At 70.7% G+C, this 115,343-nt stretch carries 96 protein-coding genes; 44 read left to right on the top strand and 52 right to left on the bottom strand.

What is annotated here, in order from left to right:
• Positions 1–137: 137 nt before the first annotated feature.
• The 8 genes from RM704_RS03215 to RM704_RS45435 all read right to left on the bottom strand — a co-directional run bounded on the left by RM704_RS03215 (position 138) and on the right by RM704_RS45435 (position 12,426).
• Positions 138–809, bottom strand: coding sequence for an HAD-IA family hydrolase (locus RM704_RS03215; protein WP_052145841.1), 672 nt, complete (start codon positions 807–809; stop codon positions 138–140).
• A 228-nt stretch (positions 810–1,037) separates the two neighbouring features.
• Positions 1,038–2,180 carry an ABC transporter ATP-binding protein gene (locus RM704_RS03210; protein ID WP_033525537.1) on the bottom strand — a complete coding sequence of 381 codons (1,143 nt, stop codon included), beginning with the start codon at positions 2,178–2,180 and terminating at the stop codon, positions 1,038–1,040.
• 13 nt (positions 2,181–2,193) lie between these two features.
• The gene (locus RM704_RS03205) at positions 2,194–3,255 is read right to left on the bottom strand and encodes an ABC transporter ATP-binding protein (protein WP_033525538.1); all 1,062 of its coding nucleotides are present in this window, start codon (positions 3,253–3,255) and stop codon (positions 2,194–2,196) included.
• A gap of 10 nt (positions 3,256–3,265) precedes the next feature.
• Positions 3,266–4,243: an ABC transporter permease gene (locus RM704_RS03200; protein ID WP_033525539.1), complete on the bottom strand. Its 978-nt coding sequence runs from the start codon at positions 4,241–4,243 to the stop codon at positions 3,266–3,268.
• Positions 4,244–4,351: 108 nt separating this feature from the next.
• On the bottom strand, positions 4,352–6,154 hold the full coding sequence (locus RM704_RS03195) for an ABC transporter substrate-binding protein (protein WP_033525540.1): 1,803 nt from the start codon (positions 6,152–6,154) through the stop codon (positions 4,352–4,354).
• A 104-nt stretch (positions 6,155–6,258) separates the two neighbouring features.
• Positions 6,259–7,299, bottom strand: coding sequence for an ABC transporter permease (locus RM704_RS03190; protein ID WP_033525541.1), 1,041 nt, complete (start codon positions 7,297–7,299; stop codon positions 6,259–6,261).
• A 677-nt stretch (positions 7,300–7,976) separates the two neighbouring features.
• Positions 7,977–9,884, bottom strand: a complete 1,908-nt coding sequence (typA, locus tag RM704_RS03185; protein ID WP_033525542.1) for a translational GTPase TypA — start codon at positions 9,882–9,884, stop codon at positions 7,977–7,979.
• Positions 9,885–10,140: 256 nt separating this feature from the next.
• Positions 10,141–12,426 carry an ABC transporter family substrate-binding protein gene (locus RM704_RS45435; protein ID WP_033525543.1) on the bottom strand — a complete coding sequence of 762 codons (2,286 nt, stop codon included), beginning with the start codon at positions 12,424–12,426 and terminating at the stop codon, positions 10,141–10,143.
• 378 nt (positions 12,427–12,804) lie between these two features.
• Here RM704_RS45435 and RM704_RS03175 point away from each other — a divergent pair, with 378 nt between their 5' ends.
• The 5 genes from RM704_RS03175 to RM704_RS03155 all read left to right on the top strand — a co-directional run bounded on the left by RM704_RS03175 (position 12,805) and on the right by RM704_RS03155 (position 18,667).
• A complete protein-coding gene (locus tag RM704_RS03175; RefSeq protein WP_033525544.1) occupies positions 12,805–13,095 on the top strand; it encodes an Rv0250c family protein in 291 nt (96 codons plus the stop codon).
• Positions 13,096–13,145: 50 nt separating this feature from the next.
• Positions 13,146–13,982 carry a succinate dehydrogenase subunit SdhC gene (gene sdhC / locus RM704_RS03170; RefSeq protein ID WP_033525545.1) on the top strand — a complete coding sequence of 279 codons (837 nt, stop codon included), beginning with the start codon at positions 13,146–13,148 and terminating at the stop codon, positions 13,980–13,982.
• Positions 13,982–15,970: a fumarate reductase/succinate dehydrogenase flavoprotein subunit gene (locus tag RM704_RS03165; protein WP_033525546.1), complete on the top strand. Its 1,989-nt coding sequence runs from the start codon at positions 13,982–13,984 to the stop codon at positions 15,968–15,970. The genes sdhC and RM704_RS03165 overlap by 1 nt, the downstream gene beginning before the upstream one ends.
• 22 nt (positions 15,971–15,992) lie before the next feature.
• Positions 15,993–16,769: a succinate dehydrogenase/fumarate reductase iron-sulfur subunit gene (locus tag RM704_RS03160; protein ID WP_033525547.1), complete on the top strand. Its 777-nt coding sequence runs from the start codon at positions 15,993–15,995 to the stop codon at positions 16,767–16,769.
• A gap of 131 nt (positions 16,770–16,900) precedes the next feature.
• Complete coding sequence (locus tag RM704_RS03155) at positions 16,901–18,667, top strand: hypothetical protein (RefSeq protein ID WP_311589206.1); 1,767 nt, start codon at positions 16,901–16,903, stop codon at positions 18,665–18,667.
• 60 nt (positions 18,668–18,727) lie between these two features.
• Here RM704_RS03155 and RM704_RS03150 read toward each other — a convergent pair whose 3' ends face one another.
• From RM704_RS03150 to RM704_RS03125, 6 genes are all read right to left on the bottom strand, one after another.
• A complete protein-coding gene (locus tag RM704_RS03150; RefSeq protein ID WP_369015699.1) occupies positions 18,728–21,502 on the bottom strand; it encodes a SpoIIE family protein phosphatase in 2,775 nt (924 codons plus the stop codon).
• Between the two features lie 317 nt (positions 21,503–21,819).
• A complete protein-coding gene (locus RM704_RS03145) occupies positions 21,820–22,227 on the bottom strand; it encodes an ATP-binding protein (RefSeq protein WP_033525548.1) in 408 nt (135 codons plus the stop codon).
• Between the two features lie 349 nt (positions 22,228–22,576).
• On the bottom strand, positions 22,577–22,984 hold the full coding sequence (locus tag RM704_RS03140; protein WP_033525549.1) for a (deoxy)nucleoside triphosphate pyrophosphohydrolase: 408 nt from the start codon (positions 22,982–22,984) through the stop codon (positions 22,577–22,579).
• 45 nt (positions 22,985–23,029) lie between these two features.
• The gene (locus RM704_RS03135) at positions 23,030–23,230 is read right to left on the bottom strand and encodes an SPOR domain-containing protein (RefSeq protein ID WP_033525550.1); all 201 of its coding nucleotides are present in this window, start codon (positions 23,228–23,230) and stop codon (positions 23,030–23,032) included.
• 444 nt (positions 23,231–23,674) lie between these two features.
• A complete protein-coding gene (locus RM704_RS03130; RefSeq protein WP_033525551.1) occupies positions 23,675–24,427 on the bottom strand; it encodes a GntR family transcriptional regulator in 753 nt (250 codons plus the stop codon).
• A gap of 149 nt (positions 24,428–24,576) precedes the next feature.
• On the bottom strand, positions 24,577–25,803 hold the full coding sequence (locus RM704_RS03125) for a DUF4190 domain-containing protein (RefSeq protein WP_078936959.1): 1,227 nt from the start codon (positions 25,801–25,803) through the stop codon (positions 24,577–24,579).
• Positions 25,804–26,298: 495 nt separating this feature from the next.
• Here RM704_RS03125 and RM704_RS03120 point away from each other — a divergent pair, with 495 nt between their 5' ends.
• Positions 26,299–27,405, top strand: coding sequence for a threonine synthase (locus RM704_RS03120; RefSeq protein ID WP_033525553.1), 1,107 nt, complete (start codon positions 26,299–26,301; stop codon positions 27,403–27,405).
• 43 nt (positions 27,406–27,448) lie between these two features.
• On the opposite strand, the gene RM704_RS03115 is transcribed toward RM704_RS03120, so the two are convergent.
• Complete coding sequence (locus tag RM704_RS03115; RefSeq protein ID WP_192829579.1) at positions 27,449–27,622, bottom strand: hypothetical protein; 174 nt, start codon at positions 27,620–27,622, stop codon at positions 27,449–27,451.
• A gap of 268 nt (positions 27,623–27,890) precedes the next feature.
• Between RM704_RS03115 and fxsA the strand changes: the two genes are divergently transcribed.
• The 5 genes from fxsA (at position 27,891) to RM704_RS03090 (ending at position 36,594) form a co-directional block, all read left to right on the top strand.
• Complete coding sequence (gene fxsA, locus RM704_RS03110; protein WP_063774451.1) at positions 27,891–28,061, top strand: FxSxx-COOH cyclophane-containing RiPP peptide; 171 nt, start codon at positions 27,891–27,893, stop codon at positions 28,059–28,061.
• A 160-nt stretch (positions 28,062–28,221) separates the two neighbouring features.
• Positions 28,222–29,523, top strand: a complete 1,302-nt coding sequence (locus RM704_RS03105; protein WP_033525554.1) for a TIR-like protein FxsC — start codon at positions 28,222–28,224, stop codon at positions 29,521–29,523.
• Positions 29,513–33,484 carry an FxSxx-COOH system tetratricopeptide repeat protein gene (gene fxsT / locus RM704_RS03100; RefSeq protein WP_311589191.1) on the top strand — a complete coding sequence of 1,324 codons (3,972 nt, stop codon included), beginning with the start codon at positions 29,513–29,515 and terminating at the stop codon, positions 33,482–33,484. Before RM704_RS03105 ends, fxsT begins: the two co-directional genes overlap by 11 nt.
• A gap of 90 nt (positions 33,485–33,574) precedes the next feature.
• Positions 33,575–34,837, top strand: coding sequence for an FxsB family cyclophane-forming radical SAM/SPASM peptide maturase (locus RM704_RS03095; RefSeq protein WP_033529356.1), 1,263 nt, complete (start codon positions 33,575–33,577; stop codon positions 34,835–34,837).
• The gene (locus RM704_RS03090) at positions 34,834–36,594 is read left to right on the top strand and encodes an AAC(3) family N-acetyltransferase (protein WP_078937264.1); all 1,761 of its coding nucleotides are present in this window, start codon (positions 34,834–34,836) and stop codon (positions 36,592–36,594) included. The genes RM704_RS03095 and RM704_RS03090 overlap by 4 nt, the downstream gene beginning before the upstream one ends.
• A gap of 92 nt (positions 36,595–36,686) precedes the next feature.
• Here RM704_RS03090 and ychF read toward each other — a convergent pair whose 3' ends face one another.
• The gene (gene ychF / locus RM704_RS03085) at positions 36,687–37,775 is read right to left on the bottom strand and encodes a redox-regulated ATPase YchF (RefSeq protein ID WP_033529355.1); all 1,089 of its coding nucleotides are present in this window, start codon (positions 37,773–37,775) and stop codon (positions 36,687–36,689) included.
• Positions 37,776–38,178: 403 nt separating this feature from the next.
• Between ychF and RM704_RS03080 the strand changes: the two genes are divergently transcribed.
• Positions 38,179–38,799 (top strand): DUF6542 domain-containing protein, encoded by a 621-nt coding sequence (locus RM704_RS03080; protein WP_438828884.1) that lies wholly within the window; start codon positions 38,179–38,181, stop codon positions 38,797–38,799.
• A 325-nt stretch (positions 38,800–39,124) separates the two neighbouring features.
• Here the strand turns inward: RM704_RS03080 and ppgK are convergent, their stop codons facing one another.
• Positions 39,125–39,871: a polyphosphate--glucose phosphotransferase gene (gene ppgK, locus RM704_RS03075; protein ID WP_033529352.1), complete on the bottom strand. Its 747-nt coding sequence runs from the start codon at positions 39,869–39,871 to the stop codon at positions 39,125–39,127.
• Between the two features lie 140 nt (positions 39,872–40,011).
• Complete coding sequence (locus RM704_RS03070; protein ID WP_107072362.1) at positions 40,012–41,022, bottom strand: 4-hydroxy-3-methylbut-2-enyl diphosphate reductase; 1,011 nt, start codon at positions 41,020–41,022, stop codon at positions 40,012–40,014.
• A 209-nt stretch (positions 41,023–41,231) separates the two neighbouring features.
• Here RM704_RS03070 and xseA point away from each other — a divergent pair, with 209 nt between their 5' ends.
• Positions 41,232–42,482, top strand: coding sequence for an exodeoxyribonuclease VII large subunit (xseA, locus tag RM704_RS03065; RefSeq protein ID WP_033529357.1), 1,251 nt, complete (start codon positions 41,232–41,234; stop codon positions 42,480–42,482).
• Between the two features lie 10 nt (positions 42,483–42,492).
• Complete coding sequence (locus RM704_RS03060; RefSeq protein ID WP_033529351.1) at positions 42,493–42,783, top strand: exodeoxyribonuclease VII small subunit; 291 nt, start codon at positions 42,493–42,495, stop codon at positions 42,781–42,783.
• A gap of 268 nt (positions 42,784–43,051) precedes the next feature.
• Here RM704_RS03060 and RM704_RS03055 read toward each other — a convergent pair whose 3' ends face one another.
• A complete protein-coding gene (locus tag RM704_RS03055) occupies positions 43,052–43,570 on the bottom strand; it encodes a DUF4245 domain-containing protein (protein WP_311589182.1) in 519 nt (172 codons plus the stop codon).
• Between the two features lie 125 nt (positions 43,571–43,695).
• Here RM704_RS03055 and glpX point away from each other — a divergent pair, with 125 nt between their 5' ends.
• Entirely contained in the window at positions 43,696–44,730 is a 1,035-nt protein-coding gene (glpX, locus tag RM704_RS03050; RefSeq protein ID WP_033531799.1) for a class II fructose-bisphosphatase, read from the top strand.
• Positions 44,731–44,828: 98 nt separating this feature from the next.
• Here the strand turns inward: glpX and RM704_RS03045 are convergent, their stop codons facing one another.
• A complete protein-coding gene (locus RM704_RS03045) occupies positions 44,829–45,206 on the bottom strand; it encodes a WhiB family transcriptional regulator (RefSeq protein WP_078937471.1) in 378 nt (125 codons plus the stop codon).
• 173 nt (positions 45,207–45,379) lie between these two features.
• Positions 45,380–46,102 (bottom strand): DUF1707 SHOCT-like domain-containing protein, encoded by a 723-nt coding sequence (locus RM704_RS03040; protein WP_033531797.1) that lies wholly within the window; start codon positions 46,100–46,102, stop codon positions 45,380–45,382.
• 189 nt (positions 46,103–46,291) lie between these two features.
• On the opposite strand from RM704_RS03040, the gene RM704_RS03035 reads away from it, so the two are divergent.
• The 4 genes from RM704_RS03035 (at position 46,292) to RM704_RS03020 (ending at position 52,740) form a co-directional block, all read left to right on the top strand.
• The gene (locus tag RM704_RS03035; protein ID WP_033531796.1) at positions 46,292–47,959 is read left to right on the top strand and encodes a fumarate hydratase; all 1,668 of its coding nucleotides are present in this window, start codon (positions 46,292–46,294) and stop codon (positions 47,957–47,959) included.
• A 130-nt stretch (positions 47,960–48,089) separates the two neighbouring features.
• Positions 48,090–49,475 (top strand): class II fumarate hydratase, encoded by a 1,386-nt coding sequence (locus tag RM704_RS03030; RefSeq protein ID WP_033531795.1) that lies wholly within the window; start codon positions 48,090–48,092, stop codon positions 49,473–49,475.
• Between the two features lie 114 nt (positions 49,476–49,589).
• Positions 49,590–50,282, top strand: a complete 693-nt coding sequence (gene fomD / locus RM704_RS03025; RefSeq protein WP_078937470.1) for a cytidylyl-2-hydroxypropylphosphonate hydrolase — start codon at positions 49,590–49,592, stop codon at positions 50,280–50,282.
• A 343-nt stretch (positions 50,283–50,625) separates the two neighbouring features.
• Positions 50,626–52,740 carry an ATP-binding SpoIIE family protein phosphatase gene (locus RM704_RS03020; RefSeq protein ID WP_192829840.1) on the top strand — a complete coding sequence of 705 codons (2,115 nt, stop codon included), beginning with the start codon at positions 50,626–50,628 and terminating at the stop codon, positions 52,738–52,740.
• Positions 52,741–52,899: 159 nt separating this feature from the next.
• Here the strand turns inward: RM704_RS03020 and RM704_RS03015 are convergent, their stop codons facing one another.
• Positions 52,900–55,287, bottom strand: a complete 2,388-nt coding sequence (locus RM704_RS03015; protein WP_192829844.1) for a transglycosylase domain-containing protein — start codon at positions 55,285–55,287, stop codon at positions 52,900–52,902.
• Positions 55,288–55,621: 334 nt separating this feature from the next.
• Between RM704_RS03015 and RM704_RS03010 the strand changes: the two genes are divergently transcribed.
• The 9 genes from RM704_RS03010 (at position 55,622) to RM704_RS02970 (ending at position 66,455) form a co-directional block, all read left to right on the top strand.
• On the top strand, positions 55,622–56,146 hold the full coding sequence (locus RM704_RS03010; RefSeq protein WP_033531809.1) for a PadR family transcriptional regulator: 525 nt from the start codon (positions 55,622–55,624) through the stop codon (positions 56,144–56,146).
• Positions 56,147–56,151: 5 nt separating this feature from the next.
• Positions 56,152–56,856 carry an ABC transporter ATP-binding protein gene (locus RM704_RS03005; protein ID WP_033531808.1) on the top strand — a complete coding sequence of 235 codons (705 nt, stop codon included), beginning with the start codon at positions 56,152–56,154 and terminating at the stop codon, positions 56,854–56,856.
• Entirely contained in the window at positions 56,853–59,204 is a 2,352-nt protein-coding gene (locus RM704_RS03000; protein ID WP_033531791.1) for an ABC transporter permease, read from the top strand. Before RM704_RS03005 ends, RM704_RS03000 begins: the two co-directional genes overlap by 4 nt.
• A gap of 73 nt (positions 59,205–59,277) precedes the next feature.
• Positions 59,278–59,811, top strand: coding sequence for an alkylhydroperoxidase, AhpD family (gene ahpD, locus RM704_RS02995; RefSeq protein WP_033531807.1), 534 nt, complete (start codon positions 59,278–59,280; stop codon positions 59,809–59,811).
• Positions 59,812–59,935: 124 nt separating this feature from the next.
• Positions 59,936–60,730 (top strand): class I SAM-dependent methyltransferase, encoded by a 795-nt coding sequence (locus RM704_RS02990; protein ID WP_033531790.1) that lies wholly within the window; start codon positions 59,936–59,938, stop codon positions 60,728–60,730.
• 615 nt (positions 60,731–61,345) lie between these two features.
• A complete protein-coding gene (locus RM704_RS02985) occupies positions 61,346–62,119 on the top strand; it encodes an isoprenyl transferase (RefSeq protein ID WP_033531789.1) in 774 nt (257 codons plus the stop codon).
• 326 nt (positions 62,120–62,445) lie between these two features.
• Complete coding sequence (gene phoH2 / locus RM704_RS02980; RefSeq protein WP_033531788.1) at positions 62,446–63,771, top strand: RNA 5'-3' helicase PhoH2; 1,326 nt, start codon at positions 62,446–62,448, stop codon at positions 63,769–63,771.
• 386 nt (positions 63,772–64,157) lie between these two features.
• Positions 64,158–64,883 (top strand): aggregation-promoting factor C-terminal-like domain-containing protein, encoded by a 726-nt coding sequence (locus RM704_RS02975; RefSeq protein WP_192829839.1) that lies wholly within the window; start codon positions 64,158–64,160, stop codon positions 64,881–64,883.
• Positions 64,884–65,048: 165 nt separating this feature from the next.
• Positions 65,049–66,455: an AI-2E family transporter gene (locus tag RM704_RS02970; protein ID WP_192829838.1), complete on the top strand. Its 1,407-nt coding sequence runs from the start codon at positions 65,049–65,051 to the stop codon at positions 66,453–66,455.
• 42 nt (positions 66,456–66,497) lie between these two features.
• Here RM704_RS02970 and RM704_RS02965 read toward each other — a convergent pair whose 3' ends face one another.
• Positions 66,498–67,097, bottom strand: coding sequence for a dihydrofolate reductase family protein (locus tag RM704_RS02965; RefSeq protein WP_033531785.1), 600 nt, complete (start codon positions 67,095–67,097; stop codon positions 66,498–66,500).
• 246 nt (positions 67,098–67,343) lie between these two features.
• Here RM704_RS02965 and RM704_RS02960 point away from each other — a divergent pair, with 246 nt between their 5' ends.
• Positions 67,344–68,498, top strand: coding sequence for a HEAT repeat domain-containing protein (locus RM704_RS02960; protein ID WP_107072437.1), 1,155 nt, complete (start codon positions 67,344–67,346; stop codon positions 68,496–68,498).
• Positions 68,499–68,551: 53 nt separating this feature from the next.
• Here the strand turns inward: RM704_RS02960 and RM704_RS02955 are convergent, their stop codons facing one another.
• The 13 genes from RM704_RS02955 to RM704_RS02895 form a co-directional block, all read right to left on the bottom strand.
• Positions 68,552–69,229 (bottom strand): OmpA family protein, encoded by a 678-nt coding sequence (locus tag RM704_RS02955; protein ID WP_033531783.1) that lies wholly within the window; start codon positions 69,227–69,229, stop codon positions 68,552–68,554.
• 2 nt (positions 69,230–69,231) lie between these two features.
• Complete coding sequence (locus tag RM704_RS02950) at positions 69,232–69,828, bottom strand: hypothetical protein (protein WP_033531782.1); 597 nt, start codon at positions 69,826–69,828, stop codon at positions 69,232–69,234.
• 15 nt (positions 69,829–69,843) lie between these two features.
• On the bottom strand, positions 69,844–70,461 hold the full coding sequence (locus RM704_RS02945; RefSeq protein ID WP_311589152.1) for a pilus assembly protein TadG-related protein: 618 nt from the start codon (positions 70,459–70,461) through the stop codon (positions 69,844–69,846).
• Positions 70,458–70,679: a hypothetical protein gene (locus tag RM704_RS02940; protein WP_033531781.1), complete on the bottom strand. Its 222-nt coding sequence runs from the start codon at positions 70,677–70,679 to the stop codon at positions 70,458–70,460. The genes RM704_RS02945 and RM704_RS02940 overlap by 4 nt, the downstream gene beginning before the upstream one ends.
• A 105-nt stretch (positions 70,680–70,784) precedes the next feature.
• The gene (locus RM704_RS02935; protein ID WP_033531780.1) at positions 70,785–71,555 is read right to left on the bottom strand and encodes a response regulator transcription factor; all 771 of its coding nucleotides are present in this window, start codon (positions 71,553–71,555) and stop codon (positions 70,785–70,787) included.
• Entirely contained in the window at positions 71,548–72,978 is a 1,431-nt protein-coding gene (locus RM704_RS02930) for a sensor histidine kinase (RefSeq protein ID WP_078937468.1), read from the bottom strand. The genes RM704_RS02935 and RM704_RS02930 overlap by 8 nt, the downstream gene beginning before the upstream one ends.
• The gene (locus tag RM704_RS02925) at positions 72,978–73,889 is read right to left on the bottom strand and encodes a DUF5936 domain-containing protein (RefSeq protein WP_033531804.1); all 912 of its coding nucleotides are present in this window, start codon (positions 73,887–73,889) and stop codon (positions 72,978–72,980) included. Before RM704_RS02925 ends, RM704_RS02930 begins: the two co-directional genes overlap by 1 nt.
• A gap of 19 nt (positions 73,890–73,908) precedes the next feature.
• A complete protein-coding gene (locus RM704_RS02920) occupies positions 73,909–74,856 on the bottom strand; it encodes a type II secretion system F family protein (RefSeq protein ID WP_033531803.1) in 948 nt (315 codons plus the stop codon).
• Between the two features lie 169 nt (positions 74,857–75,025).
• Positions 75,026–76,366: a TadA family conjugal transfer-associated ATPase gene (locus tag RM704_RS02915; protein WP_033531779.1), complete on the bottom strand. Its 1,341-nt coding sequence runs from the start codon at positions 76,364–76,366 to the stop codon at positions 75,026–75,028.
• Between the two features lie 95 nt (positions 76,367–76,461).
• Entirely contained in the window at positions 76,462–76,782 is a 321-nt protein-coding gene (locus RM704_RS02910) for a TadE/TadG family type IV pilus assembly protein (RefSeq protein ID WP_078937472.1), read from the bottom strand.
• Positions 76,783–77,267: 485 nt separating this feature from the next.
• Entirely contained in the window at positions 77,268–78,884 is a 1,617-nt protein-coding gene (locus tag RM704_RS02905) for a CpaE/TadZ family protein (protein WP_033531777.1), read from the bottom strand.
• Positions 78,885–79,125: 241 nt separating this feature from the next.
• The gene (gene cpaB / locus RM704_RS02900; RefSeq protein WP_033531776.1) at positions 79,126–79,842 is read right to left on the bottom strand and encodes a Flp pilus assembly protein CpaB; all 717 of its coding nucleotides are present in this window, start codon (positions 79,840–79,842) and stop codon (positions 79,126–79,128) included.
• Positions 79,843–79,954: 112 nt separating this feature from the next.
• Positions 79,955–80,815 (bottom strand): hypothetical protein, encoded by an 861-nt coding sequence (locus RM704_RS02895; RefSeq protein WP_311589141.1) that lies wholly within the window; start codon positions 80,813–80,815, stop codon positions 79,955–79,957.
• A gap of 333 nt (positions 80,816–81,148) precedes the next feature.
• On the opposite strand from RM704_RS02895, the gene RM704_RS02890 reads away from it, so the two are divergent.
• The 4 genes from RM704_RS02890 (at position 81,149) to RM704_RS02875 (ending at position 85,995) form a co-directional block, all read left to right on the top strand.
• The gene (locus RM704_RS02890; RefSeq protein WP_192829841.1) at positions 81,149–82,870 is read left to right on the top strand and encodes a chitinase; all 1,722 of its coding nucleotides are present in this window, start codon (positions 81,149–81,151) and stop codon (positions 82,868–82,870) included.
• Positions 82,871–82,970: 100 nt separating this feature from the next.
• Entirely contained in the window at positions 82,971–83,669 is a 699-nt protein-coding gene (locus tag RM704_RS02885; RefSeq protein ID WP_033531774.1) for an RNA polymerase sigma factor, read from the top strand.
• Positions 83,666–84,661, top strand: coding sequence for a CU044_5270 family protein (locus RM704_RS02880; protein ID WP_033531773.1), 996 nt, complete (start codon positions 83,666–83,668; stop codon positions 84,659–84,661). Before RM704_RS02885 ends, RM704_RS02880 begins: the two co-directional genes overlap by 4 nt.
• 203 nt (positions 84,662–84,864) lie before the next feature.
• Positions 84,865–85,995 (top strand): epoxide hydrolase family protein, encoded by a 1,131-nt coding sequence (locus tag RM704_RS02875; RefSeq protein WP_033531772.1) that lies wholly within the window; start codon positions 84,865–84,867, stop codon positions 85,993–85,995.
• Positions 85,996–86,036: 41 nt separating this feature from the next.
• On the opposite strand, the gene RM704_RS02870 is transcribed toward RM704_RS02875, so the two are convergent.
• Entirely contained in the window at positions 86,037–86,567 is a 531-nt protein-coding gene (locus RM704_RS02870; RefSeq protein WP_033531771.1) for a hypothetical protein, read from the bottom strand.
• Between the two features lie 136 nt (positions 86,568–86,703).
• Between RM704_RS02870 and RM704_RS02865 the strand changes: the two genes are divergently transcribed.
• Both RM704_RS02865 and RM704_RS02860 read left to right on the top strand, forming a co-directional pair.
• Positions 86,704–87,213, top strand: coding sequence for a SigE family RNA polymerase sigma factor (locus RM704_RS02865; RefSeq protein ID WP_033531770.1), 510 nt, complete (start codon positions 86,704–86,706; stop codon positions 87,211–87,213).
• A 54-nt stretch (positions 87,214–87,267) separates the two neighbouring features.
• Positions 87,268–88,581: a hypothetical protein gene (locus RM704_RS02860; protein ID WP_311589131.1), complete on the top strand. Its 1,314-nt coding sequence runs from the start codon at positions 87,268–87,270 to the stop codon at positions 88,579–88,581.
• 10 nt (positions 88,582–88,591) lie between these two features.
• Here the strand turns inward: RM704_RS02860 and RM704_RS02855 are convergent, their stop codons facing one another.
• Both RM704_RS02855 and RM704_RS02850 read right to left on the bottom strand, forming a co-directional pair.
• Complete coding sequence (locus tag RM704_RS02855; RefSeq protein ID WP_033531769.1) at positions 88,592–89,914, bottom strand: Nramp family divalent metal transporter; 1,323 nt, start codon at positions 89,912–89,914, stop codon at positions 88,592–88,594.
• Between the two features lie 110 nt (positions 89,915–90,024).
• Entirely contained in the window at positions 90,025–90,417 is a 393-nt protein-coding gene (locus RM704_RS02850; RefSeq protein ID WP_398683227.1) for an ATP-binding protein, read from the bottom strand.
• A 469-nt stretch (positions 90,418–90,886) separates the two neighbouring features.
• On the opposite strand from RM704_RS02850, the gene RM704_RS02845 reads away from it, so the two are divergent.
• A complete protein-coding gene (locus RM704_RS02845; protein WP_033531768.1) occupies positions 90,887–92,260 on the top strand; it encodes a M14 family metallopeptidase in 1,374 nt (457 codons plus the stop codon).
• 91 nt (positions 92,261–92,351) lie between these two features.
• On the opposite strand, the gene RM704_RS02840 is transcribed toward RM704_RS02845, so the two are convergent.
• The 5 genes from RM704_RS02840 to RM704_RS02820 all read right to left on the bottom strand — a co-directional run bounded on the left by RM704_RS02840 (position 92,352) and on the right by RM704_RS02820 (position 96,980).
• The gene (locus tag RM704_RS02840; RefSeq protein ID WP_033531767.1) at positions 92,352–92,951 is read right to left on the bottom strand and encodes a PH domain-containing protein; all 600 of its coding nucleotides are present in this window, start codon (positions 92,949–92,951) and stop codon (positions 92,352–92,354) included.
• 88 nt (positions 92,952–93,039) lie between these two features.
• Positions 93,040–94,515 (bottom strand): GntP family permease, encoded by a 1,476-nt coding sequence (locus tag RM704_RS02835; RefSeq protein ID WP_033531766.1) that lies wholly within the window; start codon positions 94,513–94,515, stop codon positions 93,040–93,042.
• Between the two features lie 161 nt (positions 94,516–94,676).
• Positions 94,677–95,087: a RidA family protein gene (locus RM704_RS02830; protein WP_033531765.1), complete on the bottom strand. Its 411-nt coding sequence runs from the start codon at positions 95,085–95,087 to the stop codon at positions 94,677–94,679.
• A gap of 16 nt (positions 95,088–95,103) precedes the next feature.
• Positions 95,104–95,865, bottom strand: a complete 762-nt coding sequence (locus RM704_RS02825) for an IclR family transcriptional regulator (RefSeq protein WP_033531764.1) — start codon at positions 95,863–95,865, stop codon at positions 95,104–95,106.
• Complete coding sequence (locus RM704_RS02820; RefSeq protein WP_052146488.1) at positions 95,862–96,980, bottom strand: sugar kinase; 1,119 nt, start codon at positions 96,978–96,980, stop codon at positions 95,862–95,864. Before RM704_RS02820 ends, RM704_RS02825 begins: the two co-directional genes overlap by 4 nt.
• Before the next feature lie 139 nt (positions 96,981–97,119).
• Here RM704_RS02820 and RM704_RS02815 point away from each other — a divergent pair, with 139 nt between their 5' ends.
• Positions 97,120–98,400, top strand: coding sequence for an amino acid deaminase (locus RM704_RS02815; protein WP_033531762.1), 1,281 nt, complete (start codon positions 97,120–97,122; stop codon positions 98,398–98,400).
• 32 nt (positions 98,401–98,432) lie between these two features.
• Positions 98,433–100,055: an N-acyl-D-amino-acid deacylase family protein gene (locus RM704_RS02810; protein ID WP_033531761.1), complete on the top strand. Its 1,623-nt coding sequence runs from the start codon at positions 98,433–98,435 to the stop codon at positions 100,053–100,055.
• A gap of 121 nt (positions 100,056–100,176) precedes the next feature.
• On the opposite strand, the gene RM704_RS02805 is transcribed toward RM704_RS02810, so the two are convergent.
• Together RM704_RS02805 and RM704_RS02800 are read right to left on the bottom strand one after the other, a co-directional pair.
• Complete coding sequence (locus tag RM704_RS02805) at positions 100,177–101,106, bottom strand: trypsin-like serine peptidase (protein ID WP_033531760.1); 930 nt, start codon at positions 101,104–101,106, stop codon at positions 100,177–100,179.
• 188 nt (positions 101,107–101,294) lie between these two features.
• Entirely contained in the window at positions 101,295–102,224 is a 930-nt protein-coding gene (locus RM704_RS02800; protein WP_157856807.1) for a hypothetical protein, read from the bottom strand.
• A 268-nt stretch (positions 102,225–102,492) separates the two neighbouring features.
• On the opposite strand from RM704_RS02800, the gene RM704_RS02795 reads away from it, so the two are divergent.
• From RM704_RS02795 to RM704_RS02770, 6 genes are all read left to right on the top strand, one after another.
• On the top strand, positions 102,493–103,704 hold the full coding sequence (locus tag RM704_RS02795) for a pyridoxal phosphate-dependent aminotransferase (protein WP_033531758.1): 1,212 nt from the start codon (positions 102,493–102,495) through the stop codon (positions 103,702–103,704).
• Positions 103,705–103,804: 100 nt separating this feature from the next.
• Positions 103,805–104,248 carry an SCO4983 family protein gene (locus RM704_RS02790; protein ID WP_033531757.1) on the top strand — a complete coding sequence of 148 codons (444 nt, stop codon included), beginning with the start codon at positions 103,805–103,807 and terminating at the stop codon, positions 104,246–104,248.
• Positions 104,249–104,451: 203 nt separating this feature from the next.
• Complete coding sequence (locus tag RM704_RS02785) at positions 104,452–105,525, top strand: substrate-binding domain-containing protein (protein WP_033531756.1); 1,074 nt, start codon at positions 104,452–104,454, stop codon at positions 105,523–105,525.
• 21 nt (positions 105,526–105,546) lie between these two features.
• A complete protein-coding gene (locus RM704_RS02780; RefSeq protein WP_033531755.1) occupies positions 105,547–106,740 on the top strand; it encodes a toxic anion resistance protein in 1,194 nt (397 codons plus the stop codon).
• Positions 106,737–108,326 carry a substrate-binding and vWA domain-containing protein gene (locus tag RM704_RS02775; protein ID WP_033531754.1) on the top strand — a complete coding sequence of 530 codons (1,590 nt, stop codon included), beginning with the start codon at positions 106,737–106,739 and terminating at the stop codon, positions 108,324–108,326. The genes RM704_RS02780 and RM704_RS02775 overlap by 4 nt, the downstream gene beginning before the upstream one ends.
• Before the next feature lie 4 nt (positions 108,327–108,330).
• On the top strand, positions 108,331–108,915 hold the full coding sequence (locus RM704_RS02770) for a hypothetical protein (protein WP_033531753.1): 585 nt from the start codon (positions 108,331–108,333) through the stop codon (positions 108,913–108,915).
• Between the two features lie 134 nt (positions 108,916–109,049).
• On the opposite strand, the gene RM704_RS02765 is transcribed toward RM704_RS02770, so the two are convergent.
• The 6 genes from RM704_RS02765 to RM704_RS02740 form a co-directional block, all read right to left on the bottom strand.
• Positions 109,050–110,210, bottom strand: coding sequence for a hypothetical protein (locus RM704_RS02765; RefSeq protein ID WP_033531752.1), 1,161 nt, complete (start codon positions 110,208–110,210; stop codon positions 109,050–109,052).
• Between the two features lie 33 nt (positions 110,211–110,243).
• Positions 110,244–111,059, bottom strand: coding sequence for a PP2C family serine/threonine-protein phosphatase (locus RM704_RS02760; protein WP_033531751.1), 816 nt, complete (start codon positions 111,057–111,059; stop codon positions 110,244–110,246).
• Between the two features lies 1 nt (position 111,060).
• A complete protein-coding gene (locus RM704_RS02755) occupies positions 111,061–111,822 on the bottom strand; it encodes a vWA domain-containing protein (protein WP_033531750.1) in 762 nt (253 codons plus the stop codon).
• 142 nt (positions 111,823–111,964) lie between these two features.
• The gene (locus tag RM704_RS02750; RefSeq protein ID WP_311589106.1) at positions 111,965–113,251 is read right to left on the bottom strand and encodes a hypothetical protein; all 1,287 of its coding nucleotides are present in this window, start codon (positions 113,249–113,251) and stop codon (positions 111,965–111,967) included.
• A 177-nt stretch (positions 113,252–113,428) separates the two neighbouring features.
• Positions 113,429–113,965, bottom strand: coding sequence for a hypothetical protein (locus RM704_RS02745; RefSeq protein WP_033528023.1), 537 nt, complete (start codon positions 113,963–113,965; stop codon positions 113,429–113,431).
• Positions 113,952–114,941, bottom strand: coding sequence for a serine/threonine-protein kinase (locus RM704_RS02740; RefSeq protein ID WP_052146109.1), 990 nt, complete (start codon positions 114,939–114,941; stop codon positions 113,952–113,954). Before RM704_RS02740 ends, RM704_RS02745 begins: the two co-directional genes overlap by 14 nt.
• Between the last annotated feature and the right edge of the window lie 402 nt (positions 114,942–115,343).

Here is a 115,343-nt window from a genome sequence, read left to right as displayed (position 1 = left end):
TGAGTGGGTGTGCGTGTGGGGCGTCCGTGGGCCGCCGGCCCGGGTCGGGACGGCGTCGCCGACGGGGCCTCGGGCGCGGACCAGGGCTCGGTCACGGACCAGGGTCTCGCCGCCCGCCACGGCCCGCCACCGATTTCCTACCGGGCACAGGCTCCGCCCACAGCCCGCAGCACGGCCCCCGCCGCCTCCCTCAGCGACCCGAAACACCCGTGCGCGCCTCGGAGTTCGTCTGGGCTGTGCGTAGACGCCACCGCGTACACCGTGCAGCCGGCCGCGAGCCCCGCCGCGACGCCCGCCGGCGCGTCCTCGACGACCAGGCACCGGCGCGGATCGACACCCAGACGCGCGGCGGCGGTCAGACAGCCCTCGGGCGACGGCTTGCCCTCGGAGACGTCCTCGGCGCACACCCGGACCTCGGGCACGATGAGCCCCGTACGCGCCAGCCGGGCAGCGGTCGGCCCGGCACGGCTGGAGGTGACGACGGCCCAGCGGCCCGGCGGCAGGGCGCGCAGCAGCCCGGCGGCCCCGGCGAAGGCCCGGATGCCGGGCTCCTCGGCGGCCATCAGCCGGTCCAGGGCCCGGTGTTCGCCGACCGGGTCCCGCTCCGGGGCCAGCGATCTCAGGATGTCGGCCCGTCGGCGCCCCTGCGTGGCCTGCCACACGGCCTCGGGGTCCAGCCCCCGCTCCCGTGCCCAGGCCCGCCAGACCCTGCCGTGTGCGTCGGCGGTGTCGAGCAGCACACCGTCCACGTCGAAGAGGACGGCGGCCGCCGTACCGTCGCCGATCGGTCCCCCGGAAGCCGTCCTCATCTGCTCGCACGCCCCCGTCGACAGCAGCTCCGCACGGAAGAGGGCCCGCCGTACCGCGCCGACGGCCCCGTCACCGGGACCACCACCGTCGTACGACGAGCCCTCGAAGACTCCAACGAGCCGTACTCGAACCGACCGGACTCGGCCGGGCCGAATCCGATCGCCCGAACCCGATCGGACGAACTGGCCTCGCCGGTCCACCCCTTGGGGCCAGTCCGAGCCTTGGCGTCAGTCCTTGGCGATCTTCGCGCCCGACCCCTCCGGCGCGCTGTCCTCCAACGCCTTGAGCGCCGGGTCCAGCACGACGTCCTCGGCGCGGGCCTCGGTCGTCGGGTCCTCCGGGAAGTGGCAGGCCGTCAGGTGGCCGGCCAGGTTGCCGGAGAGCTGGACCAGCGGCGGCTCCTCGGAGGCGCACTTGTCCTGGGCCTTCCAGCAGCGCGTGCGGAAGCGGCAGCCGGACGGCGGCGCGATCGGCGAGGGCACGTCACCGGCGAGCCGGATCCGCTCCTTCACCTCGACCTCGTCGTCGATCGCCACCTCGGGCACCGCCGAGAGCAGCGCGTGGGTGTACGGGTGCCGGGGCCGGTTGTAGAGCGAGTCACGGTCGGCGACCTCGACGATCTTGCCGAGGTACATCACCGCGACGCGCTTCGAGAAGTGCCGGACGATGGCGAGGTCGTGGGCGATGAACAGGAACGCGATGCCCAGCTCGTCCTGGACCTTCTGGAGCAGGTTGACGACCTGCGCCTGGATCGACACGTCCAGCGCCGAGACCGGCTCGTCCGCGACGATCAGCTTCGGGTTCAGGGCGAGCGCGCGGGCGACACCGATGCGCTGGCGCTGACCGCCGGAGAACTCGTGCGGGAAGCGGTTGTAGTGCTCCGGGTTGAGACCGACCAGTTCGAGGAGCTCGCGGACCTTCTTCTCCCGGCCGCCCTCAGGATTGATCCCGTTGACCTCCATCGGCGACTTGATGATCGTGCCGACCGTCTGCCGCGGGTTGAGGGAGGAGTACGGGTCCTGGAAGATCATCTGGATCTCGGACCGCACCGGCGCCAACTGCTTGCGCGAGGCGTGCGTGATGTCCTGGCCCCTGTAGGTGATCTTCCCGCCGGTGGGCTCCAGCAGCCGGGTGATCAGCCGTCCGGTGGTCGACTTGCCGCAGCCGGACTCACCGACGAGACCGACGCTCTCGCCGACCCCGACGGTCAGGTCGATGCCGTCCACGGCCTGGACGGCGCCGACCTTGCGTTTGATCGGGAAGCCGCCGTAGATGGGGAAGTGTTTCGTCAGGCCCTCGACCTTGAGGAGTGTTTCGGCCGCGGTGTCCTTGGAGCCCTGCTGTATGGGGAGGGTGAGGTTGTCGCTCATGTCTCGGTTCTCCCTAGCGCAGCCGGGGCTGGATCTTGTCGATGAAGATGGTCTGCTTCTGGTCCGCCGTCAGGTGGCAGGCAGAGGCACGCCCCTCGCCGAGCGGCGGCCGCTCCGTGCTGCAGCGGTTGCCGGTGACCTCACCGGTGAACGCGCAGCGCGGGTGGAACGGGCAGCCGGTGGGCGGGTTGAGCAGGCTGGGCGGGGAGCCGGGGATCGGGGTGAGCGCCTGCCCGGTGTCGCCGCCGAGGCGGGGCATCGAGCTGAGCAGACCCCAGGTGTAGGGGTGCTTGGGCTCGCGCAGCACCTCGCGGACGCTGCCGCGCTCCACGGCCCGGCCCGAGTACATCACCAGCAGGTCGTCGGCCATGTCGGAGATGACGCCGAGGTCGTGGGTGATGAAGATGATCGCGGAGCCGAACTCCTGCTGGAGGTCCTTGAGCAGGTCGAGGATCTGCGCCTGCACCGTCACGTCGAGCGCGGTGGTCGGCTCGTCCGCGATCAGCAGGTCGGGGTCGCAGACGAGAGCCATGGCGATCATGGCGCGCTGACGCATACCGCCGGAGAACTGGTGCGGGTAGTCGTCCACGCGGCTCTGCGGGTGGGGGATGCCGACCTTGGCCAGCATCTCGATCGCCCGCTGCCGGGCCTCCTTCTTGGAGGCGCCGGTGTGCTTCATGTACGGCTCGGCGATCTGCCGGCCCACCGTGTAGTACGGCGAGAGCGCCGTCAGCGGGTCCTGGAAGATCATCGCCACCTTGTTGCCGCGGAGCTGCTCCAGCTCCTTCTCCTTGGCGGTGACGAGTTCCTTCCCGTCGAGGATGATCTCGCCCTCGACGGTGGTGGTCTTGGGGTTGTGCAGACCGAGGACGGTCAGGTTGGTCACGGACTTGCCGGAGCCCGACTCACCCACGATGCCCAGCGTCTTGCCGCGCTCGACGTCGAAGGAGAGCCCGTCGACGGCCTTGACTATGCCGTCCTCGGTGGAGAACCGCACCCGCAGGTCGCGGACCGAGAGGAAGGCCTCCGGCCCGGTCGGGGCCTTCTCACCTTCGGTCTTGGTCAGAGTGGTCACGGTATTTCTCCTAGCTGAGGCGCACGCGCGGGTCGATGTAGGCGTAGGCGATGTCCACGATGATGTTCAGCATCAGGATGAAGAACGCGCCGAACAGCATCACGCCCATCGTCAGCGGGATGTCCTTGTCCATCGACGACCTGACCGCAAGACGGCCGACTCCGGCGAGGTCGAAGGTGAACTCCGTGACCACCGCGCCGGACAACAGCGCGCTCAGGTCCATGCCGATGATGGTGACGATCGGGATGAGCGAACCACGCCAGGCATAACGGAAGAATACGTACCGCTGCTTCATGCCCTTGGCCCGGGCCGTGCGGACGTGTTCCTCCGAGAGCTGCTCGATCATGGTCGAGCGGGCCATACGCGTGTACTGGGCGGTGAAGATGGTCGCCATCACGGCCCAGGGAATCAGCAGGCCCATGAGCCAGCCCGCCGGATCCTCGGTGAACGGCACGTACTTGGGGCTCTCCATCCAGCCGGTGCTGTAGACGAAGATGCCGAGGACGATCGGGCCGAGGAAGTAGATCTGGAACGAGCTGAGCACCATCGAGGCGCCGCTGACGGCCTTGTCGATCATCGTGCCGCGCTTCCAGGCTGCGAGCAGACCGGAACCGAGGCCCACCACCAGGAAGATGACCAGGCCGCCGAGGGTCAGCGACAGGGTGAGGGGGAAGCTGTCGATGATGGAGTCCCAGACGAACTCACCGCTCTGGAACGACATACCCAGGCATGGCGCCGAGCAGTGCCCCACCGGGAAGTCCCGGCCGACGACGATGCCGGACATGAACTCCCAGAACTGCGTGGTGATGGGCTTGTCGAGGCCGAGGTTCTCTCTGATGACCGCGATGTTCTCGGGCGAGCAGTTCTTACCGCAGGACAGCTGCGCGAAGTCTTGGGGGATCGTATAGAACAGGAAGAAGGTGAAGGCGCCGATCAGGAACATGGTGACGACGGCGCCGATCAGCCTGCGGATGAGGAACTGAAGCATGGCGGGTGGATGCTCTCTTCGAAAACGCGGCGGTCGGAGGGGGTGGTACCGACCGCGGGGGTGCGCTCCGCCTGGCGCACACCCCCGCGGATCAGCCGGGCTGACGGATTACGGCTGCTTCAGGAACAGGTCGTTGATGTCGATGTAGCTCGACTCCGTGCTGTACCGCGCACCACCGATGTTCGATCCGAAGAGCTGGATCTGCTTCGAGTAGTAGACCGGGGCGGCCGGGTTGATCTCCTCCACGATGCGGTGGTGAGCCTCTTCCCACGTCTTGGCCGCGGCCTCGGGCTCCTCGGTCAGAGCCTTCTTGATCAGCGCGTCGACCTTGGCGTCCTTGATGTGGGAGTAGTTCGAGCCACCGTCGGCGACCAGGGTGCCGTCGTAGACCGGGGTGATGACCGTGGACGGGGAGGACCAGTCCTGGCCCCAACCGGTCATGTAGAGGTCGAACGGGTTGTCCAGCTTGCCGATCTGCTCGTAGAAGCTCGCCCGGTCGATCTCCTTGGCCTGGACGTCGAAGCCGAGCTTGGCCAGCGTGTCCTTGATGATCACCATCTGGGCCTGGCCGCGCGGGGTGTTGGAGTAGGCGTAGGTGAGCTTGGTGCCGTCCTTGACACCCGCCTCCTTGAGCAGCTCCTTGGCCTTGTCCAGGTCACCGTTGGGCTTCTTCAGCTTGCCGAACGGGTCGTAGGACTTGTCGTAGCCCGGCAGGGTCGGGGCCATCAGGCCACCGGCGATCTCACCGCCGTAGCGGCCACCGTCGGCCTGGACCATGGCCTGGGACGGGATCGCGTAGGTGATCGCGTCGCGGACCTTCTTGTCCTTCATGTTGGCGCTGTCGAGGTTGAAGGTCATCTGCCACACGTAGGGCTGGTAGCCCTGGATCGTGCGCTTCTTGGCAGCGGCGTCACCGATGACCGTGGACAGCTGGGCCGGGTCCACCGAGTCCGTGAACTGGATGGCGTTCTTGGCCTCGCCCTGGTCGGCGATCAGACGCTTGGTCTGGCTGGGCTGGTCGATGGTGGTGGTGAACTGGTAGCCGTCGACGTACTGGTGGCGCACCGAGTCCGTCTTCTCGTCCCACTGGTCGTTCTTGACCAGGGTCAGCGACTTGCCCGCCTTGTACTCGGAGATCTTGTACGGGCCGAGGGCCGCGGGGGCCTTGTCGTACTTCTCCTTCGTGTCCTGCTTCTCGGGCACGATGGCGTAGCCGGCCATGGCGAGGGCCTGCGGCAGGTCCGGGCGCGGCTGGTCGAAGTGGAAGACGACCGTCTTGTCGTCCGGGGTCTCCAGGACGGAGTCCGGCAGGTGCTTGCCCTTGTACGGGCCGTCCGGCAGCGCCTTGCGGTAGTCGGCGCCCGACAGCCAGCTCTGGATGTACGTCGGGCCGTCGAAGATGACCTTGGAGTACTGGCGCTCGATGGTGTGACGGACGTCCGCCGAGGTGATGGCGTTGCCGTCCTCGTCCTTGATGCCGTCCTTGAGCGTGTACGTCCAGGTCTTGCCGCCGTCGGAGGACTTGCCGGAGTCGGTGGCGATGTCACCGACGACCGTCAGGTTGCCCTTGTCGTCCTCCTGGTAGTTCGTCAGACCGCGGTGGAGCAGGTTGGCGATCTGACCGGCATCGGAGACGTAGATCTGACCCGGGTCCAGGTGGGTCATGTCCGACTGCGCGTAGACGTTGATGACACCGCCGGGCTTGGCACCCTTGACCGGCTCGGCCGGGCCGGTGGAGGCGGCGGCGTCACCGTAGGCGACAGGCTTCGACTGCTCGGCGGCGTCTTCCTGGGACTTGGAGTTGTCCTTCGTGTTGCTCTTGCCGTTGTCCGCGCAGCCGGCCAGCGCGAGCGAGCCGGCCACGAGGGCGACGGCCACGGCGCGCGTGGTGCGGTTTCTGATGGGCTTCATGATGCCTATGCACCTACCTGTCGATTGTTGTCCACGAGTACTGCCTGACGGCCCGGGATGAACCCGGATCGGGGGTGGCAGTCCCCCCACCCACCAATGGACGATTACCGTCCGGTCTTGGGGTCGAATGCGTCCCGGACGGAGTCGCCGAGAAGGTTGAAGCAGAGCACGAAGACCACCATCGCCACGCCCGGGAAGACCATGAACATCGGGTCCTGCTCGTAGACATCGGCGCCGATGGCGAACATGCGGCCCCAGTCGGGGGTGGGCTCGACGAAGCCGACACCGACGAACGAGAGGAAGGCGATGGAGAGGATCGTGCTGGGCAGGATGTACGTGCCCTGCACCAGGATCGGGGTGACGATGTTCGGCAGGATCTCCTTGCGGACGATGCGCCAGGGCGAGGCCCCGGACACCTTGGCCGCCTCCACGAACTCGCGCTCACGGAGCGAGAGCACCGAGCTGCGGACCAGACGGGCCAGGCCCATCCAACCGAGGAACCACATCACCAGGATGATGGCCACGGCACGCAGGTACGTCGGCGTCTCGTCCTTCGGGTCGACGAACAGCGCGGTGACCACGGGCATGAAGGCGATGAAGAACAGCTGCTGGGGGAAGCCGAGGAAGAAGTCGGTGACCCGGCCCACCCAGTAGTCGACGCGACCGCCGAAGTAGCCGCCGACCATGCCGATGAGGACTCCGGTGATCACACTCGCCAGCGTGACGATGACCGCCATGTACAGCGAAGTCCGCATCCCGTACAGCAGCATCGTGAACACGTCGCGGCCCAGCTTCGGCTCGACGCCGAACCAGAAGTCACCCGACATGCCACCGAAGGAACCGGTGGGCATCGCGAAGTCGTCGAGCAGGAACGGGTAGTCGGGCTCCTGCGCGTACAGCGTGTACGGGTTCTTGCCGTACAGCGCCGAGATGACCGGCGCGAGCGCCGCGATGACGAAGAAGAAAATCACTACGCACGCGGAGATGACTCCAGTACGGTCCCGCTTGAACCGTTGCCACATCAACTGCCCGGGGGAACGACCCTCAAGCTTCTTCTCACCCTTGGCGACCTCGGCGGTCGTCTCGAGCTCGGGGTCCAAGGCGACCGCGGACCCGGAGCCCTCGGCCTTGGTTGGACTGGTCATGTCTGTTCTTCCCCCGGGGGGTTGGAGAGTTGAGCGCAGCACAGATACCGGCAGGTTCTGTGGTTTGGGGGAACTTTCGCCAAACGGGTCAACGCGCGTCAAGGGCGGAAGGCATAGGGATCTCCCTACCGTCCATATTTTGAGCAAAAATTGCAAAGATTGACACCTGGTCGCGCTTGACAGGTGAGACAAGAAACCGGCGAATCGGACATACGCGGAACGATTTTTGTTTACATGTCCGAAACTTGATCGCTGCAACACCGATATCCGAACAGCGGCACACAGCCGACAGACAGTCAACCGAAGGACCCCGGCCGGAAGTCCAGCCTCCCTTGCGCGCCCTTCGCAACCTCCCCGGAATCCCCAACATCCCCATGGGACCTCCCCTGTATGCGAATACACCTGAAGCCCGACCCTCCACGGGCCGGGGAACCGGTACTTGACGCTTCGACAGATGGCTCGGTGGCGCACCGGTGAGAAGTGCGGCCGCGCCAGTCTACACGCGTAGCGTCGTTCGGAGGAGCCCTGGGAACCGATCAACACCGGAGCCGGCACGACGGGCGACCACCAGCACGGCGGCGCGTGGTGCACCTGCCCGGTACGCGACCACGTCGCCACCGGACGCGACACGGTACCGGCCCCCGCAGAAGCGGGGACCGGACCGAGTCCGCGCTCCGTCAGCCGTGCTTGGCGCGGCTCGCGGCACGCGCGCGCTCACGGGCGTCCAGGTTGACCTTGCGAATGCGCACGGCCTCCGGGGTCACCTCGACACACTCGTCATCGCGGCAGAACTCCAGGGACTGCTCCAGGGAGAGCTTGCGCGGCGGGACGATCGCCTCGAACGAGTCGGCCGAGGAGGACCGCATGTTCGTGAGCTTCTTCTCCTTGGTGATGTTCACGTCCATGTCGTCGGAGCGCGAGTTCTCACCGACGATCATGCCCTCGTAGACCTCGGTACCTGGGTCGGTGAACAGCACGCCGCGCTCCTGGAGGTTCGTCATCGCGAACGCGGTGACGGCGCCGGAGCGGTCGGCGACGAGCGAGCCGTTGTTACGGGTCGTCAGCGTGCCGAACCACGGCTCGTGGCCCTCGTGGATGGAGTGGGCGATGCCCGTGCCGCGCGTGCCGGTCAGGAACTCCGTACGGAAGCCGATGAGGCCGCGGGACGGGACGACGAACTCCATGCGGACCCAGCCGGAGCCGTGGTTCGACATGTTGTCCATCCGGCCCTTGCGGACGCCCATGAGCTGCGTGACCGCGCCCATGTGCTCCTCGGGCACGTCGATCGTCATGCGCTCGACCGGCTCGTAGACCTTGCCGTCGACGATCTTGGTGACCACCTGCGGCTTGCCGATGGTCAGCTCGAAGCCCTCACGGCGCATCTGCTCGACCAGGATGGCCAGCGCCAGCTCACCGCGGCCCTGCACCTCCCAGGCGTCGGGACGCTCGGTGTCGAGGACCCGGAGGCTGACGTTACCGACCAGCTCACGGTCGAGGCGGTCCTTGACCTGGCGGGCGGTGACCTTGCGGTCCTTGACCGCGGCCTTGTTGTCCGCGCCCTTGCCGGTGCCGCCGCGGCCGACCAGCGGCGAGGTGTTCGTACCGATGGTCATCGAGATCGCCGGCTCGTCGACCGTGATCAACGGCAGCGCGATCGGGTTCTCGGTGTCGGCGAGGGTCTCACCGATCATGATGTCCGGGATACCGGCGACGGCGCAGATGTCACCGGGGCCGGCCACCTCGGCCGGCTTGCGGGTGAGCGCCTCGGTCATCATCAGCTCGGTGATGCGGACGTTGGCCATCGTGCCGTCACGCTTGATCCACGTGACGGTCTGACCCTTGCGCAGCTCGCCCTGCTCGACGCGGAGCAGCGCGATACGGCCGAGGAAGTTGTCGGCGTCCAGGTTGGTGACGTGCGCCTGGAGCGGGGCCTCCTCGTCGTACGACGGGGCCGGGACGTGCGACAGGATCGTGGAGAAGAACGGCTCCAGGCTGTTGCTGTCGGCCGGGACGGTGCCGTCCTCCGGCTTGGTCAGCGAGGCGACACCGTCACGCGCACACGCGTAGACGATGGGGAACTCGATCTGGTCCTCGTCGGCGTCGAGGTCGAGGAAGAGGTCGTAGGTCTCGTTGACGACCTCGTCGATGCGCGAGTCCGCGCGGTCCGTCTTGTTGATGCACAGGATGACCGGCAGGCGCTGCTGGAGCGCCTTGCGCAGCACGAATCGGGTCTGCGGCAGCGGGCCCTCGGAGGCGTCGACGAGCAGGACCACCGCGTCGACCATCGACAGACCGCGCTCGACCTCACCACCGAAGTCGGCGTGGCCGGGGGTGTCGATGATGTTGATGGTGATGACGTCGCCGCCATCCTTCGGGTGGTACTTCACCGCCGTGTTCTTGGCCAGGATCGTGATGCCCTTCTCACGCTCCAGGTCGTTCGAGTCCATCATGCGGTCGTCGAGCGACTCGGCGGCGTGCGCGGCGAAGGCACCGGCCTGCTTGAGCATGGCGTCTACCAAAGTCGTCTTACCGTGGTCTACGTGAGCGACGATGGCGACATTGCGAATGTCGTGGCGCGTGGCCATAGTGCGGCGATCTCCCGGGGTGTGTGGACGGCCCTCGCGTATGTCTCTCGTCACGCGGACCCTGCCGGGCTGGACACGCCACGGCCTCACCCCATGGTACGGGGCCGACGCAGCAAGGGCTCCCCCGGCTGCTCCGGCCCTGCCCAGACCCAGCTCAGACAGGCTCCGACGCGACTCGGGCCGCCCCATACGTCGGCCGCCGCCCCCTACGACACGGGGCGGCGGCCAGGGTCCTCGAGCTCGAGGGAGTGGTCCCCTACGTCGCCGTGGGCCGCGCCGGTCCCTTCGCGCCCTTCTTCAGGAAGCCCATGTCCTCGTAGATCGGGGTCTGGAAGCCGAAGGCACCCGCGTTCGCGAGGTCGGTGCGGGCGGCGACGAGCTGGGGCCGCTGGTAGAGGGGGATGGACCCGGCGGCGGCCCAGATGCGGGCGTCCGCCTTGCGGATCAAGGAGCGCGTCCTGGCCTCGTCGAGGGTGGAGACCGCCTGGTCGAAGAGCTGGTCGACCCGGTCGGTGCCGACGCGCGTGTAGTTCTGCTCGACACTCAGCGAGCCGTCGGCCGCGGGCACCGGCTTGGCGTAGATCGGCCGGGCGTCGGTGGCGGGGTACGCGGACGTCGGCCAGGAGTACAGCGCGAGGTCGTACTGCCCGTTCGCGATGTGGTCCTTGAAGTAGCTCTCGTCCGCGACCTTGGAGATCTCCGTACGGATCCCGACGCGCTCCAGCATCGCCGCGATCCGCCCGCCGACGGCCCGCAGCGACTCCGTGCCCGGCCCCGACGGCAGTACGAACCGCAGGGTCAACAGCTTGCCGTTCTTGGCGAGCGGACCCCTGGCGGCACCGGCGGGCGCCCGCGTCCCCTGCGGCGCGTACGCGCCGGGCGCGCCGCCCGGCTGGAACTGCCTGCCGTCCTGGGCGAGGTGCGCGCCCTCCTCGCCCTCCTTCTCGTAGGCGTCGCGGGGCTTGTCGTCCTGGCCGACGGTGTACGTGCTCTCATCCGCGGCGGAGCGGGATGCGCCGGAGCCGGGCTTGTCGGAGCCGGAGGCGGGCTTGTCGGAGCTGGGCTTGCCGGAGGTGGGCTTGCCGGAGCTGGGCTCGGCTGAGCCGGAGGCGTCCTTCGTCGCGGTCGTCTCCGCCTCCGCACCGGCCGCCTTCTCGCTCTCCGTGGGCTTGACGGGCTCCAGGGGGCCACCCTGCTCCCAGCCGGCGTCGGCGAGCAGGGCGCGCGCCTCGTCGGTGTCCTGACCGCCGAGAGCGCCGCTGCTGTCGGCGTAGGCGGCCTGGCCGGCGAGGGCGAGGTGGCTGCCCACAGGGACAGCGGGCAGGCCGAGGGGCTCCAGGACCAGGGCGGCGAGTTTCTCACGGTCGATCGCGCGGGCCACGGCGCGGCGGACCCGCTCGTCGGCGAGGGGGCCGTCGGAACCGTTCAGGGCGAGCTGGGTGAAGGCGGGTTCCAGGGAGCGGCGGACGGTGAAGCCGCGCAGGGCGGACTGCTGGGCGGTGTACGCGGCGATCGCCGCGCGCCGCTTCTTCCGTGCGCTGATCTCGTCTCCGGCGGCCTCCTCGTCCGAGCCGTGCGCGACGGCCCAGGAACGCAGCGCCTTCGCGGAGTCGCTCTGCGAGAGCGGCCCGGCGGCCCCCGCCTCCTTCTTGTCACGGGAGGCGAGCATGATCCGCTCGGCCTGGACCGAGTCGACCTCGGCGATGTCGATCTTGTCCTCGGCCAGCGCCTCGACCCGCTCGGTCCGCGGCACGGCCCGCAGCACCAGGGTGGAGAGCTTGGCGGTGCGGCCCCACCAGCGGGGGTTGCGGGTGAGCGTGACCGCGCCGCCCTTGCGGTCGATGTCCTTCAGCGCGAACGGCCCGGCGGTGACCTTGAGCTTCTTGCGGGCCCCGTCGTTGAAGGCGTCCGGGGTTCCCATCACCTGCTTCGGGTACAGCGGTGTGAACAGCGATTTCCAGTCGGCGTACGGGCGGGCGAAGGTGACCCGGACCTCCAGGTCGTTCTCGCCCCGCTCGATCTTCGCGATGCGTTCGTAGCCGGCGTTCCGGGCCGTCCAGTACGCGGAGTCCTTCCCGGACAGGGCCCGCCACTGCGCGGCGAAGTCGGCGGCGCCGATCTCCCGGCCGTCGCTCCAGACCGCCTGCTGGTTGAGCTTGTAGAGGACCACCTGCCGGGGCTCGTGCTCGACGACCTCCGCGGACTCCACGTAGTCGGAGTTGAGCTCGGGGCGTCCACTGGCGTCGAGGCGGTACATCGACGGCAGTACGGCGCCGGCGATCCGTGCGGTGGCCGGATCGGCGTCCGCCTGGAACGTGTTCAGCGTCTCCGGTACGGCGTCCACGGCCCAGCGGAGCGTGCCGCCGTCGGCGACCAGGTTCCGCGCGGCGGGCGCGATGTCCTGTCCGGCGACGGGCCTGCCCGCCGGGTCCTCCTCACCGCATCCGCTCAGCACGGGCATGGTGAGCACGCCGGCGACGAGGAACACCAGCGAGCGGCGCGGGGCGCGCGGTCGAACGCGGTCGTGGGGAATCGGCGTCATGGCGACCTCCTCGCTCCGCGGTGGGAGAACGGGGACGGGGGCGGCTCTGATCACGTTCGGCGGTATATGGAGCTGATCAGACGGATGCGGCCCACTGAAGAGGACGAGGTTCTCGCGGGGCCACCGACACGACGGGCGACACCCTGGAACCCACCCGTTCGGACGCGGGTCCCCCGGGAGAGGGCCGGTCGCATGGAGACTGAAGCCCCACGCGCCCGCACCCGACCGCCGACCCGTCCGGACCCCACCCCACCCCACCCCACCCGCGCAAAAGAAAGCCGCAGACCGCTTCCCACCGGCAGGTGTGACGCGCGACACTCGCAGGCGCATGAACGTTGCCGCCTTGGGGCCCACACCCCGTGAAAGCGAGGGCAAGTCATGTCCGTGCACGACGACTTGACGTCGGTCCGGCGCTGCCTGGACGAACTGACCCGGTCCGTACGTCGCCTGGAACAACAGCTCGGCGGCAGCGGCCTGGAGATACGCCGCGTCCGCACCGACGCCGACCACCTGCGCGAGAGCATCGCGCTGCTCGGCGAGGCCGCCCCCTCCCTGGCGAACCCGCGCCGCCCCGACCTCGTCCCCATCCCCGACACCCCGTACGACAGCTCCCTGTGGACGGACTCGGACGACGAGGGCCTCGGCTCCCGCGACCGCCGCGCCCCCTGACCGCCGTCGTCCGCCCACCCCCGACAACCAACCCGACCGGGAGTCCCCCGTTGGCCACTGGTACGGAACCACCGGCAACAGAACCCCTTCCACAGCGCGGCGGCGTGCGGACCCGTACGCGCGCCGCGATCTCCGCCCCGCACCTGCGCACCGACCGCTGGTGGCTGGCCCCCGCCGCCACCGCCGCCGGACTGCTCGCCTTCATCGTGTACTCGACCTGGCGGGCCTTCGCGGACGAGCACTACTACGCGGCCCCCTACGTCTCGCCGTTCTACTCGCCCTGCCTGGCGGAACGCTGCGAACCCATGCGGGGCGGCCCCAACTGGGAGATCTTCGGCGGCTGGTGGGGCATCTCACCGGCGATCATCATCCTGATCTTCCCGCTCGGCTTCCGCCTGACCTGCTACTACTACCGCAAGGCCTACTACCGCGGCTTCTGGGCCTCCCCGCCCGCCTGCGCCGTGGCCGAGCCGCACCAGAAGTACTCGGGCGAGACCCGCTTCCCGCTGATCCTGCAGAACCTGCACCGGTACTTCTTCTACGCCGCCCTGCTGGTCGCCGGCATCCTCACCTACGACACGGTCCTCGCCTTCCGCGACGAGAACTACGAGTGGGGCCACATGGGCCTCGGCACCCTCGTGTTCCTCGTCAACATCGTGCTGATCTGGGCGTACACCCTCTCCTGCCACTCCTGCCGGCACATCGTCGGCGGCAAGCTGAAGCACTTCTCCAGGCATCCCGTGCGCTACCGGATGTGGCAGTGGGTCGGCAAGCTGAACGCCCGTCACATGCAGCTCGCCTGGGCCTCGTTGGTGAGCGTGGCGCTCGCCGACTTCTACGTGTATCTGGTCGCGTCCGGCGCCTTCGACGATCCGAGGTTGTTCTGATGTCCGTGGTCGAGCGACAGGAGTGGGACGTCGTCGTGATCGGCGCCGGCGGCGCCGGGTTGCGCGCCGCGATCGAGGCCCGCGAGCGGGGCGCCCGTACGGCCGTGATCTGCAAGTCCCTGTTCGGCAAGGCGCACACGGTGATGGCCGAGGGCGGCATCGCGGCCGCCATGGGCAACGTCAACTCCGGTGACAATTGGCAGGTCCACTTCCGCGACACCATGCGCGGCGGCAAGTTCCTCAACCAGTGGCGGATGGCCGAGCTGCACGCCAAGGAGGCCCCCGACCGGGTCTGGGAACTGGAGACCTGGGGCGCCCTCTTCGACCGTACGAAGGACGGCCGGATCTCGCAGCGCAACTTCGGTGGCCACGAGTACCCGCGCCTCGCCCACGTCGGCGACCGTACGGGCCTGGAGCTGATCCGCACCCTCCAGCAGAAGATCGTCGCCCTCCAGCAGGAGGACCACAAGGAGACCGGTGACTACGAGTCCCGCCTGAAGGTCTTCCAGGAGTGCACGGTCACCCGGGTCCTCAAGGACGGCGACCGGGTCTCCGGGGCCTTCGCGTACGAGCGCGAGTCGGGGCGCTTCTTCGTGCTGGAGGCACCCGCCGTCGTCATCGCCACCGGGGGCATCGGCAAGTCCTTCAAGGTGACGTCGAACTCGTGGGAGTACACGGGCGACGGCCACGCCCTGGCGCTGCTCGCGGGCGCGCCGCTGCTGAACATGGAGTTCGTGCAGTTCCATCCGACGGGCATGGTCTGGCCGCCGTCGGTGAAGGGCATCCTCGTCACGGAGTCGGTGCGCGGTGACGGCGGGGTGCTCAGGAACTCCGAGGGCAAGCGGTTCATGTTCGACTACATCCCGGACGTCTTCAAGGAGAAGTACGCGGAGTCCGAGGAGGAGGGCGATCGCTGGTACGAGGACCCGGACCACAACCGGCGCCCGCCCGAACTGCTGCCGCGCGACGAGGTGGCGCGGGCCATCAACGCCGAGGTGAAGGCGGGCCGGGGCTCGCCGCACGGCGGGGTCTTCCTGGACGTGTCCACGCGGATGCCGGCGGAGACCATCCGGCGCCGACTGCCGTCCATGTACCACCAGTTCAAGGAGCTGGCGGACGTCGACATCACGGCGGAGGCGATGGAGGTCGGGCCGACCTGCCACTACGTGATGGGCGGGATCGCGGTCGAGTCGGACACGGCGGCCGCACGCGGGGTGCCGGGCCTGTTCGCGGCCGGTGAGGTGGCCGGCGGAATGCACGGCTCCAACCGGCTGGGCGGCAACTCCCTCTCCGACCTGCTGGTCTTCGGCCGCCGGGCGGGTCTGCACGCGGCCGAGTACGCGGCGGGCCTGGCCGGTGCGCGCCCTCCGGTGGACGACATCGAGGTCGACACGGCCGCCGCCGAGGCGCTGCGTCCGTTCTCCGCCGAGGGCCCGGCGCCCGGGCAGCCCGAGGCGGCGGGGGGTCGGCCGCCGGAGAACCCGTACACCCTGCACCAGGAACTCCAGCAGGCCATGAACGACCTGGTCGGCATCATCCGCCGCGAGGGCGAGATGGAACAGGCGCTGGAGAAGCTCGCCGATCTGCGGGGCCGGGCGCGCCGGGCGGGGGTCGAGGGGCACCGGCAGTTCAACCCCGGCTGGCACCTCGCCCTGGACCTGCGGAACATGCTGCTGGTCAGCGAGTGCGTGGCGAGGGCGGCGCTGGAGCGCACGGAGTCCCGGGGCGGCCACACCCGCGAGGACCATCCGGCGATGGACCGCGACTGGCGTCGGATCAATCTGCTCTGCCGGCTCACCGATCCGGCGGCCGGTCCCGTGCCCGATCCGGCGGCCGGTCCGGTACCCGCTCCGGCGGCCGGTGACGCCGTCGTCGGCCCGATCACCCTCACCCGTGAGACCACCGAAGCCATCCGTCCCGACCTGCTCGCCCTCTTCGACAAGGAGGAGCTGGTCAAGTACCTCGCCGAAGAGGAGCTGTACGAGTGAACAGCTACGAGGAGCCGCGGTCATGAGCGGTTACGAGGCCCGCTTCAAGGTGTGGCGCGGCGATGTCGAGGGCGGTGACCTGAAGGACTTCAGGGTCGAGGTGAACGAGGGCGAGGTGGTGCTCGACATCATCCACCGCCTCCAGGCGACCCAGGCCCCCGACCTCGCCGTCCGCTGGAACTGCAAGGCGGGCAAGTGCGGTTCGTGTTCGGCGGAGATCAACGGTCGTCCCCGGCTGATGTGCATGACCCGCATGTCGGTGTTCGAGCGGGACGAGACGATCACCGTGACACCGCTGCGCGCCTTCCCGGTGGTCCGTGACCTGGTCACGGACGTGGGATTCAACTACACCAAGGCGCGCGAGGTGCCGGCCTTCGTGGCGCCGGAGAAGCTCGGCCCGGGCGAGTACCGGATGATGCAGGAGGACGTGGACCGCCCGCAGGAGTTCCGGAAGTGCATCGAGTGCTTCCTCTGCCAGGACACCTGCCATGTCGTCCGTGACCACGAGGAGAACAAGCCCGCCTTCGCGGGCCCCCGGTTCCTGATGCGGGTCGCGGAACTGGACATGCACCCGCTGGACGCGGCCGAGGACACCGGCCTGGACCGCAAGAAGACGGCTCAGGACGAACACGGTCTCGGCTACTGCAACATCACCAAATGCTGCACCGAGGTGTGCCCGGAGGGCATCAAGATCACGGACAACGCGTTGATCCCCCTCAAGGAACGTGCCGTCGACCGCAAGTACGACCCGCTGGTGTGGCTGGGCTCGAAGATCAGGAGGCGCTCCTCGGCCGGGTGAGGTCCCGGGCGTGAGGTCCCGGGCGGTCCGTGGTGGCGGGCGGTCGGCACCCCGCCCGCCGCACACGGGCGGCTCCCCACCCCGGCCCACCCCGCTCGCGGGCGCCCGGCACCGGCCATACGCTCCCGAATGTGACGTCGCGTCTGAGCAGGAGCCGAGCGCGCGGGGCCACGTCCCACATAGCCGTGCGCGTGGCCCACACCGCGTTCGGGGGGCTCGTGGCCCTGGCGTGGCTCCTGCTGCCCACGGCGACGGAGACGGCCGCCGAGGGGCGCCCCAGGGGTCCGTACGACGCCGCCGAGGGGTCCGTGGTCAGGGTCATGGGACCGCCCGCCGGCGAGTGGCCCGCGGCCGCCGCCCCCGGCCGGCTCGTCGTGGCCCCGTCCGCCGACGGGATCGCGGCTCCGGCCGACGACAGCTCCGGCTCGGATCTGATCCTGCCGGTGGCCGCCGCGGGCGTGGCTGTCGCCGTCGCCGCGTACTCCCTCGTACGACGCAGGCGCCGCGCCCGGCTGCGCACGACCCCGACCGGCGTCTTCGACCCCCCTACGACCCCGCTGCCCGACCTGCGCCGCCGCGCCCGGCGCCTGCTCGTCGAGACCGACGACAGTGTCCGCACCAGCACCGAGGAACTCGGTTTCGCGGCGGCCCGGCCGGGGCGCGCCGATGCCGAGCCCCCTACAGCGGGTCCCCCCAGCCGCGGTGACGCGGACGAGCCGGGCACGGGGAAGCCGCACGCGGAGAAGTCGGATGTAGACGAGCCAGACCCGGACGTTGACGAACCGGACGTAGACGAGCCGGAGGTGGCGAGACCGACGCGGCCGCCCGGACCCGTCGGACCGCACGCGGCGACGCCGTTCGTGCTCGATCCGGCTCAGCCCTTCGCGGAGACGCCGGCGACGCGGGACGCGGTGCGCCCGTTCGTGGAGGCCCTGGCAGACGCGCGGGCTGAACTGGTGGCCGCGTTCGAGGCGGGCCGGCGGCTGGACGAGGCGAGCGCATCGCTGTCGCCCGAAGAGGAGCGCGCGCTGCTGGAGACGATCCTCACCCGGTGCACGACGGCGCAGCGGCGGCTCGACACGGCGACCCCGGCCTTCGACCAACTCCGGGCCCTGGAGTGGGACATCGCCCCCGCCCTGGAGTGCGCGGAGGCCCGCTTCCGTGAGCTGACCGGTCGTACGGCGAACGCGGCCCACATCCTCACCGACCTTCGCCACACCTACGCCCCCGCCGCCTCCCTCCCCGTCACGGGCCACGTCGAGCAGGCCAAGGACCGCCTGGTCTTCGCCACCACCGAACTGAACCGGGCCCGTCAGTCGGCCTACCCCGGTGACCTGGACACCGCGGCCGTGCACCTACGGGCGGCCGAGGGCGCGATCGACCAGGCGGACCTGTTCGTGACGGGCGTGGAGCGCCTCTCCGCCGAGCTGGCCCGCGCCACCGAGCTCGCGAAGCAGGGCGCTCCGTACACGGGCCCGTACGACGACCCCCTCGACGTCCTGCGCCGCCAGAGCCGCTGGTCCCTGCCGTCCCGCAGCGCCGTCGCGGCCGCGGCGGACTTCGTCACCACGCACCGGGCGGCGGTCGGCGTACGGGCCAGGACGCGGCTGTCGGAGGCGGAACGGCACCTGGCGCTCGACGACGACGCGGAGAACGGCGACCACGCCCGACGCGCGGACACCCTCGCCCAGGAGGCACGCCACCTGGCCGAGCAGGACGTACGGGCGTACGGCAACCCGTACGGCGGCCCCGGCGGCGACGGCCTCTCCGGCGCCCTCCTGGGCGGCATCATCCTCGGCGAGTCCCCGGACGGCACCGGCCGGGCAGACCTCCGAGGCCCCGCCTGCTACGGCGGAACCGCCACCCGGGCCCGCAGAGCGATGAGCGGCCAGTTCTGAGCGGCCGGGTCGCCCCGTGCCCTCGAAGGGGCGCGGGAAGCGCGGCGGCGACGCCCGCCCCTAGAACAGGCTCAGCAAGGCCTCCGCCGGATCCGTCAGCCCATGCTCGCCACCCGGCAACGGCAGTTCGAACCACACCGTCTTGCCGCGAGGTGTCCGGCGGGAGCCCCACGCGGCGGAGAGCAGCCCGACCAGCTGCAGCCCGCGTCCGCCCTCGTCCGTGTCCCGGGCACGACGCCGGCGCGGCTGCACGAGCCCGGCGTCCCACACCTCGCACACCAGCGTTCTGTCCAGCAGCAGCCGGAGCCGGATCTCGCCCTCGCCGTACCGCAGCGCGTTGGTGACCAGCTCGCTGACCAGGAGTTCCGCCGTGTCGACGAGCGGCTCCAGATCCCACGCCTGCAGCCGTCCGCGGGCGTACTCACGGGCGCGCCCCACGCTGCGCGGCTCACGCGGCAGGGTCCAGTCGCCGACGGAGTCCTCCGGCAGGCCCTGCACACGGGCCATCAGCAGCGCGATGTCGTCCTCGCCGTGGTGGGTGTCGAGGGTGTTGAGGACGTGGTCGCAGACGTCCTCCAGGGACCGCGGCGTGTCCGCGCGGAGCGTGGTCGGCGGCTGACCGGGGTCGGTGAGGGCGCCGACGAACGCCTGGAGGCCCTCGTCGAGCGGGTGGTCGCGGGATTCGACCAGTCCATCCGTGTAGAGCGCCAACAGTGCCCCTTCGGGCAGTTCGACCTCCACCTCCTCGAACGGCTCGCCGCCGACGCCGAGCGGCATGCCGGGCGGCACATCGAGCATCAGCGCGCTCTCGCCCGGCTCGACCAGCACCGGCGGCAGATGGCCGGCGTTGGCGAAGGTGCACCGGCGGGTCACCGAGTCGTAGACGGCGTAGACGCACGTCGCGAGGTAGACCTCGGAGAGGTCCTTGTCGCTGGGCCGGCTGGCGGCGGTGCGGGAGGCCGACTGGACGCCACCGGGGGTGCCGAGGCCACGGGCGATCTCGTCGAGCGCCGAGAGGACCTCGGCGGGCTCCAGGTCCAGCAGGGCCAACGTGCGAACTGCCGTGCGCAGTTCGCCCATCGCCACCGCTGCCCGCAGCCCGCGGCCCATCACGTCGCCGACGACGAGTGCCGTGCGGTGACCGGGAAGTTCGATGACGTCGAACCAGTCGCCGCCGACCTCGGTGGCCGCGTTGCCCGGCAGATAGCGGCAGGCGATGTCGAGCCCGGAGGCCTCGGGGTCGCCCGGCGGCAGCAGGGAGCGCTGCAGGATGAGGGCGCGTTCGTGTTCGCGGCGGTAGAGGCGGGCGTTGTCGATGCAGACGGCGGCGCGGGCGGCCAGCTCGACGGCGAGGCCCCGGTCGCGTTCCCCGAACGGCTCGCTGCCCTTGGTCCGGGAGAACTGCACGAGCCCGACGACGGTGTCGTGCGCGACCATCGGCACGGCGAGCGTCGACTGGATCAGGTTGCCCTCCTCGGGCACCTCCTGGGGGCGGGCGGTGCGCAGGGCGTCCGAGCAGGCCGAGTTGAACGGGTAGTGGTGGACGGCCCCGACGCGGACGGGGGCGGGTCCGCCGACGAACGGCGCGTCGGAGACGGCGCTGGCGAAGGCGACCCGGCGCAGCTCGGCGCTGCCGTCGGCGAGTCCGGGCGGGGTCTCGTCGCCCACCAGCAGGCCCTGGTAGAGGTCGACGGTCGCCAGGTCGCAGAAGCCGGGGACGACGACGTCGAGGAGTTCGCGGGCGGTGGTCTCCAGATCGAGGGAGTTGCCGATGCGCGAGCCCGCCTCGTTGAGGAGGGCGAGATTCCGCCGGGCCGCGGCGGCCTCGCGGGCGGCCGAGCGGCGGGCCGTGATGTCGATGGCGAGCCAGGCGATGCCGATGGGACGGCCGGTGCCGCTGTGCACGCGGTAGAGGTTGACGGACCAGTGACGGCGCTCCTCGGAGCCGGGCACGAAGCCCGTGATGTGCATGTCCGTGATCGAGTCGCCGGTCTCCATGACCCGGCGCAGGGTCGCCTCGACCCGTTCGGCCTCCGGGGACTGGAGATAGTCGTGGACGCCCCGGCCGCGGTGGTCGTCGACCTCGCCTCCGTAGATGGCGGCGAACCGCTGGTTGGCGCGCCTCACCCGGAGATCGGTGTCTATCAGAAGGAACCCGAAAGGAGATTGGCCGAAAATGGCCTGCGAAGCGGCAAGGTCGGTCTCTATCCGGCGCAGTGTCCGGACGTCCACGACGATGCACACGGCGGCCCGTTCACCGCCCTCCACGGTGGTGGGCATCACATAGACCTCGGCGAGCCCCTCCTCCCCACCGGGCTCCGGCACACGGAAGGGGACGACCCCGGTCCACTCCCGGCCGTCGAGGACCTCGGCCATCTTCCGCTGGCCCTCCGCACGCCGATCGGGGTCGACGAAGGTCTCGATGGGGTCCATCCCCACGGCCCGTTCCGCCGAGATACCGAACAACTGCTCGGCCCGCAGACTCCACTGGTCGACGAGTCCGTCCGGACCGATCGAGAACGAGGCGACCTTGATGTAGTCGTACATGGACCCGGGTGGGCTGGTCTGCCACATGGGGTCACCGACCCCGTGACCACCCAGGACACCCCTGCCACCGACGGATTCGCCCGCGCCGCCGACGGATCCGCCGGCGCCGGGGCCACGCGCGTCGGTGCGGCCGCCGCCGCTCGGCCCGTCGCCCGTACTGTCGCGTGCGGCGCCGCTGTCGCGAGTGGCTCCGCCCAGGCCGGAGCCGTCTGCGGCCTCGGGCCTCGCGCGGTCCGACGGGTTCCCTGACCCCGTGGACTTCGTGGCCTTCGCTGGTATCTCGCTCACGCGAACCGTCCCCTCCAGCTCACCGCGTCCGGCTTCGGTCACCAGGGGCGGCTGCCCGCAGTATCCAGCACTACGGCGCCGCGCAACACGGTGTTCACGATCACAGCACGGTCCCGATCGTTTTTGGACCGGCTGCGACATACTCCCAAGTCTTCTAACCAGGCGTTGCCCCCTCGAATCAAAGACTCCAGCCAGCGCTACTGGCTTGAACCAGTCGGTCGCACGCGCGCCCCCGGTAGCCGCCCCCTCCCCCCTGCCGTACGCCGTGAACCCCCGCCGTGCATCCGGACCTTCGGTTCGTACGTGGGCGGAGACGCTCAGCCGGGAACCGCCAGCTCGAACCAGACGGTCTTGCCCGTCTCCCCGGGGCGGGTACCCCAGGCCCGGGAGGACCAGGCCACCAACTGAAGCCCCCGGCCGCTCTCGTCGTCGGCATCGGCCGCGCGTTCGCGCGGTGGGTCGGGCAACGGGTCGGAGACCTCGACCAGGAGGGTCCCCGAGGGGTCGGCGGGACGCACGAGCCGCACGCCGATGGGTCCCGTAGCGTGCCGCAGCGCGTTGGTCACCAACTCGCTCACCAACAGGGCGGTGATGTCGGCGAGCACCTCCAGCCGCCACTCTCGCAGCTGGCCTCGCACCACCGCACGAGCGTCCCGCACCGCCCCTGGTTGCGCGGGGAAGGTCCACTCGGCGCAGTCGTCTCCGCTGTCGATCACGCCGATCACTTCCCAGTCCAGAAGCAGGCCCTGTCCGGTTTCATGGGGTTAATGGGCACATACCCGATATCAAGCCCGAAGTACCGCGCACGAGGGCGCACTGTGGCACAAACGGCGTAGGGGCGACAACCCTCAACCTTCGGGCCAGCTCGAAGGGGGCGCGCGGAACTGCGCGAACGGGTCCGGCGCGGAGCGCCGAATCTTCGACGGGCCGAGGAGGGGACGAGGGGTCAGCGCCCCTGGGGCGGGACGGGGCCGCCGGGCAGCGCCCTCCGGGAGGGGACGGGGATCGAGGGGCGGCGGTCCCGGACGGGACGGACTGGGGCGGCGGGGGCGAGGGACCGCACCCGGCGCGGCGTCACACGCCCCCGTCGCCCCAAGCCAGCCGCGCCGCCTCCATCACCGCCGGCACATCCTGATCCAGCCAGTCGACATCCCACACCTCGTCCACGGTCAGCCAACGCAGCTCGTCATGGTCCTCCAGCGCCCGAGGCTCACCGGACAGCAGATGCGCGATCCACACCCGCAGCACATAGCCCGGCCGCACCACCCACTCGCCGGGCACCCGCTCCGCGGACTTCGCCTCGACACCCAACTCCTCCCGCAGCTCACGCACGAGCGCCTGCTCGGGAGACTCGTCGGGCTCCACCTTGCCGCCCGGCAGCTCCCACCGTCCGGCCAGCTCAGGCGGTGCGCTGCGGCGCGCGGCGAGCAGTCGGCCGCCGCTCAACAGAGCGGCTCCCACCACCACGATCGGTTCGGTCATGCGCGGGAGCCTACGGGAGCGGACACGAGCGCCGGGCGGGGTGCGTCACTTGCTCCCACTCATCCCGTTCTGGCCGTTCTGCCCGATTCGTTCGACCCAGTAGAGCTGCTTGTGGCCGCGGGCGTCGAGACTGTCCGCGATCTTCTGCGCTTCGGCGCGCGTCGCGTACCTGCCCACCCGGTAGCGATTGCCGTTGTCGTCCTGCCTTATGACGAGCCAGGGAAGAGTGATCGTGCCGTCGTTCATCGACCCCCACCGCTCCTTCCCGTCCCGGCCCCTCCAGGTCCCGCCCCCGGATGCCGCCGCGCCCCGCCACCTAAGGAAACCGCAATCCGCATATGCCCGAGCGTACGCCCAACCTTTACGCAGCGAATCTGACTTCTCACAAAGAGGTACGCAACCAGCCAAGACGAGGGGGGCGCACCCCGTCGAACGCGCCGTCGATCACCACCCGCGCGCCCCCCTTCGCACCGACGAGCAGCGATCCCGTGCCGTTCGCGCGAAACGGGCACCTACCGGGCGCCACGACGACCCGTCGCGGAGAACGACCGAATTCGAACTACGTTCGGACGGATCCCTGAAGGCTGAGACGACCTCAACTTCCCCCTGGCACAGGTTACTTGGCCCATGCCCGTGTCACCGTCCGGCACACGCGCTCAGCCGGGTTCCCGAACGGGCCGCGCCTCGGCCTCACTTCACCGGCAAGTGGTACGCCACCTGGTAGCGGTCCGCCGGCACCACCACGTCCGCCGTCTCCACCGGGCGCCCGGAGGCGAAGTAGGTGCGGTGGACGACCAGGACGACATGCCCGGGGACACCGCCGAGGGCGAGCAACTCCTCGGCCAGCCCGGGGCGGGCACCCACCTCCTCGGTGACGTTGTCGACGACGACGTCGATGGCCGCCATGCGCTCGACGACTCCCATACCCCCGAGGGGACCCTCCTCGGGAAGCATCACGGGCGTGCGACCGGTGAGCGCGAGGGGCTCCCAGGAAGTGGACAGCATCATCGCCTCCCCCGCGTCCCGGAAGGTGTACCTGGTACACATCACGCGGTCACCGGGCTGGATCTCCAGCCGCTCGGCGACCGTCCGACCCGCCTCGACCTGCTCGCTGCGCGATTCCCAGGTGCCGCGCGCCGCGGCGTCGGCCTGTTCCTGCCGGAAGGGCGTGGCGCCCCCGGCGGGCCGGAATCCGGAGCGTGCGACCCTGCGCGGCACCGGCCGCTCTCGCACATACGTACCCGACCCCGAGCGGCCTTCCACCAGCCCCTCGGCCATGAGCACCTTGCGGGCCTCCAGCGCGACCGTGTCCGAGACGCCGTACTCCTCGCGGATACGGGCCTGGGAAGGGAGGCGGGTGTGCGGCGGCAGCGATCCGTTCACGATCTTCCTGCGGAGATCACCCGCGACACGCAAGTACGCCGGCTGCTCACCGAAAGTCACTGGCCGCTCCCATCTGGATGTACAGACAGCAACAGCGTGGCAACCCTGGGTTCAGCCAGGCAAGCAAAGGCCAGAGAATCACTCGATGTGATGACATGTACCCGGGAAGGGCTTTACGCAGGCACTTTCTCCCCACTATGGGGGGCGTCTCACACCTCCGCTTTGGGCCCGTCCTCGCCGTCGCCCCCGCCGGTGTCCTCGTCGTCGTACGTCGGCGGTGCGGTGGCCAGCCCCAGAGCCTCGCGCGCGGTGATGGCCATGGTGCCGTCCGTCAGTCGGTGCGCCTCGTCCCAGTGGTCGTTGAAGTCCTCGGCGTCGCGCGCCCCGCGCGCCGCCTCCCACTCCTCGCGCGCCTCGTCCAGGGCGTCGGCGTAGTCGATCACGGCCTGCTCGACGGCCGGGTCCCAGTCGTGTGCGCGCAGGGCGGTCGCCTGCTGGTCGAGGGCGTCGACCACCTGTGACGCCCACGCCTTGTGCCCCGCCAGATCGTCCTCCACGTAGTCCGTGTCGGGCATCTCGTCGAAGGCGTCGTTCAGGACCGCGTCGGCCTCCAGGAAGGCGAACTGGTCCCTGTCGAGGGTCGTCGCGTCCTGCCGCAGCGAGCCCGTCAGGCCGGCCTCGGGATCCACGTTGCCGAACATGCAGGTGATCTCGCGGTCGCCGTAGCGCCAGCTCTCCCGGGTGGGCGTGAAGTAGTAGACGTCGACGTCGGCCGGGAGCGCCCAGACGTCCATCGCGTACGCCTCCGAGAGCTCGAAGCACCGGTCGTCGGCCACGTCCGTGATCGCGTCGTCGCCGGGGAAGTCACCGTCCGCGCGGTCGCCGTCCGGCATCGGGAAGCCGGCGAACACCTCGGCGTCGTGCTCACCGTCGCACGGCACGATGTCGACGTCGTACGCGTATCCCTCGAGGGAGCCGCTGACCGAGTCGAAGCACTCGCCCTTCGCCACCGAGAAAGTGCCACCCACGCCGCTCGCCGCGTCGCGGAAGCCGTCCCACGCGTCGCGTGCGCCGCCCGTGGTCAAGGCGAGGGTGATCAGCAGCGCGCCGACCGTCGACAGGACGATTCCGGCCACCGCCATGCCCTTGCCGCGCTCCCCCTTCTTCCTGATCTGCGCCAGCGCGACGATGCCCAGCACCAGCCCGATCCCCGGCAGGAAGCAGAGCACTCCGAGCACCAGCGAGGCGATCGCGAGCCCGTTGACGGGCGGGGTGGGCACCCACGCCGGATACGTCTGTCCCCAGGACCGACCCCAGGGCTCGGCGGCCGCCCCGGACGGATACGGCTGCCCGCCCCCCGTCTGCGGCTGCCCCGCCGGCGGGAACGGGCCACCTCCGTGAGGTGGCTGGGGCCCGAAGGGCGGGGGTGTGGCCACGGATACGGATACTCCTTGCGCAGAGCAGAGGGGAACTGACGTACGACTGGGCGCATGGTAAGCGGGTGACCGGCGCGAGCGATACGCCGGGCGGCCCAGAACACCCACGGGAAGGCACGGGCGTCCCTGTCGGCACGCAGCTCCTCAGGGGGCACGCATCTCCCCAGCCTGCATGGGCCTCACCGGACGGCATGAGCTTCCCCGAGCGGCACAGGCTCCCCGGCCTGCTCGGCTTCCCCGGACGGCACGGGCCTCCCCGGGCGACACCGGCTCCCCGGCCTGCATGGACTTCCCGGCCGACACGGGCCACCCCGAGCGACACCGGCTCCCCGGCCTGCATGGACTTCCCACGCCGACACAGGCCACACCGAGCGGCATGAGCCTCACCGGCCGACACGAGCTCCCCGACCTGCTCAGCTTCCCCGGCCGACACGAGCCTCGGAACGCGCACCGGCCGACCCTGCCGACCCATCCCACCCGAACTAACCTTCGTTCATGACCCCTCTGCCGGATCGCTTCTGCCCGACGGACGGCACGCGCGTCCCCGCCGCCTCCCTCGCCTGGTGCTGCCCGGCCTGCCGGGGCCCCCTGGACCTGGACTTCGCGCCCACACCGGCATCGCTCAAGTCGCTCTCCGGCCGGGTGAACTCGCTCTGGCGCTACGCGGAATGCCTCCCCCTGGCGTCGCCCACGGTCTCGCTGGGCGAGGGCCGGACCCCGCTCGTCGACCTGCGGGAGGGCATCCGGGCCAAGCTGGACTTCCTGATGCCGACGCTGTCCTTCAAGGACCGGGGCGCGGTGCTCCTCGCCGAACTGGCCCTGCGGCTCGGGCCCCGGCAGGTGATCGCCGACAGCAGCGGCAACGCGGGCACGGCGGTCGCCGCGTACTGCGCACGGGCCGCGCTGCCCTGCACGGTGTATGTCCCGGCCGGCACGTCGGACAAGAAGCTGGAGCAGATCGGGGCGCACGGCGCGCAGCTCCACCTCGTCGACGGCGACCGCGAGGCCACGGCGCGGGTAGCCCGCGCGGCGGCGGACGAGGACGGCGTCTTCTACGCCTCGCACGTCTACAACCCGTACTTCCTGCACGGCACCAAGACGTACGTCCACGAACTGTGGGAGGACCTGGGCGGCCGCCTCCCCGAGGTGATCGTCGTACCGGTCGGCAACGGCACGCTGCTGCTGGGCGCGGCCCTCGCCGTCGCCGAACTGCACGCGGCGGGCCTCATCGACCGCCGCCCCGCCCTCTACGCCGTCCAGTCCGCCGCCGTGGCACCGCTCGCCCACGCCTGGACCGAGGGGGCCGACGACCTCGTCGGGACCACTCCCACGGCACCCACCTTCGCCGAGGGCATCGCCATCCCCCGCCCGCCCCGGGCCCGCCAGATCCTTCGCGCAGTCCGCGACTCCGGCGGCGCCTTCCTCACCGTGACGGAGGACCAGATCCGCCATGCCCAGCGCGACCTGGCCTCCCGCGGCCTGTACGTCGAGTCCACGGGCGTGGCCTGCTGGGCGGCGGTGCGTGACGGAGCGCTGGGGTCGCGCACGGCGGTGGTGCCGCTGTGCGGCGCGGGCGTGAAGACGGGGTTGGCGGGGGCCTGAGACCGAACGGCCGCAGGACCCGAGCGGCCCGCGGGCCTCTGGGTCAGTACGCCGCGTACAGCATCAGCGCCAGGCACCCCGCGCCGACCGCCGTCAGCAGCATGCTGCTGCGCTTGTGTCCGACCCACAACAGGAGCGCTCCGGCGGCGACCGCCAGCACCCGGAACTCACCGTTGAACACGACGAGCACACCAAGAATCGCCCATGCCACCCACATGCGGTCCCCCTCCCCCGGCCTGATGTGCCGACCTGCTCGGAAGCTGCCCAGCGCGAGAGATCGACACCCCGAACCAGCACGTTTCCGACAGGGGAACTCACCGAACGCCGGTGGCAGAGGGGGGAATTTCCCTCTTGCGAGCCTTCCGGCTGCGTAACAGAGCCGCTCTGCGACTAGGCTCTGTCCCGTCGCCCGGTGCCCCGGCGTGGCACCGGACCACAAGAAGCACACGCCCAGTCGGCGCGTGCGAGGTAGAAAGGCACGTCAGGTGCTGAGAGAGACGAGCGGCCCCGAGTACGTCTCGGACCTGGTGGACATCACCGACCTGCCCATGGAAGCGCTCGAGGACCTGCCGGACACGGTTCTCGCGTCGGTGCTCCACGATGTGCGGTTCCCGTCGGGCGAGAGCTTCGCCGCGTTCGCGTCGGCACTTCTCTGACCCGTCCGCAGCCTTCCTCACCGCCTTTCGGCCAACTACGATCCGTCCTTCCTCGGTGAGTTGAGCCCCGGTCCAGCGGGGTATCACGTTGCCACGCACGTATCCCGGCTCATAGGCGCGGTGAAACGCCTGCGGCCGGATACGCCGGCCGGGGGGTGCTTTGGAGCGAGAGCCGTACTTTTTCCTCAGTTATGCGCGCCGGGACGACCGGGGTAGCGCCTTCGTGCGTCGTTTCTACGACGACCTGTTGGCAGAGCTGAGCCGCCTGGGCGCGGACTGCGGCGGACAACAGCCGTTCCTCGACATCGAGCGGATCGGCCTGGGCATGGACTGGGAGACGGCGCTCGGCAACGAGATCGGGCACTGCCGGGCGCTGGTGGCCCTCTGCTCACCCGCCTACGTCAACAGTCCCTACTGCGGCAAGGAATGGGCCGCCTTCGAATCCCGGCTGCTGAGGTACCGCGAGCAGACCGACATCGAGGTACCGGCGCTCATACCGGTCCTGTGGGTCCCCCTGCACCATGCGATGCCGCCGGAGATCAGCAAGTACCAGTACTTCGAACCGGCGATGGGTCAGGAGTACCTGGAGCAGGGGCTGATGGGGCTGTTGCGGTCCGCTCCGGGGGGCCGCGCCTACCGCGCCGTCCTGGAACTCGTCGCGAAGCGGGTGCACCACGTCGCCGATCTCTTCCGGCTGCCCCGTGCGCAGGGCCTCGACCTGGGGACCGTGCGCAGCCCCTTCGAGGGGCGGGAACCCGCGGGCCCGGGAAGACGCACCACGGGTCACGTCCGGGTGTTCATCGCCGCGGGCGTCACCGACCCCCTGCCCACGGGTCGGCAGCGGCCCGAGTACTACGGGCCCTCACCGCTCGACTGGACGCCGTACCACCCGCCGATCCACCCCACCGTGGCTTACCGGGCGCAGCGCGTGATCATCGACGAGGGGTGCACGAGCAGCCTGGAGGTCGTCGACCGGGGCCTCGGCGAGAAGCTCGACGAGGCCATGCACAACAACCAGACCTCCGTGCTGCTGGTCGACGCGTGGGCCGCCCGGGAAGGCCGGTACCGCGCTCCGCTGTCCGACTACGACCGGCAGAACCACCCTGTCACCGGCGTCCTCGTGCCGTGTCACGAGACGGACGAGGAATCCGTCGACGAGAAACTGTGGACCGACCTTCAGCAGGTCTTCAGACGCAACTGGATGCGGCGCAACGACCCCTACGATCCGCTGTTCCAGGTCCAGGTCGAAAGACAACGGTTCGAGAGCAGGCTGGCCCGCATGGTGGTGGTCGCCCAGAACCGCCTCATGGAGCAGGCCGTGCCGCGCCGGCTGCCCGCCGGGCCGTCGGCACCGCCCATGCCGGGACTCAACGTCCCGTACACGCCGCCCTCCAGCACCGACGATCCGACCGAGCCGCCGGGTCGTACGCCCCTGCGGAAGGATCAGGACGATGAGCTCTGAGACCGAGGCTCAGGACACCGGCCGGATAGTCACCTTCTATTCCTACAAGGGTGGCACGGGCCGCACGATGGCCCTGGTCAACGTCGGCTGGATCATGGCCAGCAACGGCAAGCGGGTGCTGCTGGTCGACTGGGACCTCGAGGCCCCCGGACTGCACCGGTATCTGCGCCCCTTCCTCCTCGACCCGAAGCTGCGGGACACCGACGGCCTGATCAACATGGTGAACTCCTTCGTCGGACAGGTGATACGCCCCGGGGAACCGCTGGAACCCGGCGCCGGGACCACCGTGATGAGTGACGACGAACTGCGTTCCCACGCCCGGCTCGGCCCTCGCACCACCGGCCTGGACCTGCGCTTCCCCGGGGGCGGCCGGCTCGACTTCCTGCCCGCCGGGCGGATGTCTCCCTCGTACTCCGCGGACGTCACCAGCTTCAACTGGCGCGCGTTCTACGAACGTCTGGGCGGCGGCTCCTTCCTCCAGGTGCTGCGGGAGGAGATGAAGGCTGCGTACGACTACGTCCTCATCGACAGCCGCACCGGCGTCAGCGACATCTCGGGGATCTGCACCACCGTCATGCCGGACGTCCTCGTCGACGGGTTCGTACTGAACCACCAGAGCATCGAAGGCGGCCTGGACGTCGCGCAGTCGGTGGCCTCGGAGGTGCGCCACCCCGTTCGCATCCTGCCCGTCCCCATGCGTGTCGAGGACGGCGAACAGGAACTGCTCGAATGGGGCCGCGACCTGGCCCGAGCCGAGTTCGGACCGTTCCTCTCCTGGCTGGGCGAATCGGAGCAGGACCAGTACTGGGGAGAGGTCGAGGTCCCCTACAAGAAGTACTACGCCTACGCCGAGATCCCGGCCACGGTCCGGGACCGGCCCTCCCAGCCGGGAAACCTGCTCGCGGCGTTCGAGCGGCTCACCTCGTGGATCACCGACGGCCGAGTGCGATCCCTCGCCCCCCATCCGGAGGACGAGCGGCAGCGGATGCGTGCCGCCTACCTCGACCCCAGGACGTCGTGGCCGCGCATCCACGTCAGCTACGCCTCGGCCGACCGAATGTGGGCGGAATGGATCGCGGCCAGGCTGGAGGTCATCGGATACCAGGTCTCGCTGCACAGCACCGCCGAACCGGACGCCGGGACGCTGCCCGAGGTCGCCCCCGTCCTGAAGGGGCGCGGACGGCTGCTCGCCCTGCTCTCCCCCGAGTACATGGCGCAGCGGCGTGCCCAGGACGTCTGGAAGCAGTTGCGAGGTCTTGAGAGCGCCGACAGAGCACTGCTGGCGGTACGCGTCCAGGAGTTCGAGACCACTGCTCGGGCCCCCTTCCGGGGACGGTTCGCCGCCGACCTCACCCACCGCACCCCCGAGGAGGCGGAGGCCCAACTGCTGTCGGTCGTCGGCCCGGTCCGCCGCGCCCGCGTCCCGGGCAGCGTCGCGCCGGCTCCCGACGCACCCGCCCCGCCGTTTCCCGGTACCTCCCCCTCGGTACAGCGAGTTCCATCCAGGAACGTGTCCTTCACCGGCCGGGGCTTCTTGCTGGAGCGGCTGCGCAACGGCTTCACCTCCGGCAGCACGACACAGGTCCTCTACGGGCTCGGTGGAGTGGGAAAGACACAGATCGCCCAAGAGTACGCACACCGGTTCAAAGCGGCCTATGACGTGGTCTGGTGGGTCCCCGCCGCGCAACCTGGTCTGATTCGCCCGGCCCTCGCCGATCTCGCCCCCCGTCTCGGCCTGGAGGTCGGCGAGGACGTGGGGAGCACAGCGGAGTCGGTGCTGCGGGCGTTACGACGGGGAGAGCCTTTCGACCGCTGGCTTCTGGTCTACGACAACGCCGGACGCCCCGAACAACTCGCGGCGTTCCTCCCGACGGGGCCGCCCGGTGGGCATGTCCTTCTCACATCCCGCGACCGGACCTGGGTGAACGACGCGGGACTGGTCGAGGTCGAGGTGTTCCAGCGTCAGGAGAGCACCGACCTGTTGCACCGCCTCAACACCGGACTCACGGCCTCCGACGCCGAGGAGGTGGCCAGGGAACTGGGCGACCTGCCGCTGGCCGTCGCCCAGGCCGCGGTCTGGCTCAGCGAGAGCAGTATGCCGGTGGCCACCTATCTGGCGCTGCTCAAGGACCGCCTCACCGAGGTGCTGCAGACGACCCAGTTACCGGAGCGGGACTACCCCCACTCGGCCGCGGCGACCTGGAACCTGGCGGTGGACGAACTGCGTCGGGTCAATCAGGCCGCGGCCGAGATGCTGGAGATCTGTTCCTTCTTCGGGCCCGACCCCATTCCGTTGCGGCTCCTCTACAGCAAAGCCGTCACCAAGGCGTTGACCCTGCCGTCGGGTGAGCCACGCGACGAGATGGCCGTCGCCCAACTGGTGCGTACGATCAATCGTTTCGGTCTGGCCAAGAGCGATCAGAGCAGCGCGACGCTCACGGTGCACCGGCTGGTGCAGGCGGTCATCCGCGACCAGGTCGACGACGCACGCACACCGCAGGCACGCGGTGTGGTGCACGCCGCGCTGGTGGACGCCGACCCGGGTGACCCCGACGTCCCCGCCGACTGGGACCGTTACGCGGAACTGCTGCCCCATCTGCGGCCCAGCCTGGCCGCCGAGAGCCCGGATCCCGAAGTGCGCAAGTGGGTCACCGATTCCGTGCGTTACCTGTGGAAACGCGGCCTGCGGGCAGACGGCCAGGAGCTCGCGGAACGCACACTGGCACGCTGGAAGACGTGCGGCATCGGGCACCCCGACGACCCACAGACCCTGATGCTCCGCATCCAGCTCGGCAACGTGCTGCGCTCCAGGGGGCGGCTGGAGAAGGCGTACGAGATCGACCGGGACACCTTCGAGCGGTTCCACCGCACCAAGGGCCCGGACTACGCGCACACGCTCGCGGCCGCCGGGAACGTCGCCGCCGACCTGCGCGCGCTGGGCCGCTACGTGGAGGCCCGGGAACTCGACCGCAAGACCCTCGACGGAGCCCTGCGGACGCTGGGGGACGACCACCCGCGCACCCTCATGTACACCAGCAACCTCGGTATGTCGGAGTACCTCGCGGGTGATCGCCGGGCGGCCCTCGATCTCCACGAACTCGCCTACCGGCAGCAGAGCGAGGCGCGCGGCCGGGACAACTTCTACTCCCTGCTGTTCGCCAGCAACTACGCCCGGGACCTGCGCGAGACGGGGAGTCTGAGGGAGGCCCTGGAACTGCTGCGCAACACCGTCCAGTTGTACGAACAGACACTCGGCGACGGCCACATGGAGACGCTGCGGACGCGCCGCAACCTCGCCGTGGCCCTGCGCCGGGCCGGTGACTACGAACAGGCGAGGAAGATCGACGAGGACATCCACTCCCGTTACGTCGAGGCGCACGGCACGGAACACACCGACACGCTCGCCGCGGCCTGCGGTCTCGCCTGCGACCTGGCGGCGCTCGGGGAGCCGCAGCGGGCACGGCAGCTGGCCGAGCGGGCGATGGACCGCTACAGCACCTACCTCGGGGCGGAGCACCCGGTCACGCTCGCCTGTGCCACCAACCTCTCGGTCTACCGGCGGTTGACGGCCAGTACGGACTCCGCACGGGAGCTGTCCCACATGGCTCTGCACCAGATGTCACGGATCGTCGGGGAGAGTCACCCGTACAGCCTCAGCTGCATGATCAATCACGCGAACGACCTCGCTCTGGCCGGCGACCTGGAAGAAGCGGTCGAGTGGGACCGGCGTGCGCGGCGGTACTTCCTCGACATCCTGGGCCCCGACCACTACGACGCCATCAGCATCACCTCCAACCTGGGCCTGAGCCTGCGGGCGATCGGCCGTACGGAGGAGGCCGGGCAGTTGGCGGAGGAGGCGGCGCGCAGGGCCCGGGACAAGCTGGGCGAGGCGCACCCCACGACCCGGACGATACTGTCCGGAAAACGACTCGACTCCGACATCGAACCACCGACCACCTGATCAGCGGACGTCATCCGCCCCAAGCGCCACACGGAGCCCACGGGGTACCTATGATGGCCTCTTTCCTCCGCCGCCGTACCAGAGCGATCGATGCCGATGTCCGCCACCAACGCCCCGCCCGCCGCGCCGGACAGCGGGACGGAGTCCGTGCCCTTCCGGCAGTTCCTGCTGAAGATTCACAGCCGGTGCAATCTGGCCTGTACGTACTGCTACATGTACGAGGCGGCCGACCAGAGTTGGCGGCAACGCCCCAGGAGCATGGCCCCGGCGACGGTCCGGCGGGCGGCGCGGCTGATGGCCGAACACGCCGCAGAGCACGAACTGTCCGAGGTGCACGTGGTGTTGCACGGCGGTGAGCCGCTGCTGGTCGGACCGGACCACCTGGAAACACTCCTCGGGACGGTCACCGACGCCCTGGACGGGATCGCCGCACCTCGCTTCACCCTGCAGACCAACGGCATCCGGCTCGCCGAGGACCCGCGACTGCTCCCCGTTCTCGACCGTCACGGCGTCCGGATCGGGGTGAGCCTGGACGGCACCCCGGCCGGGCACGACCGGCACCGGAGGCGAGCCGACGGGCGGGGCAGTCACGCCGCCACCGCCCGCGCGCTCGAACTGCTCACGGACCCGGCCCACCGGCACCTGTTCGCCGGCCTGTTGTGCGTGATCGACCCCACCACCGACCCGCTGGAGACGTACGACGCGCTCCTGAAGTTCGCTCCGCCCCGGCTGGACCTCTTACTCCCGCACGGGACCTGGCAGGCTCCGCCGCCCGGGCTCGCCGCACGGACCTCCCCGCCCTCGGCTCCACCCGCACCGGGTGGGACCACACGTGCCACCCCGTACGCCGACTGGCTGCTTCCGGTCTTCGACCGCTGGTACGGCGCCCCGAGCCGGGAGACCGGCATCCGCCTGTTCGAGGAGATCATGGTGCTGCTGCTCGGCGGCACCGCCCGCAGCGAGGTGGTCGGTCTCACACCCATCGACCTCGTCGTCGTGGAGACCGACGGGGCGATCGAGCAGGCCGACTCCCTCAAGGTGAGCTATCCCGGGGCGCCCGAGACCGGACTGCACGTGTTCCGCGACACCTTCGCCGACGCCGCCGCGCATCCCGCCTTCCGCGCCCGGCAGCGCGGGTTGAAGGGGCTCGGCCCGGTCTGCCACTCCTGCTCCCGCTCCCGCGTGTGCGGCGGCGGTCTGTATGCCCACAGATACTCGCCCGGAGCCACCCCGGTCTTCTCGGCTCCCTCCGTGTACTGCGACGACCTGGCGGTACTGGTCGACCACATCGGCACGCGGCTGCGCCGGGACGTCGCCGCGCTGACCGCGCCCCGGCGGAAGGCGTCCCGATGACAGCGGCGACGGAGCGGGGGGCCGGCGTCGCACCACGCCCCGGCCAGGATCTCGTCCCGCACACCGTGCCCGCCCTCGTCTTCAGGGCCCTGGCCCGCGCCCGCGGCGGTGCGACCGCCGTGGACCTGCTGCGGAACGGGCAACTGAGCAAACGCATGCTGATGGTGCGGGCCCTGCGCCGGGCGGCGGACGGGCATCCGGAGGAGGGCACCGCGGAAGCGGCGTACCGCGCCCTGGTCGAACTGAACCGGCGGGACCGCGCGGCATGGCACGAGGTCATGCTGCACCCCTACCTGGACGAGGGACTGACCCGGGCCCTCACCGCGCTGGACCGCGGACTGCCCACCGATCTGCGGTGGTTGGAACACCTGACGGCGGATCCGGGTCGGCGGGCATGGCACCGCGTCGACGCCCTCTGTGACGGCACGGCACTCGAACTGCGGCTCGCCGACCACGGCCCCTTCCGTGAGGCGCACGGTCACGAGCTCGCCGAACCGCTCACCGCAGGGCAGACACAGGAGTGGACCCAGGCGCTGCGTGCCGCCTGGACCGTGCTCGTGACGCGGCACCCCTGGCACGCGCAGACCATCGCCGCCGGCCTGACCACCGTGGTCCCGCTGCGTCCCAAGCACGATGGCACCGAGGTGAGTTCCGCGGCCCGGCGGGCCTTCGGAGCCGTCGCCGTCTCCCTGCCCGACGACCCGGTGCTGCTCGCCCTGACCCTCGTGCACGAGTTTCTGCACGTCCAACTCGGGGCGCTGCTCGACCTGTTGCCCCTGCACGGCCCTCCGACGGACGCCCGCTACCACGCCCCGTGGCGGCCCGATCCGCGACCGGCCGGAGCGCTGCTCCAGGGGACGTACGCGCATCTGGGCGTGACGGACTTCTGGCGCGCCGAAGTCGCCTCCGGGACGGGAGGCGAGCGGGCCCGACGCGAGTACGACACCTGGCGCGAGCACACCGACACCGCCGTCGGCACGCTCCTCGAAAGCGGCGAACTCCTGCCCGCGGGCGAGCGGTTCGTGACGGAGCTGCGGGAGGCCGTGCGTCGCCGGTCCGTGCCGGCGGGGACGCTGCGAGGCAGAGCGGACCTCGTCCATGACCTTCGCGAATTGGGGCTCCGGGCCGGAGACACCGTCCTCGTGCACTCCGCCCTGAGTACGGTCGGGCCCGTCTCCAACGGCGCCGAGACCATGGTGAGCGCGCTGTCCGAAGTCCTCGGGCCCGACGGGACGCTCGTGATGTACACCCCGACACCCGACGACGCCCGCGCCGCGACGCCCGCGCCCGCGCCGTACACCGCAGCGGGCCTCGGCGTCGGTGTCCTGGCCGAGACGGTACGGACCCGGCCGGCCGCCCTGCGCAGCGCTCATCCGCGGAGTGCCTTCACCGCGCTGGGCGCCCAGGCGGACCACATCACCTCCGACCACTCCCCCGACTGCTCCCTGGGCGAGGAGTCACCGCTGGGCAGACTGGAGAAGCTCGACGCCCGGGTGCTGTTGCTGGGGACCGGTTTCGAGGCGTGCACCGCGTTCCACCTGGCGGAGTACCGCGTCCCGAGCCGTCTCGCGGGCCTGCCCGAAGGCGCCGACCCACACCTGGACACCTCCCCGTTCGCAGCGCTGGGGGCCGCCTTCGAGGCGACCGGGGCGGTGCGCTCCGGCCGGGTCGGCCATGCCCACTGCCGCCTGTTCGACTTCGCTGACGCCGTCGCGTTCGCCGTGGGGCGGCTGGCGGACAGGGCCCCCGGGGAGTGACCGTCCGGGAAGAAGCAGGGCCCGACCCCGAGGAGTCAGGCCCCTGCCGACCCGCACTGCGCAAGGTCAGCGGCATGGTGGTGCGTCAGCCGCTACACGTTGAAGCGGAACTCGACGACGTCCCCGTCCTGCATCACGTAGTCCTTGCCCTCCATACGGGCCTTGCCCTTGGCGCGGGCCTCGGCCACCGAGCCGGTTTCGACCAGGTCGGTGAAGGAGATCACTTCGGCCTTGATGAAGCCCTTCTGGAAGTCGGTGTGGATCACACCGGCCGCCTCGGGGGCCGTCGCGCCCTTCTTGATGGTCCAGGCGCGGGATTCCTTGGGGCCGGCCGTGAGGTAGGTCTGCAGGCCCAGCGTGTCGAAGCCGACACGGGCGAGGGTGGCGAGGCCCGGCTCCACCGCGCCGACCGACTCCAGGAGCTCCATCGCGTCCGCCTCGTCCAGCTCGGCGAGGTCCTGCTCCAGCTTGGCGTTGAGGAAGATCGCCTCGGCGGGCGCCACCAGGGCGCGCTGCTCGTTCTTGAAGTCCTCGTCGGTCAGCTCGTCCTCGTCGACGTTGAAGACGTACAGGAACGGCTTGGTGGTGAGCAGGTGCAGGTCGTGGAGGAGCTCCTCGTTGCCGGATCCCTGCACGATGCCCTGGGAGAAGAGGGTGTCGCCCTTCTCCAGGATCTCCTTGGCGGCCTCGACGGCGGCGACCTTCGGGGCGATGTCCTTCTTGATGCGCGACTCCTTCTGGAGCCGGGGCAGGACCTTCTCGATGGTCTGGAGGTCGGCGAGGATCAGCTCGGTGTTGATCGTCTCGATGTCGTCCTTGGGCGAGACCTTGCCGTCGACGTGGACGACGTTCTCGTCCTGGAAGGCACGGATGACCTGGCAGATCGCGTCCGACTCGCGGATGTTCGCGAGGAACTTGTTGCCGAGGCCCTCTCCCTCGCTGGCGCCGCGCACGATGCCCGCGATGTCGACGAAGTCGACGGTCGCCGGGAGGACGCGCTGCGAGCCGAAGATCTCGGCCAGCTTGGCCAGGCGCTCGTCCGGGACGCCCACGACGCCGACGTTCGGCTCGATCGTGGCGAACGGGTAGTTGGCCGCCAACACGTCGTTCTTGGTCAGGGCGTTGAACAGGGTCGACTTGCCGACATTGGGCAGACCGACGATTCCGATCGTGAGCGACACGTTTGCGACTTCCCGTACGTAGGAGGGCCAGGCGGCCGGGGCTGGAGCGGCTGGGCCTGGGGCCGGCCCGGAGCCTGTCCGGCGGATCGTGCCCCAGCGGCCGGAAGGCCGGCCGATCCCCCAGTTTACGGCGTACCGGCACCCGCACCGGCGAGGTATCGAACGCTTGGCCAAGGTCCGCTCGACGGCGTGTCTGTGAACCCATTCGGCACATTAACCGACCTAAGTTGGACGAGTGGAGCAGCAGCAAAGGGCGTACCCCCCGCATCCCCCTCGGACCGGGCCGCAGCGCGGCGCCTCGCCCCTGCCGCCGCAGGCGGGCAGAGGGGGCCGGGTTCCCGGCGCGGGTGGGCCGCGTCGTGCTCCGGTCGCGCGCGGGCCCGTACCGCCTCCGGTCCGCGCCGTGCGGAGCATCGCGCGGGCCGTGCGCCGGATGCCGAATCCACGCCTCACCGGACTGGGCTGCGGGTTGTTCTGCGGAGTCTCGATGGTGGTGCTGGCCGGCCTCGACCGGCTGCTCCTCGGCGCGTCCGCGACCGTGTACGGCGTGCTGTTCCTCCTGGTCAGCGCGTTGAGCGCGGGGTGGGTGCGGCGCGGGGACCTGGCGAGCGCGCCCGTCGTCGTACCGATCGCCTTCGCGGTGGGGCTGCCGCTGCTCGCCGAGGGCGAGGGCGGCCTCGGAGGGCATCTGATGGCCCTGGTCACCGCCCTCGCCCTGGAGGCCGGCTGGCTCTACGGCGGCACCCTCGTCGCCGGCGTCATCGTGACCGTGCGCAAGCTGCGGCTGATGGCCCGCCGGGTCGCCGAACGGGAGAGGGACCGGGTGGGCGAGGGGGAGCGGGGCGGCTCGGCCCGGGAGGGGCGAGTTCGGGTCGGTGGGCAGGGTGGGCGGAGCCGGGACGGGGGGCCGGGGCGGGGAGCAGCGCCTGGCACGCGCGGACCGGGATCGTACGACCACCGGCCCGTCGGGCCCAGGTCACCACGGCCTCCGGCCCAGCCACGCCGTACCGTGCCGCGGGGGTAAGGGGCGCTCGTGTGCCGGGTCGCGAGAGGCCGTCGTACGGGTGCGGCTGCGTGGGGCTTCTCGCGCAGTTTCCCCGCGCCCCTAAAAGACCAGGCCCCTGCGGGCCTGGAAAGCGACGGGACTGCCAGCCTGGGAGACCAGGCCCCTGCGGGCCTGGGAGACCAATGTCCTGCGGGTCTCGAAAGCGGCGGGGCTGCGGGTGAAAAGCACGGGGCGCAGCCCCTGCTTTTCAGGGGCGCGGGAACTGCGCGAGAAGCCCCACCGGAGCCGCACCCGGCAACGCATCCGAACCCGAACCCGCACACGCACACGCACACGCATCCGCCTAGCCGGCCTTCGCCGCTCTCATCGCCGCGCCCACGATGCCCGCGTTGTTCTGCAGCTGGGCCGGGACGATCTCCGCCCTGATGCCCTCGATGAGGTGGAGGAACTTCGCGGACTTGCGGCTGACGCCGCCACCGACGATGAAGAGCTCGGGCGAGAAGAGCATCTCGACGTGGGCGAGGTACTTGGTGACGCGCTTGGCCCAGTGCTCCCAGGTCAGCTCGTGGTCGTCCTTGGCCTTGGTGGAGGCGCGGGTCTCGGCGTCGTGGCCGTGCAGTTCCAGGTGGCCCAGCTCCGTGTTGGGGACGAGGACGCCGTCGGAGAAGACGGCACTGCCGATACCCGTGCCGAAGGTGAGCAGGATGACCGTGCCCTGCCGGTCGCGCCCGGCGCCGAACTGGACCTCGGCCACACCCGCCGCGTCCGCGTCGTTCACCACGGTCACCGGCAGGCCGCCGATCCGCTCGCTCAGCAGGGCGCGCGCGTCGACGTCGATCCAGCTCTTGTCGACGTTGGCCGCCGTACGGATCGTGGCACCGCCCGTGACCACACCGGGGAAGGTGATGCCGACCGGGCCGGTCCAGCCGAAGTGGTCGACGACCTCCTTGACCCCGTCGGCCACCGCGTCGGGCGTCGCCGGGTGCGGGGTCAGCACCTTGTACCGCTCGTCCGCCAGGTCCCCCAGGTCCAGGTCCACGGGAGCGCCCTTGATACCCGAACCACCGATGTCCACGCCGAAGATGTGCATGGCCCTACGTTACGTCGTACGACTGTTAGTCACGTTCCCGAGGTGGCAGACCGCCGACGGGCGCGGGAATCCTCACGTCCCCGAACGGGTACGGCCCCGGAACCTTCACGTCCCGGGGCCGTACGCGGGCGTTCGCGGGGTCAGGCGCCCTGGCCGGTGCGCTCGGCGACCAGGGAGGCCGCCTCCTCGCGCAGGTCGCGGCGGAGCTCCTTGGGCAGGGAGAAGGTGATCGACTCCTCGGCGGCCTTCACCAGTTCGACGTCCTCGTAGCCGTGCTGCGACAGCCACTCCAGGACCTCTTCGACGAGGACCTCCGGCACGGAGGCGCCCGAGGTGACGCCGACGGTCTCCACGCCCTCCAGCCAGGCCTCGTCGATCTCGCTCGCGAAGTCCACCAGGTAGGCCTCGCGGGCGCCGGCGAGCTTGGCGACCTCGACGAGCCGGACCGAGTTGGAGGAGTTGCGGGAGCCGACCACGATGACCAGTTCCGCCTGGGCGCCCATCTGCTTCACGGCGAGCTGACGGTTCTGCGTGGCGTAGCAGATGTCGTCGCTCGGCGGCGAGACGAGCAGCGGGAACTTCTCCTTGAGCGCGCCGACCGTCTCCATCGTCTCGTCGACGGAGAGCGTGGTCTGGGAGAGCCAGACGATCTTGGACGGGTCGCGGACCTCGACCTTGGCGACGTCCTCGGGACCGTCGACCAGCTGGATGTGGTCCGGGGCCTCACCCGAGGTGCCGATGACCTCTTCGTGGCCCTCGTGCCCGATCAGGAGGATGTCGAAGTCGTCCTGCGCGTACCGGATCGCTTCCTTGTGGACCTTGGTGACCAGCGGGCAGGTCGCGTCGATGGTGGCGAGCTTGCCGCGGGCGGCCTCTTCGTGGACGGTCGGGGCGACGCCGTGCGCCGAGAACATGACGATGTTGCCCTCGGGGACCTCCTCCGTCTGCTCGACGAAGATGGCGCCCTTCTTCTCCAGTGTCTGCACGACGTACTTGTTGTGGACGATCTCGTGGCGGACGTAGATCGGGGCCCCGTACTGCTCCAGGGCCTTCTCGACGGCGATCACCGCGCGGTCGACGCCCGCGCAGTAGCCACGCGGGGCGGCGAGGAGGACACGGCGGCGGCCAGGCGAAGCGGTCATGTCCTCCATCGTAGGGGGTTCCCCGGCGGGGGCTTGGCCGACGGGCGGCGCGCGAGGGGGTGGGGGGTGCCTGTGCGTCGGCGGGTGCGGGTGCGTGGGGCTTCTCGCGCAGTTCCCCGGGCCCCTGCACAGCAGGGGCTGCGCCCCGGGCTTTTCGGTCCTGCGCGAGCAACCACGAACCACCGGCTTTGTCCGTACCCCCCGCTACGCTCGGCCGCATGGCTCTGAACACGTCCGCCGAATCCCCCCTCCCCGTCGGCGAGGTCTCCCGCCTCATCGGTGGCTGGATCGACCGGCTCGGCGCGGTGTGGGTGGAGGGGCAGATCACGCAGTTGTCGCGGCGGCCGGGTGCGGGCGTCGTGTTCCTCACGCTGCGGGACCCGTCGCACGACATCTCCGTGGGCGTGACCTGCTACCGGCAGGTGTTCGACGCGGTGGCCGACGTGGTGAGCGAGGGCGCCCGGGTCGTCGTCCTGGCGAAGCCGGAGTGGTACGCGCCGCGCGGGCAGCTGTCGCTGCGGGCCACCGAGATAAAGCCGGTCGGGGTCGGTGAACTGCTGGCCCGACTGGAACAGTTGAAGAAGTCGCTGGCGAGCGAGGGGCTGTTCGCGACCGAGCGCAAGAAGCCACTGCCCTTCCTGCCGCAGCTCATCGGGCTCGTCTGCGGCCGCGCCTCGGCAGCCGAGCGGGACGTGCTGGAGAACGCGCGGCACCGCTGGCCGGCCGTCCGCTTCGAGGTGCGCAACGTCGCCGTGCAGGGTGTGCACGCGGTGCCGCAGGTCGTGCAGGCGGTGAAGGAGCTGGACGCCCTGGAGGGCGTGGACGTCATCGTGGTGGCGCGCGGCGGCGGCAGTGTCGAGGACCTCCTGCCGTTCTCCGACGAGCAGCTCGTACGGGCGGTCGCGGCCTGTCGTACGCCGGTGGTGTCGGCGATCGGGCACGAGCCGGACACGCCGTTGCTGGACTACGTGGCGGACCTGCGCGCGTCCACGCCGACCGACGCGGCCAAGAAGGTCGTACCGGACGTGGGCGAGGAGTACGAGCGCGTGCGGTGGCTGCGGGACCGGGCGCGACGGTGCGTGCAGGCGTTCGTGGAGCGGGAGGAGCGGGGGCTGGCCCATGCGTTGGCGCGCCCTTCGATAGAGGACCCGCACCGCATGATCGACGAGCGTGCCGACCACGTGGCCTCGTTGCTCGACCGGGGACGCCGCTGCCTCGGGCACCATCTGGACCGCGCTGTCTCGGAGTTGACGCACACGCACGCGCGCGTGGTGGCCCTCTCCCCCGCGGCGACGCTCCAGCGGGGGTACGCGGTGCTGCAGAAGGCGGACGGGCATGTGATCCGCGCCCCCGGCGAGGTCGGGCCGGAGGAGCCGTTGCGGGCGCGGGTGGCTGAGGGCGAGTTCGTCGTACGGGTCGAGGGAGCGGGGACCGGCCACGGGACCGGGACTGTCGGAGGGGACGCATAAGGTGGGCCGCATGACCAGCAACGTGAGTGAGGCGGAGGCGACGACCGAGGCCGCCGGGGTCTCCGAGGCCGATCGCGCCCTCGGGTACGAGCAGGCGCGGGACGAGCTGATCGAGGTCGTCCGGCGCCTGGAGGCGGGCGGTACGACGCTGGAGGAGTCCCTCGCCCTCTGGGAGCGCGGCGAGGAGCTGGCCAGGGTCTGCCGGCGCTGGCTGGACGGGGCGCGGGCGCGGCTGGACGCGGCGCTGGCGGACGAGTCGGCGGAGTCTGCGGCCGACGGGAAGGCCGGGGGCACCGAGTAGCGGGGAGCGTCCCCGACGGGGGTCCGTGTGCCACCCCGATCTGAGCCTCACAGCAGCCATGACGTAGGGCCCCGGCGCACGCGCCGGGGCCCTACGCAGCTCTCGTCCCACCGCAGCGCGGTCACTCCGTCGCGAGCGGAGGTCACTCCGTCGTGAGCGGAGGTCACTCCGTCGTGAGCGGAGGTCACTCCGTCGTGAGCGGAGGTCACTCCGTCGTGAGCGGAGGTCACTCCGTCGTGAGCGGAGGTCACTCCGTCGTGAGCGGGGGTCACTCCGTCGTGAGCGCCTCGGCCATCTTCGTCAGCTGGGTGAAGGACGCGGAGCCGGTGACGACGGTGGTGGAGCCCTGGCCCTGGAGGACGAGGGCGTCGTAGCGGTCGCCCTCGTACCGGGTCCAGGTCTCGTCGCCGATCTCCTGCGTGGTCCCGGTCTTCTTCGCGTCCTGGGTGGCGTCCGCGATGAACCGGGACGGCTTCTCGGCGGATTGCTCGATCCCCACGTACTGCCCGTCGGGGTCGTGGAACCCGAGGTGCCAGCGGTCGGACTCGTCGCCCCGGAAGCGGACGGAGGTCGCCGTCCAGGTGGCGGGCAGGCCTTCGGGCGCCGCCACCGGATAGGAGGCCGCGCGACGCGCCGTCAGCAGTTCGACGCGGTAGTCGACGCGCTTGGGCTTCTGCTCGGTCTCGTCGTGCGGGATGAAGAGATAGATCACCCATGCCGCCAGCATGATGAGCCCCAGGGAGAGGACCATGTCGCGAACGGTCTGCTTGCCTTTCGTACCTGCCACGGCCTCATCGTCGCAGGTGCCCTGGTCTGCTCATCCGTGGGGTCCCCTGCTCATTCTGTCGAACTGACGATAGAGTCGAGCGGAACCCTCATCCGGCCGTCGTCGTATCAGAAAGGTGCGCTCCGATGACCGAGAACCATCATCTGCCGTCCGAGCTCGAAGTCCCCTCCGAGGCCCCCGACCGCAACCTCGCCCTGGAGCTCGTACGGGTGACCGAGGCGGCCGCGATGGCCGCGGGCCGCTGGGTCGGCCGCGGGGACAAGAACGGGGCGGACGGAGCGGCCGTTCGCGCCATGCGGACCCTCGTCTCCACCGTGTCGATGAACGGTGTCGTCGTGATCGGGGAGGGCGAGAAGGACGAAGCCCCGATGCTCTTCAACGGCGAGCGTGTCGGTGACGGCACGGGGCCCGAGTGCGACATCGCCGTGGACCCGATCGACGGTACGACGCTGACCGCCAAGGGCATGACGAACGCGATCGCCGTGCTGGCCGCGGCCGACCGGGGGACGATGTTCGACCCGTCGGCCGTCTTCTACATGGACAAGCTGGTCACCGGGCCCGAGGCGGCCGACTTCGTCGACATCGACGCGCCCGTCTCCGTGAACATCCGCCGGGTCGCCAAGGCCAAGCGGTCCGCCCCTGACGACGTGACCGTGGTCATCCTGGACCGCCCCCGGCACGAGGGGATCATCAAGGAGATCCGGGAGGCCGGTGCGCGGATCAAGCTGATCTCCGACGGCGATGTCGCGGGCTCGATCCTGGCGCTGCGGGAGGGCACGGGCGTCGATCTGCTCCTCGGGGTGGGCGGTACGCCCGAGGGCATCATCTCCGCCTGCGCGGTGAAGTGTCTCGGCGGCACGATCCAGGGCAAGTTGTGGCCGAAGGACGACGCGGAGCGACAGCGGGCGATCGACGCGGGGCACGACCTCGACCGGGTGCTGACGACCGACGACCTGGTGTCCGGGGAGAACGTGTTCTTCGTGGCCACGGGGATCACCGACGGTGAGCTGCTGCGAGGGGTGCGGTACCGGTCGGAGACCGCGACCACCGACTCGATCGTGATGCGGTCGAAGTCGGGGACGGTGCGCCGGATCGATTCGACGCACCGGTTGAGCAAGCTGCGGGCCTACAGCTCCATCGACTTCGAGAAGGCCAAGTAGCTCCGCCGGTCGCGCGGTACCCCGCGCCCTGGCAGTAACCACACCAGGAGGGCGCCCTCTTGTGCGGAGAGGGCGCCCTCCTGGTGCGGGTGCGGGGCCTAACCGGCCGCGGCTATCGTCCCGTTCGTCCTCGCGGCCTTCTTCATTTCGAGGTCCCGGCGGCGCCTGCGGGCCAGCACCACGCGGCGTTCGGCCGCGGTGAGGCCGCCCCAGACGCCGTAGGGCTCGGGTTGCAGGAGTGCGTGTTCCCGGCACTCGACCATGACGGGGCAGCGGGCACAGACACGCTTGGCGGCTTCCTCGCGGGAGAGCCGGGACGCGGTGGGTTCCTTGGAGGGGGCGAAGAACAGCCCGGCCTCGTCACGCCGGCACACGGCCTCCGTGTGCCACGGGGCGTCCTGATCCCTGTCTCGCACTGGCACCCGCTGGGGCGGAACAGCAGCGACCTGCAGGGACGAATGCGGCGGATGCAGCACGGTCTACTCCTGACGACGGCTTCGCGAGCGAGAGACGATGCAGCAAGGCCTACCCGCTGTGCGCGGGCCTATGCACTGAGTCCCGAACCGCTGGAATTCGTTGTCAACACCGTGTGGTCACAACCGGACCGGATCGCTCGGGGGCTGTCCGGGCGTGGTCGAATTCACAACCGTCAACGATCCAGATGTTTGCGCAAATGATCGTCCACCTTGCGGGCGACATGGTCGGTGACCCGGCCGAGGAGGTCGGAGATCACCTTGCCCCGCTTGGGTTTCGCCTCGACGCTCCCGAGGACGGCCAGCCCGTCCACGTAGACCACGGGGGCGTCGGTCTCGCTCGAATCCAGCGCGTCCACCGTGAAGTCGCCGAGGACGGCGCCGCCGCTGCCGCGCAGCGAGACGTTCTCCGGGACGCGGATCTCGACGCTGCCGAAGACCGAGATCGCCTTGATCATCACCTGGCGGTGCTCGAAGAGCGCCTCGCTCAGGTCCAGTTCGACACTGCCGAATATCGCCCAGGCGTGGATACGGCGGCCGGGCCGCCAACGGCCCTTGCGCGTCGAGGCGCTGAAGACGGCGACCAGACGGTCGTCGGGGTCGATCGGGATGGCGCCGGGCGTGGGCCGGTTGGGCACGGAGGAGACGGGCGGCACATACACCTGACCCGCCTTGCGGGCCTGGCCCGCCGGCAGGTCCCGTACGAAGACGTCCAGCTCGCCCACCGTCTTCGCGGCGAGCACGCCCTCGACCCGCTCGGCGTGCTCGTCCGCGGTGAGGCGGCCCTCGGCGAGAGCGTCGCGCAGGAGGTCGGCGATCCGGTCGCGGTCGGCGTCGGAGGCGCGCAGTTGGGCAGCGGACAACGGCGGTTCCTGGGTGGGGCGCTTCTGAAGGTCCACGGCAGCAGCGTACCCACTCGCGATAGATCGCGACCAGGGGTGTGGACAACTCGGGGCCGACGAACTGAGCCTTACCTCACAAGCCCGGCTCCCGAGGCAGGTTCTACGCTGGTGGACGCTGCCGATGGAGGCCAGCCGCGCCGTCTTGTCGAGCGCCGAGCGCCGAGTGCCGAGTGAGGAATGGGCGACATGCCTGAGTTCGAGTACACCGATCTGCTCCCCATGGGAGAGGACACCACCCCGTACCGGCTGGTGACCTCCGAGGGTGTCTCCACCTTCGAGGCCGACGGGCGGACGTTCCTCAAGGTGGAGCCGGAGGCGCTGCGCAAGCTGGCCGCCGAGGCGATCCACGACATCCAGCACTATCTGCGTCCGGCGCACCTCGCGCAGCTCCGCCGGATCATCGACGACCCCGAGGCGTCGAGCAACGACAAGTTCGTCGCGCTCGACCTGCTGAAGAACGCGAACATCGCGGCCGCCGGTGTGCTGCCCATGTGCCAGGACACCGGTACGGCGATCGTGATGGGCAAGCGCGGGCAGAACGTCCTCACGGCGGGCGGCGACGAGAGCGCCCTGTCCCAGGGCATCTACGACGCCTATCTGAACCTCAACCTGCGCTACTCGCAGATGGCTCCGCTCACCATGTGGGAGGAGAAGAACACCGGGTCGAACCTGCCGGCGCAGATCGAGCTGTACGCCACCGACGGCGGCGCGTACAAGTTCCTGTTCATGGCCAAGGGCGGCGGCAGCGCCAACAAGAGCTTCCTCTACCAGGAGACGAAGGCCGTCCTCAACGAGGCGTCCATGATGAAGTTCCTGGAGGAGAAGATCCGTTCGCTGGGTACGGCCGCCTGTCCGCCGTACCACCTCGCGATCGTGGTGGGCGGCACGAGCGCCGAGTACGCGCTGAAGACCGCGAAGTACGCCTCCGCGCACTACCTGGACGAGATTCCGGCCGAGGGGTCGCCGCTCGGGCACGGTTTCCGGGACAAGGAGCTGGAGGAGAAGGTCTTCGAGCTGACGCAGAAGATCGGGATCGGCGCGCAGTTCGGCGGCAAGTACTTCTGCCACGACGTGCGGGTCGTCCGGCTGCCCCGGCACGGTGCCTCCTGCCCTGTCGCGATCGCCGTGTCCTGCTCGGCCGACCGCCAGGCCGTCGCGAAGATCACCGCCGAGGGCGTCTTCCTGGAGCAGCTGGAGACGGACCCGGCGCGGTTCCTGCCGGAGACCACGGACGAGCACCTGGAGTCCGACGGCGACGTGGTCGAGATCGACCTCAACCAGCCGATGGACGACATCCTCGCCGAGCTGACCAAGTACCCGGTGAAGACGCGGCTGTCGCTCTCCGGGCCGCTGGTCGTGGCGCGTGACATCGCGCACGCCAAGATCAAGGAGCGGCTCGACGCGGGTGAGGAGATGCCGCAGTACCTGAAGGACCACCCCGTGTACTACGCGGGACCGGCGAAGACGCCCGAGGGGTACGCGTCGGGGTCGTTCGGTCCGACGACGGCCGGGCGGATGGACTCCTACGTGGAGCAGTTCCAGGCGGCCGGCGGCTCCAAGGTGATGCTGGCGAAGGGCAACCGGTCGCAGCAGGTCACGGACGCGTGCGGGACGCACGGCGGCTTCTACCTCGGCTCCATCGGCGGCCCCGCCGCCCGCCTCGCGCAGGACTGCATCAAGAAGGTCGAGGTCGTCGAGTACGAGGAGCTCGGCATGGAGGCCGTCTGGAAGATCGAGGTCGAGGACTTCCCGGCGTTCATCGTCGTCGACGACAAGGGCAACGACTTCTTCAAGGACCCGGCCCCGGCGCCCACCTTCACGTCGATCCCCGTGCGGGGTCCCGGGCTGGCGTAGCGCCCCCTCGGACACCTGAGGAGTCATGACGGCGGCGGGACCCGGGACCGGGGCCCGCCGCCGCACGGCATGGTCACCCTCACGGGGTAAGGCCGGGAACACCACGGGCGGCCGGGACGCTGTACCGGGCATGAGTGACTACCGCGTCGAACACGACTCCATGGGCGAGGTCCGCGTACCGGCGGACGCCAAGTGGCGGGCCCAGACCCAGCGGGCCGTCGAGAACTTCCCGATCTCCGGGCAGCACATCGAGCGCGCCCACATCGAGGCCCTGGCCCGGATCAAGGGCGCGGCCGCCAAGGTCAACGCCGAACTGGGCGTGCTCGACAAGGACATCGCCGAGGCGATCCGGGAGGCCGCCGAGGAGGTCGCCGAAGGCCGCTGGGACGAGCACTTCCCGGTGGACGTGTTCCAGACGGGCTCGGGGACGTCGTCGAACATGAACACCAACGAGGTCGTCGCCACCCTGGCGAGCGAGCGGCTCGGGCGTGACGTGCATCCGAACGACCACGTCAACGCCTCGCAGTCGTCCAACGACGTCTTCCCGTCCTCGATCCACATCGCCGCCACCGCCGCCGTGACGCGTGATCTCATTCCCGCCCTGGAGCACCTCGCCGACGCTCTCACCCGCAAGTCCGTGGAGTTCGCGGATGTCGTGAAGTCCGGTCGTACACATCTCATGGACGCCACGCCGGTGACTCTCGGCCAGGAGTTCGGCGGCTACGCGGCCCAGGTGCGGTATGGCGTCGAGCGGCTCACGGCCTCGCTCCCCCGGCTCGCCGAACTCCCCCTGGGCGGAACGGCGGTGGGGACGGGCATCAACACGCCGCCCGGATTCTCCGCCGCCGTCATCGCGGAGGTCGCGCGGGTCACCGGGCTGCCGCTCACCGAGGCGCGGGACCACTTCGAGGCGCAGGGCGCGCGGGACGGGATCGTCGAGACGTCCGGCCAGCTCCGTACGATCGCCGTCTCCCTCACCAAGATCGCCAACGATCTGCGGTGGATGGCGTCTGGGCCGCGGACCGGTCTGGCGGAGATCTCCCTGCCCGACCTCCAGCCCGGCTCCTCGATCATGCCCGGCAAGGTCAACCCGGTGATCCCGGAGGCCGTGCTGATGGTCGCCGCGCAGGTCACGGGCAATGACCTCACGGTCACCACGGCGGGCGCCTCCGGCAACTTCGAGCTCAACGTCATGCTGCCGGTGATCGCCAAGAACGTCCTGGAGTCCGTCCGGCTGCTCGCGAACGTCTCGCGGCTGCTCGCCGACCGGACCGTGGACGGGATCGTCGCCGACCGGGAGCGGGCCCGTGAGTACGCCGAGTCGTCCCCGTCCGTGGTCACCCCGCTCAACAAGTACATCGGATACGAGGAGGCCGCGAAGGTCGCCAAGAAGGCGCTCGCGGAACGCAGGACCATCCGTGAGGTGGTCCTGGACAGCGGTTACGTGGAGCGTGGCGATCTGACACTGGAACAGCTCGACGAGGCGCTGGATGTGCTGCGGATGACGCGGCCGTGACGGGACGGCGAGTTCCGGCCTTCGTGGGTGTCCTCCGGGTAACCGATTCCCGCCAAGGCGTGAACCGTGACCGGTACCGCAGCGTCATATGCGCATGACACCTAATATCTGCGCATGGGAGACGACGGAGTGGTGAGACGAGTGGAAGCGGGCGGGTCGACGGCGTTCTGGGAGCCGGGCAGTCAGATCCTGTGGCGCTACCGGGAGAACGGCGGCGAGAGCTTCCACATCGCGCGTCCGGTCACGGTGGTGCGCGACGACGCGGAACTGCTGGCCGTGTGGATGGCGCCCGGTACCGAGTGTGTACGGCCCGTGCTGGCGGACGGCACCTCGTTGAACTCGGAACCCCTGACGTCCCGCTACAAGAAGCCGCGCGGCGTGCGGCTCGGCCGCTGGTCCGGCACCGGGGTGCTGAAGCTGGCACGGCCGGGCGAGCCGTGGTCGGTGTGGCTGTTCTGGGAGCAGGGTTGGCGTTTCAAGAACTGGTACGTCAATCTGGAGACGCCACTGGCCCGTTGGGACGGCGGTGTGGACTCCGAGGACCACTTCCTGGACATCTGCGTGTACCCGGACCGAACGTGGAACTGGCTCGACGAGGACGAGTTCGCGCAGGCCCAGCAGGACGGTCTGATGGACGCGTCGGCGGCCCGAGCGGTACGGGAGGCGGGACTGTCGGCGGTCGAGGTGATCCGCGCGTGGGGCCCGCCGTTCTCGGACGGCTGGCAGCACTGGCGCCCGAATCCGGCGTGGGGGGTACCGTCTCTCCCGGAAGACTGGGACCGTACGCCCGCGCACTTGTCCTCATGAGACCCTTGATGCGCCCCCGGTCCGCAACCGTAGGATCGTCCTCCGCAATGGTTCACAGGGGCAACTCCCGCAGTTCGGGCAGGGCTTGACCGTACGTCACCGAGGGGCGGCAAGACGTGATCAAGGGGTACGAGGGTTACACCGGGGCGAGCCGGAGACGGCCCGACGGACGGGCAGTACTGCCCTTCGGCGAGCCCGCCGGTACCGTGTGTGCCACAGGAACTGCCTCTGACCACGCGGGAATTCCGTTCCCAGGACACGTAATCCGGGTATCGGCCTTTCTGCGGGACGAAGGATCGGGTTTGCGGGACGCACTGCGCTCACGACGCGCAGTCCCGGACGGATGGATTCGACACGCGTGACGGAGCACCCCACCTCCCACGAGCGCCCTCAGGGCGGCGCCGGCCCCACGGATCCCCGCGGGGCGCTTCTGCGTACCCAGGAGCCGATGCGCACCGCGCCCGCCACGGCCTTACCCGCTCAGGCACGCAATGGTGACGCGCCGGCCGAGCCGGGCACCGCGGCCCCGTGCGCGAAGAGCGGACAGGCGCCCTCGGAGCACGCCCAGCCGGCGCTCTCCGAGCACTCGCAGCCCGCGGCCACCGAGCCCGACCCGCACCGCCCGAGGCCCGCGCCGGAGACCATCCCGGCGCAGCCCGGCGGTGAGCCGGACCGGTCGGGCTCGGCGGCGGGCGGCCTGGAGCGGCGCGGCGGGCAGGGAGTGCCGCCCGGCGCTCCCATGCCCATGCGGCGCGACGGCGACCGGCTGCGCTTCGTGGGCGCCGCGACCCGGCGGATCGCCCGGGGCATCGACCTGGACGAGATCGTGATGGGTCTGTGCCGGGCCACCGTGCCGACGTTCTCGGACGCGATCCTCGTGTATCTGCGCGAGCCGCTGCCGGTCGGTGACGAGCGGCCCACCGGGCCCATGGTGCTGCGGCTGCGCCGCACCGACCGGATCCCGGAGGAGCGGGACACCGAGGGCGGCTTCATGCCCGTGTCGCTCCAGCCCGAGCAGCCGGTCGATCTCGCGGTCGTCACGGCCGAGCAGTGCGAGGTACGGCCCGGAGGGGCGCTCGCCGAGGTGCTGCGGGGTGTGCGCCCGGTCTTCGCGGACGCGCCCGCCGCGCACGACGCGCTGCCGGAACTGCTGGGCCCGGACGCGGAACTGACCGTGCCGACCGGCCAGCGGGCGATCCTCGCCCCGCTGCGCGGGCGGCGCCGGGTGATCGGCGCGGCGGTGTTCCTGCGCCGTCCGGAGCGGATGGCGTTCGAGCAGGACGATCTGCTGGTCGCCGCCCAGCTCGCCACGCACAGCGCGCTCGGCATCGACAAGGCGGTGCTCTACGGCCGCGAGGCCTACATCGCCGACGAGTTGCAGCGCACGATGCTGCCGGAGGCGCTCCCGAAGTGCACCGGCGTGCGGCTCGCGCACCGGTATCTGCCGGCCGCCGAGACCGCCCGCGTCGGCGGCGACTGGTACGACGCGATTCCCCTGCCGGGGAGCCGGGTCGCGCTGGTCGTGGGCGATGTGATGGGTCATTCGATGACCTCGGCCGCGATCATGGGGCAGCTGCGGACCACCGCGCAGACGCTGGCGGGGCTGGATCTGCCGCCGCAGGAAGTGCTGCACCATCTCGACGAGCAGGCCCAGCGGCTCGGTACGGATCGCATGGCGACCTGTCTGTACGCCGTGTACGACCCGGTCTCGCACCGGATCACCATCGCCAACGCCGGGCATCCGCCGCCGGTGCTGCTGCATCTCGGCGGGCGCGCCGAGGTGCTGCGGGTGCCGCCGGGCGCGCCCATCGGTGTGGGCGGGGTGGACTTCGAGGCGGTCGAGCTGGACGCGCCGGCCGGTGGCACGTTGTTGCTGTACACCGATGGGCTCGTGGAGTCCCGGCTGCGCGACGTGTGGACCGGGATAGAGCAGTTGCGGGAGAAGCTGGCCGCGACCGCGCAGTTGACCGGGCCGGATCACCCTCCGCCGCTGGAAGCGCTGTGCGACGAGGTGCTGGACATGCTCGGCCCGGGGGACCGCGACGACGACATCGCGCTTCTCGCCGCGCGCTTCGATGGGATCGCTCCCAGCGACGTCGCGTACTGGTTCCTGGAGCCGGAGGAGATGGCTCCGGGGCGGGCGCGTCGGCTGGCCCGGCATGCGCTGTCCCGCTGGGGTCTGGAGGAACTGACCGACTCGGTCGAGCTGTTGATCAGCGAGGTGGTCACCAACGCGGTGCGGTACGCGACGCGGCCGGTCACCCTGCGGTTGCTGCGGACCGATGTGCTGCGGTGCGAGGTCACCGACGACGTGCCTCAGCTGCCCCGGCTTCGGCAGGCTCGGGCGACGGACGAGGGGGGCCGTGGGCTCTACCTGGTCAATCGGCTGGCGAAGCGGTGGGGGGCGACTCGGTTGAGTGCGGGGAAAGTGGTCTGGTTCGAGCTCAACCAGGCGTGAGGAAGTTCGCGGGAGCGCCGTAGGGCTTCCGTGAGTTCGGCGGGTGCGGGTCCGGTGGGGCTTCTCGCGCAGTTCCCCGCGCCCCTGGAGGGCCTGCGGCCCTCAGACGCGCAAAGGGCGCCCGGTGAATCACCGGGCGCCCTCCGCTTTTCTCGATCGCTAGTCGTCCACCTGGGGATCGTTGGGGTTCGTCGGGAACTCGATGCCGCCGGCGTCGCCCGACGGGGTCTCCTCCGGGGTGGTCGAGGGGGTTTCCTCGGGGGTCGTCTCCGGGGTGGTCTCCGGGGTCGTCTCCGGGGTCGTCGCGGGCTCGCTGCTCGGCTCGTCCGTGGTGGGCGTCTCCGAGGGGGTCTCGGACGGCTTCACGGACGGGGTCGGGGACAGCGTGGGCGCGACCGCGGCACCCTGCTTGGTGTCCAGGTCGAACTTGGTGGTCTTGCCCATCACGCCGAAGGTGTACGTGGCCCAGATCTGGGCGGGGAAGCCACCGCCGTTGACCCGGGGGACGCCGAGGGCGTTGTACATCGAGACGTGCTTGCCGTTCTTGCTCATGTCCTCGCCGAACAGGCCGACGGAGGTCACGAGGTTCGGCGTGTAGCCGGTGAACCAGGCGGAGCGGTTCTCGTCGGAGGTACCCGTCTTGCCGGCGACCTGCTGGCCGTTGCGGGCCGGGTTGTCGCGGACGGAGGTCTTGGCCGTACCGTCGTCGACCACGCCGGTGAGGACCGAGGTGACCGTGTCGGCGGCCTCGACGCTGATGACCTGTTCACCGATCGGCTCGGGGAACTCGACCTCGACGTCCCGGTGTTCGGCCGAGGCGATGATGGTCGGGGTGACCTTCTTGCCGTGGTTGTCGAGGGTGGCGTAGATGCCGGCCATCTCCAGCGGGCTGGCGCCCATGGAGCCCAGGGTCTGGGCGGGCACGGCCTCCATGCCCTCGGTGTCCATGCCGAGCTTGCCTGCGACCTCCATGACCTTCTCCATGCCCACGTCGACGCCCATCTGGGCGAAGACGGAGTTGATGGACTTGTTCATGGCGGTCTGCACGGTGACGTCGCCGTAGTCGACGTTGTCCTCGTTCGGCGGGGCGAAGCCGACCGCGGTGCCGTCGTCCGTGACCTTGTGCCGGCTGTCCCCGTCGTAGACCGTGCTGGCGGTGATCGGGTCGCCGTCCTGCGTCTCGGCGTTCTCGTCGACGGCCGCGGCGAGGATCACGGGCTTGAAGGTGGAGGCGGGCTGGTAGTCGCGGCGGGTGGCGTTGTTGGTGAAGTGCTTGACGTAGTCGACGCCGCCGTACATGGCGACGACCTTGCCCGTCTTCGGGTCGACGGAGACGGCGCCGGCCTGGATGTGCTTGTCGACCTTGCGCTTCTTCGGGTCGAGCTTGCTGGTGAGGCGTTCCTTGACGGCCTTCTCCAGCGCGGCCTGCTTCTTCGCGTTGATGTTCAGCGTGACGGTCCAGCCGCCCGCGTCGATCTTGGTCTTGGCCTCTTCGATGTTGTCCGCCGCGTCATTGGCCACGAGTTGCCTGGCCAACTGGTTGTTGGCCGCCACGACCAGGTAGCCGTTCTGGCCCTCCATGTCGGGAGCGGCCTGGGGCTCCTTCGGCTTGGGGAGCTTCAGGTCCGCCCGCTCCGAAGCGGTCAGCTTCGTCTGGTCCTCCATCTCGACCATGTTGTCCAGCACGTAGTTCCAGCGCGCTGTGACCAGCTTCTTGCCCGTCTCGGTGGCGGTGGACAGGTCGTACTGGCTGGGGGCCTGGAGCAGCGCGGCGAGGTAGGCACCCTGCGCCACATCGAGGTCCTTGGCATCGACGCCGTAGTACGCCTGGGCGGCGGCCTGGATACCCCAGGCGCCGCGGCCGTAGTAGCTGGTGTTGATGTAGCCCGCGAGGATGTAGTCCTTGGACTCCTCGCGCTCCAGCTTCAGGGAGATGACCAGCTCGTTGAGCTTGCGGGTCACCGTCTGGTCCGACGTCAGGTAGTAGTTCTTGACGTACTGCTGGGTGATGGTCGAGCCACCCTGCTTGCCCTTGCCGGAGAGGGTGTTGAACACACCACGCGCCATGCCCTTGAAGTCGACGCCGGGGTCCGAGTAGAACGTCTTGTTCTCGGCGGCGACGAAGGCGAGCTGGACCTGCTTGGGGACGTCCTCGAGTTCGACGATCTCGCGGTTGGTGTCACCGGTGCGGGCGAAGATCTTGCCGTTGGAGAACTTGTAGACATTGCTCTCCTGGGTCGCCTCGGGGTTCCCCTTGGGGATGTCGATCATCAGGTAGAGCACGATGAAGGCGCCCATGCCGAGCAGACAGACGCCGAAGAAGGTGCCGAGGATCTTCTTCCAGGTGAAGAGGCGACGCAGGAAGCTCTTCTGGCTCTTCTGCTGCTTCTTGCCGCCGGCCTTGGCCGCGGCCCTGGCAGCCGCCCGGCCGCCGCCCTCGGGCGGGGCTATGACGGCCGTCGCCCCCGCTTCGCTGCCGGACGAGCGCTGGGGCGCCGCGCGGCGACCGCCGCGCTGCCGCGCTCGTCTTTCTTCCGCTCGTCCCATGGCTCCGGTCCGCTCCGACTTCTGCTCGGTCTCATACGTCACTCGGGTCTTGTCAGCTCAGCAAGCTAACACCGAGGACTATGACAAGAGGGAGTCGGTCCCTTCTGTGGCGACGTGACAAAGCGCACGCGCGACGCGCGGTCACAGACCTCATCCCACCGGAACGGACGTTCCAACAGGGGCGATGGTTGCCCCAGCCGCCCCATGAGTTCCTGACGGTCCTGGTGACAGAACCGTGACAATCGGCTCTGACCTGCGTCCCCTTCGTATCCGCCGGGGATCTATACACGGCAGGTATACGTGCGGTGTATACCTCGTGTGTACAGTCGTGTTCATGTCCATCGGTCACACCCTCCTGGGACTCCTGGAGTCCGGGCCCCGACACGGTTACGACCTGAAGCGGGCCTTCGACGAGAAGTTCGGTCACGACCGGCCCCTGCACTACGGCCAGGTCTACTCGACGATGTCGCGCCTGCTGAAGAACGGCCTCGTCGAGGTCGACGGCATCGAGCCCGGCGGCGGCCCCGAGCGCAAGCGGTACGCGATCACCGAGGCCGGCATCACGGATGTCCAGCGGTGGCTCGCGACGCCCGAGAAGCCCGAGCCGTATCTGCAGTCGACCCTCTACACGAAGGTCGTCCTCGCCCTGCTCACCGACCGGAACGCGGCCGACATCCTCGACACCCAGCGTTCCGAACACCTGCGCATGATGCGCATCCTCACCGACCGCAAGCGCAAGGGCGACCTGGCCGACCAGTTGATCTGCGACCACGCCCTGTTCCATCTGGAGGCCGATCTGCGATGGCTGGAGCTGACCGCCGCCCGACTGGGCAAGCTGGCCGAGGCGGTGACCCGGTGAACCCCGTGAACGCGGCCTCCTCCCCGGCCCCCGCCGGTTCCCTGCTCGTCGCGACCGATCTGCGCAAGTCCTACGGCCCGACCACCGCGCTGGACGGCGCCGAGTTCTCCATCCACCCCGGCGAGGTCGTCGCGGTGATGGGCCCCTCCGGCTCCGGCAAGTCGACGCTGCTGCACTGTCTCGCCGGGATCGTGCCGCCCGACTCGGGTTCCATCACGTACAACGGCCGCGAGATGGCCTCCATGAACGACGCCCAGCGCAGCGCGCTCCGGCGCAGCGAGTTCGGGTTCGTCTTCCAGTTCGGCCAGCTCGTGCCGGAGCTGACGTGCGTGGAGAACGTGGCCCTGCCGCTCCGGCTGAACGGCGGCTCCCGCAAGGAGTGCGAGCGGACCGCCCTCGGCTGGATGGAACGCCTGGAGGTCGACGACCTCGCCCGCAAGCGTCCCGGCGAGGTCTCCGGCGGCCAGGGCCAACGGGTCGCCGTCGCGCGGGCGCTGGTCACGAGCCCGCGTGTGCTGTTCGCGGACGAGCCCACCGGCGCGCTCGACTCCCTCAACGGCGAGCGGGTGATGGAGCTGCTCACCGAGGCCGCCCGGTCCACCAACGCCGCCGTCGTCCTGGTCACGCACGAGGCACGGGTGGCCGCGTACTCCGACCGCGAGATCGTCGTACGGGACGGGAAGTCCCGGGACATGGAGCGCGTCGTATGAGTGGCGCCGTGTTCCGCCAGTGGTACCGGGACCTGGCGATGGGGGTGCGGTTCGCCTTCACCGGGGGCCGTGAGGGGTGGGTGCGGGCCCTGCTCACCGCCGTCGGGGTGGGGCTCGGGGTGGCGCTGCTGCTGCTCACCACGGCGGTGCCGAACGTGTTGTCCGCGCGGGAGACCCGCGAGGAGGCCCGGCAGGACCGGGGGATCGGCTACCTCGAGCCCCAGTCCAAGCCGACCGACAAGAGTCTGGTCATCGCCGACACCGACACCGAGTACCGGCAGCAGGAGATCCGGGGACGGCTCCTCGAACCCGAGGGCGCGGGCGCGCCGCTGCCGCCCGGGGTCGCCGAGTTCCCCGCGCCGGGTGAGATGGTCGTCTCCCCCGCCCTGTCCGACCTGCTGAAGTCCGACGCCGGGAAGCTCCTGCGCGAGCGCCTGCCGTACGACACGGTGGGCACCATCGGGCAGGCCGGACTCATCGGTTCGACCGACCTCGTCTACTACGCGGGCGCCAAGGGGATCGCCGACCGGGTCGACGGCTCGGTGGTGGCGCGGATCGACGCGTTCGGGACGGACACCACCGGCCAGCCCGAGAAGGAGGTCGACCCGATCCTCCTGCTGCTCACCCTGGTCGTCTTCGTGGTGCTGCTGATGCCGGTCGCCGTCTTCATCGCCACGGCCGTACGGTTCGGCGGCGAGCGGCGCGACCGCAGGCTGGCGGCGCTGCGGCTGGTCGGCTCCGACGGACGCATGACCCGTCGGATCGCGGCGGGCGAGGCGCTCGCCGGCTCCCTGCTGGGGCTGGTCTTCGGCGCGGGCTTCTTCCTGCTCGGCAGGGAGGTGGCCGGCTCCGTCGAGGTGTTCGACATCAGCGTGTTCCCGAGCGACCTCAACCCCTCCCCCGGCCTCGCCCTCCTGGTCGCGCTCGCGGTGCCGGCCGCCGCCGTCCTCGTCACCCTGTTCGCGCTGCGCGGCGTCGTCATCGAGCCCCTGGGCGTGGTCCGCACGGCCAAACCGCCGCGCCGCAGGCTCTGGTGGCGGCTGCTGCCGCCGCTCGCCGGTCTCGCCCTGCTCTACCCGATGATCGGCCAGGGCGGGGAGAACGGAACGTTCAACGAGTACATGGTGATCGGCGGTGTCGTCCTGCTCCTGATCGGCATCACCGCGCTGCTGCCCTGGGCCGTCGAGGCGTTCGTCGCCCGGCTGGGCTCCGGCGCCGTCTCCTGGCAACTGGCCGTCCGCAGACTGCAGTTGAGCAGCGGTTCGGCGGCCCGCATGGTCAACGGCATCGCGGTGGCGGTGGCCGGTGCGATCGCCCTGCAGATGCTGTTCTCCGGCATCCAGGCCCGGTACGAGGCACCGACCGGGCTGGACACCTCGCGGGCGCAGCTGGAGCTCGTGCTGCCGGACGACGCCAGGGTGGACGTCGTCGGCGAGAAACTGAAGCGGGCCAGAGGCACGCAGACCACCGCGGCACTGTCCAACGCGACCGTCTCCACCACGGCCAAGGACCCCGAAAACTTCACGGAACTGACCGTCGGCGACTGCGCCGCGCTGCGCGAACTGGCGAGGATCTCCTCCTGTCGCGACGGCGACGTCTTCCGGATGGAGACCCCGGAGGACCCGTCCGTGACGGACATCGCCACCCCCGGGAACACGCTCTACTTCGATCCGACCTACACCGGCGACGAGCAGGGCGCCGAGATCGCCTGGAAGCTGCCGGCCGAGGTCCGCGCGGTGCCGGAGCGCGCCGACACCCTGCGGAACGGGACGGCGGGGCTGCTGGCCACCCCGGGCGCCCTGCCGGCGAAGACCACGACGGAGCTCTACGGCACGATCTACGTACGCACCGACCCCAAGGTGCCGGACGCGCTCGACGAGGTACGCAACGCGGCCGTGGCGATCGATCCGCTGATCAGGACGTGGGAGTGGGAGACGACGCGGCGGGTGGACCAGTTCGCGGACATCCGCACCGGTCTGCTGGTCGGTGCCACCGCCGTGCTCACCCTGATCGGCGCGAGCCTGCTCGTCTCCCAGCTGGAGCAGTTGCGCGAACGCAGGAAGCTGCTGTCGGCGCTGGTCGCCTTCGGCACCCGGCGTCGCACACTGGGCCTGTCCGTGCTGTGGCAGACGGCGATCCCGATCGTCCTCGGCCTGTTCCTCGCCTCGTCGGTCGGCGTGACCCTGGGCGCGGTTCTGCTGCGGATGACGAACGTGCAGGTGTCCCTCGACTGGTCCAGTGTGCTGTCCATGACGGGCATCGGCGCGGGCGTCGTCGTCCTGGTCACGGCGCTGAGCATGCCGCCGCTGATGAGGATGATGCGGCCGGAGGGGCTGCGTACGGAGTAGGCCGGTGCCGCGGCACCGCCGCGGCGCCGTCACACTGGACCCGGTCAACCGCTCGCCCGGGAGTGAGGACGGCATGTCGCTCGACACCTTGAGGTCCTTGATTCCGGACTACGCCAAGGACCTGCGTCGCAACCTCGACGCGGTTCTCGGTGACTCCGGGCTGCCGGCGCAGCGGTTGTGGGGCACGGTGCTGGCCACGGCGATCGCCTCGCGTTCGGCGATCGTGCTGCGCGAGCTGGCGCCGGAGGCGAGGGCGCGGCTGTCGCCCGAGGCGTACACCGCGGCGAAGTTGGCGGCCGCCACGATGGCGTTGAGCAACGTCTTCTTCCGTACGCGGCATCTGCTGTCCGACCACGAGTACGGCGCTCTGCGGACCGGGCTGCGGATGAATGTCATCGGTGATCCCGGGGTGGACAAGATCGACTACGAGCTGTGGGCGCTCGCCGTGTCCGCGATCAATGGGTGCGGGGCGTGTCTGGACTCGCACGAGCGCGTGCTGCGCGGGGCCGGCGTGAGCCGGGAGACCGTGCAGGAGGCGTTCCGGGTGGCTTCGGTGGTGCAGGCGGTGGGGGTCACGGTGGAGGCGGAGGCGGTTCTCTCCGAGTAGGGCGCGGACGCCTCGCGGCGGGTGGCCGGGAATCACCTCCTGAAGGGGCAGGGGCTTCGCCCTGCGCCTTCAGGGGTGGAAAACCGGTCGCCGATCGCTTCGTCGCTGGGGAAAATCGGGGCCCATGACCTCCCTTCCCTCCCCCGCCTTCGCAAGCCGCACCTTCGAAGAACTCGTCGCCGAAGCCGATGCCGTGCCCACCGACGGATGGGACTTCTCGTGGTTCGAGGGTCGGGCCACGGAGGCCCGGCCGTCGTGGGGGTACGCGCGGGCCATGGCCGAGCGGCTCGGGCGGGCCTCGGCGGCGTTGGACATCCAGACCGGGGGCGGTGAGGTGCTCGCTTCCGCTCCACGGCTTCCGGCGCTGACCGTCGCCACGGAGGGGTGGCCGCCCAACGTCGCGAAGGCGACCGCGCTGCTGCACCCCCGGGGCGCGGTGGTGGTGGCCAGCGCGCAGGACGCGCCGCTGCCGTTCGCCGACGGGGCGTTCGACCTGGTCACCAGCAGGCACCCGGTGCGGGCGCACTGGCCGGAGATCGCCCGGGTGCTGCGGCCCGGCGGCACGTACTTCGCGCAGCATGTGGGACCGAGCAGCGCCTACGAACTCGTCGAGCACTTCACCGGCCCCCTGCCGGAGGAGAACCGGAGCGCCCGTCATCCGGACGGGGAACGCGCCGGCGCCGAGGCGGCCGGTCTGGAGATCGTGGATCTGCGGGCCGAGCGGCTGCGGATGGAGTTCTACGACATCGGCGCGGTCGTGCACTTCCTGAAGAAGGTCGTCTGGATGGTGCCCGGTTTCACCGTCGAGGCGTATCTGCCCCAGCTCCGCTCACTGCACGAGCGGATCGAGGCCGAGGGGCCCTTCGTCGCGCACAGCGCCCGCCATCTGTTCGAGGCCCGCAGGCCGCCGACCGCCTGAGCCGGTTGTCCACATCGTTATCGCCCGCGGCTTGGCTTATCCGGGTCTACTCGCGTAGGTTCAGACCAAGGTAATTCGCGTCAGCAAAGCTGCGCGGCACGGCTTCGCGCAGTGGAGGGGGCTGCGCGACGCCGGGCACCCCCGCCGTCGGCGTCAAGCGCGCGTTCCGCCGACGCTTCACCCGTACGGGGGCGCCGGGGCACTTCTCCTCGGAAGTCGCACAACGATACGCAAACCCCACAATCCCGCCGGGATTCCTCCATTCCCCCTTGGAATTCGCTGGCATTCGGCCATGATCACCCCTCGATCACGCCCTGAATGAAGGCTTCCGCACTCACCGTCGCGCTGTCGTCCGGCTGCGGAGAGTAGTTGTGGCACGCCGATGCACGCAGCATCACTCACGAAGGGTTATGGTGGAAACCCCCCCTCGGGCCGGTCCGTCTCCCCCCCACGGACCGGCCCGTTTTTTCTGCCCGGAAGGCGGCCCTCCGAAGAGGCGCACCCTGGGCCCCGGGAGCACGCCGACCCCGCACACCCCTTGGCGCAGTTGGCCTCCAGCCCCGGTAGGCTCTGCCAACCTAGGGGACTGCCACCGCACCGGAGGGGCTGGAAGACGTGAACCTGCGCGACAAACTGCGCGGCCTGCTGGTCAAGGTCTACGCACGCAGGGTCGAGGGTCACCTCGACCACGCCCAGGTGCCCAAGCACATCGGCGTGATCGTGGACGGCAGCCGCCGCTGGGCGAAGGCCGCGGGCTCCACCACGGTGCAGGGCCACCAGGCGGGGGCCGACAAGATCGAGGAGTTCCTCGGCTGGTGCACCGAGACGGACGTGAAGGTCGTCACTCTCTGGCTGCTCTCCACGGACAACTTCAACCGCCCGAAGGAAGAGCTCGTCCCGCTGCTCGGGATCATCGAGGACACCGTCCGCTCCCTCGCCGCCGACGGCCGCTGGCGTGTGCACCACGTCGGGGCGCTGGACCTGCTGTCCTCCGGGATGCAGCGCGCGCTCAAGGAGGCCGAGGAGGCCACCGCGGACGTCGACGGGATACTGGTCAACGTGGCCATCGGGTACGGCGGGCGCCAGGAGATCGCCGACGCCGTCCGCTCGATGATCCAGGACGCGCAGGACCGGGGCACCTCCATGGAGGAACTCGCCGAGAAGGTCTCCGTGGACCTGATCGGCAGCCACCTCTACACCGTCGACCAGCCCGACCCGGATCTGGTGATCCGGACGAGCGGCGAGCAGCGGCTGTCCGGATTCATGCTCTGGCAGACGGCCCACTCCGAGTACTACTTCTGTGACGTCTTCTGGCCGGCCTTCCGGAAGGTGGACTTCCTGCGCGCCCTGCGTGACTACGCTGCGCGACACCGCCGCTACGGAGGCTGAGACTCCGCCCTACGGGTGAGGTGCGGAGGACCCCCACCGGGACAGAAGTAACGAGGAGTTCACCGGGCCGCCGTCGTACCGCTTGGCATGGCAGCGCACGTTCGAGGGCATAAGCCAGTCAGGTCGACGCCCGAACCACGGGTGTCGGATCTCAGCGGGCGGCTCGGGGCCGTCCGCCCGGGAGGCCCTTTGCACCAGCCCGATCGTGCGGTCACAGCACGGACGAAGCAGCGGAGGGCCGGTCACCGGCCCGTGCAACGGGGCCAACGACCGGCCCAGTTCGTTCTCGTCGCTCCCCGACCTCATCCGAGGGGGTACGTCCTTCCGTGGTGACCAGCACAAAGCGCCGTATGCCAGACCGGCGCACCTACGTTCTCGACACCAGCGTCCTGCTGGCCGACCCGAATGCTTTGAGCCGCTTCGACGAGCACGAAGTCGTGCTGCCGATCGTGGTGGTCACGGAGCTGGAGGCGAAGAGGCACCATCCCGAACTCGGCTACTTCGCCCGGCAGGCCCTGCGCCTGCTCGACGAGTTCCGGGTCCGGTTCGGACGCCTCGACGCCCCCATCCCGATCGGGGACCTCGGCGGCACCGTACGGGTCGAGCTCAATCACTCGGATCCCAGCGTGCTGCCGAGCGGCTACCGCCTGGGGGACAACGACTCCCGGATCCTCGCGGTCGCCCGCAACCTGCAGGCCGAGGGCTTCGACGTCACCGTGGTGTCGAAAGACCTCCCCCTGAGGATCAAGGCGTCCTCCGTGGGTCTCCTCGCCGAGGAGTACCGCGCGGAGCTGGCCATCACGGACGCCTCCGGGTGGACCGGGATGTCCGAGCTGACCCTGCCGGGCGAACAGGTCGACATCCTCTTCGAGGAAGGGTCGATCTACGTCCCCGAGGCAAGCACGCTCCCCGTCCACACCGGCCTGACGATCCAGTCGGAGCGCGGCAAGGCGCTCGGCCGGGTGACGCCCGACGGCAACGTCCGTCTGGTGCGCGGAGACCGGGAGGCGTTCGGCATCAAGGGGCGCAGCGCCGAGCAGCGCATCGCGCTGGATCTGCTGCTCGACCCGGACGTGGGCATCCTGTCGATGGGCGGTCGGGCCGGCACCGGCAAGTCGGCGCTCGCGCTGTGCGCGGGTCTGGAGGCGGTGCTCGAACGGCGCCAGCACCAGAAGGTGATGGTCTTCCGGCCGCTGTACGCGGTGGGCGGGCAGGAGCTCGGCTATCTGCCCGGCTCCGAGTCCGAGAAGATGAGCCCCTGGGCGCAGGCGGTCTTCGACACGCTGTCCGCGGTCACCAGCCGCGAGGTCATCGAGGAGGTGACCGCACGCGGGATGTTGGAGGTTCTGCCGCTGACGCACATCCGCGGCCGTTCCCTGCACGACGCGTTCGTGATCGTGGACGAGGCGCAGTCCCTGGAGCGGAACGTCCTGTTGACCGTTCTGTCCCGGATCGGGGCGAATTCACGGGTCGTTCTGACCCATGACGTCGCCCAGCGCGACAATCTGCGCGTCGGCCGCTACGACGGTGTCGTCGCGGTCGTCGAGAAGCTGAAGGGCCATCCGCTCTTCGCCCACGTCACGTTGACGCGGTCCGAACGGTCCCAGATCGCGGCCCTTGTGACCGAAATGCTGGAGGACGGACAGGTTTAGCACGGCTTCCGCACCAACCTCGGGGCGCCGCCCGGCAAAAGGCTCAGCAGCCTAGCCGGGCGGCGCCTCGGTGCGTGGGGGTTTCCTGGAATCCCCAGCGTCAAACGAGGTGTGAGCTTTCACACTCACCACTGAATTGCCTCCCGGTGTCGGGTTACGGCAGAGTCTCATTCCTGTCAGGCCCCGCATACGACACACCTGTACCCCCAGCGGTACGGAACAACAGCACCACCAAGTCAACTCCACAGCGTCGTCGTATGCCGCCCGAGCACCACACGGCGCTCCCGCAAGGGAGTTGCCCGTCGGGCCCGCGCCTCCGTGACCCCGCAGTTGGGAGGCCAGCGTCAAGGGCACGATTGCGTCCGCCAGGGTCACCGAGGCGGGCGATGCTGGAAGGAAACCGTGTGAGCCGGATTTCGGTCCGGGGATTCGCAGTGGCCTCGGCCACCGCGGTCACCGCAGTCGGCAGTGTCGTCGGAGTTGCCTCGGGCAGCACCGCCCAGACGACGACTGACGACGCCGAGGCGGTCGCGAACGACACCACGTTGCTCGCTGACATACCTGTGGGCCAGCAGGCCCAGGTGCAGACCGCGTCCCTGACTGCTCAGGCCGACGCCCAGGCCATCGCCGCCGACGCGAGCGCCCGCAAGGACGCCGAGGAGACCGCCCGTAAGAAGGCGGCCCAGGACGCGATCGACAAGCAGAAGGCCGCGGAGAAGGCCGAGCAGGAGCGCAAGGCGAAGGAAGCGGCGGAGGCCGAGGCCAAGTCGAAGTCCGCCGCCGCCGGCTCTCTCGGTGACATCCCCGCGCAGAGCTCGTACACCATCGCCGAGATCCAGGCGATGGCGAAGGCGGTCGTGGCCAGCGACCAGTGGACGTGCTTCAGCAACATCGTGGACCACGAGTCCAGCTGGAACTACAAGGCCGTCAACCCCTCCTCGGGTGCCTACGGTCTCTTCCAAGCGCTGCCTGCCGGCAAGTACTCCTCCGCCGGTTCCGACTGGCAGACCAATCCGGCCACACAGATCAAGTGGGGCCTGAACTACATGGAATCGCGCTACGGCAGCCCGTGTGAGGCCTGGTCCTTCTGGCAGGCCAACCACTGGTACTAGGCCGGTCCGCGACGGGGTGACGCCCATCCACCGCTCAACCCTGCGAAGCCCTTCACCGTCCTTTGGTGGGGGGCTTCGGGCATGTACGGTCGGAGCCCCCGAGAGGAATCGCGGCCTCCGGGAGGAGCGGTGACCCACAGGAGCGACGGGGGAAGAGGACGGATGATGTCGCGAGTTCCAGGGTGGCTCGGACGGATCGGCGCCGGACTGAGTGGGTGGGGCGAGCGGTTGGAGCGACGCCGGGCGGAGATGGAGGCGGAGTCGGAGGCGGAGGCGGAGGACGCGGACGGCTCGACCGCCTCCGAAGAGCGCCGGGGCGCAGCCGGGGTTGGGACTGAGACTGGGACTGAGACTGGGACTGGCGACGGAACGGCCGGCTCCGACTCGACTGCTCAGGCGGGTGGTTCCACCGGTCCCACGGGTGCCGCGGGTTCTGCCGGGTCCGCGGGCTCCCACAGCCGGTCGACCGCTCCCGTCCTCTACACCCGCCCGGATCCCGCGTCGGCGGTGCCCTGGGGGATGCGGGTGGCGGCCGAGGCCGGATGGCGGCTGCTCGTGCTCGCGGGCACCGTCTGGGTGTTGATGCGGGTCATCAGCTCGGTGCGGCTGCTGGTGCTGTCGTTCACCGCCGCCCTGCTCGTCACCGCCGTGCTCCAGCCGGCCGTGGCACGGCTGACCCGGCACGGCGTACCGCGCGGCCTCGCCACCGCGCTGACCGCCGCCCTCGGGTTCATCGTCATGGGACTGATCGGCTGGTTCGTCACCTGGCAGGTCATGGAGAACATCGACGACCTCTCCGACCAGATCCAGGACGGCATCGACGAGTTGCAGCGCTGGCTGCTCGACAGCCCGTTCCACGTCACCGAGAACCAGATCAACGACATCGCCAAGAACCTCCGTGAGGCGGTCAGCGACAACACGGACACGATCACCTCGGCGGGGCTGGAGGGCGTGACCGTCATCGTCGAGGCTCTCACCGGCATCCTCCTGACGATGTTCTCCACGCTGTTCCTCCTGTACGACGGCAAGAGGATCTGGCAGTGGACCCTGAAGTTGGTGCCCACGGCGGCCCGGCCGGGTGTCGCCGACGCCGGGCCGCGCGCCTGGCGGACGTTGACGGCGTATGTGCGCGGCACGGTGGTCGTGGCGCTGATCGACGCGATCTTCATCGGCCTGGGGATCTACTTCCTGGACGTGCCGATGGCGGTCCCGCTGGCCGTGTTCATCTTCCTGTTCTCCTTCATCCCGCTGGTGGGTGCGGTCGTCTCGGGCGCGCTGGCGGTCGTCGTGGCGCTGGTGACACAGGGGGTCTTCACGGCCGTCATGACGCTGGCCGTTGTGCTCGCCGTTCAGCAGATCGAAGGGCACATCCTCCAGCCGTTCATCCTCGGCCGGGCCGTCCGGGTGCATCCCCTCGCCGTCGTGCTGGCGGTCGCCGCCGGTGGCATGATCGCGGGGATCGGGGGTGCGGTGGTGGCCGTGCCGCTGGTGGCCGTCACCAACACGGTGGTCGGGTCGCTGCGGGCGTACGCGGACGAGCAGCAGGGGCGGGACCTGCACGACACCGCTTAGGGGCAGCGGGCTGAGGCGGGTGGTCGGGCTAGCCGACAGGGCCTAGGCGGACGGGTCGGCGGCCGGGCTTTCCTGGGGGCGGTGTTCGTGGCGCAGGAGGACCACGCCGTTGCCGAAGGTGCGGGTCTCGACCAGGCGCAGGCCGGTCGGGGTCGCCGTGTCGGCTGCCGGGAACAGCCGCTTGCCCGCTCCCAGGAGCACGGGGTGGACATAGACGCGGTACTCGTCGACCAGGCCGTGCCGCATGAACTGGGCCGCCAGTTCGGCGCCGCCCACGACCAGGTCACCGCCGTCCTGTGCCTTGAGCGCCTCGATGTCCTCCACGACGATGTCCCGGACGATCGTCGTGTGCCGGTCACCGTGCCGCAGGGTCCGGGAGTAGACCAGCTTCGGCTTGTTCCGCCAGATCTCGGCGAAGTCGGCCACGGGGCGGGGGGTGTCGGGGTCCCGGTCGGCCGTGGGCCAGTAGGCGTCCATCAGCTCGTACGTGACGCGGCCTTCGAGGAAGACGCCCATGCCGCGGAGGACGTCGTTGAAGTGCGTGTGCAGTTCGTCATCGACCAGATGCCAGTCGATCTCCTGGTTCGGGCCCTCGATGTAGCCGTCGAGGGACACGGACATCATCAGGACGAGCTTGCGCATGGGGGCCTCTCGGGTGTCGGGCTGCTTCGGGTGTGTGGGCGGTCTCGGGTTTCTGGGTGTATCGGGTTTCTGGGTGTCTGGGGTTGCTGGGGGTCTGGGGTTGCTGGGGGTCTGGGGTTGCTGGGCGCCTGGGGTGTTTCGGCTTGTGAGGGAGAGGATCGCTTGTGCGGGGCCCGGTCGCACGGACGTGGGTCGCGGCGGGGAATCCGGTCGCCCGTGTCGGCGTACCGGCCTACGGTTCTCCGGATGGACGTTCGAGGAAGTCGAGGGTTTGGTGGATCGGGCCTGGAGCCGCTGGGACGGGCCGCGCGGGACGACGACGAGCGGTCGGTCAGGGCGCTTCTCGACGACGGCGCCGATGTCAACGGACGGTCGCCCGGCGGGCTGACCGCGTTGATGCTGGCGGCGGGGGCCGGCGCCCACCACGCGGCGGACGCGCTGCGGGAGAGCGGGGCGTACGTGGCGCTGCGCGACGAACACGGCCGCAGCGCGCTCGACTTCGCGGAGGAGGGCGCCGAGCGGCACCCGGAAGAGCCCGGGTATCTGATGATCGTCACCGATCTGGAGAAGTACTTCGGCAGACGGCCCGGCTTCGCGACGACGATGGAGCGGGCGATCCGGTTCGGTGATCCCGAGAGCGACATCTGGTTCAGGGCCATCTCCACCCTGGACGGCTGGGCGGACGACGCGGCCGTGGCGGGGGCGGAGGTGGCACTGAACAGTCCCCGGGCACCCGAACGGTACTTCGCGGCCGACCTGCTGAGGTCCTTCTGCCTCTACAACGCCTCCCCGCGCGACGGCGCACACCGGACGCGGCAGGCGGCGGCGCTGCTGCGGGCGCGGCTGGCGGTGGAGGACCATCCGGCCGTCCTCGGACTCGTCATCCAGGGTCTGGTGGCGCAGTCCGGCTTCGCCGACGACGCCCGGGAGATCCTGCGGCACGCCGGTCATCCGCACCGCGAAGTCCGGGCGGCGGTCGCCTACGCCGTGTACGCCTCCCCGGACGCCTCCCCGGACGTCTCCCCGGCCCCGGGGGGCCGCGAGGCCCGTACGGGCCTGGAGGCCCTGCTCGCCCTGGCTCGCGACCCGTGCGCCGAGGTACGCGGCCACGCGGTGGCGAGCCTTTCCTGTCTTTTCGACCCCGCCGAGCCGGTTCCCGCCGTGCACACCGCCCTGCGCCGCGCTCTGCACGACCCGGACCCGTCCGTGGTCCATGACGCGGCCTGCGCGCTGAGCGAGCTTGACAGCGGGCGCCGGCTGCCGTTCCGCGCCGAGCAGATCCTCGTACGGCGGTATCTCGACGAGCCGGGTGAGACCCGGTCCTACGCGCGCGCGTTCCGGGTCATCGAGCGGTGGCCCCGGGAGCGTCTGTGGGACGTGCGGGATTCGCTGCGGGAGTGAGTGAGTGAGTGGGTGGCTGGGTGGGTGGGTGAGTGGTGGCGGGTCGTGTGGGGTCAGCTTCCCTCGCTGCCGGTGTCGGTTTCGGTGCCTGTGCCTGTGTCTGCGGCGGTCTCGGGCTCGGTCGTGGTGCGGGGGAAGGAGACCTCGACACGGCGGTTCTTCTTGCGGCCCTCTTCGGAGGAGTTGTCGGCGATCGGGTAGTCCTCGCTGTAGCCGCGCACCTCGAAGGTGACATTGCCGCCCAGGTCCGCGGCGAGGAGGTCGTGGACCGCCTCGGCGCGTTTCTTGGACAGGGTCAGGCCGTGGGCGTAGGAGCCGAGGTTGTCCGTGAAGCCGAAGACGCGGACCGTGCCCGCGTTCTGCGTCTTGATCTCCTCCGCGATCGTCTGGATGCGGGAGCGGGCCTGCGGGTTGAGCTTCGCGCTGTTCTTCGGGAAGAGGACCTCCGCCTGGAGCGCGAACGTCACGTTCTCGTTGGTGTCCTCGCGGCGTTCCTCGCCGCCGAGGTCCTCCACGACCGACTTGATGTCCAGGACCTTGGCGGGGGCGAGGGTGGCGCCCTGGGCGAGCTTCAGGCCCGGGCTGTTCGCGTCCACCTCCGGGGGTGGGGAGGTGGTGACGGTGCCCGGAGGTTCGCTCGGGTCGTCCGCGGCGGCTGGAGAGGGCGTCGCGAGCGTGAGGGCGGCCAGGACGGCGAGGGCCGCGGTGACTCGTGGGGTGAGGACGGTCATGGTCACTCGTCCTCGGAGAGTTCGATCGTGGCGGGGGGCATGGAGCCGACCTGGAAGTCGACCGAGGTTGTGCCTTCGGGGGGTGCCGGGAACTGGGCGTACCAGTCTGCTGTGCCGCCGGGCATGATCTGGCCGCTGAACTTCGTGCACAAGCAGCGTCCTGAGGTGTCCCGCAGAATGAGGTACTTCTTCTTGCCCACGTTGTCGACAAGGCTGGCTCCCGACAACGAGCCCCCGTTGGACCTGAGTTCTCGCTCGTCGCTTGCCCAATTGGCACCGAGCCAAGACCGGCTGCCGTCGTTCTTGACCGTGCCCGCCACCGTGATGAAGCCTCCGGAATCTCGGACGGCGGAGGTAATGCTCACCGAGATGTCGCCATCCTTGGCCGTAGCCAGCGTCTCATTGGACTCCGACGGCTCCGACTCGGCCTCTGTGGCTCCACCGCCGTCGCTCTTCTCGGGGGCGGAAGAGGACGATGAGGGATTCTTGGTGTCGTCCTCGCCTCCAGCTCCGCAGCCGGCCACCGTGAGGAGCAGCCCGGTCGCGATCGCCACCGCGGTCACTGCCCTGCGGCCCTTCATGGTGTGCCGAAGGTTCATCGGTACGGCTTCCTCTCACTTGGCCAGATACACAGAGAACATCACGGAAGCGTCCGGGAGGGCGCCCGGATTGAAATTTCCAGGGTCGATGTCCACGGGCACACCGTCGCAGTCCAGCGAGACGGGATCCGTGGGGTTGGTGCTCGGGGAGAAATCGCAGCGTGGCTGGATGACGGCCACCGCCCGGGCCGTGGCCGTCATGTCCTCGGTTCCGGGAATGATCGAATCGCCCACGGTGTAGTCCGTTACGACGTCGACCTGGAAACCTGGGAAGCCGTCCACCTCGATGGGCTGGGCGCCGCCTTCGAGGGTCGAGTTGTTCTGGGCGGCAAGTTCCGCAGCCGCAGCGGTGGCTTCGCCTTCAGCCGGCAGTCCCCCGGACAGGTCGAGCCAGTCCAGCCAGTTTCCGTTTCCGGCGTCGATCGCGTCCTCGAGTTCCAGCAGCAGTTCGTCGCGCGCCTGCTGTGCAGCCGCCAACGCCGCAGCGTCCGCTGCGGACTGGGCGCCGCTGCGGGCGGAAGCCGCCTGCGCGAACACGAAGAAGGCCAACGCCGTGAAGAGCAGAATCGTCGTCAGCCAGATGTAGATCGGGAGTGTCGAGCCGCTATCGCTACGCAGCCGAGGAGGTGTCACCCACCTCCGCCGCCACCGACCACGTCCGCCACGGCGTCGCCGATCGCCTGGGAGATCAGACCGTCGAGACCGAGCTGGTCGATCATCACAAAGATCCCCGCGACGATGATCATGATGCCCGCGTACTCCACGAACCCCGCGCCCGAGTCCCGGCCCTTCCCCCGCATGCGGGCGGAGACCGTGGTCCTCCAGGCTTCGAAACGGTGTTTCACCTTCATGGCGGTTGCCTTCCCGCGCGATGCCGACACCAACCGGATCACCGTACGTGAGACGGCACGTACGCGGGGTGGGTCCGGGGGCCCAACTTTTGTCGGGGGGTGGGGTCATCGGGGCCACCCCCCGAGGGTGGTGCCCAGCCAGTGGGCTATGGCTTCGCTTCGGGTCGAGCTGTGCAGTTTCGCGAAGATGCGGTTGATGTGGTTCTTGACGGTCTTCTCGCTGATGAAGCAGGTGGCGGCGATCTGACGGTTGTTCATGCCGGACGCGATGAGGTCCATCACCTCCACCTCTCTTGAACTCAGGCCGTAGGACGGGCGGTTGGCGCGGTCGAGGGCGTGGCGGCGCAGGGTTGACGCGGGGGGCGGGCCGGACTCTGACGACTGTGTCATAAATGGTTGCAGCTGCGAAGGTCGGTCGTGACTTTCGTGTGAAGGTTCGTAGGAAACGCCGAGTGAAGTTGAGACAGTCGCGGAGATGGTCGGGCGCCCCTCCCGCAGATCCCGTACCGCTGTCATCAGTTCGGGGGCCGTGAAGTCGCCGTGGACCAGGTAGCCGGAGGCGCCGCGACGCAGGGCCTCGGTCACCACCTCCGGCTCCGTGCTGTACGTCAGCATCATCACGGGGCAGAGGGCGGCCAGTTCGGGGAGTGCGGTCAGGCCGTCCGTGCCCGGCATGCGGACGTCGAGGAGGGCGACGTCCGGGCGGTGCCGGTGTGCTTCGCGTACCGCCTCGTCCCCGTTCGTGGCCTGGGCCACCACCGTGATGTCGGGGTGTGCGCCCAGCAGGGCGGTGAGGCCGGCGCGGACCACCGGGTTGTCGTCCGCGACGAGTACGCGAAGGGGTGGGCCGGGGCGTGCCTGCGGCTGGTCAGGCATGTGCGGCCTCCTGTCGGGGGGTGGAGGTGACGGGGGGTCCGGGGCGGGGCAGGGCGAGGGTCAGGGTGACTTCCGTGCCGGGGCTGGTCGTGCGCACGTGGAGGGTGGCGTCCGTGCGGGCCGCTCGTTCCGCCATGCCCAGGAGACCGAAGTGGCCGGATCTTTGCGCTGCTTCGAGAGTGAGGGCGGCCGGCAGTCCCACGCCGTCGTCCTTGATCACGAGGTGGAGCGTGTCCGGCGTGGTCGTCAGGGAGAGCTCCGCCGTGGTCGCGTGGGCGTGGCGGTGGATGTTCTCCAGGGCCTCCGAGGTGATCGCGAGGAGGTGGCGGGTCGTCTCGGGCGGGAGGGGCGGGGGTGGCGCGCCGCTGTGGGTGACGTGGGTGGGGATCAATGTGCGGGACGTGAAGTCCTGTGCTCTCGCTTGCAGTTCGGCCGTGAGGTCGGTGGGTGGGGCGGGCGTCGTCAGGTCCGTGTGGCGGCGTAGGTCCGTGAGGAGTTCACGGGATTCGGCGGCGGCTCGGCGGGCCGCCGACGCGACGAGGCCGGCCTGTTGTCTGAGGTGGGCCGGGTCGGGGGCGGGCCGGTCCGCCGAGGTCGCCAGGGCGTCGGCGGCGAGGGCGAGGCCGTGGAGGGTCTTGGCCACCGAGTCGTGGAGGTCGCGGGCCAGGCGGGCGCGCTCGGACTCCACGGCCTCCGCGACGGCCAGGCGGGAGGTGGCTTCGGAGAGCGCCTGGGTGGCCGTGCCGAAGCGGAACATCAGGTTGCGGAGGGTGACTCCGATGATGCCGGCGGCGACGCAGAAGCCGGCGATGAGGAGGGTGTTGGCACCTGCGCCGGGGCGGTGTTCCCAGGCGCGGTGGACGGTGAGGAGGACGGCGAGCTGGAGGCCCGTGAGGACGCCGGCGCCGCGCCAGCCGTAGAGGAGGCCGGAGAGGAGGGGGGTGCAGACCGTGGCGTAGGCGAGCGGGGAGGCCGGGGAGGCGGTGAGGAGGAGGACCGCGCCGAAGAGGAGGTCCAGGGCCATGAGGGTGGGGTGGGCGAGGAGGCGGGGAGCGAAGCGGTCCCAGTCCCGGAGCATGGCGTACGAGACCGTGATGCCGAGGACGGCGGCGATGAGTACGGCGTGGGTCGGGGGGCCGTCCGTGGTGTTGGCCATGGCGAACGGGGTGCCGATGGTGAGGGCGGTGAGGCGGACGGCGAAGGTCTGGCGGGCGAGGGCTTGGAGGGCGTTGAGCTGGAGGCGGAGGGTGGCGGGGGGTGTGGCGTCGTCCTGGAGGTAACCGGTCGTGGGGCTGGGCGGGGGTGGGAGGCGCTTGCCCGCGCCGGCGGGGTGCCGCTGCGCCCCCTCGTACCGACTCGGTGATACGACTGCCCGCAGCCGGGACCAGGGGGGAGTCGGGCGGGGGGACCGGCGGGGGTTCATCAGCGGCCCAGGATTTCGCCGAAGTTCGTTCCCGAGCCCAGGAACATGCCCGTGGCGATGAGGATCATCGTGGCCGGGAGCATGAAGACGAGGGTGACGAGGGTGGCCTTGGGGATGGTGCGGGCGGCTCGGCGGCGGGCGTTCTGCGCGTCGGTGCGGCGCATGTCGGCGGCCAGTTGGATCAGGGTCTCGGCGATGGGGGAACCCAGTTCCTCGCCCTGTTGGAGGGCCGAGACGAACTGGGCCACCTGTTCGGAGGAGTTGCGCCTGCGGAGCTCGTCGAAGGCCTGGCGGCGGCTGACGCCCATGTCCATCTGGCGCAGGGTGATGCGGAGTTCGTCGGCCCAGGGACCCTCGTACTTCTCCGCCACCCGGTCCAGCGCCTGACGGAAGCCCAGGCCCGCCGAGACCACGACCGCGAGGACGTCGAGGAAGTCGGGCAGCGTGCGGTCGATGACGTCCTTGCGCTCACGGATGGCCTGCCAGATCGCCGCGTCGGCGGCGAGGAGACCGAAGGCGAAGGTGAACGCGGCGAACAAGGGGCGTCCGCTGGTGAGGAAGACGAGACCCATGAAGGCGCCGAAGAAGCCGTAGACGGCCCGGCGGGCGGCGTAACGGCTGAGGGTGAGGCCGCCGGGGTTGCCCGCCATGTCGATGCGGTGGCGTTTGGCCTCGACACGGCGCGGGCCCATGAGGCGCAGGACCAGCGGGGCGAAGCGCATGCCCAGGCGGTCGACGGCCGAGCCCGCCTTGGAGACGCGGGTGGCGCCCACCTCCAGGGCGAGGGCCAGGTCGCTGGGGAGCTTCGCGTCGGCGCGGATCATGCGGATGCCCAGGAGCACGCCCGCCACGGAGATCGCCATCAGCAGGGCCAGGAGGAGCGGGAGGAAGGAGGGCGTCGAGGTCGTCATGTCGGTCACCGGGGCCTTCTCATACTTCGATCTTGCCGAGGCGGCGGATGACGAAGAAGCCGACCGTGTAGAGGCCGATCGAGATCAGGACCAGGAGCTGGCCGAGGGGCGAGCCGGTCACCCGGGCCAGCGCACCGTCGTTCGAGGAGTTGATCAGGAGGAGGGAGCCGAGGCCCAGGAGGGGGACGGTGAAGGCCGTCGCGTTGACCTCGGAGAGCATCGTGCGGACCTCGCGGCGGGTCTCCTTGCGGTCCTCCAGCGTCTGGGTGAGGTTGCGCAGCGAGCTGACCACCGAGCCGCCCGCCTTGTTGGACAGGACGAGGGTGGTGACGAGGACGATCAGTTCGCGGGAGGGGAGGCGTTCGGCCAGCTCGCCGAGGGCGTCGTCCACCGAGCGGCCGAGCGCCAGCTGGTCGGCGACCCGAGCCAGTTCCTCACCGGCGGGGGCCTCCAGTTCCTCCGCCGCCATCGCCAGGGCCGTACGGAGGGCCAGGCCGGCGGCGGTGGCGTTGGCCAGGAGGCGCGCCACGTCGGGGAGTTGGTTGATGAAGGCCTCGATGCGCTTCTGGCGCTGCCAGTTGAGGAAGATGGCGGCCGCCCACACGCCCACCGCGCCCGCGATCGGGCCGAAGAAGGGCGCCAGGGTGGCGGCGGCGATCAGCCACAGCGCCACGACGACCATCGCCACGTAGGAGGCGAACTCCCCTGCGGTGAGGTCCAGTCCGGTCGTGGTCAGACGGAGGTGGATGGCGCGGCCCAGGCGGGTGCGGCGCAGGCGGCGGTCGACGGCCGTGAAGCGCCGCACCCGGCCCGCCGCCGTGCGCGGGGGGCCGCCCTGGTGGCCGGCGAGACGGTCGACGAGGGCCTGGCGCTGGGCGCGGCCGGAGGCGTACACGTGCGCGCCGGCGACGGCGAGGGTGCCGCAGAGGACGGTGGCGCCGAGGGCCAGCAGAGTGGTGTTGTCCAGGTCCAGGGGTGCCTGGGCCAGCGTCGACAGGGGCTCCTGGAGTGACTGGCGCGCTTGCGACACCTGGGTCACCTGGGTCACCTGGGTCACCTGTGCAGTCTCAGCTGCCTGGGCTGCCTGCACCGCCTGCGCTGTCGCCATGTCGGTCCTACCTCCTCGGGGCTCTCGGCTATCCGATGGCCTGGCGGGTGTTGAGTGGGTCGATGGCCTCGGTCACGCCGTACGCGGGGGGCAGCGGCTCGTTGGCCACGTACAGCTTCTCCGCGACGGGGCGGGGTATCGGCAGGTGCTCGAAGCGGCCGTGGACGACGCGGTCGGCGCCGAGGGGGTCGGGGGCGAAGCGGGAGACGGTGGCGATCCGGAACTGTTCGCGGCCGTGCGAGACGAGCAGGGCGATCTCGGTGACCTTGCGGGAGCCGTCGGCGAAGCGGGTGAGCTGGACGACCACGTCCACCGCCGAGTTGATCTGGTCCTTGAGGGCCTCGAAGGGGATGAGGACCTCGGACATCGAGCCGAGGGTCTGCAGGCGCATCAGCGCGTCCTCGGCGGAGTTGGCGTGGACCGTGGCGAGGGAGCCGTCGTGGCCGGTCGACATGGCCTGGAGCATGTCGAGGGTCTCGCCGCCCCGGACCTCACCGACGATGATGCGGTCGGGGCGCATACGGAGGGAGTTGCGGACCAGGTCACGGATGGTGATCTGGCCCTTGCCCTCGATGTTGGGGGGCCGCGACTCCAGGCGGATCACGTGTTCCTGCTGGAGCTGGAGTTCGGCGGAGTCCTCGATGGTGATGATGCGTTCGCGCGGTGGGATCAGGCCGGAGAGGGCGTTGAGGAGGGTCGTCTTTCCGGTGCCGGTACCGCCGCTGACGATCACGTTGAAGCGGGCGCGGACGAAGGCCGCGAGGAGCATCAGCATCTGCTCGTCGAGGGAGCCCAGGTCGATGAGCTCGGGGAGGGTGTACGCGCGGGGGAAGCGGCGGATCGTGAGGGTCGGGCCGGTGAGGGCGAGCGGGGGGATGATGACGTTGACGCGCTCGCCCGTGGGGAGGCGGGCGTCCACCATGGGGTTGGACTCGTCGACGCGGCGGTTGACGGTCGAGACGATGCGTTCGATCGTCTGCATGAGCTGGTCGGTGGAGGCGAAGCGCAGGGGCAGTTGCTCCACTCGGCCGGCTCGCTCGACGAAGATCGAGTCCGGGCCGTTGACCATGATCTCCGTGACCGACGCGTCGGCGAGGAGGGGTTCGAGGACGCCCAGGCCCAGGGCCTCGTCGACGACCCTGCGGATGAGTTGGGAGCGTTCGCCCGAGGAGAGGACCGGGCCCTCCCGGCTGATGATGTGGCCGAGGACGCGTTCCAGGCGGGCCCTGCGGTCGGCCGCGCTCAGGGCCGACATCTCGGCGAGGTCGATCTCTTCGAGGAGCTTGGCGCGGTAGACGGCCACGAGGTGTCCGTCCTCGCGCCCGGCTCCCCCCTCGTCGGGGGCGGCGATACGGGATCGCAGGCTCATCTTGTCGTCAACTCCTCTCGGGGGTGGGTGGCTTGGGCCGGTGCGGGCGGTGCGGTACGGGTGCAGTGCGGGGGCGGGGGTGCCTGCGGGTGGGGTCAGGGGTCGAGGTCGTTGGGCATGGTGGCCGAGCGTTCGACCGTGACCGGGTCGAAGAGGGGGACGACCGAGGGGACGGTGACCACGACCGTGGCGGTGGTGGTGTCGGAGCCGCCGTCCACCGCGTCGACCGAGGGGTTCAGCCATGTGCTCGCCGCGGCCGCGCCGGCGGCTCCGCCGGTCCCGGGTACGAGTGACTCGGCGCGGGCGGCGGCCCGGGCGGCCGAGCCGGCCTGGCTGATGCCGTAGCCGATCAGGCCGAGCTGGATCGCGGCCATGCCCACGAGGAGCAGGATCGGGAGGAAGCCGGCGAACTCCAGGATGGAGGAGCCCCGGTCGTTCCAGCGGTGGGCGGGCTGCCGTCCCGTGGGTGGGGGGTTCGCCCGGGTGCGGTGGGCGGGGCGCCGTTGCGTGGGTGGGGGGTTCGCCCGGGTGCGGTGGGTGGGTCGGGGGGGGGGGGGGGGGGGGGGGGGGGGGGGGTGGGGTCGGGGGCGCGCCGGGGGGTGTCCGTCCTCGGAACGGCGCGGAATCGGTCGGCTGTGAAGTCCGGCCTGTTGACGCGCCAACCGCTGCGGGCGGACACCCCCCGGCACGCCCCCTTCTCGCCGTGCGCGGCTCACCCGCCGTGCGGGCCGCGTCGCGGGCGTCGCTGTGGTCGGGCGTACGGCGACAGTTGCGGTGGTCGGGCGTACGGCAACAGTTGCGGTGGTCGGGCGTACGGCGACGCGTGCGGTGGTCGGGCCTACGGCAACCGTTGCGGTGGACGGGCCTACGGCAACCGTCGCTGTGGTCGGGTGGGTGCGGGTCATGGGGTGTCTCCCTCCAGGGCCGCGCCCGCCTCGCCGTTGACGGTCCAGCCCGTGTCGAAGCCGGGGAAGAAGAGGGGGACGTTGGCCTGGACCTCGGCTCGCATGACGGGGCCGACCGCCGCGCAGTCGATGGCGGTGTCGCTCCAGGCGCCTGGGAGGTGCGCGCCGCCCGCGGTCTGGCACGCGCCGGCGATGTCTCCGTCGACCGCGTACGCGGCGGTGGCCGCGCGGGCGGCCTCGTCGGCAGCGTTGCCGGCGAGGGAGTAGGTGTAGCCGTAGAGGGCCGCCTGCCAGAGGATCGTCATGGTGATCAGGATCAGGGGGAGCATGCCGGCGAATTCGAGGGTCGCCGAGCCCCGGTCGCCGCCCTTGCGGCGCAGGACGAGGGCGCCTCGGTCGGCGGAGGCCTTGCGGCGTCGGCCGCCGTGGCCGGGGTCCGGCGCGGCGACCAGTTCCAGTTCACCGGCCAGCGCCCACAGCGCCTGTTTGACGACGGAGCGGGCGTCGAGGTCCTGGAGGCGGCCCGCGTCGACGACGGACTGGAGTTCCTTGAAGGCGGCGGGGACGGCGGCGCGGGCCACCTTCGTGCCGGTGACCTTCTCGACCAGCGGCGGTTGGATCTCCGTGGCGCGCGACAGGCGGTTGACGACCGTCAGCGTCTCCTCGGCCTTGCGGATCTGCAGGCGGTCCCAGAGACGGACCATGCGTTTGGCGGCGCGGACCGCGACGACGTCCGGGGTGACCAGCAGCAGGGCCTGGTCGGCCATCTCGACGGCCGCCGCCGTGGCCGCGTTCATCTGGGAGCCGCAGTCGACGATCACCACGTCGTGCCGGGAGCGGAGGGTGGCCACCACCTGGCGGGCCACCCGGTCCGTCACCTCCTCGCCGCGTTCGCCCTCGGCGGGGGCGAGAAGGAGGGAGATACCGGTGTCGTGGGCGTAGACGGCCTCCTGGAGGACGCGGGGGTTGAGGTCCGTGATGGCGGCCAGGTCGGCGACCGAGCGGCGGAACTGCACGTCGAGGTACGAGGCCACGTCCCCCGACTGGAGGTCGAGATCGAGGAGGGCGACCGTACGGCCGGACGCGCGGGCCGCGAGCGCGAGCTGCACGGCGGTGACGGTGGCGCCGACGCCGCCCTTGGCCCCGCTGACCGTGACGACGGTGCCGCCGGGGCCCGCGTACAGCTCGGGCGTTCCGCTGCCGAGGTGGCGTCGCATGCCGGCCGACCAGGCGGCGGCCGCCTGGACGCGCTCGGCGAGGGACTCGTAGGAGAGCGGGAGGGGGACGATGCCCCGGGCGCCGGAGTCCATCGCGGCGGTCAGGACGCCCGTGCTGGTGTCGGAGGTGACGAGCACGACGCCGACCGCCGGGAAGCGCAGGACGAGGTCGCGGACCAGGTCCAACGCCGGTGCCGGGCCGATCCGTTCGTGGACCAGCACCACCTCCGGCAGCTCGTCCAGCGAATCGGCGGCCATCCGCGCCAGGGTGTCCAGCAGCGCGGTGGAGTCGGAGACGGGCGGTGCCGGTTCCGCGTCGGCGAGCTGGCCGAGCAGGGTGGTGAGGGCACGGGCCGATTCGACGTCACCGGCGGCGGGGAGGATGCGGATGGTCATCGGCGGATCCCCGTTCGTGTGGCGAAGGGCGCGGGGGTCTCGGACGGGCGGGGCTCGGCCGCCGCGCCACGGCGGGGTTCGCCGGGCACCCGCGGCCCGCTCGTGGGCCTCGACACCGTCGTGCGCCGTACCCCCCTGAGCATGCCCAGCCTCGACGCACCCATCCGCAGCGGCATTCGACGTACCCCCGTTCGAAGTTCCCTCGTGCGGACGTTCCGGACCGACCTCATCGCGGGGCCTCCTACTTGTCCTCGTCGAGGGTGTACGAGCGGTCGTCCGGTACGACGACGGTGGCCTCGCCGCCCCCGACGAGGGCGAGACGGACGTGCTCGGCGAACGACTCGGCGAAGGCGACGCGCTGGGCGTCGGCGGTGTCGAGCGCGAAGGTGATCGGGACGGCCTCGGTCGCCGTGCGCCGGCGGTCGCTGCTGGACTGGCCCGGTTCGAGGGGGGTCAGCTTGCCGACGTCGATGACCCGGGCGTCGGCGACCATGAGCTTGGACGTGTCCTTGCCCGAGTCGCTGTCCTTCTCCTCGAACGTGGCGTAGATGTTGACCCGCGACCCCGGGTTGATCTTTCCGGCCACTCCGGTGGAGGCGTCGATCAGGATGGCGATCTCCTGCTGGCCCGCTTCGAGTTCGGGGCGGTCGACGATCATGTCGGACTGGAGCAGGGAGCCCTTGCTCAGCTGGGTGACGGCGATCTTCCCGCGGATCTCTCCCAGATCGGTGACGGCCGTGCCGGACAGCCACCGCTCCGGCATCGAGATCTTCTCGAACTGGCCCGCCGTCAGCTCTTTGTAGGGCGCGATGTCGCTCTTCAGCCGGTACGCGGTCACCTCGGGCCCGACCTTCGCGTTCACGTCACGGATCACCGAGAGCACCCCGGCGAAGGCGGCCAGGGCGCACAGGGCCGAGAGGACCAGCAGGATGACGCCGCGGCGCTGGCGTGAGTTCACTACATCTCACCTCGTGGGGACGTGCCGGGCACGTGAGCGGGCCTGCTGCTCGACCGGGGCGGGGACGGGCGGGTCGTACGGCCCTGCGGGCTGTGGAGTTGTCGTACGGCTGTCATGTGACCCCTCGGGGCAGCGCGCGCACGGGCGGCGGTTCGGGCTCTCGTAACGGGGCCGAGCAGAACCCGCAGCGGTCGCCGATGAGTTCGAGGCCGCACCAGTGGCAGGTCTCGCGGCGTACGGACGACACGAGTTGGTAGAGCACGGAGACGTCGCAGAGGCCGGCGGCGAACTCGACGAGCTTGCCGGTCCCCCACCAGCGCACGGATCCCTCGGGCAGCGGCACCGGCAGGGACCCCTGCACCTGCCAGGCCGGGGCGAGGGAAGCGGTGACCCAGTCGGAGGGCGGCTGCGGTCCCTGCGCGACGAGCAGGCGGGTGCCGAACTCGGGGCCCGCGAGGGGCTCCTCGTCGGCGGTGTGGAGACGGACCAGCTGGGGCCGCGGGTTGGCCAGGACGGCGAACTGGGCGCCCGGCAGCCAGGACTTGGCATGCGACTTCAGCGTGACCGGCACCCGGTCGAGCTTGGCGACGGAGCCGAGGAGCGCGCCGGCGTAGATGTAGTGCGCGAGGAGGCGTACGGAGGAGGCGAGCACTCCCGGGCTGAAGTCGCACACGGACAGCTGCCTCAGCTGCTGGGCGAGCAGGGCGACGCCGAGCGGCGGCAGATCCACGCCGAGCAGGGCGATGCGGTCGCTCTCCAGCACGGAACGGACGGTGTGCAGCCGCCGGGTGACGGCCGACGCGTCGGAGGACGAGTGGAGGGCGATGACATAGCCGTGCTGCTCGATGAGCGCGTGCATGCCGTAGAGGGAGGCTTCGAGGGTCTCCTGCGGCTGGACCACCGCGGGCGGGGTCTGCCGGTCGTGCGGTGGGAGCACCAGGTCGGAACTGGTGACGGCTATCGCGGTCGGCACGCTGCACACCACCCCGTTCACTTCGGCGGAGTGGTCGACCACCGCCTCAGACGGCCCCTGTGAGGAGGGACGTCTGCCTCGACGTCCCTCCTGCATCGTCTTGCATCAGCACCATATCCACGGCATGGCCCGATCAACACCGAATCTCCTTGATCAACTCACGGGCGGTGGGGGCCGTATCCACACAGAGTGAGACGCATATGCCTCAACTCGACGGCGGAGGAGGGAGTTTGGGTCGCCCGTACGGGTGAGCGGGCCTCGTGCGGGAGTATTGACAACTCGATTGGTCTGGACCAGCTTACGAGTATGTTCAGACACAGAAGACGCATACGCATGCGGATGGACGCCCAGGGGTGTGACGGCGCGCGCATACAGGGACGGATCCGGCTCCGGTCGGGGGTCGTCGCCCTCTCCCTCGCCCTCGGTCTCTCGCTCGTCGGCGCCGGACAGGCGTCCGCCGCGGACATCAACAACGCCAGGAACGCCGGATTCGAGTCGGGGCTCAGCGACTGGAACTGCTCGGCGGGCAGCGGCGGCACCGTCTCCTCCCCGGTGCACGGCGGCGCGGCCGCGCTGCGGGCCACCCCGGCCGGGCAGGACAACGCCCGCTGCACCCAGGCGGTGGCGGTGAAGCCCCGGTCGACGTACACGCTCAGCGCCTGGGTGCGCGGCGGGTACGCGTATCTGGGCGCCACCGGGACCGGTACGACCGACGTCTCGACGTGGACGCCGGACTCGACGGCCTGGAAGCAGCTGTCGACCACGTTCACCACCGGCGCCTCGACCACGTCGGTGACGGTCCACACGCACGGCTGGTACGGGCAGGCCGCGTACCTCGTCGACGACGTGTCCGTCTTCGGCCCCGACGGCGGCGGTGGCGGCGACCAGCCGCCCACGGTCCCGTCCGCCCCGGCCGGGGTGACGGTGTCGGGCTCGACGTCCTCCTCGGTCTCCCTGTCCTGGAACCCGGTGTCGGGCGCCTCCGGCTACCACGTCTACCGGGGCGGCACCAAGGTCCAGTCGGTGACCGGCACGTCGGCGACGGTGACCGGGCTCGCGGCCTCCACCTCGTACACGTTCCAGGTCACGGCGACGAACGCGGCCGGTGAGTCGGCGCGTTCGGCGACGGTGACGGGGACGACGACGGCGACTCCCGGCGGCGGCACCGGCGTTCCGAAGCACGCGGTCACCGGGTACTGGCAGAACTTTGACAACGGGGCGGCGGTGCAGAGGCTCGCCGACGTCCAGTCGCAGTACGACATCATCGCCGTGGCCTTCGCGGACGCCACCGCCACCCCGGGCGCGGTCACCTTCACCCTCGACTCGGCGGCCCTCGGCGGCTACACCGTCGACCAGTTCAAGGCGGACGTCCGGGCCAAGCAGGCGGCCGGCAAGAAGGTCATCGTGTCGGTCGGCGGCGAGCGCGGCACGGTGGCCGTGAACGACGCGGCCTCCGCGACGAACTTCGCGGACTCGGTGTACGCCCTGATGCGGACGTACGGCTTCGACGGCGTCGACATCGACCTGGAGAACGGGCTGAACGCGACCTATATGACGCAGGCGTTGCGGTCGCTGTCGGCGAAGGCGGGCCCGTCGCTGGTCATCACGATGGCCCCGCAGACCATCGACATGCAGTCGACGTCGAACGCGTACTTCCGGACCGCCCTGAACATCAAGGACATCCTGACCGTCGTCAACATGCAGTACTACAACAGCGGTTCCATGCTGGGCTGCGACGGCAAGGTCTACAGCCAGGGGTCGGTGGACTTCCTCACCGCCCTCGCCTGCCTCCAGCTGGAGGGTGGCCTCGCCCCGTCCCAGGTGGGGCTGGGTCTGCCCGCCTCGACGCGGGGCGCGGGCAGCGGTTACGTGTCGCCGACCGTGGTGAACAACGCCCTCGACTGTCTGACCCGTGGCACGAACTGCGGTTCCTTCAAGCCGCCGCGGACGTACCCCGACCTGCGGGGCGCGATGACCTGGTCGACCAACTGGGACGCCACGGCGGGCAACGCCTGGTCGAACGCGGTGGGTCCGCACGTGCACGGGCTGCCGTAGGCGACGAGAGGTGGCCCGCGCCCGGCTGTGGCGCGGGTCACCGGAACCTCTTCCCCCGCGCGGAGAGACATGGGTGTGAGGTGGGAGAGGTGCATACGAGATGAGTGACCCCGAGAGGGCGCCGGCCCGCACGGACGCGGAGACGTCGACGCGCGCGCGGATACGGGCCGGGGACCGGGAGGCCTTCGCGGCGCTCTACGACGCGTACGCGCGGGCCGTCTACAACCACGCGTACCGGCTGACCGGCGACTGGTCGACCGCCGAGGAGGTGATGGCGGACACCTTCCTCGACGCCTGGCGCACCCGGGAACGACTGGAGCCGGACGGCGGCTCGTTGAAGCCGTGGCTGCTGGGCATGGCGACCAACAAGGCCCGCAACGCCACCCGTGGCCTCGGCCGCCGACTGGCGTTCCTGGCCCGCCGCCCCGCCCCGCCGCCCGTGGCCGACTTCGCCGACGAGACCGCCGGGCGCCTCGACGACGCGCGCCGGCTGGCCGCCGTACGCCAGGTGTACGGGCGGCTGCGGCGCGGGGAGCGCGAGGTGCTCGCGCTGTGCGTGTGGTCGGGCCTCGACTACGGGCAGGCGGCCGAGGCGCTGGGCGTCCCGGTGGGAACCGTACGGTCGCGGCTCTCCCGGGCCAGGGCGCGGCTCGGCCGGCTGACGGAGGAGCGGCTGCGCGAGGAGCGTGCGCAAAACACATCGAACCGTAGGGAACCGGGGCGTCGTCGCGGAGAGGCAGAGGGCGAGGCCGCGTTCGCGGCCCGTCCGCTCAAGGAGATTCAGGAGGGATCCCGATGAACGAGGAGCTGGCCCGACTGCTGCCGCCCCCGCCCGAACGGGATGTTCCGCCTGGTCGCCTCGCTCACCACAAGGACACCCTGATGCGACTCATCGACGACGACGCCCCGGCCACGACGCCCGCCGCACCCCGGAAGCGGGACCGACGGCTGCCCCGCCCGGCCCTGTGGCTGCCCGCCGCCGCGCTGACGCTGGCCGGGGCGCTGACCGTCGGCCTGGTCACGACCACCGGCTCCGGCGCCGGCCCGCGGCCCTCCGACGGCGGGAGCGCCGTCGTCCTGCTCGACCGGATCGCCGAGGTCGCCGCGCGGACGGAGGTCGAGCCGGTCCGCGACGACCAGTTGGTCTACGTCAAGAGCCTGACGGCCGGGGCGGAGGCCGTGGAGGACGGCCCGTACCGGCCCGGAGAGCTGCACCGCCGGGAGGTGTGGGTGTCGCAGGAGCCGGGCCCGGTCAAGCAGGTGGCCCTGCACTACGAGGGCGGCGCCTACTCCCCGCTGAGGGAGCTGCTGCCGCCGGGTTCGCCGGGTGTCCCCGCCGGGATCGACCGCCCCACCTACCGGTGGCTGGCCTCCCTGCCCACCGATCCCGACGAGCTGCTCGCCGAGCTGTACCGCCTGACCAGGACGTGGAAGGGCGAGGAGAAGGCACAGGCCGTCTTCGACCGGATCGGCGAACTGCTCGGCGAGACGGTCATGCCCGCGAGGACGGCCGCCGCGCTCTACGAGGCCGCCGCGAAGATCCCCGGGGTGACCCGTACCGAGGACGCGGTCGACCCCGCCGGCCGTCGCGGCGTCGGGATCCGCCGGGTCGACGAGCGCGCCGGGTGGGCCACCGAGTGGGTCTTCGACCGGGAGACCCTCGCGTACCTCGGCGAACGCAGCCGGCTGACGGCGGACGGCCCGATGGGCGACAAGGGCACGGTCCTGAGCGAGACCGCCGTACTGGAGCGGGCCGTCGTGGACGAGTACCGCGAGCGGCCGGCGCCGTAGCGCGCCCGGCACGACCGTGAGGGCCCGCCGGTCAACGCCTTTCGAGCAGGTTCGAAAGGCTTGTCCGGCGGGAGCGCGTGCGTGAGCATCGGTGCCCCGGTGGCGGCCGGCCGTCCTCCGCCGACCGGGGACCGGCACATGTGAGAGCAATCCGCCCGCCCTTGCGGACACAGGCCGTCCGCAGGCCTTCCCACCCTGGACTCATGACAGACAACAGCGTGCGCAGCCACCGGATCGACATCCCTCAGGCCCAGCTGGACGATCTGCACACCCGCCTGGACCTCACCCGCTGGCCCGACGAACTCCCGGAAGCGGGCTGGGCGTACGGCGCCTCGCTGCCGTACCTCCGCGACCTCGCCGCGTACTGGCGTGGCACCTACGACTGGCGCGAGCACGAGGCCGCCCTCAACGAGATCCCGCAGTACGTCACGGAGATCGACGGCGCGCGGGTGCACTTCCTGCACGTCCGCTCCTCCCGTCCGGACGCGCTGCCACTGATCCTCACGCACGGCTGGCCGGGCTCGATCGTGGAGTTCCTCGGTGTGATCGACCTGCTGAGCGACTTCCACCTGGTGATCCCCTCCATCCCCGGCTTCGGGTTCTCCGGGCCCACCCGGGAGAAGGGCTGGAACGTCTCCCGCGTCGCCCGCGCATGGGCGGAGCTGATGCGCGGGCTCGGCTACGAGCGCTACGGCGCCCAGGGCGGCGATTTGGGCGCGCTGGTCTCCCCCGCGCTGGCCCGGGTCGCCCCGGAGGCCGTGATCGGTGTCCACGTGAACGCCGCGTCGGTCGGCTTCATCCCGCTCGGCCCGGTGGACGAGGAGGCACGCGAGGGGCTCGACGAGCGGGAGCTGCGGAGCCTGGCGAGCATCGGCGAGTTCACCACGGACGGCTTCGGCTACAACGCCCTCCAGTCGACCCGCCCGCAGACGCTGTCGTACGGCCTCACCGACTCCCCCGTCGGTCAGCTCGCCTGGATCATGGAGAAGTTCCAGGCGTGGACGCACTCCTCGGCCGAACTGCCGGAGGACGCGGTCGGCCGGGACACCCTGCTCACCAACGTGATGCTGTACTGGCTGACGGGTACGGCCGGTTCGGCGGCCCGGATGTACTACGAGAACAGCCATGTCCCGGACTGGTTCCCGACAGCGGCCTCCGGGGTGCCGACCGCGGTGGCGAACTTCGGCGAGGACGTGGCGATCCGCCGCTGGGCCGAGCAGGTCAACACCATCGCGCGGTGGACGGAGTTCGCCCGCGGCGGCCACTTCGCGGCCCTGGAGGTCCCGGACCTGCTGGCCGCGGACGTACGGGAGTTCTTCGACACCCTGCGCTGACACCCCGTTCGCCGCCGCCCTCGTGGCAGGGCGCCAGGGGCCTAACCCATCGGGCGGTAGTGGCCGAGCACGTGGGCGAGGTGGCCGAACCACTGGTGGAGGCGTTCGCGGGGCCTGGCCTCGACCGTGCACTCGAAGAAGCCGCCGTCGAGGTGGATGACGGCGACCATGAGGGCCTTGCCGTTGCCGCTCGCCTTGTAGTGGACGCTGCGGATCTCGGGCCACGAGAAGTCGACGGAGACGCCGTGGTCCTCGAAGGCGACCCCGCCCGCGTCGACGACGACGGAGTTGTGCCGGTCGACGGCCAGGAACTCCGGGCCCTGGGGTGACTGGCCGTACGGCTGCTGCTGCGGCGGCGCATAGGGCTGCGGCGGCGGCGCGTAGGGCTGCTGCTGGGCATGGGGCTGCGGTGGCTGCGCGTACGGCTGCTGCGGGGGCGCGTACGGCGGGCCGGGGGGCGTGGGTGGGGGCGCGTACGGCGGGGGCGGCGGGCCGAAGCCCTGGTGGTCCGCCGGCGGTGTCCACGGCTGCTGCGGCGGTGGCGGCTGGTGACCCTGTTCAGGCTGGTCCATCGGTGTGTGTCCTCTGCCCCGTTGGTGTGACTCGTACCGCACCGTATCTCTCACCCTTCCGTGAAACATTCCCCGGGGGCCGGCGCATCAAAGGAGTGAGAGGCGGCAACGCGAGTCCGTTCAGGGGGAGCCACAGATGAGACCAGTCCGCGCGGACGGATACCAGGAGTTCGCGGCGGCGCGGGCGGGTCATCTGTACCGGTCCGCGTGTCTGCTCACCGGTGGGGACACCCATCTCGCCGAGGACCTCGTGCAGGAGACGCTCGGCCGGTTGTACGTGAAGTGGGGGCGGGTACGACGGGCCGACAACCCGGCCGGCTACGCGCAGACCGTGCTGACCAGGACGTTCCTCGCCCACCAGCGGCGGCGCAGCAGCCGGGAACGGGCCACCGACGTCATCCCGGACGGACCCGCGGCGCCCGGCGGCGACGCGTCCCTGCGGCTCACCCTCGTCGAGGCGCTGGCCCAACTGCCGCCGAAGGACCGGGCCGTGGTCGTCCTGCGCTACTGGGAGGACCGGTCCGTCGAGGAGACCGCGGCGGCGATGAACGCCAGCTCGGCGGCGGTGCGCACCCGGTGCGTCCGCGCCCTCGCCCGACTGCGCGTCCTGCTCGGCGACGCCATCGGCGAGTACGCCACCCCCTGAGCGCCCCGCACCCACCGACACCAGCACACCCACTCGCAGAAACGGCGGTTCGTCATGCCCCAGGAACAGCACGAAGACCCCTTCGAGGGCAGGCTCGGCAACGCCCTGCGCCGGGTCGGCGGCACCTTCGAGACCGATCACCAAGCGCTGGCCGGCGGCGGTGCCGTGCGCGGTCGGCGGCTGCTGTTCCGCCGACGGGCGGCGATGCTGGGCGGGGTGGCCGGGATCGCGCTCGTCGGGGTGGGCGGGGCGCTCCTGCTGCCCGGCACCGGCGACGGGGGGCGGTCCGTGGCGGCGAAGCGGTCCATCGTGCCGGACGCCGAGCAGGTCGTCAGGGACGACGACGGCGCGGTGTCCGGCGCGGAACTCGTCCGCATGCTCAAGGAGATGCTGCCGGAGGGGAGCATCAGCGGGGAGTCCGCTCGGGGCACGAGCGCGGACGGGGGGCCGTACGCCCAGGTCGTGTACGACGACGGCGGGGGCGGGGGGGCCGTGCAGCTCGGGGTCGGGCGGATCGACGCCGACAGCGAGTACGCCCGGCAGCTGACCGACTGCCCGGACAAGAGGTTCGTCGGGTACGTCTCCTGCGAGGAGAAGACCCTGCCGGGCGGTGCGCGGCTGATGCTCTTCCGGGGCTACGAGTACCCGGACCGCCGCGTGGACACCAAGCACTGGTACGCGCAGCTGGTCGATCCGGCGGGGTACGAGGTCAGCGTCATGGAATGGAACGCGACGGCGCAGAAGGACGCGCCGGTCACCCGTGCCGAACCGCCGCTGTCCCTCGACTCCTTGACGACGATCGTCAGGGACCCGGGCTGGCAGGCGGTCGCCGACGCCATCACGGAGGAGTCGGAGAACGGCGGCGGCACGCGGGAGGACCAGGGGGAGAAGGAGGAGTCGTCGACGGTTCCGCCCGGTGGCGGGTCGGTCGATGCCCCGGTCGTCGGGGGCGAGGCCATTCGCAGAACACTCGTCAGCCTTCTGCCCGAGGGCGTCGACGTCGTCACCGAGGACAGCCAGGTGTCGGACTTCGCGTACGTCGTCCTCGACGACGGCGAGGGGCGGAGCCTGGTGCAGATCAATGTGCAGCCGGGCATGGCGGACCTCGCGGACTCGTTGTTCGGCGCCGACGCCGAGACCCTGCCCGACGGCACGAAGGTCGCCACCCGGCAGGAACCCGGGGAGAAGGGCGGCGAGGGGGTCGTCATGTGGACCGCGGACACGCTCCGCGTCGACGGGCTGCGCGTCGTGATCAGCGCCTTCAACTCCGGCGCCCAGCACACCGCCGCGACCCGCGAGACCCCCGCGCTCACCATGGCTCAGCTGAGGGAGATCGCCACCAGCGAGCGGTGGAAGTCGCTCGACTGACGGCCCGGCGTCAGAAGAAGTCCGCCCACGGCTGGTCCCAGATCTGCTTCACGGCCAGTACCAGGAAGAGCAGGCCCGCGATGGCCAGCATGCCGTTGCTGACGAGGCCGTTGCGCCATTCGCGGGGTGTGCGGGAGGAGTTGAGGAGCCACAGGAGCGTGCCGGCGAGGAAGGGGAGGAAGGCCGCGCCGAGGACGCCGTAGAGGATGATCAGGCGGAACGGCTGGCCCTGGAAGAGCAGGACGATGGGCGGGAAGGTCAGCCAGAGCAGGTACGCGCGGAACGGCCAGGACTTCTCGCGCCGACCGGAGGCGACCTCCTCGCCCGTCACGGCCCCCTTGCGGCGGAAGCGCTCCACGAAGTCCGCGAACATCAGGCTCACGCCGTGCCAGACGCCGATGAGGGAGGTGTACGAGGTGGCGAAGAAGCCGATCAGGAAGAACTTGGCGGTGGCCGTGCCGTATTCGTCGGCCAGGATGTCGCCGAGCTGGATCAGGCCCTTGTCGCCGGAGGCGATGGCGATGTTGGCCGAGTGCAGCAGTTCGGCGCCGACGAAGAGCATCGAGACCACGAAGATGCCGGTGGTGATGTACGCGACCCGGTTGTCCAGGCGCATGATCTTCATCCAGCCGGTGTTCGTCCAGCCCTTGGCGTTGACCCAGTAGCCGTACGCGGCCAGCGTGATGGTGCCGCCGACGCCGCCGATGAGGCCGAGGGTGTTGAGGATCGAGTCCTTCTCGTCGGGCAGGACGGGCAGGAGCCCGGCGAAGGCGTCCGCGAGGTTGGGGGTGACGCGGATCGCCAGGTAGACGGTGACCACGAACATGACGCCCACCAGGACGGTCATGACCTTCTCGAAGACCTCGTACTTGTTGAACCAGACGAAGACCAGGCCGCTCAGGCCGCACAGCACGGCCCACCACTTGAGGTCCATCACGTCCGGGAACAGCGCCTGCAGGGGCAGGGCGCTGGAGGACATCGCGGCGGCGCCGTAGACGAAGCCCCAGATCACGACGTAGACGACGAAGAACCACGTCGTCCAGCGGCCGAGGCTGGCCCAGCCGTCGAAGAGGGTGCGGCCGGTGGACAGATGCCAGCGGCCGGCCGCCTCGGCGAGGGCGATCTTGACGAGACAGCCGATGACGGCCGCCCAGAGCAGGGTGTAGCCGAAGTTGCTGCCCGCGATGAGGGTCGCGACCAGGTCACCGGCGCCGACACCGGTCGCGGCGACGACGATGCCGGGGCCGATGTACTTCCAACTGGATCTACGAGGTGGGGGGTTGGAGCCGGATGGTGCGGGTGTGTCTGTGGGGTTTCCCGTGGTGTCCGCCATGAGGGTCAAGAAACCCCACGGAACGGCATCAGACAAGAGGGCCGGGCGGCTTCGGTGACCGGCGGCTTCGGCGACCGCCGGCCACCGAAGCCGCCGAACCCGGCGAAGCGCTACGGCTGTCGCCGACCGCAGCCGTGGGCCCCGCACGTACCGAGTTCGAACCACACGGTCTTGCCCGATCCGTCCTGGTGACAGCCCCAGCGCCCGGCGAGGGCGTCCACCAGGAACATTCCCCGGCCACTCTCCGATATCTCCGTCACGCGGCGCACCCGGGGCGGGCGGCCGTCCGTGTCCGACACCTCGCAGCGCAGTACGCCGTGGGCGGCCGACAGGGTCAGCTTCAGTCGGCTCTCCGCGTGCACCAGCGCGTTGGTGACCAGCTCGCTCACCAGCAGCTCCGCCGTGTCGGTCTGTTCGAGCAGACCCCATCCCTCCAGCTGCCTGCGCACCTGCGCGCGGGCCTGTGCGGCGGCGGTGGGACGGGGGTCGTACTCGACACTCAAGTGGCCCGCACCCATGGGCGGTTGGGGGTACGAGGCGAAATGGGGGCCGGAATCCGGAAGGAGACCCCCGGAGAGTTGCAGCATGCCTCCAGGGTTGCCGCCACGCGTACGCGGCACACGGGGAGGACTACCCGTTTCCAGTCGTGCATATACCTGTTTCCCGCCCGGGTACGTCCGCAATTGGGGGCCTACGCGACCGATGGGCGTGTACGCGGTTGTGTAGGGCTTACGCACGCCGTGGACTCCCGGCCCGCACATCCGCGTTCCGGCCATCTCGGCCCCCTGCCCGCACCCACCCGCTCTTGACCTGGTCATGCCAGAGCCGCACCATGAGCGCCACACCCGCACCAGGGCCGGCCGGGCACCCCGCGGTCACCGGCCAGGCCCGAGGCACGTCGCAAGGATCCACCCCCCGCTCCACTCCCCACTTCCGGAGACCCCGGAATTCCTGGAGAAACTAGGAGACTTCATGCGACTCCGCATACGCGGCAGGGCGGCGACGCCCGACGGCACCGGCAGGAGATCCGGTCGCCGCACCGCCGCCCTCGCCACCCTGCTGGCGCTGGCCCTCGCCGCCCCGGTGGCCGCGACCACCACGGACGCGACGGCGACCAGCGCCGAGCGGCCCAGGGCCTCGGCCGACGACATCCGTCAGTACGAGGTCCACATGCACTCGGACAGCAAGTCCCGCACGGCGCTGCAGCAGGCCGGTGTGACCGTGGACGACGCCGACGACCACTCGGTGTTCGTCTCCGGACGCGCGGACCAGATCAAGAAGCTGAAGCAGCAGGGCTACGAGGTCACCCCGCTCGGCGCCGCACCGGACCGGTCGAACGGCGAGGACGACGTACGGCTCTTCGACTTCCCGTCCGCCGACTCCCGGTACCACAACTACGCGGAGATGACGAACGAGATCAACTCCGTCGTCTCGGCCAACAGTTCGATCGCCAGCCAGCGGGTCATCGGCACCACGTACCAGGGCCGGAACATCGTCGCCATCAAGATCAGCGACAACGTCGGCACGGACGAGGCCGAGCCCGAGGTGCTCTTCACCCACCACCAGCACGCCCGTGAGCACCTCACGGTCGAGATGGCGCTCTACCTGCTGAACGAGTTGACCTCCGACTACGGGACCGACTCCCGCGTCACCAACATGGTGAACAACCGCGAGATCTGGATCATCCCGGACATCAACCCGGACGGCGGCGAGTACGACGTCGCCACCGGCTCGTACCGCTCGTGGCGCAAGAACCGGCAGCCCAACAGCGGTTCGTCGTACGTCGGCACCGACCTCAACCGCAACTGGAACTACCGCTGGGGCTGCTGTGGCGGCTCGTCCGGTTCCACGTCCTCGGACACCTACCGGGGTACGGCCGCCGAGTCGGCGCCCGAGGTGAAGGTCGTCGCGAACTTCGTGCGCAGCCGGGTCGTCGGCGGCGTCCAGCAGATCAAGACCGGCATCGACTTCCACACCTACAGCGAGCTGGTGCTGTGGCCCTTCGGGTACACGACCGCCGACACCGCGACCGGGATGACGGCGGACGACCGCAACGCGTTCGCGACGGTCGGCGGGAAGATGGCCGCGAGCAACGGGTACACACCCGAGCAGTCCAGCGACCTCTACATCACGGACGGGTCGATCGACGACTGGCTGTGGGGCAACCAGAAGATCTTCGGCTACACCTTCGAGATGTATCCGGGGTCGGCCGGGGGCGGCGGGTTCTACCCGCCCGACGAGGTCATCGCCCGGGAGACCGCCCGGAACCGGGACGCGGTGCTGCAGTTGCTGGAGAACTCGGACTGCATGTACCGGTCGATCGGCAAGGAAGCGCAGTACTGCTAGCCCCGGGGTAGTCCTGGGCCAGCCCTGGGGCAGTCCCGTGAGCGGGGAACTGCGGGCCGGACGTGGCCGGTCGCGCAGTTCCCCGCGCCCCTTACGAGGCGGGGTCCGACTCTTCCTCGAAGTAGGCGTCCAGCACCTCGTCGATCTGCTTCTCCCAGGCCGCGTGCTCCGACTTGGCCTTGGCCTCGATCTCCAGGAAGTACCAGCGGCGGTCGGGGGTGTGGACCGTGATGGTGAAACGCTTGCCGAAGAGGGGGGACTCGGTCTCGATCGCGCCGATCTCGTCCCAGGTGAACTCGCACTCCTGGTCGTCCAGACGCAGCCGTACGCCACTGCTGTCCGCGATGATCTTCGCTCGGCGGTCGGAGGCCTCGAAGACGGGGCCGTCCGTCGTGTCCTCGGCCGCCTCGCCCACCTCTTCGGCTTCGGCCTCCTCGGCTTCGTCCGCTTCGGCGTCCGCGTCGGCTTCGGCCGGGGGCTTCTCGGCGATGGACGGCTCGTCCCGGGTCAGGGCAGCCTCGTCCGGCTCCTCGGTCTCCGCCGGTTCGGCGGACTCCGTCGGCTTGATGTCCTCCGGCTCCTCCTGCTTCTCCTTCTTCACGGACACGGGGGCCGTGAGTCCGGGGATGTGCGACGGGTCGACCGCGGCGGCGGCCAGGGGCTGGTTGTTCGAACCGATACGCTGCTCCACAGCGGGCAGTATGGTCGACGACCCTGTGTCGGGGACAGTCGGGCCGGGCATATGTCCGTATCTGGGTTTCAACGGTGTTCGACGGCGTTCACACGAACACACTCAATACCGCCGCTACCGCGAACCCCGCCACCGACAGCACCGTCTCCAGGACCGTCCAGGTCTTGAGGGTGTCGCGTTCGCTGATGCCGAAGTACTTGGCGACGATCCAGAAGCCGCCGTCGTTGACGTGCGAGGCGAAGATCGAACCCGCCGAGATGGCCATGATGACGAGGGCCACGAAGGCCTGCGAGTGGTCGCCCCCGACGAGGAGGGGCGCGACGATGCCGGCCGTGGTCACGATCGCCACCGTGGCCGAACCCTGGGCGACCCGGAGCACGACCGACAGCAGGTAGGACAGGACGATCACGGGCAGGCCCACGTCGTTGAACGTGTCCGACAGGGCCTGCGCCACCCCGCTCGCCTTCAGCACGGCGCCGAAGACACCGCCCGCGCCGACCACCAGCAGGATGTTGCCGACCGGCTTGAGGGAGGACGTCGACACCGTCTCCAGCGACTTGCGGGACCAGCCGCGGCGGATGCCGAGCAGGTAGTACGCGAGGAGCAGGGCGATCGTCAGCGCGACGAAGGGGTTGCCGAAGAACTCGATCACCGAGCGGAGGGTGGACGGGTCCAGGGCGATCGAGGAGAAGGTCGCGGCGAGGATGAGGAGGAGGGGCGTGCCGATGATGAGGAAGACCGTGGTGAGCGGGACCGGCGTCTCCCGCGGGGTCACCCCGGCCGCACGCTGTTCGTCGACGACCGCCCGACGGGACTCCTCGGCGGCCTCGACCATGTCCTGCGGGACGGGGACGAAGATCCGGTGGCCGATCCAGGCGGAGAACGCCCAGGCGGCCAGGACGGCCGGGATGCCGCAGACGAGGCCCATCAGGATGACCCAGCCGAGGTCCACGTGGAGCAGGGCGGCGGCCGCCACCGGGCCCGGGTGCGGGGGCAGGAAGGCGTGGGTCATCGACAGGCCGGCGAGGAGCGGGAGGCAGTAGAGGAGGATCGATTCTCCGGAGCGCTTGGCGGCGGCGTAGACGATCGGGGCGAGGACGAAGATGCCGACGTCGAAGAAGACCGGGATGCCGAAGATCAGGCCGGTCAGGCCCATCGCGAGGGGGGCGCGTCGCTCGCCGAAGAGGTTCAGGAGGCGGGAGGCCAACACCTCGGCGCCACCGCTGACTTCGAGGATCGCGCCGAGCATCGTGCCCAGGCCGATGATGATCGCGACGTGGCCGAGGATGCCGCCCATGCCGGACTCGATGGTCGAGACGGCGTCGCTTCGCTGGACCGTGCCGAAGAGTTCGGTGACGGAGAGTCCCGCGGCGAGGCCGACGGCTATGGAGACGGCGAGGAGGGCCACGAAGGGCTGGAGTCTGGTCCTGATGATGAGGAAGAGGAGGAGGGCTATGCCCAGGGCGGCGACGGTGAGGAGGCCGGCGGTGCCGTCGACGAGGAGGAGCAGGCCGCCGGTGTGGGGTGGGGGTTCCGGGGCCGGGGCAGCGGCGAGGAGGGGCATTCGGGGGTCCTCCGGGTGGGGGCATGCGGATTTTGGGCAGGGGGTGGCGCCGTGCGGGGTGCGGGGATGGTGGGGGGGTGGTGCTGATGGCTGCCGAGCGCGGGTCGTGTGTGGCTGCTCGCGCAGTTCCCCGCGCCCCTGAGGGGCGCGGGTGCGGACCCTCAGTGGTCCAGGACCGCCAGCGCGTCGATCTCGATCAGCAGGCCGGCCGGGAGGCCCACGTAGACCGTGGTGCGGGCGGCCGGGGCCGTGGTGAGGTGTTGTTCGAAGTACTCGTTGTAGAGCGCGTTCATCTCGGCGAAGTGGTCCACGTCGGTGAGATAGACGCGGATCATCATCACGTCGTCCCAGGTGGCGCCGCCCTCTTCCAGGATCGCCTGGACGTTGGCGAGGGTCTGGAGGGTCTGTTCGCGCAGGGAGGGGCCGGCCGGGGTGGGGGGCTCGCCCTCGACGGCGGGGAGGAAGCCGACCTGGCCCGCGACCTGGAGGATGTTGCCCTTCCTGACGCCGTGGGAGAACTTCGCCGGGGGTGCGGTGTGGGTCTTCGGGGTGAGGGCGATCTTGTCGGCCATAGGGGGTCCTTGTCCGTCATACGGGGTCTGACGTGGGGGTTCTGCCGGAGTACTCGCCACTGATCGCGTCCGCGGTGCGGCGGACCAGCGGGAGCAGGGTGAGGAGTTCGTCGGCGGTGACGACGACGTTGGGCGCCGAGACCGACATCGCGGCGACGACCCGGCCGTCGGCGCCCCGGATGGGCGCGGCGACGCAGTTGATGGACTCCTCGTGGCCGCCGAGGTCGGTGGCCCAGCCCTGTTCGCGGACCCGCGCCAGTTCCTTGAGGAAGGCGGCGGCGTTGGGGGTCGAACGGGACGTGTACAGGGGGTAGTCGAGCTTCTCCGCGAGGGCGCGGCGCTCGGCTTCGGGGAGGTCGGCGAGGCACAGCTTGGCGACGGCGGCGACCGTGAGGGCGACCGGCTTGCCGATCCGGGAGTACATGCGGACCGGGTAACGGCTCTCCACCTTGTCGATGTAGAGGACCTCGTTCTCCTCGTGGACGGCGAGGTGGACGGTGTGGCCGCACTGCTCGTTGAGGCGGACCAGATGGGGGTGGGCGATCTCGCGGATGTCCAGGTTCTCCACGGCTTCCTGGGCGAGGGCGAAGAGGCGGGCACCGAGGCGGTAGCGCTGGTCGGACTGGCGGTAGACCAGGCCGTGTTCGTGGAGGGTGCGCAGGAGGCGCAGGGCCGTGGACTTGTGGACGCCCAGGCGCTCGGCGACCTGGCCGAGGTCGGCGGGGCCCTCGGCGAGCAGCGGCAGGATGCTGAGCGCGCGGTCGACGGTCTGGCTCATGGGGTGTGTACCTCCTCCTCGTCCCGGTCCGGTACGTCGGTCCAGCCGGGGGCGAGTCGAAGTCTCCCCCACGCGGCGTCGTCCAGGGCGGCGAGGCGGTCGGCGTGGTCCCGTCGGGGCGGGGTGGCGAGGTCGCCGTGGACGGTGAGGGCGGCGGCCGCCATGAGGTGGCCGTGCCGGAGGCGGTCGCGGGCGGGGAGGCCGCGGAGGGTGGCGGAGAGCAGACCGGCGGCGAAGGCGTCGCCGGCGCCGACCGCGGCCGCGACGTGGACCGTGGGCGCGGGGGCGAAGGTGACGGTGTCCGTGGGCGCGGGGGCGAAGGTGACGGTGTCGCCGGGGGTGTGTTCGAACAGGGTGGCTCCGTGGGCTCCCTGTTTGACCACCAGGGTGCGCGGCTCCGGCAGGAGGGCCCGGATCGCCGTCGGGCCGCCGGTGACGTCCCAGACCTCCCGCGCCTCGTCCTCGCCGACGAACACGAGGTCGGCGCCGCGTGCCAGTTCGAGCAGGACGTGGGGGCCGTGGGTGTCGCGCCACAGGCCCGGCCGGTGGTTGACGTCGAAGGAGACCAGCGGGCGGTGGTGGTCGGGGCGTGGGGCCGTCAGCTCGCGGAGCAGGCGCAGGCAGTCGTCGGACAGGGCCGCCGTGATGCCGGAGAGGTGCAGGACGCGTCCGGCGCGTACCGCGGTGAGGTCCACGGTCCGCGTCGACATCGCCGAGGCGGCCGAACCGGCGCGGTAGTAGGCGACTTCGTGGGCGTCCGTGGCGCGGTCGCCGGCCGTGCGGAAGTAGACGCCCGTCGGGCGTCCGGGGTCACGGCCCACGGAGGTCACGTCGACGCCGTAGGAGCCGATCTCCCGCACCAGGTGGTCGCCGAAGGCGTCTGCGCCGACCCGGCTGACCCAGCGCGCCGTGTGGCCCGCGGCGGCCAGTACGCAGGCCACGTTGGACTCCGCGCCGCCGATGGACCGGTGGAAGGAGGGGACGTCGGCGAGGCGTCCGGGGCGGGTGGGCAGGAAGGTGACCATGGACTCGCCGAGCGTGACGACATCGACGGGGTCGACGGTGGCGTCGGCGGCGTTGTCGTCGTCGGGGCAACGGAGTCCGTCGGCGGTCACGATGGTGGGGCTCCTCGTCGCGTCGGCTGGGGGCGGGGCGGCGCCGTTGACCCGGCGCTGGCTGGGATGTTAGACAGCAGTGAGCGACATACGCAATGAACGTTGCACATGCTGCAACGTTACTCGTCAGGGAGATCCCATGGGTGTCGAGAGTGTCGAAGCGCTGGCCCGGCTGGCGGAGGAACGCGTCGACCACCGCTTCAAGGGCCTGCCGCCGGACGCCGACGGCCTGACGGTGGCCGAGCTGGTCGCGCAGCGGCGGAACCTGTTCACCGGCGGGTTCACCACCCCCGTGCTCGCCCTCTCCGCCGAGCGTCTGGAGCACAACCTGGCCCTGATGGAGACCTACTCCGCGCGCCACGGCCTCGCCTTCGCCCCGCACGGCAAGACGTCCATGGCGCCGCAGCTGTTCCGGCGGCAGATCGAGCGCGGCGCCTGGGGCATCACCCTCGCCGTGCCCCACCAGGTGCGCGTGGCAAGGGAGTTCGGCATCGAGCGGGTCTTCCTCGCCAACGAGCTCGTCGACCCGGCCGCCCTGCGCTGGATCGCCGACGAGCTGGCGGCCGACCCGCGCTTCCGCTTCGTCTGTTACGTCGACTCCGTGCGCGGTGTCGAGCTGATGGACGCCGCGCTGCGGGGCTCCGCGCGTCCCGTGGACGTGGTCGTGGAGCTGGGCGCCGGTGAGGGCGCGCGCACCGGCGTGCGCACGGAGGCCGAGTGCGCGGTGGTCGCGGACGCGGTGGCCGGGGTCGGCACCCTGCGCCTCGTCGGTGTCGCCGGGTACGAGGGCGAGGTGCCAAACGCCGACCCGGAGCGGGTGGGGGCGTGGCTGCGCCGGCTCACCGCGCTGGCCGCCGAGTTCGACAAGGCGGGGCGGTTCGCGGGGCTGGACGAGGTGATCGTCAGCGCGGGCGGCAGTGCCTGGTTCGACGCGGTGGCCGACGTCTTCGCCGAGCTGCCCGAACTGTCGGTGCCCGTGCTGAAGTTGCTGCGGTCCGGTGCGTACGTCTCGCACGACGCCGGGCACTACCGCCGGATCACCCCCTTCAACCGGATCCCCGAGGAGGGCGCCCTGGAGCCCGCCTTCCGGCTCTGGGCCCAGGTCGTCTCCCGCCCCTCCCCCGAGCAGGCCTTCGCCAACGCGGGCAAGCGCGACGCCGCCTACGACCTCGGTCTGCCGTCGGCGGAGGTGGTGCGGGACGCGGGCACGGGTGCGGTCCGCGACGCCGTCGGCGTCACCGTGACGGGACTGTCCGACCAGCACACGTGGCTGCGCACGGACTCCGGCACGGAGGTGGAGGTCGGCGACTGGGTGGGGCTGGGGCTGTCGCACCCGTGCACGTCGTTCGACAAGTGGAAGCTGATCCCGGTGGTGGAGGCGGACGGGACCGTGACGGACTACGTCCGTACGTACTTCTGAGGCCGGCCTCCGACTCCTGAAAGGTGACCCCCATGGACGATCTGCTCTTCCGTGACGCCGAGGTCGTGGACGGCTCCGGCGACCCCTCCTACCGCGCCGACGTGGTCGTGGCGGACGGCAGGATCACGTCGATCGTCAAGGAGGCGGCCGCGGCGGGGTGTCAGCGGCCGAGGGCCCGGCGGGAGATCGACGCCGAGGGCCTGGTCCTGGCCCCCGGCTTCATCGACATGCACGCCCACAGCGACCTCGCGCTCCTGCGGGACCCCGAGCACACCGCGAAGGCGGCCCAGGGGGTGACCCTGGAGGTCATCGGCCAGGACGGACTGTCGTACGCGCCCGTCGACGACCGCACCCTCGAAGAGGTCCGCCGCGCGATCACCGGCTGGAACGGCTACGGCGAGGACGTCGACTTCACCTGGCGCTCGGTCGGCGAGTACCTGGACCGGCTCGACCACGGCTTCGACGGCGAGGGCATCGCCGTGAACGCCGCGTACCTCGTACCGCAGGGGACGGTGCGGATGCTCGTCGTGGGCTGGGAGGACCGGGAGGCGACACCCGGGGAACTGGACCGCATGCGGGAGCAGGTGGCGGCGGGGCTCGGGGAGGGCGCGGTCGGGATGTCGTCGGGGCTGACCTACACCCCCGGCATGTACGCCAAGGACGCCGAACTCACCGAGCTGTGCCGGGTGGTGGCGTCGTACGGCGGCTACTACTGCCCGCACCACCGCTCGTACGGGGCGGGCGCGCTCCAGGCCTACGAGGAGATGGTGACCCTGACCCGCGAGGCCGGCTGTGCCCTGCACCTGGCCCACGCCACCATGAACTTCGGGGTGAACGAGGGCCGGGCGCCGGAACTCCTCGCGCTCCTCGACGACGCGCTCGCGGCGGGCGCGGACATCTCCCTCGACACCTACCCCTACACCCCCGGCTGCACGACCCTCGTCGCGGTGCTGCCGAGCTGGGCGGGCGAGGGCGGCCCCGAGGCGGTCCTCGCGCGACTGCGGGACGACGACACGGCCGAGCGCGTCCGGCACCACCTGGAGGTCGTGGGCTCCGACGGCTGTCACGGCGTGCCCGTCGAGTGGGACACCATCGAGATCTCGGGCGTCACCGACCCGGCGCTGTCGTCCTACGTGGGCCGGACGATCGCACGGTCGGCGAAGGCGCACGGCGAGGAGCCCTGGGTGACCGCCCGTCGGCTGCTCGTCGAGGACCGGCTCGGCTCCACGATCCTCCAACACGTCGGGCACGAGGAGAACGTGCGGACCATCATGCGCCACCGCGTGCACACCGGCGGCTCCGACGGCATCCTGCGCGGGGACAAGCCGCATCCGCGCGCCTACGGGACGTTCCCCCACTATCTCGGCCGGTACGTGAGGGAGTTGGGCGTGCTCTCCCTGGAGGAGTGCGTCGCCCATCTCACCTCACGTCCCGCCGCGCGGCTGCGCCTCGCGGACCGGGGACTCGTCCGCGAGGGGTACCGCGCCGACCTGGTCCTCTTCGATCCGGCGACCGTGGCCGCCGGATCGACCTACGAGGCCCCCCGCACCCTGCCCACCGGCATCCCGCACGTCCTGGTCGACGGCCGCTTCGTCATCGAGGACGGCCGGCGGACGGACGTACTGGCGGGCCGGACGATCCGGCGGGGCGCCTGACCGGCGCCCGCGCCCCGTCGGGGTCTCGGGGAGTGCGCGGGGCCCCCACCGGCCCGCCGACGAGCGACGGCCTTCGGGGCCCCGTGGGGTCTCGACGGCCCGGCCCTCCCCGGGCGGAGCGCTACGGCTTCGGGAGGACGCAGCCGGTGGCGGAGAGGTCGAGCTTGTTGTCCACGCCGAAGCAGGCGGGGACGTGCCAGGTCTGCTGGGCGTAGTTGATGCCCTGACGGACGGTCACGGTGCCGTTCGCGTCGACCTCGCAGGGGTTGTTGAGGGTGCAGCGCTCGCCGCTCTCGTTGCCCGTGTTGTTCACGCCGACGACCTTGTTGGTGGCGACGTTGACCACCGGGGAGCCCGAGGTGCCGCCGATGGTGTTGCAGGCGGAGGTGTAACGGATGGAGTCCTTCCAGGTCCAGTCACCCTCCTTCAGGCGGTACGCGAACCCGTCGACACCGCAGGTGTAGATCCGCTTCCAGTACCCGGAGACGACACTGATGGCCGTGCCCGCGGCCGGGCGGGTGGTGTCGTAGACGAGCGCGTCGATGCCGTACGTGCTCTTGATCTGCGCGTACGTGGTGGTGAGCTGGTACACCGCCATGTCCGTGTCGGTCATCGTGCCGTACGCGATCTTGCTGGCCCGCAGGGTGCCGACGCGGGTGCCGGCGGAGTTGAGCAGGCCGAACGTGCGCGTGGAGGCCCGGTCGACGATGACCTGTCCGGGGGTCGGGAAGCCGGTCTCCAGACAGTGGCCGTTGGTCATCACCAACGCCGGGTCGTTGTCCTCGGAGTCGGGCATCCGGACGACCGAGCCGGAGCAGTTGCTGAGCGAGACGGTGCCGGCGAAGTTGACGGCCTGGACCGCCGGGGCCGGGGCCGCGAGGTCCGTGACGGTCTTGTTCGCCGTGTCGACGACACTGCCGACCACGGTCTTCACGGCCGCGTCCGCCGTCTTTCCGGGCGCCGCCGCCGGTTCCGGCGCCGCGACCGCCGGTGCCGCGCCCGCCCCGGTGATCACCAGGGCGAACAGCGAGGCAACGAGAGGCTTTCTCATGTGGGGGTCCCCTCACTACAGCTACATGGCTGCGTGGTGGCAGAAGATCTTCCGGCCACCGCAGTTTGTCATGCGCATTGTGAGGGCGATGTGGAGGACGGGCAAGGAGTTGGTTCCGGCCGCGTGATCTTCGGCCAGGGGGTGGGGGGGTTGAGCCGGTGGAGGGGCCGGACGGGAGCGGCCCGCGGCTACTTGGGGTCCTTCGTCGCGCCCTGGCCCCTGCCCTTGCCCTTGGAGTTGCCCCGGGACGAGGAGGTCTCCGTGGCGGAGGAGCCGGTGGACGGCGGGGCGGAGGTCGCGGTGGGGGACGGGGAGCCGGACGGCTCGTCGCTGGTGGCTGTCGAGGACGGGGACAGGGAGGCCTCCGGCGAGGAGTCGCCTGGCGACGTCTCGGCATCCGGGTCGGAGGTTCCGCCGGCTGTCGGGGTGGCCGCGTCCGCGTCGCCGGAGCGGTCGTCGGCCGTGGCGGACGAGACGGGTTCCGGGGCGCCGGGCCCCTCCTGCTCCGAGGTGCCGAGCCCTGCCAGGCCCGCCGTCACGACGCCGACGAGCACCGCGGCGCCGATCCCGCCCGCCACCAGCGCGCGGCGCCTGCGGGCCCGGCGCCGGCCGAGCGTGCTCCGCCGCCCGTCGACCGGCCGCGCCCGCCGCCCGGCCCTGCCCCCCACCGCTTCCGGGTGCCCTGCCGCGCGCGGTGCGAGACTGCCGTACGGGGCAGGGCCGCCGTAGGGCGCGCCGTCTTCATAGGGCGCGCCGGGCTCGTACGGCGCGCCGGGCTCGTGCGGCGCACGGCCCTCGTAGGGGGCGCCGTCTCCATGGGGCGCGCCCTCCGTGTACGACGCGCCCTCCCCGTACGGCACGGTCGCGACCACTCCTGCCCCGTCGTCCGGCCCGCGGCGTGCCGCCTTTGGACGGCCCCCGTCCGGGCCCGGGGCGGCCGGCACGATCTCGTCCAGCTGGACCGTGTCGTCGTAGGCGTTCTGCCAGCCGTGGGCGGCGGCCGGGTCCGCGAAGATCTCGTAGGCCGGGGTGGAGTCGGGGTCACCGACGGGGAGGTACACGTTCGGCGGTGTCCCGGCGTCGGCCTCGTTCTGGTCCGGCCCGTGCGCGCTGTCCACGCCGCCCACCCCATTCATCGCGTTCCGCTGCCTTCGTGTCGAGGGCCGTTCGCCCAAGCCTCATGGGCCGTACGCCCAGGTCTCAGCGGCGTACGGCCGGTTCCGTGCGGTCGGCGGCCGTGCGGTGGGGGATCGGCCGGACCTGCTCGCGGATTGTAGAGAGGAGGAGACCGGGGGAACAGCGGCGGGGCATTTCGGGGTAATGCGACCGTCCCACGTGGTGGAAAACACGGCCCGGAACGCGTTACCGGGCCGTAAGCTCACGGACATGCAGGTGATCCAGTCGACCAAGCTCGCCAACGTCTGTTACGAGATCCGGGGCCCGGTGCTCGAGGAGGCGATGCGGCTTGAGGCGGCGGGGCATCGGATCCTCAAGCTGAACACCGGCAATCCGGCGGCGTTCGGCTTCGAGTGCCCGCCCGAGATCCTGGAGGACATCCTCCGCAACGTGTCGTCGTCCCACGGGTACGGCGACGCGAAAGGCCTGCTCGCCGCGCGCCGGGCGGTCGTCATGCACAACCAGACGATCGGCATCGAGACGGACGTCGAGCACGTCTTCATCGGCAACGGCGCCTCCGAGCTGATCGTGATGGCGATGCAGGGCCTGCTCGACGACGGCGACGAGGTCCTCGTACCGTCCCCCGACTACCCGCTGTGGACGGCCGCGGTCTCCCTGTCCGGCGGCACGGCCGTGCACTACCGCTGCGACGAGCAGTCCGACTGGATGCCGGATCTCGCGGACGTCGAGCGGAAGGTCACCGACCGCACCAAGGCGATCGTCATCATCAACCCGAACAACCCGACGGGCGCGGTGTACGACGAGGCGATGCTGCGCGGGCTGACGGACATCGCGCGCCGCCACAACCTGCTGGTCTGCTCGGACGAGATCTACGACAAGATCCTCTACGACGGCGCCACGCACACCCCGACCGCCGCGATCGCCCCCGACCTGCTGACCCTCACCTTCAACGGCATGTCGAAGGCGTACCGGGTGGCCGGCTACCGGGTGGGCTGGATGGCGATCTCCGGGCCGCGCGCGCACGCCGACTCCTACATCGAGGGCCTGACGATCCTCGCGAACATGCGGCTGTGCGCGAACATGCCGGGGCAGCACGGGGTGGTCGCCGCGCTCAGCGGACGGCAGACGATCAACGACCTGGTGCTGCCGGGCGGGCGGCTGAAGGAGCAGCGGGACGTCGCGTACGACCTGCTCACCCAGATCCCGGGCGTCTCGTGCGTGAAGCCGAAGGGGGCGCTGTATCTGTTCCCGCGCCTCGATCCGAACGTCTTCAAGATCAAGGACGACCGGCAGATGGTCCTCGACCTGCTCCGGCAGGAGAAGATCATGGTCGTGCAGGGCACCGGCTTCAACTGGGCCGAACCCGACCACTTCCGGGTCGTGACGCTGCCGACCGTGGGCGACCTGCGGTCCGCGATCACCCGGATCGGGAACTTCCTGGACGGGTACGGGCAGGCCTGACACCGCGCGTCGAGTACGGCGAACCGGGGCTTTCGGACCTCGCTCAACTTTAGACAGAATCTAAGGTAGAGTGGTGGTCCGAGAGCTTGGAGGCCATCCCATGTACGAGCCGATCCGCACCAAGTCGGTCCACACGATGGCCGGCACGACCTCCTCCGACTTCCCTCATCGCTCGCGTGAGGAAGAGCTGGACATCCAGCTCGCGGGCCATCTGGCGGCGCTGCTGGCGGCGACCGACGCGCTCCGCGCCCTCGCCCCCTCCGCCGACCTCGACACCGCCGCGGAGCGCCTCGCCGCGCAGGTCGCACGGCTGCGGGGTGGGCGCCAGCCGGTACGGTCCGCCCCGGTCGCCGCCGACGGGCGGGAGGCCGGCGAGCTCCACCGCCGCGCCCACGCCCTCGCGGGCCGCGCCCTCGTCGTGGCGGCGTCCCGCGCGGACACGGCGGCGGCGATCCTCGCGGCCGAGCGCATGGACGCTCACGCGGCAGCCGAACGAGCGCTCTCCACCACGGAGCCGACCTCGCGCGAGCTGGCGGCTCGCTGAACCAGGCCCGCGCCCCTGAGAAGCACGGGGCGCAGCCTCTGCTTCTCAGGGGCGCGGGGAACTGCGCGAGAAGCCTCACGCACCCGCACCCGTAAACGCGCCCCTCCCCCCCCCGGCGGCCGTGGCATACCGGGACCACCGCTTCATCCCCCGTTCACCGCCCCGCACCAGGAACGTTGGGTTCCGCCGAGCACTCTCCAGATGTGAGACGAATCGCAGGAATCGTCCTCGCGGTCCTGCTGATCGGCGGCGTGGTGGCAGCCGTCGTGGCGGGCCGGCAGACCGAGGACTCGGGCACGGCAACGAAGACCGTGCGAGGCGTGATCGGGTCGGAGAAGGCGGAGTTCTTCGCCGACCCGGAGGTGGTGAAGGCCCTGGCCGCCCAGGGCTACACCGTGAAGACGGAGACGTCGGGATCCTGGGCCATGGACGGCCTCGATCCGAAGGGGTACGACTTCGCCTTCCCGTCCAGCAAGGCGCCCGCCGACGAACTGGCCGAGAAGTACGGCGTACGCGAGCCGCTGCCGCGCCCCTTCTACTCGCCCCTCGTCGTGGTGGCCCACCGAGGCGCCGCCGACGTGCTGCGGCAGAACGGGCTGGCCACCCTCGACGAGGGCCGGGGCGTCCTCGACATGGGCGCGTATCTGAAGGCCGCCGAGGACGGGCGGACGTGGCAGGACCTCAAGGGGGCGGGCAAGTACGGCGAGTTGAGGGGACTCCTCTACATCGCGACCACCGACCCGACCACCTCCAACTCGGGCGCGCTCTACCTCGCCGCCGCCTCCGACGTCGCCAACGGCGGGCGGGTGGTCGCGAACGAGGACGACCTGAACCGGACCGCACCCCTCCTGCGCGAGCTGATCAGTGTGCAGGGCGCCCAGCAGCCGAGCACCGACGCGGCGTTCCGCGACTTCGTCAGCGGAGTCGGCAATCCGCTCGTACTGGTCTACGAGTCGCAGGTCGCGGCCCTGCTGACGGAGGGCCAGAGCGTCGACGACCTGGTCGTCCTCTACCCGGACACCACCGTCTTCAGCGACCACACGGTCGTACCGGTCACGGACGAGGGACGTGCGCTCGGCGAACTCCTCTCCACCGACCCGACGTTGCGCGAGCTGGCCGCCCGGCACGGGTTCCGGCCGCAGGGCGCGGCCGCCGAGTTCACGGCGGCGACCGCCGACCACACCACCTATCTCATGCAGAAGCTGACCGTCCGGCAGGCGCCCGTGCCCACCTCCGAGGTGCTGCACGAGATGGCGCGCCGGGCCAGGGGCCAGTAGGACGACGGGGGAACACCACAGATGAACATCGACGACAGCGAGGGCGGCAACGCCTTCACCCTCACCCCTCCCGAGCCGGTCGCGGCCGTGCCCCGGGAGAAGGCCGGCGGACTGGTACCGGTCGAGGAGTCCGTGCGGACGGACATGGCCCGCAGGGCCGAGGAGTACGTACAGGGGCTCGCCGCCCTCGACGCCCGCTCCCCGGAGTTCGCCGGCCGGGTCGGGGAGATCACCGCGCTCGGCGCGGGCGAGATGCGGACCGCCGCCGCACAGTCCAACCGGATGCTGGAGCGGACCGTGCGCAGCCTGCCCGGCAAGGGCGGTGACGCGCAGTCGCAGGTCGCGGGCTCGCTCGTGGAACTGCGCCGGGTGGTGGAGGACCTGGACCCGCGTGATCTGCCGGCGAGCAAGGGGCGCAAGCTGCTGTCCCGGCTGCCCGGCGGCAACAGACTGCGCGACCACGTCGCCAAGTACGCCTCCGCCCAGGGCACGTTGAACAAGATCGTGGGCTCCCTGCGGGGCGGCCAGGACGAACTGCGGCGCGACAACGCCGCGTTGCAGACCGAGCGGGTCCGGCTCTGGGAGACCATGGGCAAGCTCCAGGAGTACGTCGTCCTCACGGAGGCCCTGGACACGGCCGTCGAGGCGCACATCGCCACCCACGTCGACGCGGCGGATCCGCAGCAGGGCGACACCCTCCGCGCCGACGTGCTCTTCCCGGTCCGGCAGAAGCACCAGGACCTGCTCACCCAGCTGGCCGTCTGCGCCCAGGGTTATCTGGCCATGGACGTCGTACGGCGCAACAACGAGGAGCTGATCAAGGGCGTCGACCGGGCCGCGACGACCACGGTCTCGGCACTGCGCATCTCCGTGATGCTCGCCTCCGCCCTCGACAACCAGAAGAAGGTCGTCGACCAGGTCAACGCGCTGCGCGGTACGACGGAGGATCTGATCCGGGGCAACGCGGAGATGCTCGCGGGCCAGAGCGGCGAGATCCAGCGCATCGCCGCCGACCCGGCCGTCGGCGCGGAGACGCTCCGCTCGGCGTTCCAGCAGATCTACCGCACCCTCGACGCGATCGACACGTACAAGGTCCGGGCGACGGAGACCATGGCCGCGACCGTCGAGTCGCTGACCTCCGAACTCCAGGACGCGTCACGGTACCTGGAGCGGAGCAGGTCGCAGGGGGCGCTGGAAGGGGGTGGCCTCGCATGAGAAACGGAACCGGGAGCGGGCGTGCGTGGACCCACGCCGCCCACCGGGCCGCGGCCGCCGCCGTCGCCGTCGCACTCGCCTGGGTGACCGTCGGGTGCACCTCGCCCACCGAAGCCCCGGCCGCCGCACCGACCACCTACGTCCCCGGCACCCTCCGCATCCTCGCCTCCAGTGAACTCACCGACATGAAGCCGGTGTTGGCGCAGGTGGAGAAGGACACCGGGATCAAGGTCCGGCCCACCTACATGGGCACCCTCGACGCCGTCGAGCTGCTCGCCGAGGGTCGGGCGAAGGGCTCGTACGACGCGGTGTGGCTGTCCTCCAACGACTATCTGCGGCTCCGCCCCGAGACGGCGAAGCAGGTCGTGTCGGAGACCCCGGTGATGTCCAGCCCGGTCGCGATCGGCGTGAAGAACGAAACCGTGGAGAAGCTGGGCTGGAAGCCGGAGGACGTCACCTGGTCGGACGTGGAGAAGGCCGTGGCGGACGGCAGACTGACGTACGGCATGACCGACCCGTCCCGTTCCAACTCCGGTTTCTCCACCCTCGTCTCGGTCGCGTCGGGTCTCGCCGACGCCCAGTCCGCGCTGACGGACGCGGACGTCGCACGGGCCGCGCCCCGGCTGAAGGAGTTCTTCGCGGGGCAGAAGCTGACCTCGGGATCGTCGGGCTGGCTCGCGGCGGCGTACGACCGGCGCGGTGACGTCGACGCGCTCCTCAACTACGAGTCGGTGCTGGAGTCGCGCGGGGACCTGACGGTGATCCGGCCGCGCGACGGCGTCGTCACCGCCGACTATCCGCTCTCCTCGCTCGCCTCCACCGGCGAGGACGTCCGGGACGACGTGCGCCGGCTCTCGGACGCCCTGCGCACCCCGGACATCCAGCGGCTGATCACCGAGCGGACGCTGCGCCGCCCGGTCGTCGCCTCCGTGCCGCCCGCCGCCGGCCTCGACACCACACGCCGCCGTGAACTCCCCTTCCCCGGCAGTCGTTCCGTCGCCGACGGCCTTCTCGACGCCTACGAGAACGAGCTGCGCCGACCGTCGCGGACCGTGTACGTCCTGGACACCTCGGGCTCGATGGAGGGCGACCGGCTCGACCGGCTGAAGACCGCCCTCACCGAGCTGACCGGCGACTTCCGGGACCGGGAGGAGGTCACTCTGATGCCGTTCGGGTCGGACGTGAAGAGCGTGCGGACGCATGTCGTACGGCCCGAGGATCCGAAGGCCGGACTCGACGGCATCCGTGCCGACACCCGGGGCCTGTCCGCCGGCGGCGACACCGCCATCTACACCTCGCTGCGCAAGGCGTACGAACACCTCGGCACCGGCGACCGGGACACCTTCACCTCGATCGTGCTGATGACGGACGGCGAGAACACCGAGGGCGCGAGCCCCGCCGACTTCGACGCCTTCTACGGCCGGCTGCCCGCCGCCCAGAAGCAGATCCCCGTCTTCCCGATCCTCTTCGGCGACTCCGACCAGGCGGAACTGAGGCACATCGCCGACCTGACCGGCGGCCGTCTCTTCGACGCCCAGCAGGGCTCACTGGACGGCGCCTTCGAGGAGATCCGTGGCTACCAGTAGATTCATGGCGTACGTCGAGTCCCGCAAGAACCTCACCGGCAGCGCCCTCGGGATCGCCGGGCTCGGGCTGACCTTCGCGGGGGTCGCGGGACCGTACTGGCCGGTCGTGGTCGTCGGGCTGTACGGCGCGGGCGCGCTGATCGCCCCGCCGGAGCGGCCCCCGCCGCCGGACTTCCCGGACCCGTCCGCCCAACTGGACGAGCTGCGCACCGACTTCGGCACCCTGCGCGCGTACCTCGCCGACATCGAACTGCCGCCCGCCGCGTCCGGCCGCCTCACCGAACTGACCGAACTCCTCACGGCCCTCCTCGACCCCGGCTGGGTCGCCGAGGTCCTCGCCCAGGACCCCGAGGGCGTCCACACCCTCTCCCGGGCCGTCCGTCAGGACGTCCCCGAGGCCGTCGACACCTTCGTCCGCACCCGCTGGTGGACCCGCCTGACCCCGGGCACGGATCCACCGGAGCGACACCTTGAACGCCAACTGGGCCTGCTGCAGGAGGAGTTGTCCGGCCTGGCATCAGCCCTGCGCGACACCGAGGCGCGTCGCCAGGAGTCACACACTCGCTATCTGGAGGAGCGGTCGGGGTAAGGGGGACGTGTGGGTGGGGGTGCGGTGTCGGGTGCGGGTGCGTGGGGGTTGCTCGCGCAGTTCCCCGCGCCCCCTAAAAGCGAGAAGCCCCACGCACCCGCACCCGACAACGCACCCAGAAGCCCCAGACCCCCTCATCCCACGCTGGCCAAAAGCACGATCAACAACACCACCCCCACCACCACAGCCAACACCTGCAACCCCGCGTACGGCGAAGCCGGCTCACCCGGCGGACGCGGCGGCACCGGGACCGAGGTCGGCCGGGGCCCGTTGAAGACGTCGTGGCCGGTGACGGCGGCCCGGGTGCACCAGGGGCAGGTCGGCAGATGGGAGCCGTAGGTGTGCAGGGGCCGTACCGTGCAGGCCCGCACCTGGCCGCGTTCCTTGTCGAGCGCCCGGAGCCAGGCCTCGGCCCGCGGCCGCGCGTCGGGGTCCTGGACGCCGGGTCCGAAGGCGGCCCTGGCGAGGGTGAGGAGTTCGGTCGGCAGGACGGACGGGTCGATCGTGCCGCGCGGGATGGTGACCCGGTCGGGGCGGACGACATAGCTGCAGCTCGCGGCGATGTTGTCCTTGACGGTCGACTCGGAGGCACTCTGGTGCGGCACCCCGCCGAAGGGGTGGTTGCCGGCGGTGAGCAGCTGGTAGACGAGGACGGCCAGGGCGAAGTCGTCGCTCTGCCGGGTCGCGGGGCCGCCCGTCTGGCGCTCGGGGGACGAGTAGTCGGTGGTGTGCATCAGGCACGGGAAGAGTTCGCCGGTGACCGGGTCGGTGAAGGCGATGGAGTCGCAGTCGAGGAAGGTCACGAACCCGTTGGCGTCGACGACGACATTGCTGCTGGAGAAGTCGCCGATGACGAGGTTGTCGTAGTGCATACGGGCCGTCATGAAGGCGAGGTTCCAGGCGACGCCGAGCAGGAACCGCCAGTCGGCCCGGTCCGGGAAGAGCTTGAGTCGCTGGACCCGGGTGAACAGGCCGACCAGCTGGACGTGTTGGGGTTCGCCGAAGCGGCGCATCGCGTAGCCGAGGAACTCGCCGTTCGCACCCCGGGCGATCGCGGTGGGCCAGGCCAGCTCCGGCGGCTGGCTGGCGTCCGTCGGGCGGGCGGCCAGCGGTGACATGGTCAGCATCCGGGCCAGCCGCCGTTCCTGGTCCGGCCCCGGTGTGTCCCGGTAGATCTTGACGACGATCCTCTCGTCCCCCTCCACCGGGAACACGGCCGCCTGACCACCCCCCTTCAACGGCAACTCGGCCAGAGTGACCCGCCTACCGTCGAGAAAGACCGTGCGGCCGCTCATGGCCGTACCTCCGAGTGTTCGTCGAGCCGGTCGTCACCGCTGATGAGCATGGGACGCGCTCATCGCCGGGTTCGTGCGGACGGCGCGCAGCAGGGTCTTGTCGTCGGCGTTGAGGGCGGTGAGGCGGTCGGAGCGGAGGAGGGCGGCCAGGTTGGGATCGCGGTCGTCCTCGGCGGCGGAGTCGAGGGAGCGGAAGACGGCGTCGGCGAACGAGGTGTTCGGTGACTGCGCGCCGTCGGCCGACCGGTTGAGCATGGCCTGCGCGAGGCCGTCCGTGGAGAGGAGCACCCCGTCGACGCCGCCGTCCAGCACGCACTCGGTGCGGGTCCAGCGCGCCACGTCCGGCGAGGTCAGGAACACCGTCTCGTTGCTGTACTCGCTCGCCGCCGCGGCCTGGGGCAGCAGATGGAACTGCCGCTCCCCGTCCTCCGTCCCGGCCCGTACGACGACGAACCCGTCGCCCACGGAGACGTGCCCGAGCCAGCCGGGCGCGAGCACCACCACCGTGAGCGTGGTCGCGAAGTCGGGCGCGTCGGCGCCGGTCCGGTCGTGGAAGTCCTCGCTGACGTCCCGCAACGCGTCCCGCAGCAGCTCGTGCACGGCCTCCCCCGGCGGTACCTCCACGGCAGCCTCGGCCCGCCGTACGAAATGGTCCGTGGCGAGTCCGACCGCGAGCCGCGCGCCCTCCTCCGACCGGGGCCGACTGCCGGCCCCGTCGGCGACGGCGAGCACGGCGACGGAGGGCGTGGCGGCGGCGGCGCAGGCGTCCTGACAGGGCAGGCCCTGGCGCCGGTGCCGGTAGCCCTCGACGCTCAGGCCGTGGATCCGCCAGGGCGGGGCGGCGTTCACCTCACGCCTCCCAGGCCGGGCGTTGGGTCTTGAACTGGCTGAAGATCTTCTCGAACACCTCGTCCCCCGCCCCCTTCTGCTCGGCGTTGGCACTGGCGGACATCATCTGGAGCAGCTCGCGGAACGGGAACCCCTGCAGCCGGGCGTTGAACTTGGGTGCGAACGCCCGGAGCACCGACTCCCCCATGTCCGTGATCCCGCCGACGCCGATCGCGTACAGCCGGAACCGGCGGGCGCGCTGCTCCTCGGCGAGGACGGGCACCAGGCGGTGCCAGGATTCGGTGAGATGACCGGTCGGGTCGGTGGGCAGACCGTCGGTGACGAGGCAGATCTGCGGCCGGTAGTACTGCAGTCCGGATGCCCGCAGCTCGCTCTTGCGGGCGGCGACGATGTGCATCGCCAGCTCCAGCGCCTCGGTCATCAGGGTGACCCCGGCGGCCGTGAGCTGCGGTGCCTGGAAGGCGTGCGCGGGTATGAAGGGGCTCGTCCGGGTGCGTGGGTCGAGCAGTTGGGGGCCGCGCCAGGCGCCGACGCCCTGTCCGCCGAAGGTGACGACGGCGACCTCCACGCTGTAGCTGAGGCTGACGTCGTCGTGGAGTTCCCTGGTCCACTCCGCGAGCGCGTTGTTGAGCGTCTGGATCGGCTGGCCCGCCATGGAGCTGGACGTGTCGAGACAGAGCACGAGCGGCATGCGCTGGGCGTTGTTCTCGAACTCGATGTCGGCGTATTCGGCCGGGAGCGTGGGCGGGTATTCGCTGTGCATCGTCTTCCCCCTGTGCTTCTGGTGGTGCTGATGTGCTTGGTGCGCGGTGCTTGGTGCGCGGTGCCTGGTGCGCGGTGCCTGGTGCTTGGTGCCTGCTGCTCGGCGCTGATGCCCGGGGCTCGCTGCGCGGTGCCCCGCGGGATCACCTTGGTGTGCCCTTGGCGTGCCGTGCGGCCGTCGGCGGGAAGGCGTACAGGACGTCGGAGTCGCGTTCCCGTGCGTCGGTGACGTCGACGAGACCGCCGGGCGCGGGCGGCGGCCGCCCCGGCTCGGCCCACACCGCCCGGCGCAGCACCCGATCGACCTCGACATAGCCCTGCGGATGCAGTTCGGTCCGGACGACCGCGGTCCGAGCGTGCGCCGGTCGCGCCCCCACCTGCCGCCCGTGCCGAGGCGTGGACGCCACCCGCAGCCGGGTGGTGCGCTCGTCCCCGCCGTCGCCGTCGACGCCGTCGTGGACGACCGCGCCGGCGCTGCCGCCCCCGCCTGTGCCCTCTCCCGCGCCGACGACCGCGCCGCGCGCCGCGTGCGCCGGCGGGGTCCGGGCGGGACCGACCCGCGCGAGCCCGCCGACCGCCCGCCCCGGAGACGGCGCCCGGTGCCCCACGGCGACCGGGCCCCTGGACCGCCGGATGACGATCACGAAGGCGAGGAGCAGGAGCGCGAGCAGGAGCGCCATCCAGAAGGCGGTCCACGTGGCGCTGCTGTAGCCGGACGCGGAGTCGTCGCCGTCGGTGGTGTCGACCGCGTTGTCCGCCCCGCCCTCACCGCCCGGCCCCTGGCCCTGCCCTTGGGCCTGGCCCTGGCCCTGGCCCCGGTCGTCCTGCCGCCTGTCGTCCTGGCCCTTGTCGCCCCGTTCACCGTCGCCCTGGCCGTCGGTGGCGCCGGACGCGTTCGAGGAACCGGGGTTTCGGTCGTTGTCGACCTCGGTGATGGTGAAGCTGTTGTCGCCGGGATCGGCGGCGAAATCGGCCAGCTGTGATCCCTTGAGCGTGGCCTGCCCCTCACCGGGGCCGACCTCGCGGCACAGCTGGTTCCCGTCGTCACAGACACCGTTCGCCTTCAGGTCGGCCTGTGTCCGTGCCGTCAGCCGGTCGATCGTGGCGTCGGGGTGGATGAGCAGTTCGTCGAAGACGAGGAGCAACGCGGTGCCGCCCTGTCCCGTGCGCGCGCCCTTCGGCACCTGTACGACCACGGGGTGGGCGCTCTCGCCCAGTCCATCGAGGACCGCGCGGTGGTCCTCACCCATGTCCTCATATTCCAGGGGCTCCTTGAGGGTGATGACCACGGGCCCGTCGGCCGTCCGTCCGACCCAGCAGGCCAGCCGTTTCGTGAAGCCGTCGTCCGGACAGGGGTTGTCGGCCGCGACCGACGGCCCCGTGGGCACCAGCCCGACCAGCAACCCCACCAGCACACCGAGAAACGACAAACGCCCGATCGCACCCATCGCCCCAACCCCCCGTGGCCTGAAAGGCACGCCCCCGCGGCCCTGAAAAAGCCCATCCAATAGTGGAGCAGGCCGCCGGGCGGCCGGAAGGGTTTGGCGAATTCCGCCGACGGAATTACGGCGAGTTGCGCCGACGTTCGATCAGTATGCTTTTCACTTCTACAACTTGAACACCTGATGGCAACGACTGAACATCTGCCGCGCCCGCTCCACCCAGTCATTGGCCAACGCGTCGAAGTCCGTCTGGGTGATCCGACACGTCAACGGCAGATCGCAGACACCGGCGAGACACGGACGAGGCCCGCGGACGTCCCACACGGACAGCATGGGGTTCAGTTGTTCTGTATTCCAGGCGTTCGACGCGGCGGCGGCGACGGCCAGTTGGTCCTGCCGGAGGAAATGTCCGTCCGTCGCGAAGGCCACGAGAAGTCTCTTGGTGGTCATGAACCGCAGCGTGACGATCCGCCCCGCCTCATGGAGATCGAATTGCAGGGAGACGGAAACGGTGTCATGGACGGTGTGGTAATTCCGCCGCGCCACCCAGTTCTGCACCAGCTGCCGCCAGTGCGTGCCGAGGTCGTATATCTCGGCGTTGCGCCCGGGGTACGAGTCGCGGCCGTCGCGACCGTCGCGACCGGGGAAGGAGTCACGGCCCGGGTAGGAGTCACGGCCCGGGTAGGAGTCAGGAGCCGTCACGGACCACCGCCCCGGCGACCATGGCGTCGGTCAGCCCGGCGTCGAGCAGCGCCTGCGCGTGCAGCAGCAGACAGGAGGGGACGGACTCACTCGTCGTACGGCGCAGATGGCGCTCCTTCAGCTCCTCGTACCGCACCTCGATGGTCCGGGCCACCTGCGGCGGCGGCCACGCCTCGACGCGCGTCTCCTCCTCCACCAACTCGGCCAGGATCTCCGCGAGTCGGGGCCGGTCCTCCGGCCGCTTGGCCAGACAGTGGGCGATGAGGGGCCGCAGCCCCGGCGGTACGCCGTCGAGCCGGGGCTCTCCCCGTACGACCTCGACGCGCACGCCCTCCCCGCTGCCGTGCGGTGGGCGGCCGGTGAGCGCGTACACCAGGACCCCGCCGAGGGAGAACACGTCGCTCGCCGGGCCGACCCGGTCGCCGCGGATCTGCTCGGGCGACATGAACGGCGGGGTGCCGACGACGACACCGACACGGGTGAGGCCGGGGGCGCCGTCCACGCGGGAGATGCCGAAGTCGATGACCCGGGGGCCGTCCTGGGCGAGCAGCACGTTCGCCGGCTTGAGGTCGCGGTGGATCACATGGGCGGCGTGGATGGCCTGCAGCGCCTCGACGAGGCCGGCGCCGAGGGGGCGGACCTGGGCCTCGGGGAGGGGGCCGTCGGCGCGGACCGCTTCCGCGAGGGAGGGGCCGGGGACGTACAGCGTGGCCAGCCAGGGGAGTGCGGCGGTGGGGTCGGCGTCGACGACGGCGGCGGTGTAGGCGCCGCTGACCACGCGGGCGGCGGCGACCTCGCGGGCGAAGCGTTCGCGGAACTCGGGTTCGGCGGCGAGTTCGGGGCGGGCGACCTTGACGGCGACCTCTCGGCCGGCGGGTGAGCGGCCCAGGTAGACCCAGCCCATGCCGCCGGAGCCGAGGCGGCCGACTATCTTGTACGGGCCGATCTTCATGGGGTCACTTACGGGTGTGCGCACCCCGGTCACCTCATTTCGGGGTTCGGTGCGGATGTCCCGAGTGTCCCGCGAAATCCCGTGCGCGGCAGCCCTTTTCGCCCCCTCCGCCCCTACCCGTCCCATCCCAGGGGCTGCGCCCCTTGGACCCCCTGGGCGCGTTGTCGGGTGCGGCTCTGGTGGGGGCTGGTCGCGCAGTTCCCCGCAGCCCCTGAAAAGCAGGGGCTGCGCCCCGTGCTTTTCAGGCCCGAAAGGCCGTAGGCCTTTCAGGGGCGCGGGGAACTGCGCGAGAAGCCCCACGCACCTGCACCCGCCAACGCACCCGAACCCCCGAGCTCCTAGGCACCCCTCCCCCACCCCCACCCGGCGCACAAAAAAGTCCGCGACCGGCCGAGGAGACGTCGCTGGTCAGGGCAACCCATATCC

Origin of the sequence: Streptomyces gottesmaniae (genome assembly GCF_031845845.1) — a bacterium.
Classification (GTDB): Bacteria; Actinomycetota; Actinomycetes; order Streptomycetales; family Streptomycetaceae; genus Streptomyces; species Streptomyces akebiae.
This window is presented reverse-complemented; position numbering and strand designations above follow the sequence as displayed.

What these genes read in the sequence shown, in the direction of transcription:
- RM704_RS03215 (WP_052145841.1), bottom strand. Translation starts at nt 809, where the DNA reads ATGAGGACGGCTTCCGGGGGACCGATCGGCGACGGTACGGCGGCCGCC.
- RM704_RS03210 (WP_033525537.1), bottom strand. Translation starts at nt 2,180, where the DNA reads ATGAGCGACAACCTCACCCTCCCCATACAGCAGGGCTCCAAGGACACC.
- RM704_RS03200 (WP_033525539.1), bottom strand. Translation starts at nt 4,243, where the DNA reads ATGCTTCAGTTCCTCATCCGCAGGCTGATCGGCGCCGTCGTCACCATG.
- RM704_RS03195 (WP_033525540.1), bottom strand. Translation starts at nt 6,154, where the DNA reads ATGAAGCCCATCAGAAACCGCACCACGCGCGCCGTGGCCGTCGCCCTC.
- RM704_RS03190 (WP_033525541.1), bottom strand. Translation starts at nt 7,299, where the DNA reads ATGACCAGTCCAACCAAGGCCGAGGGCTCCGGGTCCGCGGTCGCCTTG.
- typA (WP_033525542.1), bottom strand. Translation starts at nt 9,884, where the DNA reads ATGGCCACGCGCCACGACATTCGCAATGTCGCCATCGTCGCTCACGTA.
- RM704_RS45435 (WP_033525543.1), bottom strand. Translation starts at nt 12,426, where the DNA reads ATGACGCCGATTCCCCACGACCGCGTTCGACCGCGCGCCCCGCGCCGC.
- RM704_RS03175 (WP_033525544.1), top strand. Translation starts at nt 12,805, where the DNA reads ATGTCCGTGCACGACGACTTGACGTCGGTCCGGCGCTGCCTGGACGAA.
- RM704_RS03165 (WP_033525546.1), top strand. Translation starts at nt 13,982, where the DNA reads ATGTCCGTGGTCGAGCGACAGGAGTGGGACGTCGTCGTGATCGGCGCC.
- RM704_RS03160 (WP_033525547.1), top strand. Translation starts at nt 15,993, where the DNA reads ATGAGCGGTTACGAGGCCCGCTTCAAGGTGTGGCGCGGCGATGTCGAG.
- RM704_RS03140 (WP_033525549.1), bottom strand. Translation starts at nt 22,984, where the DNA reads ATGACCGAACCGATCGTGGTGGTGGGAGCCGCTCTGTTGAGCGGCGGC.
- RM704_RS03135 (WP_033525550.1), bottom strand. Translation starts at nt 23,230, where the DNA reads ATGAACGACGGCACGATCACTCTTCCCTGGCTCGTCATAAGGCAGGAC.
- RM704_RS03120 (WP_033525553.1), top strand. Translation starts at nt 26,299, where the DNA reads ATGACCCCTCTGCCGGATCGCTTCTGCCCGACGGACGGCACGCGCGTC.
- RM704_RS03115 (WP_192829579.1), bottom strand. Translation starts at nt 27,622, where the DNA reads ATGTGGGTGGCATGGGCGATTCTTGGTGTGCTCGTCGTGTTCAACGGT.
- fxsT (WP_311589191.1), top strand. Translation starts at nt 29,513, where the DNA reads ATGAGCTCTGAGACCGAGGCTCAGGACACCGGCCGGATAGTCACCTTC.
- RM704_RS03095 (WP_033529356.1), top strand. Translation starts at nt 33,575, where the DNA reads ATGCCGATGTCCGCCACCAACGCCCCGCCCGCCGCGCCGGACAGCGGG.
- RM704_RS03090 (WP_078937264.1), top strand. Translation starts at nt 34,834, where the DNA reads ATGACAGCGGCGACGGAGCGGGGGGCCGGCGTCGCACCACGCCCCGGC.
- ppgK (WP_033529352.1), bottom strand. Translation starts at nt 39,871, where the DNA reads ATGCACATCTTCGGCGTGGACATCGGTGGTTCGGGTATCAAGGGCGCT.
- RM704_RS03070 (WP_107072362.1), bottom strand. Translation starts at nt 41,022, where the DNA reads ATGGAGGACATGACCGCTTCGCCTGGCCGCCGCCGTGTCCTCCTCGCC.
- xseA (WP_033529357.1), top strand. Translation starts at nt 41,232, where the DNA reads ATGGCTCTGAACACGTCCGCCGAATCCCCCCTCCCCGTCGGCGAGGTC.
- RM704_RS03060 (WP_033529351.1), top strand. Translation starts at nt 42,493, where the DNA reads ATGACCAGCAACGTGAGTGAGGCGGAGGCGACGACCGAGGCCGCCGGG.
- glpX (WP_033531799.1), top strand. Translation starts at nt 43,696, where the DNA reads ATGACCGAGAACCATCATCTGCCGTCCGAGCTCGAAGTCCCCTCCGAG.
- RM704_RS03035 (WP_033531796.1), top strand. Translation starts at nt 46,292, where the DNA reads ATGCCTGAGTTCGAGTACACCGATCTGCTCCCCATGGGAGAGGACACC.
- RM704_RS03030 (WP_033531795.1), top strand. Translation starts at nt 48,090, where the DNA reads ATGAGTGACTACCGCGTCGAACACGACTCCATGGGCGAGGTCCGCGTA.
- fomD (WP_078937470.1), top strand. Translation starts at nt 49,590, where the DNA reads ATGGGAGACGACGGAGTGGTGAGACGAGTGGAAGCGGGCGGGTCGACG.
- RM704_RS03020 (WP_192829840.1), top strand. Translation starts at nt 50,626, where the DNA reads ATGGATTCGACACGCGTGACGGAGCACCCCACCTCCCACGAGCGCCCT.
- RM704_RS03015 (WP_192829844.1), bottom strand. Translation starts at nt 55,287, where the DNA reads ATGGGACGAGCGGAAGAAAGACGAGCGCGGCAGCGCGGCGGTCGCCGC.
- RM704_RS03010 (WP_033531809.1), top strand. Translation starts at nt 55,622, where the DNA reads ATGTCCATCGGTCACACCCTCCTGGGACTCCTGGAGTCCGGGCCCCGA.
- RM704_RS03000 (WP_033531791.1), top strand. Translation starts at nt 56,853, where the DNA reads ATGAGTGGCGCCGTGTTCCGCCAGTGGTACCGGGACCTGGCGATGGGG.
- ahpD (WP_033531807.1), top strand. Translation starts at nt 59,278, where the DNA reads ATGTCGCTCGACACCTTGAGGTCCTTGATTCCGGACTACGCCAAGGAC.
- RM704_RS02990 (WP_033531790.1), top strand. Translation starts at nt 59,936, where the DNA reads ATGACCTCCCTTCCCTCCCCCGCCTTCGCAAGCCGCACCTTCGAAGAA.
- RM704_RS02975 (WP_192829839.1), top strand. Translation starts at nt 64,158, where the DNA reads ATGCTGGAAGGAAACCGTGTGAGCCGGATTTCGGTCCGGGGATTCGCA.
- RM704_RS02970 (WP_192829838.1), top strand. Translation starts at nt 65,049, where the DNA reads ATGTCGCGAGTTCCAGGGTGGCTCGGACGGATCGGCGCCGGACTGAGT.
- RM704_RS02965 (WP_033531785.1), bottom strand. Translation starts at nt 67,097, where the DNA reads ATGCGCAAGCTCGTCCTGATGATGTCCGTGTCCCTCGACGGCTACATC.
- RM704_RS02960 (WP_107072437.1), top strand. Translation starts at nt 67,344, where the DNA reads ATGGACGTTCGAGGAAGTCGAGGGTTTGGTGGATCGGGCCTGGAGCCG.
- RM704_RS02955 (WP_033531783.1), bottom strand. Translation starts at nt 69,229, where the DNA reads ATGACCGTCCTCACCCCACGAGTCACCGCGGCCCTCGCCGTCCTGGCC.
- RM704_RS02950 (WP_033531782.1), bottom strand. Translation starts at nt 69,828, where the DNA reads ATGAACCTTCGGCACACCATGAAGGGCCGCAGGGCAGTGACCGCGGTG.
- RM704_RS02940 (WP_033531781.1), bottom strand. Translation starts at nt 70,679, where the DNA reads ATGAAGGTGAAACACCGTTTCGAAGCCTGGAGGACCACGGTCTCCGCC.
- RM704_RS02935 (WP_033531780.1), bottom strand. Translation starts at nt 71,555, where the DNA reads ATGCCTGACCAGCCGCAGGCACGCCCCGGCCCACCCCTTCGCGTACTC.
- RM704_RS02930 (WP_078937468.1), bottom strand. Translation starts at nt 72,978, where the DNA reads ATGAACCCCCGCCGGTCCCCCCGCCCGACTCCCCCCTGGTCCCGGCTG.
- RM704_RS02925 (WP_033531804.1), bottom strand. Translation starts at nt 73,889, where the DNA reads ATGACGACCTCGACGCCCTCCTTCCTCCCGCTCCTCCTGGCCCTGCTG.
- RM704_RS02915 (WP_033531779.1), bottom strand. Translation starts at nt 76,366, where the DNA reads ATGAGCCTGCGATCCCGTATCGCCGCCCCCGACGAGGGGGGAGCCGGG.
- RM704_RS02905 (WP_033531777.1), bottom strand. Translation starts at nt 78,884, where the DNA reads ATGACCATCCGCATCCTCCCCGCCGCCGGTGACGTCGAATCGGCCCGT.
- RM704_RS02890 (WP_192829841.1), top strand. Translation starts at nt 81,149, where the DNA reads ATGCGGATGGACGCCCAGGGGTGTGACGGCGCGCGCATACAGGGACGG.
- RM704_RS02885 (WP_033531774.1), top strand. Translation starts at nt 82,971, where the DNA reads ATGAGTGACCCCGAGAGGGCGCCGGCCCGCACGGACGCGGAGACGTCG.
- RM704_RS02880 (WP_033531773.1), top strand. Translation starts at nt 83,666, where the DNA reads ATGAACGAGGAGCTGGCCCGACTGCTGCCGCCCCCGCCCGAACGGGAT.
- RM704_RS02875 (WP_033531772.1), top strand. Translation starts at nt 84,865, where the DNA reads ATGACAGACAACAGCGTGCGCAGCCACCGGATCGACATCCCTCAGGCC.
- RM704_RS02870 (WP_033531771.1), bottom strand. Translation starts at nt 86,567, where the DNA reads ATGGACCAGCCTGAACAGGGTCACCAGCCGCCACCGCCGCAGCAGCCG.
- RM704_RS02865 (WP_033531770.1), top strand. Translation starts at nt 86,704, where the DNA reads ATGAGACCAGTCCGCGCGGACGGATACCAGGAGTTCGCGGCGGCGCGG.
- RM704_RS02860 (WP_311589131.1), top strand. Translation starts at nt 87,268, where the DNA reads ATGCCCCAGGAACAGCACGAAGACCCCTTCGAGGGCAGGCTCGGCAAC.
- RM704_RS02855 (WP_033531769.1), bottom strand. Translation starts at nt 89,914, where the DNA reads ATGGCGGACACCACGGGAAACCCCACAGACACACCCGCACCATCCGGC.
- RM704_RS02845 (WP_033531768.1), top strand. Translation starts at nt 90,887, where the DNA reads ATGCGACTCCGCATACGCGGCAGGGCGGCGACGCCCGACGGCACCGGC.
- RM704_RS02835 (WP_033531766.1), bottom strand. Translation starts at nt 94,515, where the DNA reads ATGCCCCTCCTCGCCGCTGCCCCGGCCCCGGAACCCCCACCCCACACC.
- RM704_RS02830 (WP_033531765.1), bottom strand. Translation starts at nt 95,087, where the DNA reads ATGGCCGACAAGATCGCCCTCACCCCGAAGACCCACACCGCACCCCCG.
- RM704_RS02825 (WP_033531764.1), bottom strand. Translation starts at nt 95,865, where the DNA reads ATGAGCCAGACCGTCGACCGCGCGCTCAGCATCCTGCCGCTGCTCGCC.
- RM704_RS02815 (WP_033531762.1), top strand. Translation starts at nt 97,120, where the DNA reads ATGGGTGTCGAGAGTGTCGAAGCGCTGGCCCGGCTGGCGGAGGAACGC.
- RM704_RS02810 (WP_033531761.1), top strand. Translation starts at nt 98,433, where the DNA reads ATGGACGATCTGCTCTTCCGTGACGCCGAGGTCGTGGACGGCTCCGGC.
- RM704_RS02805 (WP_033531760.1), bottom strand. Translation starts at nt 101,106, where the DNA reads ATGAGAAAGCCTCTCGTTGCCTCGCTGTTCGCCCTGGTGATCACCGGG.
- RM704_RS02795 (WP_033531758.1), top strand. Translation starts at nt 102,493, where the DNA reads ATGCAGGTGATCCAGTCGACCAAGCTCGCCAACGTCTGTTACGAGATC.
- RM704_RS02790 (WP_033531757.1), top strand. Translation starts at nt 103,805, where the DNA reads ATGTACGAGCCGATCCGCACCAAGTCGGTCCACACGATGGCCGGCACG.
- RM704_RS02780 (WP_033531755.1), top strand. Translation starts at nt 105,547, where the DNA reads ATGAACATCGACGACAGCGAGGGCGGCAACGCCTTCACCCTCACCCCT.
- RM704_RS02775 (WP_033531754.1), top strand. Translation starts at nt 106,737, where the DNA reads ATGAGAAACGGAACCGGGAGCGGGCGTGCGTGGACCCACGCCGCCCAC.
- RM704_RS02770 (WP_033531753.1), top strand. Translation starts at nt 108,331, where the DNA reads ATGGCGTACGTCGAGTCCCGCAAGAACCTCACCGGCAGCGCCCTCGGG.
- RM704_RS02765 (WP_033531752.1), bottom strand. Translation starts at nt 110,210, where the DNA reads ATGAGCGGCCGCACGGTCTTTCTCGACGGTAGGCGGGTCACTCTGGCC.
- RM704_RS02755 (WP_033531750.1), bottom strand. Translation starts at nt 111,822, where the DNA reads ATGCACAGCGAATACCCGCCCACGCTCCCGGCCGAATACGCCGACATC.